The following is a 114,256-nucleotide window of genomic DNA, read 5'->3' as shown; positions in this document are numbered from 1 at the left end:
ATGAAAATTCAAATCCGACATGAGTGGCCAAGGTTCCCCCTCTCGGCCGCAGGGCCATCACCGACCCTACCTCATGAAAACTGTAACTTTCCTACTAATGTAGGAGTATTACAATTTTGATAAAAAAATTTGTTGATTCATATCACGATAGCCTGCAACTGCACCATGACGCGGGGAATATCGCCGCTTCATACCGCTACCGAGAGCTACAAAACAGTTAGCCTATGGGCTGGCACCGCAAGCACCATTGCGCTTGGCCGACATACCGCTACTTCTTCAGTATAACGGCTGGCACCAGAGCCTCCAGTTGTGCCAAGTAAGGAGGAAGACCGCGGGTGACTGTGAACTCATCCTTGATAATCACACCTGACATCATGCACAGGGCTGGGCAATACCCCGCAGTATAGCTTTTTTATGACGAAAATTAATAACAAAATAATTCAAATCGATGTTTTGCAAAGCCTCCTCCTGGGCAACCGGTAACAAAAAAGCCGCCAAGTGCTTTGGCGGCTTTTGTCAGTCAACGGACAGCGATTAGTTCGCTTGCTTGCTCTCTAGGCGCTGCTCAATTCGGGCCTGGCACTTTTCAGCACGCTCAGCCTGTAGCTCCTGCAGCTTGGTCTTCTGATCGGCAGTCAGCACCTGCATCATTTCGTGGCGCTGCTTGAGCATGGCAACGCGGCGCTCAACCTGCTGCTGGGACATCTCTTCGGCCAGGGCACGAACCTGGGCTTCGTCGAAGTTTTCGCTCAGCATAAGCTGTTGCATTTTCTGGTGTTGTGCCTGCATCTCGGCATGGCGCTCAGCCATCGTGCCGCGCATAGCGTCCCTGTTGGTCTGGCGCAGCTCTTTCAGCTCGGTCTTCTGCGCATCGGTCAGATCCAACTGGCGGAACATCCGGCTGTCATCCATGCCGCAGCCACCTTTACCGCCTTGGCCGTTGTGGTGCTTGCCGCCACCGTAAGCCAGAGCAGAGGCAGAGCCAAGGGCTAGAGGAAGGGCAATTGCTAGCGCCAATGTTTTCTTGAAAGTCATCATTATGTTCTTCTCCATTAGAGGCTGCTGTTGCAGCGCCGTAATCTCAGGTACGGATATAGCTTACCCCCTACAAGGTAAAGGGCTGTCTGGTAAACGTAAAACTGCGTAAAGCCAAACCAGTTTTACTTGGCGACCCTGCAACGATTAGGGATACTTACCTTATCGCTGTTGCTTATTAAAGGTAGAGACTATGGCCAAAATCCTGCTTGTTGATGATGATACCGAATTGACCTCCTTGCTGTCCGACATTCTCGATATGGAAGGGTTTGAGGTTGTCGAGGCCAATAATGGCGAGGAAGGATTGGCCAAGGTCGACGACAGCATTGATCTGATCTTGCTCGACGTGATGATGCCGGTCATGAACGGTACCGAGATGCTGCGTCGCCTGCGTGAGAAGCATGAAACCCCAGTGTTGATGCTGACCGCCAAGGGCGAAGAAATAGACCGGGTACTCGGGCTGGAGTTGGGCGCCGATGACTATATGCCCAAGCCATTTAGCGATCGGGAGCTGCTGGCCCGCATTCGCGCTATCCTGCGCCGGACCCAAAACCGGAATACCGCCACCAAGGCTGGGCCCGAGTGCCTGAACTATCAGGAGATCGAAATATATCCAGGCCGGCAGGAAGTACTTTGCCACGGCAGCCCTATCGAGATGACCGGCACCGAGCTGGCACTGCTAAGCTACTTTGTCCAGCATCCGGGCAAGATCATTGCCAAGAACGAACTCAGCCTCGAGGTCCTTGGCAAGCGGCTGGCCCCGTTCGACCGTGCCATCGACATGCATGTTTCCAACCTGCGCAAGAAGCTGCCCGAGCGCGATGACGGCAAGCCGTGGATCAAGACCCTGCGTGGTAAGGGCTACCTGCTGGTCGAGGACGCGTAATGAAGCTGCCGCGCTTTTCCAGCCTGTATGGCCGTATCTTTGCGGTGTTCTGGCTCACCCTCTTGCTTGTGGTTCTGGTGCTGCTGTTGCTGCCCAACCTGGATCCACGTACCCAGCACACCATTCCCCAACCGCAGCAAGAGCGATTTCAGGAGTCGGCTGCCAGCATATCCAGCCAGATCTCCCGCGATGGCGGCTCGCTGGAGAAGAAGCTCGGCCGCTTTACCGACCACAACCGCCACAAGGGGTTCCAGCTCTACTTCACCACCACCGATGGCGATGTCATTTCCCCGCGGCGCAACAGCAAAGCACTGCGCAACTTCATTACCATGGCCGACAGCCCCAGCGAGCCCAAGCAAAAGCTCTATGGCCGCTGGATGATGGCCGGCCCGTTCGAGGTCCAGCACAAGGGCGACACCTTGTTGATGTATGTCGGCCGGATCGTCAGGGAGCCGCCGCCGTTTTTCATCCAGATCCTGGACAGGCCTTTCCAGCTACTGCTGCTGACCATGCTGGTCAGTACCCCGCTGCTGCTGTGGTTGGCCTGGGCCATATCCCTGCCGGCCCGCCGCTTGCAAAATGCCGCCGAGCGGGTAGCCAAAGGGGAGTTCGAGGCCGATCCACAGCTCGAGTCCGGCTCGAAGGAATTCAAGCAGGCAGGCGCCAGCTTCAACCAAATGGTGCAGGCTATCAACCATATGATTGGCGGCCAGCAGCGCTTGCTGTCCGATATCAGCCATGAATTGCGCTCACCGCTGACCCGGTTGCGAATGGCTACCGCCCTGGCCAAGCGCAAACAAGGCGAGAGCAACGAGCTGACACGGATAGATACCGAGGCCGAGCGGCTGGAAATCATGATTGCGGAGTTGCTGGAGCTGTCTCGGATGCAGGTCAACAGCCATGAGCAGCGGGAGGCCACCGATGCCGCCTCGCTGTGGTTCGACATGCTGGAAGATGCCCGCTTCGAAGCCGAGCAGTGCGGCAAGCAGCTGGACTATACCCCGCTGGAAGAATGGCCGCTGCACGGTAACCCCAACTTGCTGATCAGCGCACTGGAAAACGTCGTCCGCAATGCTATTAAATACGGTAACGATCATATCCGGATCCGCTTTGAGGCCCAGGCAAAGCATCTTTGTATCACGGTCGAGGACAACGGCGAAGGCGTCCCCGACAACGAATTGGATGATATCTTCCGCCCGTTCTACCGCGTCTCGACCGCACGGGATCGCAGCAGCGGCGGTACCGGCCTTGGCCTCGCCATCACCGAAAGCGCCATCCGCCAACACAGCGGCGCCATCAAGGCCTGCCGCAGCGAGCTGGGCGGGCTCAAGGTCACCATCACCCTGCCGCTATCGCGCTAGCCGCCAGGACCAACGCAAGCAGCGGCCTGCAACCAGGTCGCCGCTTGCCGGCGATTTTTTCTGCTGCGCTTTTCCCGTACAATAGCGCGATTGTCACCACGGATTGTCTACTATGTTTGATATCGCCCTTTACGAACCGGAGATCGCCCCAAATACCGGCAACATCATCCGCCTCTGCGCTAACTGTGGGGCCAACCTCCACTTGATCGAACCGCTGGGCTTCGACCTGGAAGAGAAAAAGCTGCGCCGTGCCGGCCTGGACTACCACGATCTGGCCCACGTCCACCGCCATGCCAATTTCGAGGCCTTTCTTGCCCACATCGGCGAGCGCCGGATCTTCGCCTGCACCACCAAGACCACCAACTTCCACACCAACGCCAAGTTCGAAGAAGGCGATGTACTGCTGTTCGGCCCGGAAACCCGCGGCCTACCCGCCGAGCTGATCGAAAGCCTGCCGCTCGAGCAGCGCCTGCGTATCCCAATGCACCCGGACAGCCGCAGCTTGAACCTATCCAATGCCGCGGCAATCATTGGCTACGAGGCCTGGCGCCAACTTGGCTTCAAGGGTGCGGTGTAACAGGCTAAGCGTTTTATCGATAGCCAGATACAAAAAAAGCGAGAGCAGTGGCTCTCGCTTTTGTGGTTCTGTGGTTCTGTGGTTCTGCAGGACGGCTCCCTCTGCAGCACCATAGTGCCAATCTTTGCCATCACTCCGCTTCTCATCCCATAGGACCAAAGCGCCTTAGAACCATAGTACCGCTCTTCTATATTCCATCCCCGGCCGTGAAAGTCTGGCTGGTGCCGTTGAACTGCTGGTCCATGTCCATCGACGGCTTGTCGCTGCTCGGGCGGCCGACGATCTTGGCCGGCACACCGGCGACAGTGGTATGGGGCGGCACAGGATTGAGCACCACCGAGCAGGAGCCGATCTTGGCGCCCTCGCCCACTTCGATATTGCCCAGGATCTTGGCCCCGGCACCGATCATCACCCCTTCGCGGATTTTCGGGTGGCGATCGCCCCCTTCCTTACCGGTACCGCCCAGAGTAACGTCCTGCAGGATAGACACGTCATTCTCGATCACTGCTGTCTCACCGATCACAATCCCGGTGGCATGGTCGAACATGATGCCTTGGCCGATGCGTGCCGCCGGGTGGACATCCACCTGGCAGGCGACCGAAATTTGGTTTTGCAAATACACCGCCAGCGCCACACGTTTCTGTTTCCACAGCCAGTTGGCCACCCGGTAGCCCTGCAAGGCATGGAAGCCCTTGAGGTAGAGCAAAGGGATAGAAAACATCTCTACCGCCGGATCCCGCTCGACAACAGCCCGAATATCACAGGCCGCTGACTCGGTGATCAGACAATCGGCAGCAAAAGCCTCTTCTATCACTTCACGTACCGCCATGGCTGGCATCGATGGCGTGGCCAGCTTATTGGCCAAAATATAGCTCAGTGCCGCAGCCAGGTTATCGTGCTTGATAATGGTGGCATGGTAAAAGCTCGCGAGCATCGGCTCCTGCTCTGACTGCTGCCTTGCTTCCTGCTTGATAGCCTGCCAAACGGCATATTGTTGACATTCCCTCACATTACCCTCGGTATCATTACTGTTGGTATCGGCTTGCTTTAACTTTAACGCGCCCTGAAAAAAAAACAACGCAGGCCAAAACAGCCCGCGTTGCATCTTAAGTAGAACAGATTGGATGCATAGGACTCCAAACTGTTATTCGTCTTTTTTCTCGCGGGCCAGCAGATCCTTGGCCGCTTCGCGGGCATCTTTGCCCTGGTACAGCACTTGGTAGATCTGTTCGGTGATCGGCATTTCGACCCCCATCCGCTGAGAAAGAACCCAGACTTCCTTGGTGTTGCGATAGCCCTCGACCACCTGGCCAATTTCTTCCTGGGCCTGGTCAACGTCTTTGCCTTGGCCCAGCGCCAAGCCGAAACGGCGGTTGCGAGATTGGTTATCGGTACAAGTCAGCACCAAATCACCAAGGCCAGCCATCCCCATAAAGGTTTCAGGCTGAGCACCCAATGCAGCACCCAAGCGTGACATTTCGGCCAGACCGCGGGTGATCAATGCGGTACGGGCGTTGGCACCAAAGCCAATACCATCCGACATCCCCGCACCAATCGCAATCACGTTCTTGACCGCACCGCCCAGCTGCATACCGGTAAAATCGCTGTTGCTGTAAACCCGGAAGGTTTTGCTGCAGTGAATTTTGTCCTGCAGATCGCGAACAAACTCGTCATCCGGCGACGCCACGGAAATCGCTGTCGGCATACCTGCAGCAAGTTCCTTGGCAAACGTCGGTCCTGACAATACCGCCAACGGCACATCTTCACCCAGCGCCTCAACGGCCACGTCTTTGAGCAGGCGGCCCGTTTCCGGCTCCAGCCCCTTGGTCGCCCAGCAGACGCGGGAGTCGTCACGCAAGTGCGGCTTGACATTGCCCAGTACCTCGCCGAACACATGGCTCGGCACCACCACCAACAGATCGCGGCTGGCCTTGACGGCCTGCTCCAAGTCGGCAGTGACAATCAGGGAATCGGGGAAAGCGACACCCGGCAGGAATGCCTCGTTGGCACGATCCATTTCCAGCTGCGCCATATGCTCCGGCTCGTGGCCCCACAGGATCACATTAGCACCGTTACGGGCCAAGGAAATAGCCAATGAGGTACCGTATGAGCCGGCGCCTAGCACCGCCATGGAAATTACTTGTTCTGAGCCTGGATTCATTGTGTCCACCCTAAAGCTTACGCTTCGGTGTTTTCTGGGTTAGCTTGCGCCTGGTTCTGCAGGTAGTTCATGAACAGTGCATCGAAGTTAACCGGTGCTAGGTTCAGCTGAGGGAATGTACCCTTAACCACTAGGCTTGAAATCGTTTCGCGAGCATATGGGAACAGGATGTTCGGGCAGAATGCGCCTAGGCAGTGGGCAAGCTGTGGTGCTTCCATACCCGCAACTGAGAAGATACCGCCCTGCTGAACTTCACATAGGAATGCAGTTTCTTCTTCATTCTTCACCGTTACAGTCAGACGAAGAACAACCTCGAATACACCTTCACCCAGTTCGCGGCTCTGCGTGTCTAGATCCAGTTTCACGTCTGGGTTCCACTCTTTCTGGAACATCTGTGGTGAGTTTGGTGCTTCGAAAGACACATCTTTCAGGAAGATACGCTGGATTTGGAAGTTTTGCTGTGCTTCGTTGTTTGCTGCTTCAGCCATGTTAGAGTCCTTTTTCTCTCATGCCCACGGAAGTGAGCCTATCAATATCGCAACCATGATAACTATCACAACTGCACAAAATTCGGTATGTCCCCGCAGCCCAACCGAGTGTGCCGCGGGAGGGCAAAATTACTTTCTTGCCTTGCCTGACTTACTGCGGATCAGCGGCAGGTTCGCCTCGTTCCAAGAAATCAGGCCGTCTTTGAGCAGGTTCACGTTCTCGAAACCGGCTTTGCTCAGCAGGTTGGCACTTTCTTGCGCCGTTTGACCTGTCTTGCATACTACGATGATTGGGGCTTGCTTGTATTTTTCAAGATCTGCCAAGTTCTGTTCTTTGATTTGGCTAGGCAAAATGTGAAGTGCGCCAGCAATATGGCCGCCACGGTACTCGTCGCGGCTACGGATATCGACAAACACGCCATCTTCACGGTTGACCATCACGGTCGCTTCATTTGGGGTGACAATCTTGTAGCCAGCCGTCTTTTGCTTGACGTAAGACGTAATGATAGCCACAACCAAGCCAACCCATACCAATGACAACATTGGGTTACTTGTTACAAAATCAATGTATTGCTGCATGACCTTCGCTCTATATTCCTAATACCAGCCTGCTGTAACCCAGGCTCGAGTCGACAAAATTCAAAGACCCCGAGTATACCCGCGACAGCCTAGTTGTACAGCAGGATGCAATAAATCCGCGCGGCGGCTCACTGGCCTTTGGCGCTCTCAGTATAAGTCTTAACTGGCTTGAGCATTATTGCAGCACAATAAAAAGTGAAAAAAACTGTGCTTCAGGGCTTACACTGAAAGGCAGAAATGAATATATTTCCGTAGGAAGATAACAATCTATTTACAGCATAGTTTGATCTTGACCTACAGTTTGCGCCATAAACTGTAGTAAAATTACGGCCGCTGCGATCAATTCCCTAAGTCCCCGCCAATGAGGGCTTAGGTAATTGATCGAAATTACATTTCAGGTTTTAACATACGAGGGACAGCATATGTCTGCTAAGAAGCCATTGGCTTTGGTTATCCTAGATGGCTGGGGTTACCGCCAAGACAACGCCAACAACGCTATTGCTAACGCCAACACGCCAGTTATCGACGGCCTGATGGCAAACGAAGCAAATACCCTGATCTCAGCATCAGGTATGGATGTTGGCCTGCCTGACGGCCAGATGGGTAACTCTGAAGTAGGTCACACCAACATCGGTGCCGGCCGCATCGTTTACCAAGATCTAACCCGCATCACCAAGTCAATTGCTGACGGCGACTTCTTCGAAAACCCTGCGATGACAGGCGCTATCGACAAAGCCGTTAACGCAGGCAAAGCTGTACACATCATGGGCCTGATGTCTCCGGGCGGTGTTCACAGCCACGAAGACCACATCGCAGCCGCTGTTGAAATGGCAGCCAAGCGCGGTGCTGAGAAGATCTACCTACACTGCTTCCTTGACGGCCGTGATACGCCACCTCGTAGCGCACAGGCATCACTTGAGCGTTTCGACGCCCTGTTTGCTGAGCTAGGCAAAGGCCGCGTTGCATCTCTCGTGGGTCGTTACTACGCGATGGACCGTGACAACAACTGGGATCGCGTTGAAGTTGCCTACAACCTACTGACAGCAGCCAACGCTGAGTTCAACGCGGCATCTGCCGTGGAAGGCCTACAAGCGGCTTACGCCCGTGACGAGAACGACGAGTTCGTTAAAGCGACTGAAATCCGTGCCGAAGGCCAGGACGTTGCGGCAATGGAAGATGGCGACGCGGTTATCTTCATGAACTACCGTGCTGACCGTGCACGCCAAATCACCCGCGCCTTCGAAGTTGACTTCGCTGGTTTTGAGCGTGCTCAATTCCCGGCACTTGCGGATGTCGTGATGCTGACCCAGTACGCCGCTGACATCAACCTGCCTATCGCTTTCCCACCGGCAGACCTGGTTAACACTCTAGGTGAGTGGCTATCGAAGAAAGGCAAGAAGCAGCTACGTATCTCCGAAACTGAGAAGTACGCGCACGTGACCTTCTTCTTCAACGGCGGCGTAGAGAACGAGTTTGACGGCGAAGAGCGCCAGCTAGTGGCTTCGCCGAAAGTCGCGACTTACGATCTGCAGCCTGAAATGAGCGCACCTGAGCTGACTGACAAACTGGTTGCGGCCATCAAGAGCGGTGAGTTCGATACCATTATCTGTAACTACCCTAACCTGGATATGGTTGGCCACACCGGCGTTTACGATGCTGCCGTGCAAGCAACCGAAGCGGTTGACGGCTGCCTGGGTCGCGTGGTGGAAGCTATCCGTGAAATGGACGGCCAGTTGCTGATCACTGCCGACCACGGTAACGCAGAAATGATGGTTAACCCGGAAACCGGTGGTATCCACACGGCGCACACCAACCTACCTGTACCGCTAGTGTACGTAGGTGACAAAGCGCTGACGCTGAAAGAAGGCGGTAAGCTGTCTGATCTAGCGCCAACTATGCTGGCCCTAACAGATATGGAAATCCCTGCAGAGATGACTGGTCAGGTGCTGTTTGATCTGAAATAATCTCCCCCATGCGGGAAGTTATCAAACACCTACACCATAGTCTTCGCGCCAGTGCATTTTGCACTGGCGCTTTTCTATGCCTGCTATTTGGCTCCAGTGCCTTGGCCGATGAAGGCCAGCTCAAAGGGGTCAAGCAGGAAATATCACGCCAGCAAAACCAGGTCGCCACCAACCGCAAAAAGGTTGACCAGCTCCAGAAAAGCCTGCGCCAGCAGGAAGTCGGTATTGCCGAAACCGCCAGGGCGATCCATCAAGCCGAACAACGCTCAGGCGAATTAGATAGATCAATCCGCTCGCTGAGACAACAACTCGAGCAGCTACGCCAGCAGCAACTCGGCCAGCAAGAGCTGCTCAAGGAACTACTCAACGCCCACTACAAGCAAGGCAAGCAGAGTCAATTGGCCCTGATGCTCAGCGGTGAAGACAGCAGCCAACTCGACCGCTTTACCGTCTATGCCGAGCGCCTCAGCCAGGCCCGCAGCCATGCGCTTGATGAGCTGGCAGCAACCACTACCGAATTGCAGCTCAAGCAACACCAGTTGACTGAGCAACAAAAAGAGCAACAGGCATTGCTGGCCAAGCTCACGGAACAAAAACGCAAGCTGGAATCGGAGCGCAACCAACGGCAGAAAACCGTAAACAACCTGCGCAGCCAGCTGACCACCGATAACCAGTATCTGGTCGAGCTGAAAGAAAACGAGCAGCGGCTGATCAAGGAAATTGAAAAGGCCCGGGCAGCGGCAGAAGCGGCTCGCCGGGTGCCGATGGATGGTTTGGCCAAACAAAAAGGCAAACTGCCGTGGCCGGTCAAAGGTCAGATCCTGCATAACTATGGCACCAGTCAGCAAGGCGAGCTGCACTGGAAAGGCATGGTCATTGCCCAATCAGCCGGCAGCCCAGTCAAAGCCATTTATCCTGGCAAGGTGGTATTTGCCGATTGGCTACGAGGTTACGGTTTGGTGCTGGCTGTCGACCACGGCAAGGGCGACATGAGCTTCTATGGCTACAACCAGACCTTGCTCAAGAAGGTCGGTGATACGGTACAGGCCAATGAGAACATTGCCCTGATCGGTGATAGTGGCGGCCAGGCACAGTCTTCCCTGTACTTTGAAATCCGCCGCAAGGGTTCGCCGACCAACCCGCGCGCCTGGCTGACAAGATAACAGGCCATTTGCTGGCATCGCAGACAAACAATTTTCCGCTGCAACCGATAAGCAAGGAATCGCTTTTGGCAACGAGTCGAGTATTAAAGAAATGGGCCCTTGCCCTCGTATGCGCCATTCTTGGCGCACCCAGTGGGGCCGTTGCGGCCAAATTGGCCATTGTCATCGACGATCTGGGCTACCAACGTATGCCTGAGGCCCTAGCGGCCTTGCCGCCGCAGATCAGTGTATCCATCCTGCCCGACACCCCGTATGACCGAGCAACCAGCAAGTTGGCCCACCAACAGCGACGCGATGTCCTGCTCCATATGCCGATGGAACCCCTGCACCGGGCACCGCTGGAGATGGCTACCCTGACCCGGGACATGGACCGGCAGACACTGCAGCAGGTGCTGCGCTGGGGGCTGCAAAGGGTACCGGATGCTATTGCCGTCAACAATCACATGGGCAGTTCCCTGACCCAGAGCGCACAGGCGATGAGCTGGGTCATGGAAGTGTTGTCCGAGCAAGGGCTGTTCTTCCTCGACAGCCGCACCACCGCCAAGTCGGTCGCCCTCAAGCAGGCCGAGCGACAGAATGTTCCCGCCCTGCGCCGCCATATTTTTCTCGACCATCTCAGTACCGAAAAATTCATCAACCAACAGCTCTCAAGAGCCATCCGTCAGGCCAAGATAAACGGCTATGCCATCGCTATCGGCCATCCTTACCCGGTCACCCTTGATGTCTTGGGCCAGGCACTCCCGCAGCTCGAAGCGCAAGGGATCCAACTGGTCCGGCTATCGGATCTATCCCCGTCCTACTGATTAGGTATCTTTTTCAATCTGCGCCCGGTAGTGCGCCTTTAACTGCAGGACTTGCGCCTTGCCTTCGGCGGTGGTCAGCGGCCTGACGATACCGAGAATATGCAGCACCCCCTGGTAGAGTACCGCTTTGGTGATCTTGGCTCCCGGGGCCTGAGTGGTCTGGTAGAAGATCCAGCTCGAGGCAACCAGCTTCAAGGTCGTCGCCAGGTTCTCAAGCTCTTCTTCATCGATATCCAGCAGCCCACCGCTACGGAAGCTGGCCATCATCGCCATGATGTCCTTGTGCAGCCCTTCCTGTGCCGCCAGGTATTTTTGCTGCAGCTCCGGATCACGCTGCAAGATATCAGGCAGGTTGGCATAGAAGAAACGGTAGCGCCACATCAGCATGAATACCGAATCCAGGTATACCAACAGATCGTCGGCCGTTATTTGCTGATGCTCAAGGGGTTGGAAGTGAATACTGAGATCATGCGCGTATTGATCGAAAATACTGTGTATAATCTCTTCCTTATTGCGGAAATGATAATACAGGTTACCGGGGCTAATCCCTAGATGGGCAGCAATATGGTTAGTGGTAATATTCGGCTCACCGCTTTCGTTGAAAAGCTCCAGTGCAGCCAGGATGATTTTGTCACGGGTTTTCATTTGCTTCTCACTTCTCTGCCCAAAAAAATTGGCAATCTGCTAATACTATCATAAACCTATTCTATAACAGCGGGTCTAACCCTTGTTATCCACCCACAGACTGGAAGAGCCATGATTATAGTAACTGGTGGTGCCGGGATGATCGGCAGCAATCTTGTAAAAGCGCTTAATGAACAGGGCCGCAACGATATTCTCGTGGTCGACAACCTCAAGGATGGCACCAAGTTCGCCAACCTGGTCGACCTGGATATCGCCGACTACATGGACAAGGAAGACTTCCTGGCCCAGATCATGGCGGGCGACGACTTCGGACCGATCGACGCGGTATTTCACCAGGGGGCCTGCTCGTCCACCACCGAGTGGGACGGCAAGTACATGATGCTCAACAACTACGAGTATTCCAAAGAGCTGCTGCATTACTGCCTCGAGCGTGCCATTCCGTTCCTGTACGCCTCATCTGCCGCTACCTACGGCGGCCGCGACCACGACTTCATCGAAGCACGTGTGTACGAAGGGGCACTCAATGTCTACGGCTATTCCAAGCAGCTGTTCGACAACTATGTCCGCCGCCTGTGGCAAGATGCCGAGGAGCACGGCGAAACCCTGTCGCAAGTTACCGGCTTCCGCTACTTCAATGTCTACGGCCCGCGCGAGCAGCACAAAGGCAGCATGGCCTCGGTGGCGTTCCACCTGAACAACCAGATCAACCAGGGCGACAACCCGAAACTGTTCGAGGGCTCGGACAACCTCAAGCGTGATTTTGTATTTGTCGGCGATGTCTGCAAGGTCAACCTGTGGTTCTGGCAAAACGGTGTGTCCGGTATCTTCAACTGCGGGACCGGCAAGGCCGAGCCGTTCAGCGAAGTCGCCAAGGCGGTGATCAAACACCACGGCAAAGGCCTGGTTGAAGAGATCCCTTTTCCAGACCACCTCAAAGGCCGCTACCAGGCTTTTACTGAAGCCGACCTGACCCAATTGCGTGCCGCAGGTTACACCGACACATTCAAGTCCGTCGCCGAAGGCGTGGCCGAATACATGGCAACCATCAACCCAACACCGAAACACTAGATGAAAGACCATTACGATAAACAAGCCTACAACCCGGAATTCAGCTGGGCCTTTCTCCACCCTAAATACTGGGGGACCTGGCTGGCTGTTGCTTTTGCCGCCCTGCTGTGCCTGCTGCCGCACCGTACCCGCCGTGCCATAGCCAGCCTGTTCGCCAAACGCGCCGTGAAGTTCAACAGCAAGGCCAACCGCCGTGCCCGGGTCAACCTGAAAATGTGCTTCCCCGATAAAAGCGACGCCGAGCGCGAGGCCATGCTGCTGGAGAACTACATCACCGCCGGCAGTTTCCTGATGGGCTTTGCCGCCCTCAGTGTCCGCAATCGCCAGTGGCTGGAAGACAACACCATCGTCCGGGGTGAAGAACACCTGACAGCGCTGAAGGAAAATGGCGACAGTGCTATCTTGCTGGTGCCACACACCTGGGCCATTGATATTCCAGCGGTTTTGCTCGCATCGCGCGGCCTGCCGGTATCGGCGATGGCGAAAAAGCAGAAAAATGAGGTGTCAGACTGGTTAATGCATAAACAGCGTGTACAATACGGCGGCCGTGTTTATGAGCGCAGTGGCGGGATCAAGCCCTTTATCAAGTCCATCCGCGAGGGCTACTTGGGTTACTATTTGCCGGATGAAGACCTGGGAGCCGAACACAGTGTGTTCGTCGATTTCTTTGCCACCACCAAGGCCACCATTGCCGGGCTGGGCCGCCTGGCGAAACTGAGCCGCGCCAAGATCGTACCCTTGTACTCGATCTACAACAGCGAGACCGGCAAGTACGAGATAGACATCTATCCCCCGCTTTCTCCGTTCCCGCTGGACACCGAGGAGCAAGACGCCCGTTTAATGAACCAGTGTATCGAGCAGTACGTGACCGAGCGCCCTGAGCAGTACATGTGGATTTTACGTTTGTTGAAGACCCGGCCGGAAGGCGGGGAAAATCCTTACAAGATAAGAAAATGAGCACTAAATTAAAACTCAATTGGTTCGATACAATCCTGTATCTGCCTTTAATCAGTTTGTTCACAGCCGCTTTTGTGATCCCAGGTTGGGATAAGAAGGTAGTGATCCTTTTTTCCGTATCTATAATCGCTATTATTTGTAAATATGGGCTTAATACGATTAAAGAAAACTATAAAGATCCCTATGTGGTAATCTTAATCATTAGTGCTCTTTATGGCTCAGCTCTATATGAAACGATTGGGTACGGCTCTGGAGAGATTAGAACTCTTATTGTTGTTTCAATTTTCTTACTTACGTTCCCTAGAGAGAGAATTAATATACAAGGCTTACCGTTATTATTGCTGATCGGTGCGATTATATCTTTTCTTTATACTTTGTATTTTAGTGTATATCTTGATATACCAAGAAGCAAGCAACCAATAAATGCAATTCCTTTTGCAATTACACTTTGCTTATTAGCAACCGTTTCTTTATTTATTTTTTTCAAAGAGAGAAGAATAATTACTCTACTATCATTCTTCTTATTAGCAATATCAATAATTATAACGGAAACTCGAGGGGCTATAATTCCACTTACAGTTTCAAGCTCTATTTTGCTACTATATAAGATTTTTGAGAGAAACAATATCAAAAAATTGATAACCACTTCAATTTTTGGAACCTTTTTTATTATTTCCCTATCATATGGTTTTGTTGAAGCAAGAGTAAACGCTACTGTTGCTGAAATTCAATCAATTAGTGAAGGTAATTACAACACTTCTATAGGCTTGAGATTACAAATGTGGCAAGCAAGCCCAGAACTTATTTCAATAAACCCAATTTTTGGTTTAGGTGATAACCACAAGCAAGAATTACAGCGCTTATACAAAGCAGGAAAAATAGATAAATCATTGGCTAAATATTCACCAACACACTACCACAATCAATATATTGATAAAATTATTAAAAGTGGTGTTATTGGCTTTATTTTATTTTTACTGGCTGTATATTACCCAATTTATGCTTGCTTTATAAAAGCCAATGAGAACTCAAACAAAGAATGCATTATTGCAATAACTGCAGCATTTAGCTTAATCTGTTTAACAGATTCACCGTTCAGTCAAACTTTTACTCTATATCCGCTTTTGTTAATAAATTACTTTATTTTAAATAGTGGCTTCAGAAGAGTGGCTTGATTTATTAAAGCAGCCATTTTAATGGCTGCTTTAATAGTTATTTTAATTTACCATATTTCTTTGCCACTTGCTCAGGATGAAAGCATTCTCTAACAAGAGAAAGATAGTTGTTAGGGTTCTCTACAACATCGTCAATTTTTTCGGCAAAAGAACTATTATCACCAAAAGGACAAATAGAATGTGTCTCTATATCAATAATTTCATCAATGCCACCAGGACACTTCATTGATATAACTGGAACCTGAAGAGCCATTGCTTCTAACAATACCGTTGGCAAGCCTTCAAAGTCAGATGTTAAAACTAATGCCTTAGAGCTTTTAATATAAGGATAAGGGTTATCTTTAAACCCTAAAAATATAACCCTATTCTCAAGGTTTAGTTCACTTACTTTCTTTAACACTTCAGCTTTCAAATCGCCATCACCTAGCAGAGCCAGCTTGATGTTTTTATTTTTCACCTCGCTAAAAATAGAAATCAAGCGGTCATGTCGTTTAGCTCTATTAAATCTTCCAACATGAATTATATAATCACCATCAATATCACTACTGAAATTATTTGATAATAAAAATATCTCATCTAAATCAATTGGGTTATAAATAACATGATTATCTTTATGTGATTTGAATTTTTTAAAGTAGCTTTCTTTAGAAGCTTCAGATACAAATACTAACGGGTGGTTTTTATAAATATTGTTTGTTTTTACTATAACTCTAAGTTGATTAAGTTTATTTTTACCTTTAAGTAAAGATGTCGAGTATGAGTTATGTATAACATGAAAAACATTAAGCTTGCTATAAGACATAATCTTATCAGCAAGCAGCATGTTTGATAAAACCAATGCATCTTCACCAATATTTTTCATCACGAAGTCATCAATAGCCTTAGCGACATTCTTCTTGTAGAAAAGTCTGCGCCAGCCTTTCTTCGACACGTTACAAATATCACTGGCAAAGTGTACCCTAAAGCCAGCAATATCATGCTGGACAGCCTTTTCGATTGCAAGAATGTGGCACTCAAAGTTCTCATACTTCTCAAGAGCTTTATATAAATTGAGAACAAACTTCTCAGCGCCACCCCCCCTCAGGGCCGAGACAACTAGTACAGCTTTTCTTTTCATAGAATATTATTTAACCTTTTCTCAAGCTCAGAGCGATCTGTTCTCCAACTATCAAACACATCAGCCATAATTTCTGCTTCATTTTCATTGATAAGTGTTTTGCGAGTACAGTACTTTTCAAATCCCATACCTGCGCTGGAGTAAATTGACAGAACATCCAGTTTTTTCTTCGCACCGAAGATCAACAATTCAAGCGGAACTTTTCCCTGAAGAAAAATACAATCTGGAAAAGCTCTCTGATAACGCTCTATCGACTCACGAGGATGGAGTTTACATATAAAGCGCCGTTGATGTTTATTGAGCTGTTCAATCAATTCACTATACACCTCCAAGTCAAAATTGGAAGCGGTCAAATTCCCAACCGAAATAGGCTGTGTAGCAATAATAGCATCGGCAGAAGGATCCAAGCATCCAGTAGCCTTGAACAGCGGAAAGACATACTCAGACACATTCTTAGCATTAATAAAATCAATATCATGGACTTTATCCGCAATATCCCTTGGTGCCTTATCGGGATTTAAAAGCCATATGCCACTGCAACGACTACTATCTCCGATATACCTGAGAGTGTTTTTATTTCCACTAAATATTTTCTTTAATTTATCAAACTTGCTCAGCGGAACCCCATAATAATTGGACAGGCCATCTTCAATTACTGTGTATTGATTGACTGCGAGCTTCAATAAACGGGAAAGCCTATTTCTATCATTGAAAAGATAGAGCTGAAGATCCGATAAATCCTGCAAGCCAAAAATCTGCTGCAAGACCTTCTTTCGAGTGTAAACTTGTAAACTTGAAGTCGGCCTAATCCCTGCTACCGCGGTTAATTTCAAGAGGGATCCACTCAAACCACAATATGCACGGGACAGTATTTGCTTACGGTTGACAAACTGAATATCAATATTTTTTGGCAGTGCTTCAATATCAAAGTCCACCTCACGTAAATTTTGCTGATCTTTTATCAACAAAATTGTCGCTGCTACTTGAGGTTCATCTAAAGATTTTAGCACTGCCAACATTAAATGCCGGATGGTAGAGCAAAGATACAAATTCATGCCATTAACTCATATTTTACATGGCTATGATTTCCATAGCCAACATTGTAACCAACAAAACTTTAATAAAAAACTCAAGTATTTCTCTAACTATTCATAATTCTATTGAATAGTTCTAGGTGTTTTTTCACCGTAACCTTAGAGCTAAATTCCTTTTGTAAACGAACTTTAGCCGCTTCTCCCATATCTCTACAGATCTGTTTATCAGCTGCCATTTTGTTGATAGCCGATGCAAATGCGGATGCGTCATTTGTAGGAACAATATAACCGGTGCAACCATCTTCAACCAACTCAGGAGAGCCGCCAGTTGTCGTTACTACTGATGCCGTTCCATTCGCCATTGCTTCAATGATGGTTCTTGGCAATCCTTCTCCACTGATCGATGGCTGGACCTGAATATCCGCCATTGCCATCAGTGAGGGCACATCTTTTCGATGACCAATATAGTGAATGCGATCAGCCATCGGGCTATCTTTCATTTCTTGGAAATGGGGTTCAAAACCATGACCCGCTAGCACGAGATGAAAATTCTTGCTTTCAATCTCATGGGTAGCCTTTAGCAAAACAGAAATCCCTTTGCTCGGGCGTACATGAGCCGCACACATTGCCACAATGTCCTCTTCGCCAAGGCCCAGAGATGCCCGATCCGTCGGCGCAACATCATACCAATGCAATTCATGTCCTTTGTAAATGGTGACGACATTTTGCGGATTCTTCCATACCCGTTTAACGACATCTTTACGTACCGCCTCTGACACACAAACGATCGCATCGACACGAGGATGGAGCTGGGTTAAGTATGCAGAAGGGTCATGACGGTACAAACCACCAGTTGTACCTCGATACACTACCAATTTGACAGGAAACCCAATACAAGCAAAAGCTGCATTTGGGATAGTTTTAGAGTTAAAGGCATAGCAAATATCGTAGCTGCCCTCAGTTAACTCCTGGCGGATACGCTTTATGGTCTGGAGACAAATTTTACGCTTTGGATAGCAATCTATCACTTTTACGCCATTTTCTTGCAATTTAGTAACATGCTCTGACTCCCCCTGTGTCATCACTGTTACTTCATGTCCCTGTCTGACCATTTCAATAAAGATCTCAGCCTCAGGCCGAATACTATTCCATGCATGCAGGTAAGATGCACATACTAGAACTTTCATTTACGCAATGCCTCAAAAACGATTAAAAGTAAGCATCCCAGCTTGAACCGACTTATTCCTGATACTGTCCTTCCTGCTCCAGCAACCACAGGCCAACATACTTATTGAAATTCACCTGGGCATAGGTCATAGCAACGATAAATCCAACACTGCCATCCAAGAAGCCACGGCGGATCACGTAGATGAGGAAGAAGGTCCAGATGGCACGCAACAGCGCCAAGAACAGACCATGGGACTTTTTGCCTTTGCGATGATATTTCTGCGAGCCAAGCCAAGCATATTTAGCCGCCTTGTCTAGGCCATGTCCGTAATCACGGTGGGTATAGTGCAACAGCAGGCCTTTCATCACTCCCTTGCTACCCGGCGCGGGAACGACCGTCTCGTGCACCTCATCAAGGGTAAACTTAGCCCCCTCGCGCTTGAACAAACGCAACACCGAACGGGCACTGCGGCCGTACTTGAGGGTCTTGCCGTACAGGGTTACCCCCCACGGCAGGCGATAAGCGGTATGCTCGATGACATCTTGCTCCAGCATGGCAACCAACGCCTGCTTCATCTCGTCATCAAGCGCCTCATCGGCATCAATGGATAGCACCCAGTCACAGCTGGCCTTGTCCAACGCACGTTGCTTCTGCTTGCCAAATCCAGGCCAGTCGGTCACGGTGACATTGTCGGTATAGCGATGGCAGATCTCGACCGTCTCATCGGTCGAACCGCTATCAAGTACAATGATCTCGTCCGCGATCGTGGCGACAGAACGCAGGCAACCCTCAATTCTATCGGCTTCATTTTTGGTGATCACAATCACTGATAGTGAGTGCTTTCTCATACGATGACCTTCTATTCCTCAGTGCGCTGCAATATGACAGCGCAGATCCTATAGTTTCCAGTAGCCCAGCTTCTTGCGCATTTTAAATTGACGCAGCAGGTTCAGCGGCTTGGGTTTTAATCCAGCCCGACCATCTTCCACCAGCAGGTTGGTCGCAGCCAGCACCCGCAGGCTAGATTGTCCATCCGTGTAAGGATGGATGGTCTGGCAGTATTGTTCGATTTCTGCCATCAATTCCGCCGGGCGCAGCAAGGCTTGTTCCAGAGCCGCTTCTACTTGCTCCACCTCGGTCACGTTGAGCAGGTGGCTTGCCGGCGCCTGGTTGCGAAATGTCACCACCGGTTTGCGCTGAAGCAGAAACATCAGCAGCACCGACGACGTGTCACACAGCATCACATCGGCCGCCTGCAGCAGCGGCAGCACATTGTCCGTCTCGACAAACTGCAGGTGCTCACTTTGCAACTGCTTGTACTGCTTGACTGTCACCGGATCCATTTTCGGGTGGAACTGGATAAGCCAACGCCATTTCCCGGTCGCCGCCAGCGCCTTGATTTTATCGTAAAGGATCGGCGCACAGGTCAGGTTGCGGGAAAACGTCGAGCACATCAGCACTGTCGGGCGCTCGTCGCGCGGAGCCCGGTAAGGGTTATCTGCAGCTGGCGAAAATAGCGGATCCAAAGCTGGCCATCCCGTCTGGGCGACGCGGAAAAAACCGTGCTCGGCTGCCAGCAGCTCAAAGCGCTCCGTGGTGTCGGGCCCCTGGGTGCAGTAGAGATCAAAACAGCCGCGGATCTCAAAATGGTCCTCGCGGCCGCGGCGGTTAAGCTTGCCAGCATTGAAACCATGGAAAACCCCCACCTTGATCCCCGGGATGAAGCTAGGCACGACATTACCGGGGACAAAAACCGCATCCGGTCGCCATTGTTTTACCGCCGCGACCGAGGTCAGCAAGGTTTCATCCGGCTTGATATAGCCTGGATCAGCTTCATTACCCTCGACGAACCAGCAAACTTCGCCGCCCTGCTCACGGATCGCCGCTTGCAGCGGGCGCAGCATGGCATAGGAATAGTTCTGGGCAACATACATCAAATAGCGTTTGCACGGCTGGCTCACGGCTCCACCCTCGGCGTCAATTTACAAAAATTACTGTGCATTCTATCGCAATCATAAGCAGTGTTGGGAAATTTCCCTGCCTGTTATCGACACAAGATAGCGTTATAATGAGCCGATAACCCAAAACCCTAACCTATTGTATGTTTATCCGAGCCCTGTACACCTTGCTGCTGGCCGCCTTATCCCCGCTGCTGCTCTTCGGCCTCTACCGCCGCCGCCCCAACAAACCGGCCTTCGGCCCGCGCTGGAAAGAGCATTTCGGCTTTACGCCCTCGCTGCCGGACACAAAAGCAGCCCAGCCGATTTGGATCCATGCGGTATCTGTCGGTGAGTCGATTGCCGCGATTCCGGTGATCAAGGCCATCAAGGCGAAAAATCCCGATCAGCGCATCGTGGTCACCACGACCACCAGCACCGGGGCCGAGCAAATCGCCAAACTGGGCGAGTTGGTCGAGCACCGCTACATGCCGATTGACTTTGCCTGGTGCGTGCGGGGATTCCTGAAGGCCGTCAATCCAGCGGCTCTGCTGATCATGGAAACCGAGCTGTGGCCCAACACCCTGGCGACGGTCCACCAAGTCGGGGTTCCGGTGATTGTCATGAATGCCCGCTTGTCAGCGCGCTCTGCCAGGCGTTATGCCAAATTCCAACCCGTGTTCAATATGATCGCGCCCAACCTCGACCACCTTCTGTGCCTGCACCAGGACGACGCCGAGCGTTTTGCTCGCCTGGGGATCCCTGCCGAGCGGCTTAGTGTGACCGGCTCAGTTAAGTTCGATATCCAGGTCGAGCCCGACCTGCTGACGCAATCCCAGCAGCTTCGCCAGCAGTTGGGTGAAACGCGACCGGTATGGATTGCCGCCAGTACCCACAAGGGGGAGGACGAGCAAATCCTCGCGGCCTTCAAGGCGGTGAAAAAGCAGCACCCTGACTGCCTGCTGATCTTGGTGCCACGCCACCCGGAACGCTTCGATAGCGTTGCCGAGCTATGCCTCGCGCAGCAGCTCACCTGCGTTCGCCGTACTGCAGGAGACGCCGTCGACGGCGCAACCGATGTCTACCTGGCTGATACCATGGGGGAAATGCTGCTACTGATGGGCGCGGCAGATGTTACCGTGATGTGCGGCAGCTTGATTGGCGACAAGGTCGGCGGCCACAATATGCTCGAGCCCGCCGCCCTGGCCAAGCCGGTACTAACCGGCCCAAGCTACTACAACTTTACCGATATCACCCAGCAGCTCGAAGGTGCCGGCGCGCTTGAGGTTTGTGGCAGCGCCGAGCAGATTGGCCTACGCCTTGTCGCCCTGCTCGGCGATCCCGCGCTGTGCCGGCGTATGGGCCAGGCGGCCATCGAGGTGGTGCGACAAAACCAAGGGGCAGTGGCCAAAACACTGGACGTTGTCGACCAGCTGCTGACGCCTAAAAACTAAAGCCTCTCGCCTCAGTTGGCCTGATAGCCGTCCAGTAGCCACTGCCAGCATTGCGGCTCAAAATGGATCCCCCGCTTGCCCTGCTCTTTGACAAACGAGCGGTGCAGGCGGGACAGGTTATCCTCTTTCCACCCCTGCCCGCCTTTTTCAAAGCACTTGTCAAAATCGATCAGCCAGACCTGCCCCTTGCTATCTAGCAAAATATTGTGGCTGTTGAGATCGGTATGGCAAACCTGGAGCTCGTGCATCTTTCTGACCATCGCCCCGATTGCGCGCCAGCTTTGCTCCGGCAAGGCGTCTTTTTCCAGCACAGCAACCAAATCCTTCGCCTCCGGGACTTTTTCAACCAGCAGATCAGCCCGGTAGGTCAGGCCGTGTTTGATCGCCCGGGCAGCTACCGGGCGCGGCACCCTAACCCCGCCACGGGCCAGCTTATCCAGCAGCCGGAACTCCTCGGCCGAGCGGGTTTTCTCCCAACCGGCAAACCAGTATGCATCCTCTACCAGCTTGCCAAACAGCCCGCCGCGGCGATAGTGGCGCAGTGCCATCTCGAGATGGGTCCCTTTGACAAACCAGGTCGTCCCCCGGCCCTGGGCTGAACCAATGACCAAGTTGTGCTGCTGCCAAAAAGCCGGGTCGAAGCATTGTTGTGGGTCTTCAGCCAATAATTCAGGGGCAAACCAGATCCGCTGGTTACGGCTAGCTATTTCTTGCACGCTTTATCTCCAAGCTTGTGGGACAGAGTATTTTACAATCACTTACCTGAACTGCATAATTTCATCTCTGATTGATTAACAGGATTTTGCCATGGCGTTATTTACCACCCCGCCACGCTCGATTTGTATTCTCCGGCTCTCTGCCATCGGTGATGTCTGCCATGCCATCTCTGTCGTGCAGGCTATCCAGGCGCACTGGCCGTCAACCGATATCACTTGGGTTGCCGGGAAAATCGAAGCCCAGCTGATCGGCGATCTACCCGGCATCAAGGTTGTGGTATTTGACAAAAAAGCCGGCTGGGCCGGGATGAAAGCTGTATGGCAGGCGCTCAAGGGCCAGAAATTTGATGCCCTGCTCCATATGCAGGCCGCCCTGCGCGCCAGTGCCCTGTCGCTCGGGATCAAAGCGAAGTATCGTATCGGCTTTGGCAAAAACCGCACCAAGGAGGGCCAATGGCTGTTTACCAACCGCCATTTGCCTAACACCGAGAGCTTCCATGTGCTGGATAACTTCGCCGACTTCGCCCGCTACCTCGGTGTCCCTTTCGAGGCCCCGCAGTGGAATATCCCGCTAAGCGACGATGACAAAGTTTTCGCCGCGCAGCAGATCGGCGGCAAGCCAACCCTCATCATTTCACCGGCCGCGAGCAAAGATGAGCGAAACTGGCTAACCGAGCGCTATGCCCAACTTGCCGACTATGCCTCAGGGAAAGGCATGCAGGTCATATTGTGTGGCTCGCCAGCTCCGCGAGAAGTCGCGCTGGGCGAGGCGATCAGCCAGCACTGCCAGCATGCACCGGTCAATCTGATCGGAAAAACCAGCCTCAAGCAGCTGACGGCCCTACTGGGTGCCGCCGATGTCGTCGTGGCCCCCGATACCGGCCCGGCCCACCTGGCAACGACCCAAGGGACCCCGGTGATCGGCCTCTATGCCCACAGCAATCCGCAACGCACCGGTCCCTACAATAGCCTGGCCTATGTCGCCAGTGCCTATGAACAACATGCCGAGCAGCAGCACGGCAAGCCGGTGGCCGAGCTGCCTTGGGGAACCCGGGTCAAAGGCGATACCCTGATGCAGGACATCCAGCTGGACGATGTCACGGCCATTTTGGACCAACTTATTTCTTAATTTTGATTGTTACTGACTGGTATTCATTATGACAACCCGCGTTATCTACCCTGGTACGTTTGATCCGATCACTAACGGCCATCTCGACCTGATCGAGCGGGCGGCCGCCATGTTCGACCACGTGGTAGTCGGCATTGCCTACAGCCCGAGCAAGAAGCCCTTGTTTGATCTCAAGGAGCGTGTAGAACTGGCCCAGAAAATCACCCAGCACCTGCCGAACGTCGACATTGTCGGCTTTTCTGGCCTGTTGGTGGATTTTGCCAAAGAGTACCAAGCCAACGTGCTAGTCCGAGGCTTGCGCGCGGTCTCGGATTTCGAGTACGAATTCCAGCTGGCCAACATGAACCGCCGCCTGATGCCCGAGCTGGAGACGGTGTTCCTGACCCCGGCCGAAGAGAACTCCTTCATCTCGTCGACTATCGTCAAGGAAGTTGCCCTGCACAAAGGGGATGTCAGCCAGTTTGTCGACCCGGTGATCTGTGACGCGCTGATGGCAAAGCTCGGCAACAAGAAATAACACCGACAGGCAAATACAAATAAGGAGGCTACCGCCTCCTTATTTTTAGTCCTCATTCAGGCGGCGCCCAAGGCCACAATGGCACTCAACGCTGGTAGTACTCACGGTACCAGTCAACAAATGCCTTCACGCCTTCCTTCACCTTCACTGCCGGCTTGTAGCCCGTAGCATCGAACAAATCGGTTGTGTCTGCATAGGTAGCATAGACATCGCCCGGCTGCATCGGCATGAAGTTTTTCTTCGCCTCGATACCCAACGCCTCTTCCAGCGCCTCGATGAAATCCATCAGTTTAACCGGGCTGCCATGGCCGATGTTATAAACCCGGTAAGGTGCCGAGCTGGTCGCCGGCGTACCGGCTTCGACGGTCCAGTCCTGGGTCTTTTCAGGGATCACGTCCTGAATACGGATGATCCCCTCGACAATATCATCGATGTAGGTGAAATCACGGCGCATGTCACCGTTGTTGTACACATCGATTTCACGCCCCTCGATAATCGCATTGGTGAACTTGAACAGCGCCATATCCGGGCGTCCCCAAGGACCATAGACAGTAAAGAAGCGCAGGCCGGTGGTCGGCACGCCGTAAAGGTGCGAATAGGTATGCGCCATCAACTCGTTCGACTTCTTGGTCGCGGCATACAGAGAAATCGGGTGGTCGACACTGTCGGCAGTATCAAACGGCATTTTTTGGTTGAGGCCATAGACCGAGCTGGACGAGGCATACACCAAGTGCTCAATCTTGTGGTGGCGGCAGCCTTCGAGGATAGTCAGGTGCCCCACCAGGTTGCTGTCGGCATACGCCATCGGGTTGTCGATCGAGTAACGCACACCGGCCTGGGCTGCCAGGTGGATCACCCGGTCGAATTTCTGCTCGGCAAACAGGTTGGCGATCCCGTCCCGGTCTGCCAGATCCATGGTAATGAAAGTAAAGTGCGGGTGGGTGATCCTGGCCAGCCGGGCGTCCTTGAGTGACACCTCGTAGTAGTCATTGAGATTATCAATCCCGACCACCTCGTGCCCCATGGCACACAACCGCTCCACCACGGCACTTCCGATAAAGCCGGCCGCGCCGGTAACCAAATACTTCTTCATCTATCTAGACCTTAAAAAATGTACTCTTTATCCAAATTTAGGATAACGATGCGTAAAAAAATCATAGCACCCAAACGCAGGCGACGGTAGCGGCCCAGGGCAAAAGGCGCATCAATAAAACTGACAAGGTGGTTCAGCCAGCCTTAACCGCGTCCCCACCGGGCCAGCCATCGACAGAAATGCAACCCGGCTAGGTCTGGCAAGCGCTGCAATATACCGTAGCCCGCTGGCCGATTTTTACTTCGCTCAGGGGCTTGTCACACCGCGGGCACGGCTCCCCTCCCTTGCCATATACCTGCAGCTCCTGGGCAAAATACCCCGGCTTGCCGTCAGCGTTCTTGAAGTCCTTCAGGGTTGTGCCACCCTGCTCGATGGCAAAGGCCAGCACCGACTTGATTTCATCGACCAGCAAAGCAAGGCGCTGGGCGGAGATTTTGCCGGCCTCCCGCTTGGGGTGGATCCCGGCGGCAAACAGCGATTCATTGGCATAGATATTACCGACGCCGACCACCACGTGATTATCCATGATGAACTGCTTCACGGCGGTGCGTTTACCTTTGGCCTTCTCTTGCAGGTACGCCGCGGTAAACCCCTCGCTAAGCGGCTCCGGGCCGAGTTTGGCCAGGACCGGGTGCTCTCCCTGATCCGGCTGCCACAGCCAGGCACCAAAGCGGCGCGGATCGTTGTAGCGCAGGACCTCGCCACTGGACAGGCACAAATCGACATGGTCATGTTTTTCCGGCGGGATCCCTGACGGTAACACCCGCAGGCTGCCCGACATCCCGAGATGGATAATGGCGTAGCCCGCGTCGGTCTCAAGCATCAGGTATTTGGCCCGGCGGCTTACCCGGCGGATCACCTCTCCTTCGATATGGCGGATCTCTTCAGGCACCGGCCAGCGCAACTTAGGGTTACGGACCACAATCTCGGTCACGGTCTGGTTGGTCACATGGGGGGCGATCCCCATCCGGCTGACTTCGACTTCAGGTAATTCAGGCATGACTTTCTCTGCTATTGGTAGAGTTATAGCGCCACTATAACACCGGCGGGAACAAATAGGCCTCTTCCACCGAGACTGCCAGCCACTCCCCTTGCCAGTTTTGCAATAGCCAAAATTGCGGCTGCTGGTAGACGGTTACCCTGACCGGCTCTTCCCGCCCCGCCAGCCAAATTTCGACACTGCTAGGCGGCGGCAGGGTTGGCTTGAGCTTACCCACCATCTCATCGCTGACCGCGGTTCCTCCCAGCGCCTGCCAGTGGCTGATCAGCAAATCGGCCGGCAGCGCCACCCGCGGACTGGCTAGCCAACCCAATGCCTGCTGATGAACACTGGTATGGGGTAAGTGCAACTGCTCTATGGTCGAGTCGGAAGGCAATAGCATCGTCATTTCCGCCGGCGTTTGGGGCGAATGCTCATGGCCAAGGCGCTGCTTGACGAGCTCCGGAAGCTGTACCACAGCAATAAAGCACACCACGGCGATAATAATGACATTGTTCCAGCCACGACGAGACAGCCTCATCACGCTACTCCATGAAAGTTGGTTATATCTCAACTATACCGCCCGGGCCTTGAGATTGCAGTTATTTAGGATAGGCGGGAGCACCACCGTAAATTGCAGGTATAAAAAAACCCAGTTAAAAAACTGGGTTTTTATCAAAAAAGCGATTAACCAATTACTTGATTTTTGCTTCTTTGTACATAACGTGCTGGCGAACTACAGGATCAAATTTTTTGATCTCGAATTTGCCTGGCATGTTACGCTTGTTTTTGTCGGTAGTGTAGAAGTGGCCTGTACCAGCAGATGATACTAGACGGATCTTCTCACGAATGCCTTTAGCCATTGTTCAAATCCTCTTAAACGTTCTCGCCGCGAGCACGCATATCAGAAAGAACGGCGTCGATGCCTTTCTTATCAATGATACGCATACCTTTCGCAGAAAGGCGTAGTTTAACGAAGCGTTTTTCGCTTTCTACCCAGAAACGATGAGTTTGCAGGTTCGGCAGAAAACGACGCTTGGTGGCATTACGTGCGTGTGAACGGTTGTTACCCGTTACAGGACGCTTACCAGTTACTTGGCATACTCGGGACATTACTGTCTTCTCCAAATCGTTTCAGCTCGATATCTACCATGGCTATTTCAATGTGAAAAATGATTCTCACATACAACCACAGCTATCAAAGGTCGCGCATTATACTAAGTCAAAACCAGTTGCTCAAGTCCCGAGCAGTCCTTTCTCAACTTTTTAAGCAAAAAATGGCCATTTTATAACCATCCCCGCTCTGCAAAAGAAGTGATTTCTCCGTCACCGACAACAAAGTGATCCAGAACCCGAATATCCACCAACGCCAGTGCATCACTGATGCGGCGGGTAATTCGGCGGTCTGCCTGACTTGGCTCTGCCACGCCTGACGGGTGATTATGCGCTAAAATGAGCGCGGCTGCATTAAGTTCTAGTGATCTTTTTACAACTTCCCGCGGATAAATGCTCGCGGCATCGATCGTTCCCTCGAAAAGTACCTCGCCACTGAGCACCCTGTGCTGGTTGTCGAGAAACAAAATATAAAACGCCTCGCGGGGACGATCGCGCAGCACATGACTAAGGTAGCGCCTTGTATGAGAGGGACTTGTCAGCGCATCTTCCTTCTTGAGCGTCTCTTCCAAGTGGCGCAGGTTCATTTCCAGCACCGCCTGCAGCTGGGCATACTTGGCCGGGCCCAATCCCTTGTATTGGCAAAACGTGGCCTTATCGGCGGCCAGCAGCGCCCGCAGCGAGCCAAACCGATCCAGCAGCTCGGTAGCCAGCTCTATCGCGTTCATCCCGGCAATACCGGTACGCAAGAAAATGGCCAGCAACTCGGCATCCGACAGAGCGCCGGGACCGCGTTCGAGTAATTTTTCCCTCGGCCGAGACTGCACCGGTAGTAACTTGAGTGTCATGTCCACCTCCTGATGCCCTAGCTAAACGAGCCATACAGCCTTTGGCAAGGCGCAACACGGTATCTCCAGCCGCCCGCACAAAAAAGCCGGGCGGCCTTGTACCTCCCGGCCACAAACTGCCAACTGGCTCGCAATCGTCCTCGTCACGAGGCCAGCCCTCGGCACAAACTTGATCCCGAGCAAGGAAGCCGGCTTTTTTTGGTGACTAGCAATTTTTGGTGGTAAGGTGTGGCGCATTGACATTCCGGATATCGAGAGCAGGCAATAAGATGCAAACTTTGGCAGGAAAAAAAATTCTCCTTGGGATCAGCGGCGGCATTGCTGCATACAAATGTGCAGAACTCACCCGCAGGCTGATTGAGCGCGGCGCGCAAGTGCAGGTGGTCATGACCAAGGCCGCCAAGGAGTTCATTACCCCGCTCACCATGCAGGCGGTATCCGGCAGGCCGGTCTCCGACAGCTTGCTCGACCCCGCAGCGGAAGCCTCGATGGGGCACATTGAGCTGGCCAAGTGGGCCGACTTGGTTCTGCTGGCACCGGCGACCGCCGATCTGATCGCCCGTATGGCCGCGGGCATGGGCAATGACCTTCTGACCACCCTGTGCCTGGCAACCGACGCCCCGGTTGCCGTTGCACCAGCGATGAACCAGCAGATGTACCGCCATGTGGCGACCCAGGAAAACATTGCCACCCTCGCCCGCCGCGGTTGCCATATCTGGGGTCCGGCCAGCGGTGAGCAGGCCTGTGGCGATGTCGGCCCGGGCCGGATGCTTGAGCCGATGCAACTGGTTCACCTGGCAGAAGATTTCTTCAAACCAGCGGATCTGGACGGGCTCAGGCTGACCATTACCGCGGGGCCAACCCGCGAGGCAATTGATCCGGTCCGTTACCTGACCAACCACAGCTCCGGCAAAATGGGCTACGCCATCGCCGAAGCCGCAGCCAAGCGCGGTGCGGCCGTCACCCTTATCAGCGGCCCGACCAATTTGGCAACGCCTCCGGGCGTTACCCGGCTCGATATCACCAGCGCCGAGCAGATGCACCAAGCCGCGCTGAACCATGCGCCAGCCAGTGATATTTTCATCGGCTGTGCTGCCGTGGCCGATTTCCGCCCGGCGGACATCGCCGCGCAGAAGGTGAAAAAGAAAGACGGCGAAGATGACATGGTGATCCGCCTGGTGAAAAACCCGGATATTATCGCCAGTGTTGCCGCGCTGGAGACCCAGCGCCCATTTACCGTCGGCTTTGCCGCCGAGACCCAGGACGTCGAACAATATGCCCGCGGCAAACTGGCCCGCAAGCACCTGGATCTGATCTGCGCCAACGATGTGTCAAACGAAGGCCAGGGCTTCAACAGCGACCAGAATGCCCTGCACCTCTATTGGCCAGCCGGTGACAAGGCGCTGCCGCTAACCAGCAAGGCGGCGCTGGGTGCCCAACTGGTCGACGAAATTGTCACCCTATTCAAAGCCGGGCAGCCAGATTAATCCCTGTCGCCGGTGCTGACGAATTAACCGAATAAGATCAAATATAAAGCCCAACACTTCAGGTTGGGCTTTTTTTGTCGATAAAGAGATCAGTATCGACGGGCAATGCTTTTCACGGCAGAGTTACGCCGCTAAGATATGCGGGTTTCATCCTGTCCATTGACAGTTTTATTTTGAAAAGGAACGGTTATTCATGGCTGGCAACAAGAAAAACAACCGCCGCGAAGAAATTTTGCAAGCGCTGGCACAAATGCTGGAATCTGCCCAGGGCAGCCAACGTATTACTACCGCCAAGCTGGCAGCCCAGGTTGGTGTCTCAGAAGCCGCCCTCTACCGCCACTTCCCAAGCAAGGCGCGGATGTTCGAGGGGCTGATCGAGTTTATCGAAGACGCGATCACGACCCGGATTAACCGCATCCTCAATGATGAAAAGGATACTCTCCAGCGCCTGCGTATGGTGCTGCAGCTGATCCTCGGCTTTGCCGAGCGCAACCCGGGCCTGACCCGCATCATGACCGGCCATGCGCTGATGTTCGAGCAGGACCGTCTCCAGGCCCGCATCAACCAGCTGTTCGAGCGCATCGAAACCCAGCTGCGCCAGATCCTGCGCGAGCGCAAGCTGCGCGAGGGCAAGGGCTTCCCGGTTGACGAGTCCATCTTGGCCGCCCAGTTGCTCGGCCAGGTTGAAGGCAGCCTCAACCGCTTTGTCCGCTCTAACTTCAAGTACAAGCCGACTGCCAACTTCGACGACTACTGGCAGTTGCTGAGCGCCGAGCTAGGGTAAACTAGGACAGGTTGCTAGATCCTGGTTCCTAGTTCATAGAAAAAACAAATAAAAAAGCGAGAGGCTTACGCTTCTCGCTTTTTTATTTACGGTTCTGGGTTCTGCTCTTCCTAGAAGGAACTAGGTTCTAGGATCCCGAGCCTTATACCCCGTATTCTGCACGGTAAGCTTTCACCGCTTCCAGGTGCTGCTCCATGCCATCCTGCTCTTCCAGGTAGCTCACCACATCGCCCAGCGACACGATAGAAATCACCGCACAACCGAAATCGCGCTCGACTTCCTGGATGGCAGACAGCTCGCCCTTGCCTTTCTCCTGGCGGTCGATAGCCACCAGCACACCGGCCAGATCGGCACCGTTGGCCTTGATGATTTCCATCGACTCGCGGATCGCCGTACCGGCAGTGATCACATCATCCACCAGCATGATACGGCCTTCCAGTGCGCTACCGACCAAGTTGCCGCCCTCACCGTGGTCTTTGGCTTCCTTGCGGTTGAAACAGTACGGGGTATCCACATCGTGCTGATCGGCCAAGGCAACGGCTGTCGTGGTGGCAATTGGGATCCCCTTGTACGCAGGGCCGAACAACACATCGTACTCGATACCGGCATCTACCAAAGCCTCAGCATAGAAACGGCCTAGGCGTGCAAGGTCACGTCCAGTATTGAACAAACCCGCGTTGAAGAAGTACGGGCTTTTACGGCCAGATTTCAGAGTGAACTCACCAAACTTCAGTACCCCTTTCTCCAAGGCAAATTCGATGAACTGACGCTGATATGCTTTCATGGTTTCTCCTTATAGATGCAACTTGTGATTACACGATTCAAATCTAAGTTCTGGGCGCCATTGCCAGGCAACGCGAAATCCAGACCAAAAAAAAGCGGCTCCAACAGGAACCGCTTCAAAAAACTAACTTTCCAGCGCTTGCTTCTGAACGCTGATGATGTCGGCAATGCCGTGTTTTGCCAGAGCCAGCATGGCCAGCAACTCTTCATGGCTAAAGGCTTCACCTTCCGCCGTGCCCTGGATCTCGATCATCTTGCCTTCTTCGGTCATGACCACGTTCATGTCCGTTTCTGCTGCCGAATCCTCGACATACTCCAGATCGCAAATCGCCTCGCCGTTGTAGATACCGACAGAAACTGCGGCCACCATGCCTTTTAGCGGGCTGGCTTTGAGCAGGCCCTTCTCCAACATGTAGTTGATGGCATCAACCAGCGCCACCATCGCACCGGTGATAGATGCCGTGCGAGTACCGCCATCGGCCTGGATAACATCACAGTCTACCGTGATCATCTGCTCACCCAGGGCTTCCAGGTCAACAGCAGCACGCAAGCTGCGAGCGATCAGGCGCTGAATTTCCATGGTACGGCCACCCTGCTTACCGCCCGCCGCTTCACGGCGGTTGCGTGAGTGAGTTGCACGCGGCAGCATGCCATACTCCGCCGTCACCCAACCCTGTCCTTTACCTTTAAGCCAGCGTGGTACATTCTCTTCCACACTTGCGGTACAAATTACCTTGGTATCACCAAACTCAACCAATACCGAGCCTTCGGCATGGGCAGTAAAGTTACGGGTTATGGTAATTGGACGTACTTGGTTGTTGCTTCTTCCGCTTGGACGCATCGGCGGCTCCCTCTGGCTGGATGACATTAACCGGCGATTATAGCCACAACCGATCGGTTGTGCACGCGAAACCCAACCAGCATGGCATTTCCCGCACCGACTGCTGGCAGAATCGTCATATCGCCACCACGCGGCTGCATTTCCTTTATTATTAAGGCTAAGTATAATCTGGACATCCGGATAACTGCGCACCACTGACACCTCGATGACGGTGGCTTGCCCCTGGCATCCCACCCAAAGCAGTTATCAATCACCACTATTAGAGGCCACTAGCCAATGATTCATAGCATGACCGCCTACGCCCGTCGCGAAGTCAAAGCCGATTGGGGTACTGCCGTATGGGAAATCCGCTCGGTTAACCAGCGTTACCTAGAAACTTACCTGCGTATGCCAGAGCAATTCCGTAGCCTTGAGCCAGTGCTGCGCGAGCGTTTCCGCAAGCGTCTGGCCCGCGGCAAGGTTGAGTGCAACCTGCGCTTCGAGGTAAACCCGGCCGCCAATACAGAGCTGAAAATCAACGAAGGGCTGGCCAAGCAGGTGATCAATGCCGCCAAGTGGGTCAAAGAGACCGCCGGCGAAGGCAGTGTCGGCCCGTTCCAGGTCCTGAACTGGCCGGGTGTGATGGAAGCGCCGGAGCAGGATCTCGATGCCATCAACCAAGATCTGCTCGATGCGTTCGACAGCACGGTGGATGACTTCATCGCCGCCCGCGCCAGCGAGGGTGAGAACATGAAGGCTCTTATCGAACAACGCCTTGACGCGATCTCGGTCGAAGCCAGCAAAGTACGCAGCATGATGCCGGAAGTCCTGAACTGGCAGCGCGAGCGCATCCTAAACCGCTTGGAAGAAGCCAAGGTCGAGCTGGATGCCAACCGTGTCGAGCAGGAACTGATCATGCTGGCACAGAAGAGCGATGTCGCCGAAGAGCTGGACCGCCTTGATTCACACGTCAAGGAAACCCAGAAGATCATGAAGAAAGGCGGTGCCTGCGGTCGCCGCCTCGACTTCATGATGCAGGAGTTCAACCGCGAGTCGAACACCCTGGCCTCGAAATCGATCAACACCGAGATCACTGCCGCGGCCGTCGAGCTAAAAGTGCTTATCGAGCAGATGCGCGAGCAGATCCAGAACATCGAATAAGACCCGGGTCGCCCCCAGCGTATAGTCTGGCACCTGACGATAAAGCCCTATTCCTTAGGGCTTTATTTCTATATGGCTAGCCCCTTCTTTTTGCCAGCCCACAACGAAAAAACATTCTCAACCCGCCCCAAAAGACACATAATAGCTACATTTAAGTAACACCAAACAGCCAAGTGACTCACTCAGCGTCCGGTATCTCGCACTAATCTCTCAGGCCCTGATGAGTCACCCGATATAAGAGATGGTGAGAATGGATACCAATACCCCTTTGCTAAACCTTCGTGCAATCGAGCCCAGTGATTACGACGAGCTGGCAGCCCTGATGGATTTGGTCTTTGCCGATGTCGGGGGCGCATGGCCGCGCATGACGATCATGGATTTGATCCACCAGTTCCCCGACGGCCAGATCTGTATCGAAGACAGCGGCAAGATAGTCGGGGCCGCCCTCACCATCAAGGTTAACTACAACCGTTTTTCCCTAAACCACGCCTACACCGACATCATCAGTGAGCAGAATGTGATCCAGCATCAAGTCACCGGGGATGCGCTATACGGCCTGGATGTGTTCGTCCATCCCGATTACCGCGGGCTTCGCCTGGGCCGGCGTCTCTACGACGCCCGCAAGGAGCTCTGCCGCAGCACCAACCTCAAGGCTATCCTGGCAGGAGGGCGCCTCCCAGGCTACCACAAGGTGGCAGACCAGCTCACGGTTATCGAGTACCTCGAGAAGGTCAAGCGCAAGGAAATCCACGATCCCATCCTGTCGTTCCAGCTGGCCAATGATTTTGACGTCAAACGACTGATGAAGAATTACTTACCGGAAGATGCCAAGTCCTGCGGCTACGCGACCTTGCTGGAATGGGACAATGTGTTTTACGACGAGGAAATGCCGTCGGTCATCGAGTCCGAGAAGAAAATCGTCCGGATAGGGATTGTCCAATGGCAAATGCGCAAGATGGTGTCGGTGGACGATCTGATCGACCAGGCCGAATTCTTTGTCTCCTCGCTCTCCAACTACCAGGCCGACTTTGCGCTCTTCCCCGAGTTCTTCAATGCCCCGTTGATGGGGCTCAGGCCCGAGCTCAGCCCGGTCGAGGCGATCCGGTTTCTCAGCGAATTCAGCGAAGACATCAAGCAGCGCTTTTCCCAAATGGCCGTCACCTACAATATCAACATCATCTCGGGCAGCATGCCGATACTGGAGAATGACCGCCTGTACAATGTCTCCTACCTGCTTCACCGTGATGGCTGTATCGACGAACAGTACAAGATCCATATCACCCCGCATGAACAAAAAGACTGGGTCATTGACGGCGGCGACAAAGTGAAGGTCTTCGAGACGGATGCCGGACGGGTCGGCATCCTCATCTGCTACGATGCAGAATTCCCCGAGCTGGGACGGATGCTGGCTGAGCAAGGTGTACAAATCATGTTTGTGCCTTTTTGGACAGACACCAAAAACGGCTACTTGCGGGTCAGGCTGTGCGCCCAGGCAAGGGCTATCGAAAATGAATGTTACGTGGCACTCGGCGGCAGCGTCGGTAACCTGCCACGGGTCAATAACGTCGATATCCAATATGCCCAGTCAGCGGTTTTTTCGCCATCCGATATCTACTTCCCCCACGACGCCACCATAACCGAAGCCAGCGCCAACACGGAAATGATCATCTTCGCCGATGTCGAACTCGACAAGCTCAAGTACCTCAATACCGAAGGCTCGGTCACCAACCTGCGCCACCGCCGGCTCGACCTCTATGGCGGGTTCACCCGGGCCGGCAATGGACCGGGATCAGGCAAGCCCTAACCAGGCAATCCCCTACGCCAGTGACAACCAGTTATGAAATGATCATAAATTCCAACTAGGCTTAACTTTAACTCGAGCAAAAAGTTGAATTTTCAAGCAACCAGCTAATTTCTTTTGCGCGCGGATCATGATAATCTGCGCGCCCTTCTATCACTGAGTGAAAATAGGCAATGAGCAAAGGTACTCTATACATTGTGTCGGCCCCGAGCGGCGCAGGCAAATCCAGTCTGATTAACGCCCTGTTGGAAACCAACCCGATCTATGACATGAAAGTATCCGTCTCTCACACCACCCGTGGCATGCGCCCGGGCGAAGAGCACGGTGTTCATTACAATTTCGTTAGCGTAGAAGAGTTCCAAGAACTAGTAGAGCAAGGTGCATTCCTTGAGCACGCTGAAGTTTTCGGCAACTACTACGGCACATCTCGCCCGTGGATCGAGCAGCAGCTGAACAAAGGTATCGATGTATTCCTCGATATCGATTGGCAGGGTGCCCGCCAGATCCGCAAGCAGATGCCACAAGCAAAAAGCCTGTTCATCCTGCCGCCTTCGAAAGAAGAGCTGGAGCGCCGCCTCAATGCCCGAGGGCAAGACAGCGACGCTGTTATCGCCCGCCGCATGCAGGAAGCCCGTTCGGAAATCTCCCATTACAACGAATACGATTATGTGATCGTCAATGATGATTTCGATGTCGCGCTGATGGATTTCAAAGCCATTATCCGCGCAGAACGATTGAAGCAAGACAAGCAAGCTGCTAAATATAACAGCATGCTCAATGCCCTACTGGCAGAACAGTAAGTATTTTTGTACAATTTTCCATCTTTATTTATATAACCACTGGAGTCCTCCATGGCACGCGTAACCGTTCAAGACGCTGTTGATAAAATTGGCAACCGTTTCGATCTAATCCAAATTGCTGCTCGCCGCGCTCGTCAGATGCAAACCGGCGGTAAGGATCCACTGGTTCCGGAAGAAAACGACAAGTACACCGTTATCGCCCTTCGCGAAATCGAAGAAGGTCTGATCACGAAAGATATCCTCGATGCTCGCGAGCGTCAGGAACTTCAAGAGCAAGAAGCAGCAGAGCTAGCAGCTGTTAGCGCTATTGCCGGCGACAACCGTTAATTCAGGGAACCGGGCGAATTGTATCTTTTTGATAGCCTGAAAGAAGTCGCAATCGAATACCTGCCTGAGTCCCAAATCGAGGCGCTCAGGCAGGCCTATCTCGTTGCGCGAGATGCCCACGAAGGGCAAACCCGCTCCAGCGGTGAACCTTACATCATCCACCCTATTGCCGTTGCTCGTATCCTGGCCGAAATGCGCCTCGACTACGAGACCTTGATGGCAGCCCTCCTCCACGACGTCATCGAAGATACCGAGGTCACCAAAGACGATCTCGACAGTCGCTTTGGCTCTACCGTGGCCGAGCTGGTCGATGGGGTTTCCAAGCTGGACAAGCTGAAGTTCCGCGACCGCAAAGAAGCGCAAGCCGAGAACTTCCGCAAGATGATCATGGCGATGGCCCATGACATCCGCGTTATCCTCATCAAGCTGGCTGACCGCACGCACAACATGCGCACCTTGGGTGCCCTGCGTCCGGACAAACGCCGCCGTATAGCCCGCGAAACGCTGGAGATCTTCTCTCCGCTGGCGCACCGCCTGGGCATCCACAATATCAAGACCGAACTGGAAGAGCTGGGTTTCGAGGCCCTGTATCCAAACCGTTACCGTGTTTTGAAGGAAGTGGTGGCTGCCGCACGGGGTAACCGCAAAGAAATGATTAACAAGATCCACGCCGAGATTGAGGGCCGCCTCAAGGACGCGGGGATCAATGGCACGGTGCAAGGCCGCGAGAAGAACCTGTACTCCATCTACAACAAGATGAAGAACAAGGAGCAGCGCTTCCACTCGATCATGGACATCTACGCCTTCCGCGTACTGGTCAAGGACCTGGATACCTGCTATCGCGTGCTGGGCCAGGTCCACAACCTGTACAAGCCCCGCCCGAGCCGGATGAAGGACTACATCGCGATCCCGAAAGCCAACGGCTACCAGTCGCTGCATACGTCTCTGGTGGGCCCGCACGGGGTACCGGTGGAGGTCCAGATCCGTACCGAAGATATGGATCAGATGGCCGACAAAGGGGTTGCCGCCCACTGGGCCTACAAAGATGGCGAAAGCTCCGGGACCACAGCGCAGGTCAAGGCCCAGCGCTGGATGCAGAGCCTGCTTGAACTGCAGCAGAGCGCCGGCAGCTCGTTCGAGTTCATCGAGAACGTTAAGTCCGACCTGTTCCCGGACGAGATTTACGTCTTTACGCCGAAAGGCCGGATTGTTGAGCTGCCAGTCGGAGCAACCGCGGTCGACTTTGCCTACGCGGTACACACCGATGTCGGTAACGCCTGTGTCGGAGCCCGGGTCGAGCGCCAGCCTTATCCGCTGAGCAAACCGCTGAAGAACGGCCAGACCATCGAGATCATCAGTGCGCCGGGCGCCCGCCCGAATGCCGCCTGGCTCAACTACGTGGTCACTTCCCGCGCCCGCACCAAGATCCGCCAGGTGCTCAAGACCATGCGCCGCGAAGAGTCGATCACCCTTGGCCGACGCCTGCTCAACCACGCCCTCGGGGCTATCAACATCGACCAGATCGATGCGAATAACCTGCAGCAGGTTTTGACCGATCTGCGGCTGACCAGCCTCGAAGATCTGCTGGCCGAAATTGGCCTCGGTGAGCTGATGAGCGTAGTGATCGCCCGCCGCCTGTTGGGCAATGCCGATGAGCTGACACCGAAGGAATCCGATCAGCGCCTGCCAATCCGCGGTGCCGACGGTATCTTGCTGACCTTTGCCAACTGCTGTCACCCTATCCACGGTGACCCGATCATGGCCCACGTCAGCCCGGGCAAAGGACTGGTGATCCACCGCGAGGAGTGTGCCAACATCCGCGGCTACCAGAAAGAGCCGGATAAGTACATGGCCGTTGAGTGGAGCGAGGACTTCGAGCAAGAGTTTGTCACTTCGCTCAAGGTCGACATGCAGAACCACCAGGGTGCACTGGCCGATTTGACCAACACCATTGCCGCGACCGGATCGAACATCCAGGGCCTGGCAACGGAAGAGAAAGACGGCCGCCTGTATACCATTACCGTGCGCCTGACCACCAAGGGACGTATCCACCTGGCCAACATTATGCGCCGGATCCGGGTCATGCCCAACGTGGTGCGCGTCTCGCGCCAGAAAAATTAAACCGCGCCAGGCACATCGCTTGGCCCGTCACAGAATACAAACGCCCGCTCGCGGGCGTTTTCTTTAGGTAACACAACATGAGCCCTGAACGATTCCAACGTATCCACGAGGTCCTTGCCACCCGCCAACCAGACTTGACGGTGTGCATGGAAGAAGTCCACAAGCCCAACAATGTCTCGGCCATTGTCCGTACCGCCGATGCCGTTGGGATCCATAAAGTGCACGCGGTATGGCCCAACGACGGTATGCGCATGCTCGGCAACACCTCGGCCGGTGCCCGCAACTGGGTCGAGCTCGAAACCCACGACTCGATGGTCAATGCCGTCAATACGCTCAAGGCACAGGGCATGCAGGTGCTGGCCACCAACCTGTCCGACACCGCAATTGATTTCCGTGACGTGGATTACACCAAGCCGACGGCGGTTATCCTCGGCGGCGAGAAAAATGGGATCACCGCTGAAGCCCTGGCGATGGCCGATCAGGATATCATCATCCCGATGGTAGGTATGGTACAGTCATTGAATGTCTCGGTCGCCAGTGCCCTGATCCTTTACGAAGCACAGCGCCAGCGCCAAAATGCCGGTATGTATGACAGGGAGAAAACCCTGCTGCCCGATGAGGTGGTTCACCGTATCCTGTTCGAGCGCGGTCACCCGGTGCTGGCCAAAGTTGCCCGCCGCAAGGGGCTGCCCTACCCGCCGCTGGACGAGCACGGCCAGATCGCTGCCGATGAGCAGTGGTGGAGCATCATGCAGGCCACCGAGCCGAAAAAGAAAAAAGCCTTACCTTAAAAGGAAGTAGCGATGAGCGGACAAGTTCTCGATACCATAGCCCTGACCGAGCTGTCGGGCGTCGGCGCCAAAATGGCAGAAAAACTGGAAAAAATCGGTCTGCACACCGTGCAGGATCTCCTCTTCCACCTTCCGCTCCGCTACGAGGACCGTACCCGGATCTGGCCGATTGCCAGCGCCATGGCCGGCCAGCACCTAACCATTCAGGGCGAGGTACTGAGCAGCAATATCGCCTTCGGCAAACGCCGGATGCTGACGGTCAAAATCGGCGACCAGACCGGCAGCGCCACCCTGCGTTTTTTCAACTTCAATGCCGCGATGAAAAACAGCCTGAGCGAGGGCAAGCAGGTCAAGGCCTACGGCGAGATCAAGCGCGGCAAGTACGGGCTGGAAATCATCCATCCCGACTACAAGGTGTTTTCCGAGCCCACCGAACTCAGCGTCGAGGAAACCCTGACCCCGGTTTACCCGACAACGGAAGGCCTGCGCCAACTCACCCTGCGCAACCTCACCGATCAGGCCATGCGCCTGCTCGACAAATCGGCGGTGCGCGAGCTGCTGCCCGAAGGCTTGTACGACCGCCAGATGACCCTGTCGCAAGCGTTGCATGTGATGCACCGGCCTACCCCGGATGTCTCCCTCGACCAGCTCGAGGAAGGCAAGCATCCGGCCCAGCAGCGCCTGATCCTCGAAGAGCTGCTGGCACAGAACCTGTCGATGCTGGCCGTGCGTCACAAGAGCCAGCGCCATGCTGCCTGGCCACTGGCCGAGGGCAACACGCTAAAAAATAAACTGCTGGCGAGCTTGCCATTCAGCCCTACCGGAGCCCAGCAGCGGGTGGTGGCCGATATCGAGCGCGACCTTGCCGTGCCGCACCCGATGATGCGCCTGGTACAGGGCGATGTCGGCTCGGGCAAAACCCTGGTTGCCGCGCTGGCTGCCCTGCGTGCCATCGAGCATGGCTACCAAGTCGCGCTGATGGCGCCAACCGAGCTGCTGGCCGAGCAGCACGCGATCAACTTCGCCGCCTGGCTCAACCCGCTGGGGATTGAAGTCGGCTGGCTGGCCGGCAAGCTCAAGGGCAAGACCCGCGACAAGGAGCTGGCCCGCATCGAAAGCGGCGAAGCCAAGATGGTGGTCGGTACCCATGCCCTGTTCCAGGAGCAGGTGGTATTCAATAACCTCGCTTTGGTGATCATCGACGAGCAGCACCGCTTCGGTGTCCACCAGCGCCTCGAGCTGCGCGAGAAAGGGGCCAACGGCGGCTGCTACCCGCACCAGCTGATCATGACCGCCACCCCGATCCCCCGTACCCTGGCAATGACCGCTTACGCTGATCTGGAAACCTCGGTCATCGACGAGCTGCCACCGGGCCGGACCCCGATCCAAACTGTCGCCCTGCCCGACTCGCGCCGTCAGGAGATCATCGAGCGCATCCGCTCGGCCTGCCTCAATGAAGGCCGCCAAGCCTATTGGGTCTGTACCTTGATTGATGAGTCTGAAGTATTGGAAGCCCAGGCCGCCTCCGATACCGCCGACGAGCTAACCGCGCAACTGCCGGAGCTCAATATCGGGCTGGTTCACGGCCGGATGAAACCGGCTGAGAAGCAGGCAGTGATGAAGCGCTTCAAAGATGGCGAGTTGCACCTGCTGGTTGCCACCACGGTGATCGAGGTGGGTGTCGACGTCCCCAATGCCAGCCTGATGGTGATTGAAAACCCGGAGCGCCTCGGCCTGGCCCAGCTGCACCAGTTACGCGGCCGGGTTGGCCGGGGCAGCGTCGCCAGCCACTGCGTGCTGCTTTACCATGCCCCGCTGTCGAAAACCGCCCAGAAACGTCTGGGAGTATTGCGCGAGAGCAGCGATGGCTTTGTCATTGCCCAGCGAGATTTGGAGATCCGCGGCCCCGGCGAGCTGCTCGGTACCAAGCAGACCGGGATAGCCGAGTTCAAGGTCGCAGACTTGGTTCGCGACCAGCACCTGATCCCCCAGGTCCAGAAGCTGGCCCGCTATCTGCACGACAACTACCCGGACAACGCCAAGGCGATTATCGACCGTTGGCTCGGCCAGCGGGAAAACTACTCCAATGCCTAAAAGCAGGTCCATGACCTAACAGCTGGCAATAAAAAAGCGAGGAAATCCTCGCTTTTTTATCATTGCAGAAGCGACCTTAGCCGCTACTTCCTGGTGTGCAACGGCAAGCTTATCTGCACCCGCAGGCCACCCTCGCGGCGGTTGGAGACCTGAATGACCCCTTCGTGCTGGTCGATAATACGTTTGACAATCGCCAGCCCCAAGCCGGTGCCTTCGGTATCCGTCCCGCGGGCAGTATCACCCCGCGTCAGTGGCTGGAACATCTTCGCCACCTGATCAGGCTCTATACCCGGACCATCATCCTCGACGCAGAACCAGGCACTCTTGCGATCGGCTGCTGTACCGCTGGAAATCTTGACCAGGCCATTGCCGTAGCGCTGGGCATTGACCACCAGGTTGGTGATAGAGCGCTTGATAGATACCCCGTTGCCGACAATCACCCCCGGAATGTCAGACAGATCCAAATCAACCTGGCGCTCGTAGCCCCCTTCGGCTTCAGCCACTTCTTCCAGCAAGTAGTTAAGCTCGAGTTCTTCTTCCGCCTGCTTCTTGGTCGACTTGAGGTAGTCCATAAACTGGCTGATGATCTCGTTACACTCTTCGGTATCATTGATCATGCTCTCGGCCAAGTAGCTGTCTTCCGGCGACATCATTTCTGTGGCCAGGCGGATGCGGGTCAGCGGCGTGCGCAAGTCGTGGCTCACACCGGCCATCAGCAGGGCCCGGTCATCTTCCAGTTGCTTGATGCCGGCCGACATGCGGTTGAACGCCTTGGTCACCGCCCGGATCTCCGATGCCCCTCGCTCCGGCAGCACCGGCGGCGTCTCGCCCTTTGCCACCTGAAGGGCTGCTTGCTCCAGGGCCACCAGCGGACGGTTCTGGATCCGGATAAACAGCCAACCGCCTGCAATCACCATGAAGGCGATGATCAGGCTATAGTGGAACAGCGGCGAGAAGTCATCTTCCTGCAACTCGGAGAGCGGGATCCGCATCAGGTAGCCGGGTATCGACTCGCTTTTCAGCCACAGGACATAACTGTCGGCTCCCAGCACCAGACGGACTTCCGTCGGCGACTCGAGCTCCTGGGTCATCTCCTCGCTGAGGTACTCGATCACCGTCGCTTTGGTAAACTCCTGCAGTTCATCGTCATGGACCGGATCGGTCCCGTCCTCGGCATGCAGGGTCACGCCCAGTTGCTCGAGCAACTGGCGGCGCAGCGGAGTATCGAGATGGAAGGTATTGCCATCGGCCAGCTCAACATCTTCCTTGAGCATCAACCGCACCTCGTAGGCAAGGATCCGGTTGAACTGCTGCAAACTCGGCAGCAAGGCGTAGTTGAGTACCGCCAGGTAAGAGAAAATCTGGCTGGCTATCAGCAAGCCAGCCAGAAGGATCAGTGTCCGGGTAAAGGTACTGCGTGGTGACAGTCGCATGGCTTACGCCTCGCTGCCGTCCGGTACGAATACGTAGCCCAGTCCCCACACGGTCTGGATATAGCGCGGGCGGCTAGGATCTTCTTCAATCATCCGGCGCAGACGCGAGATCTGAACGTCAATCGAACGCTCCATCGCCGAATACTCACGGCCACGGGCCATGTTCATCAGCTTGTCACGGGACATCGGCTCACGGGCATTGGTTACAAGCGCCTTCAATACCGCAAACTCACCCGAGGTCAGAGGCATCGATTCTTCGCCACGGAACATTTCGCGAGTACCTAGGTTCAGGCGGAACTCGCCGAACTCGATGATCTTGCTGTCGACACTCGGCGCACCCGGAGCTTCAACCGTCTGGCGGCGCAGTACGGCTCGGATACGGGCCAGCAGCTCGCGTGGGTTGAATGGCTTAGGCAGGTAGTCGTCGGCACCGACTTCCAAACCGACGATGCGATCGACTTCGTCGCCCTTGGCGGTCAGCATCAGGATCGGCAGCATGTTGTTGGCATTACGCAAACGGCGGCAAATCGAGAGGCCATCTTCACCCGGCAGCATCAAATCCAATACCATCAGGTGGAAAGTTTCACGGGACAATAAGCGGTCCATTTGCTCACCGTTGGCCACGCTACGCACTTGGAAGCCCTGCTCAGAGAGGTAACGTTCCAGCAGCGCACGCAGACGCATGTCATCATCAACAACCAGAATCTTATAATTTTCCTGCATATCTCACCTTACTTGCATCGACCAAAGTTATCGTGCTTTGGGCGTATTTTACTCGACGTACCCAGCGGTTAGCTGAAATTTGCCGCTAAAATAACCACTAAATTGTTACCGTTTATGTCAGAGCTGCCCGTTTGTGGGGAGCTTTTGTCCGGAAGGTGAACAATATTGATTGTTTACCTACCTTTTAAACTAACCTAAATTCAATGAACTATCCAAAACAATACGCATTCTGGGTGGCTGAGACTTGATCTGTACCCCGTCCCGGACGACTATGGTCAGCAACTGAGACATTCAGCGTTCAGCAACCCGACAGACACCGGATCCTGCAATGAAAACCAACCTCATTACCCGCGAGGGCTATGACAAGCTCAAGCAAGAACTCGACTTTCTGTGGAAAGAAGAGCGCCCCGAAGTCACCAAAAAAGTGACCTGGGCAGCCAGCCTTGGCGACCGCAGCGAAAATGCCGATTACCAGTACAACAAAAAACGCCTGCGCGAAATAGACCGCCGGGTCCGCTACCTGCGCAAGCGCCTCGAACAAGTACAGGTGGTAGACTACTCGCCGCAGCAAGACGGCAAGATCTTCTTCGGGGCCTGGGTCGAAATTGAAAACGATGAGGGAGAGACCAAAGCCTTCCGTATCGTCGGCCCGGATGAAATCTACGGCCGCAACGACTACATCTCGATTGACTCGCCCATGGCCCGAGCCCTGCTGAAAAAAGAGGTCGATGACGAGGTCGAAGTGAATACGCCCGCGGGCAAAAAAGAGTGGTTTGTCAACAGCATCCGCTACCAATAGTTGCAGTTTGATAGCACTGTCAGATACTGACAGATCGTTAACACGCAATGCCTTGCCTGCACCCCAATCGCCCGTAGAATGGGCCCATACCAGACAACAAAGAGAAATGAACGGATGAGCAATACGATCAACCAGATGATTGCCAACGAGCTGAATGTTCGCCAGGAACAAGTCACAGCCGCAATCACTTTGCTCGATGACGGTAATACCGTGCCTTTCGTGGCCCGTTACCGTAAGGAAGTGACCGGCGGGCTGGATGATACCCAGCTCCGCACCCTAGAGTCTCGCCTTGGCTACCTGCGCGAGCTCGAAGACCGCCGCCAGGTGATCATCAAATCCATTTCCGAACAGGGCAAGCTGACCGCCGAGCTCGAAGCAGCCATCAAGGATGCCGACAGCAAAACCCGCCTGGAAGATCTCTATCTGCCCTACAAGCCCAAGCGCCGTACCAAAGGGCAGATCGCCATCGAGGCCGGTATTGAGCCACTGGCCGACTCGTTATGGAGCGATCCGAGCCAAACGCCGGAGCACAGCGCGGCCGCCTATGTCGATGCCGACAAGGGCTTTGCCGATGCCAAAGCAGTGCTCGACGGTGCCCGCGCCATCTTGATGGAGCGCTTTGCCGAAGACGCCACCCTGCTGGAAAAAATCCGCCGCCACCTGCAATCCCAGGCCGAGCTGACCTCGCGCGTGGTTGAGGGCAAGGAGCTGGAAGGAGCCAAATTCAAGGACTACTTCGAGTACAACGAAGCATTCAAGAATATTCCTTCCCACCGAGCCCTCGCCCTGTTCCGAGGCCGTAACGAAGGCATCCTGCAGATCAGCCTCAATGCCGATCCTAACCAGGAAGAAGGCGTGCGCGGCTCCTACTGCGAAGTCATGATTGCCGACCACCTCGGTGTGACGCTGGGCAGCCAACCGGCCGATATCTGGCGCAAGCAAGTGATCAGCTGGGCATGGCGCATCAAGATTGCCATGCACCTGGAAACCGAACTGATGGCGGCACTGAGGGAAAAAGCCGAAGACGGCGCGATGCAGGTGTTTGCCGACAACCTCAAAGATTTGCTGATGGCTGCGCCTGCGGGTCCTCGTGTCACGCTGGCACTGGATCCCGGTCTACGTACCGGCTGCAAGGTGGCGGTAGTCGATGCCACCGGCAAGCTGCTCGATACGGCCACTATCTACCCGCATACCGCCCGTGCCCGCGTCGCGGAAGCCGAGGCCTCCTTGTTGGCCCTGCTGAACAAGCACAACGTCGATTTGATTGCGATCGGTAACGGCACTGCTTCACGTGAAACAGACAGCTTTGTGGCCAGCCTGCTCAAGGACAACAACCTCAAGATCCAGAGCGTGATGGTCAGCGAAGCCGGCGCATCGGTGTACTCGGCCTCCGAGCTGGCCGCCAACGAATTCCCGCAGCTGGATGTATCGCTGCGCGGTGCCGTGTCTATCGGCCGCCGCCTGCAAGACCCGTTAGCCGAACTGGTGAAGATCGATCCGAAATCCATCGGTGTCGGCCAGTACCAGCACGATGTCAGCCAGAGCATGCTGGCCAAGCGCCTGGATGCCGTGGTCGAGGACTGCGTGAACGCCGTCGGTGTCGATGTGAATACCGCCTCGCCGGCCCTGCTGACCCGCGTCGCCGGCCTGAATGGCACTATTGCCCAGAACATCGTGAACTACCGCGATGAGAACGGCCGCTTCGACAGCCGCACTACGCTGAAGAAAGTCGCGCGCCTCGGGCCGAAGGCCTTCGAGCAGTGTGCCGGCTTCCTGCGTATCATGGGCGGCAAGAACCCGCTCGATAGCTCGGCGGTCCACCCGGAATCCTACGCCGTGGTCAAGAGCATCGCCGCTGCCAACGACAAGGCGCTCGAGGCCATCATTGGCAACACCGAGTTCCTGCGCAGCTTAAAGGCTGTTGACTATACCGATGACAAATTCGGCCTGCCGACGGTAACCGACATCATCAGCGAGCTCGACAAACCGGGCCGCGACCCGCGTCCGGAATTCAAGACCGCCACCTTCGCCGAAGGGGTCAACGAGGTCAAGGATCTGATCCCGGGCATGGTGCTGGAGGGGGTGATCACCAACGTCACCAACTTCGGCGCCTTCGTCGATGTCGGTGTCCACCAGGACGGCCTGGTGCATATCTCTGCCCTGTCGGACAAGTTCGTGTCTGACCCGCGCGAAGTGGTCAAGGCCGGTGATATCGTCAAGGTCAAGGTGATGGAAGTGGATCTGCAGCGCAACCGGATCGGGATGTCGATGCGCCTGAGCGACGAGCCAGGCCAGGACAGCAAGCCGGCCCGCAAGCCGCAGCAACCCCGTCCTCAGGGCAACCAGCGCAACCAACAATCACGCCAGCGCCAAGACCGCCAGTCGGGCAACGGCAACAGCGCGATGGGTGGTGCCTTTGCCGCCGCGTTTGCCAACGCGAAGAAGAAGTAAAGCGCCAATAGGCCAATAAGCAAAAAGAGCCGGCATTAAAGCCGGCTCTTTTTTTGGTTCTGTGGTTCTGTGGTTCTGTGGTTCTGTACCATAGCACCAGCTTTTTAAAGCACCACCAAGTACTCGGTCGGCGGGTTGGGCACCGTGGCCTGGGCATACTTGTGGGCTACCACCCCCTTGGTGCGCTCGGACTGGCTGATTTGCTCCAGCGCCTCGAGCAACTCGCGCGGCAGCTTGATGTGCATCGAATAGCCCAGATCACTGGCATCCGCCATATAGCTATCTGCCGACAGGGCTTTGACCAGCCTTTCCATCGCTTCCTGGTAGCCGTAGTGTTTCTCTTCCACGGCCGGATGCTGGTAGTCGGGGTGTTCGGAGGGATCCCAGGATGGCTTCTTGAGCTGCTTCTCTTCACTGCTCAGTGCACGCTCACGGGCCGAGGATTGCATTTCTGTGGGGGGGACGATTTTTTCACGTACACGGTTATCCCGCGCAGTTTGCTCGGTCGGCGGGTTAATCGTCGGGGCAACGGCTGGCGCGCCCACCTGTACGGGAGTGACTAGCATATCGGAGCCTCTCTCCTACCCACTACGCTTGGTGCCGATTGTCATGTTGGTTTCCCCTTTCCACCATCGCAACAAAACCAGTAACAGCCTCATAAGTCCGCGTCTTTACTTTGCTATCGGCTTAAGCGCGGAAAAGTTTAGCCCGCTCACTCTGCGCTCGTGCTTGACAGGCTGTACTCATATTAACCCGTAAACGCTTTTAGCGTATCGATAAATTCATCAGGATGGGAAATAAACGGCGCATGGGAAGCGGCAGCAAATACATGTTGCTGCGACTGCGGGGCGAGCGAGTCAAGATCGCGGGCGACCTTCGCCGGCACCAAACCATCGAGCCGGCCATAAAGCCGCAGCCACGGCTGCGAGACCGCCGCCAGTTCGGGGCGCAAATCGACCCGGGCCAAGATATCCAGCCCCAGCGCCAACGCGGCTGGGTTGGGTTCGGGACGGGACAGCACCGCCTCCTTGAGTTGGCGGATATCCTGCCTTGCAGTCCGGCTCCCCATTGCCTGCAAGGCCATAAAACGTTCGATGGTGGCCCTGAAATCCAGATCAAGCTGGCGGCGGAAATCGTCCAGCACCTCAGGTTTGATCCCCCGCCAGGTCTTTTCGGCTGCAAACCGTGGTGAGCTCGCCACGGTCACCAGTTTCTGTACCCTGCCCGGAGCCTGCAACGCAGCTGTTGTCGCGACCAAGCCGCCCAGCGACCAGCCGAGCCAAATCGCCTGCTCCGGCGCTTGCGCCAGTAGCATATTGGCCATCTCGTCGACATCGACAGCCGGGTGATGCCGGCTGTGGCCGTAACCAGGCAGATCAACCACATGCACCCGGTAATGCTGGGTAAGCTCCGGCAATACCTGCTGCCACACGGCACCGTTCATTCCCCAGCCATGAATGAGAAGTAGATCGGAACCTTGTCCTTCCGTTTGCCAGTGAAGCTGTGCTGTCATCTATATTTCCTGTATTTACGCCTCGGGATGACACGGATGGTATCGCTATTCACCCAATTCACCAACTTTCTCCGCCGCTACCATCGCTGCCAACTTTGTCAGCTGCCCGCTGACGGTAGCCATCCCTTATGGTGCAACCATTGCCTTGCCCGCTTTCCGTGCCCGCCCTACTGCCACCATTGTGGCAACACCCTAGTGGCATCCGCCAGCCACTGTGGCCAGTGCCTGGGCCACGCCAAGCCCTGGCAGCGCTTCTACCGCGCCGGCGAATACCAATTCCCGCTGCGCCAGCTGATCCACCAGCTCAAATTCCAACGCAAGTTCTGGCTGGCCCAGCCCTTGGGCGAACTGTTGGCACGGCAGATTGACGATCCGGCACCGTTATTGCTGCCCATCCCCCTGCACCCTCTTCGCCGGCTTAACCGGGGCTTCAACCAGAGCAGCCTCATCGCCCAGGCCGTTGCCCTGCAGACCGGCAGTCAGTTTGACACCCGGCTGCTCAAGCGCCGGCGTTACACCCCACCCCAGCACCGGCTCAGCAAAGCACAGCGTCAGCATAACCTCGAACAAGCATTTAGACTGGCCAACCCGCGCTCACTGCCGTCCCATGTCGCCCTCGTCGATGATGTCGTTACGACTGGCTCCACCGTGGCTGAAGCGGCGGCCCTGCTCCGTCAGTACGGCGTAGCACGGATCGATATCTACTGCCTCAGCTATACCCCACCGCAAAATTCTGCAGAAAAATCGCCGAGATCCGTGCCGAAATCATAGTTGCAGCGAATAATGGGTGATAGAAAGGGCAGCAAAGAGTAGAATAGAATTAATCTTACTAAATAAGTCAGGTATTACGTCGTGTCTATGATTACTATTTCTGAGAATGCTCAACAGCACTTCGGCAAGCTTCTGGCCCAGCAACCAGAAGGGACAAACATCCGTGTATTCGTGGTAAACCCAGGGACGCAAAATGCAGAGTGCGGCGTGTCCTACTGTCCACCGGAAGCCGTGGAAGCCAGTGACACCGAAATCAAATTCGATCTGTTCTCGGCTTTCGTCGATGAGCTGAGCCTACCGTTCCTTGAAGATGCCGAGATTGATTTTGTCACCGACAAGATGGGATCGCAGCTAACGCTTAAAGCACCGAATGCCAAGGTACGCAAAGTGTCTGATGACGCGCCGCTGATGGAGCGTGTTGACTATGTGATCCAAACCCAGGTTAACCCACAGCTAGCTGGCCACGGTGGCCATGTATCACTGTCTGAAATCACTGAAGACGGTGTGGCTATCCTGCAGTTCGGCGGCGGTTGTAACGGCTGTTCAATGGTTGACGTGACCTTGAAAGAAGGTATCGAAAAAGAGCTACTGGCCCAGTTCGCCGGCGAGCTCACTGGCGTGCGTGATGTTACCGAACACGCCCGTGGCGAGCACTCTTACTACTGATCCGCTGCCCCGCCAAACAAAAGTACATAAAAAAGCGAGCGCCTTGCGGCACTCGCTTTTTTGTATCTCGAATCTGAAAAAATAGCGGTTCTAAGCGTTGCCAAGAAGAACAGTTATGTTTTCAGGTTATTGACGTTTATTTATGCTCTCACAACCGTAATCGTCACGTTGCGACGGCCCCAGTTCCTTGCGGCTTTGACATCCTGGCCCATGTAGATATCAATTTTGTTGCGCCATCGCTTGTTCATTTTGTCCAGTACCACATACTCACCCGGCAGGCCGGAAATCTTGACCACGGTACCGCGCTTGAAGCCTTGTCCGAGCAAATCCCGCGAAACCGCAATCGCCTTCATGCCCGGTTTGAGCCGATCCCCCCAGGCCGCAATCGTCGGGTTGGCATTCGTCTGGGCCCGTACTGAGTTGTAGGCTGTTGCCGTAACCTTGTATGATTTGCCCTGGATAGCGGCCATTGCCGGCGCTACCCAGCTTATCGTCATTACCGCTAAAAAAAGTGCCAGAATTACTTTTTTCATTTACTCCTCCAAGTGGCAGAAATGCTCGCATTTTAACCAGATCATGCTGTACCTGGATAGCTTTTTTTGCCGCAAAAGTGAGCAAATTAAGTCAATTCATCCTAACTATTTGTTTGCATTAGCTGGCTGTAGGAAAATATTTTTTTGCCATTGGTAAGCAAATATCGCGGCCAGGCCACCCCCGCGCATCGCCATAAAACCGAGCATCGCCCCCCAAAGGGCATGGTTGCCAAAGCCCGACAGCAGCCACCAGAGGGCAAAATAGCAACAGGTGGCAACGAACATACTGTTGCGCATCTCACGCCCGCGTGTCGCGCCGATGAAAATACCATCGAGCAAGAAGCACCACATGGCAACCAACGGGACGGCGGCCAGCCATGGCAGATACTGCGCCGCCTCATCCTGTACCGCTGGAATATCCGAAATCAGGGCGATAATGTCACGCCCGAACACGGCAAAGACCAGGGTCAGCACCAGTGAGATCACCAGGCTCCAGAACGTTGTACCCACAAGGCTGCGTCCCAATTCATCACGATTTCGCGCCCCAATGGCCTTGCCGACCATCGCCTCCATGGCATAGGCAAACCCATCCATGGCATAGGAAACCAGCATCAAAAAGCTCATCAGTACGGCATTGGCAGCCACCACATTATCGCCTAGCGTGGCTCCCTGAAATGTCATGAAGGTGAACGTTAACTGCAGGCATAAACTGCGCAGGAAGATGTCCCGGTTGAGCTTGAGCAAGCGGCCGATACCTTGGCGAACACTGCCCAGCTTGCTGCGCAAGGCCGGCAGCGCATGGCTACGCCACTGACAGGAAACAAACCACAGCCCCATTATCAGCCCGCTGTACTCCGCCAGTACCGATGCCGCTGCCGCGCCCTGTACCTTCCAGCCAAAGCCGAGAACAAACAACACATCCAGACCGATATTGACCAAGTTGGTTACGATCAGCAGCCACATCGGCAGCTTGGCATTCTGGGTACCGAGCAGCCAGCCCATGATGACAAAATTGGCCAGTGCCGCCGGCGCGCCCCAAATCCGGATTGAAAAATATTGCTCGGCGTAAGTTTTCACTTCACTGCTGGCCGAGCTGAAGTGGAAAATGAGCTCGGCAACAGGCTGGTGGAACACAATCAGCACCAAGGCCATCAGCCAGGCGAGGGCTAGCCCCTGAATAAAGACCGTAGCCTGCGCCTCGCGATCCGACGCGCCGTAGGCCTGGGCGCTAAGCCCGGTAGTCGCCATCCGCAAGAAGCCCAACAGCCAGAAAGTCACGTTGATCATGGTCCCGCCGACCGCGACCCCGCCAAGGTACCAGGCGTGCTCGAGGTGCCCGATCACAGCCGCATCGACCAACCCCAGCAGGGGAACCGTAATATTCGACAACACCATCGGCAGTGCCAGGGCAAATACCTGACGGTGCAATGTTCTATCTCGCAACGCTTGCAGCACAACAACCTCAACTTTCGGACTCCAGCCCGCGATTATCTGGTGTTAAGCGGCAAATAAAAAGCCCCCATGGACAAAATCCACAGGGGCAATTCCCAGTCTGCAGGATGGGAATATTCGGTCCGGCGGCCCAACCCAATCATCAGGCCACGGTTAAACCGATAATAGCACCAAAACCTGCCAGCGCTATACGGCACGCACTAAATCAGCAGGGCCGCCAACCAGTGATCGGCCAGCAATACCACAAACAGTGCCAGCAAATGCCATATCGAATACTTGAAGGTGGCCCATGCATGGCCGGGCTCGTCGGCAAACTTCAGCTTGAGCGCATAGCCGATGAAGCCGAGGTTGAGCACGCTGCTTCCTATCAGGTACAGCCAGCCGCTCATCCCGGTTAGCCAAGGTAGTAACCCAACCAAGGCCAGCATCAAGGTGTAAAGAAGCACCATGGTCTTGGTGTACCCGATGCCATGGGTGACCGGCAGCATCGGGATCCCCGCCTTGGCATAGTCATCCCGACGGTGGATAGCCAGCGCCCAGAAATGGGGGGGAGTCCAGGTGAAGACCAGCATCACCAGCAGCAGGGCATGGGAGTGCAGTTCGCCGGTGACGGCGGTCCAACCGAGCAAGGGCGGTGCGGCTCCGGCGAGCCCGCCGATCACAATGTTCTGCGGCGTGGCATGCTTGAGCCAGACGGTGTATACCAGGGCATAGCCGATCAGGCTGGCGAAAGTCAGCCAGGCGGTCAGGGCGTTGAGCTGCCACAGCACCACAAACCCGGCGACCATCAATACACAGGCAAAAACTACCGCCTTGTGGGTTTCAACCCTCCCCTTTGCCAGTGGGCGATGGTAAGTCCTCGCCATCTTGGCATCAAAACGGCGATCCAGTACATGGTTGAAGGCCGCCGCAGCGGCCGACTGCAGGCCGATCCCCACCAGACCGAACACCACCGCTTTGAGCGGCGGGATCCCCGGCACGGCCAAACACATCCCGACCAATGCTGTCAGCAACAGCATGGCAACCACTTTGGGCTTGGTCATGGTCAGGTAATCCTGCCACACCCTACCCGGTGACAGGGGCTTATAGCCCCCTTTGACTACAACCTGACTCTTTGCCATGCCCTGGCCCTCCTCTGGCTATGCCACATGTTTATCCATTCCCTGTCCGGCTGCGACCTGGCCGGGGCAAGCGCCCTGCAATCGCATCCGATATACCTGCAGGTTGACCGCCACCAACGATAGCAGCAACAACACACCCGTCACGTTATGCGCCACTGCGACCGACAGCGGCAGACTGGCCACAATATTGGTAATACCAAGGCCGATTTGCCCCGCCAGCACCAGGAGCATCACCGTCGCCACCACTCTCAGCGCCCGCAGCCGCCACAGCAAAAAGGCAAGCGCAGTCAGTGTCATTGCGGTGACCATGGCACCTATTCTGTGGGTGACATGGATAGTGACCCGCTGCTGGTAATCGAGCACCCCGTATTGGTAGGTCTCATGCTCGGGCTGGATCAGGGCGAAGGCCGACGTATCGAACCCCTGCCGCCAGTCCACTTCACACAGCGGCAGCTGGGTACAGACCACCGCCGCGTAGTTGGCCGCCGTCCACCCGCCCAGTCCGATTTGCCCGATGACGACCAGCAGACCAAACACAGCAAACACCTGAAGCCCCCTGTGGGGAATCTCCACTTGTGGTAGTACCGCTCTGCTGTCAAGCCGCAGCCAGAGCAAGAAAAGTAAGGAGGCGGTGGTAAACCCGCCCAATAAATGCCCCATCACGACGACAGGCATCAAATCCATGGTGACGGTCCACATCCCGAGCAGGGCTTGGAAAATAACCGTAGCCAACAGCATGAAAGGAAGGGCTTTGGGGCGGGTTGGCTTGCGCCACGCCAAGATATTGAGTGCCAAAATCATCAGCCCCAGGGTACCGGCAACATAGCGGTGCAGCATTTCGTTCCAGGCTTTATCTGCCTCCAGCGGGGCATCAGGAAAACGAGAAGCGGCCAACGCCTGCTGGGCGTCCCCCTTCGGCACCCCGGCAAAGCCATAGCAGCCAGGCCAGTCCGGACAGCCCAGTCCGGCTTCGGTGAGGCGGGTGTAGGCACCAAGGGCAATGACGCACAGTGACAAAGCGAAGGTCACAGCTACCCAGGTGCGGTAGTTATCTTGTTTCATCCTATGCTCTCCTTAGCCAATTTTGGAAATCTTCAGCAGCCGTTTGAGATCCCTCAACACATCCTTGCCCTGTGCCAATACCGCCATCTGCCCCTTCACCAAGGGGTAAGCCATCATCACATTGCCGAGCGGATCGGCGATATAAATCGCCTTAGCACCGTACTCAAGAGTCTTTAGCTGGCTGACCACATTCTTCGGCACCTCCCGCTGCTCGATGCCAGCCAGCTGCTTTTTGACATCGGCAGGCTGCTCGTCGAGCGTGTCGCCGTCTATCAGCAGGACGCTGCTCAGCCGGTCCTGCTCCGCCCCCACGGCCTGCGGGACTTGGCGCAGATTGAACAAGGCCCCCTGGCACAACTCATCGCATTGCTGGGGCAGCAGGTAAATCAGCTGCCATTGCTTACTCTGGCCCAGCCACTCCGAAGCCATGGGCGATGCCAGCAACTCACCACGGTTAGTCACCCCGCCCTGGTACCAGTTGAGATCCAACACCAGCTTGGCCAGGATCGCCGGCAACGCAAAGGCCGCCAGCAGTAACAGCAACGTTCCTTGTTTCTTCATGATTTGCTCCTTCTCAGCCACCAAAAAGCGAGGCCGGATACCGCCAGCGCCATCAAAAACCATTGCAACGCATAGGCATAGTGTTTCTGCGGCCCCATGACCACCGGGACCCAGGTCTGGTTGAGGGCCAGCGGGCTGCCCGGGTCAATCTGCAACACCCAGGGCTGCAGGTCTAGGCCCATATGCTGACTCAATGCCTGCGGACGGATATTCTGGACCCGCAGGGGGTAACCCTGCCCCATCACCTCCGGCGCCAGCTCGAGCAGGGCGGACGGCGGGGCAATAATGCCGCTGACCCTGAGCTCGCCGTGATGCTCGGGCAACACCGGGATCTGATCCCGGTAGGCCGGCGCGGCAATCCAGCCCAAATTGACCAGCACCCACCCGTCATCGGTCGCCAAGGGATACAGCACATGGTATCCCGGCCGCCCCTGGTAGAGCTGGTTGTCCAGCAATACCGCCTTACTGTGGTCGAACTCCCCCCTTAAGGTCAGGCTGTACCAGCGGGGGTCCGACGGCAGACTGGCCAGGCTGTAGTACATCTGCTCGCTGCGAAACTTCAGCGTATGGCCAAGGCTTTCCTTTTCCTGGGCGCGGGTCATTTGCCACAACCCCAACTTGACCAATGTCGCCAGCACAGCCACAGTAAAAAGAATAAAACCTATCCGACGCATGATTCACCCAGCCCTAACCGGAGACCTCTATGTTGCTGAAAGCTATAATTGTTTGCCTGTTGGTTTTTATCGTGTTGAACCTCTTCCGAGCCTTGCCCGTAATGCTCCAGGGCAAGCAGGCACAGCCGATGTCTCGCCACTTGGGGCGCCGGGTACTGTTCTCGGTCTTCCTGTTTGCCCTGCTGCTGATTGCCCTGGCCAGCGGCTACATCACCCCTAACCCGAGGCCCTACTAGCCTCACAGGATGTAAACGAACACGAACAGCCCCAGCCACACTACGTCGACAAAGTGCCAGTACCAGGCTCCGGCCTGGAAGGCAAAATGCTTCTCTGGGGTAAAATGCCCCCGCAGTACTCGCAGCCACACAATAAACAGAATGAGCGTCCCTAGCGTGACATGCAGGCCGTGGAAACCGGTCAGCAGGAAGAAGGTGTTGCCATAGATCCCGGCATCCAGTGTCAGGCCCATATCTTGATAGGCATGGATATACTCCACCCCCTGCAGGTAGACAAACAGCGAGCCGAGCAGCACGGTCAGCAGCAAGAACAGTTTGAGCTTGGGCCGGTTATCCTGCTCCAAAGCCGTATGGGCAATATGCACCGTCACCGATGAGGTCAGCAGGATCAAGGTGTTGTAGAGCGGCAGGCCCAACGGCCCCATCGCCGTGGTTTCCGTCCCGCCCGGCGTCATCACCAAAGGCCACTGGGCGATAAATTCCGGCCACAATACCTCATGGGTCATCGCGTTGTTGCCTGCACCGCCCAACCAAGGCACCGCTATCATCCGGGCGTAGAACAGGGCGCCGAAGAAGGCAGCGAAGAACATCACCTCGGAGAAGATGAACCAACTCATCCCCTGGCGGAAAGAGCGATCCATCTGGCGGCTATACAGTCCGCCCATCGACTCGCTGATCACATCCCGGAACCAGCCCACCAGCATGATCAGCAGCAAGCCCACCCCTGCCAGCAGAATCCAAGGCCCCTGGCCGCCGAAAAGATCCCCTACCGTTGCCCCTGCCCCCATGGCGATCAGGAACAGGGCGATCGCACCGACAATCGGCCAGGCGCTGGCCTCGGGCACATAATAGTTCTCGTGGGGAGGTGTCACCGATTGATCATGTTCAGAATAAGGATTCGCCATCATTCAACCTCATTGCGTTTGTGCCGGCGCATCCGGCTGGGCGTTGTAAAGGGTATAGGCTAGGGTCAGGGTGTTGATGTCCTCCGGTAATTCCGGATCGACATAGAACACCAGAGGCAAGCTGGCCGTTTCACCGCCAGCCAGCGGCTGGCGGTTGAAACAGAAGCATTCGATTTTATTGAGGTAGCGGGCCCCAAGGCCCGGGCTGACCGAAGGCACCGCTTGACCGACCGTTTCTTGCCCGGTCAGGTTCTTCGCCTTGTAGGTGATGGTATGGGTCTGGCCGGGGTTGACTACCAACTGCCTGATCTCCGGCTCGAACGTCCATTGCACCCCGGGATTGATGTACGAGACAAACTCCACCGTCACCTCGCGGCTGGTATCAACCCGCTCGCTGGCCGCGGCCTGGGTATCCGAGGTTTTGCCATTGATACCCGTGATATCGCAGAACACGTCGTACAGCGGCACCAGTGCAAAAGCGAAACCGAACATCGCAACGGCCATCAGGGTCAGAGACCAGATAGAACGCTGCTTTTTTTTACCCGACGCCATATCTGCGCTGGTAGCAGGCTGTTTGCCAGGCTCTTGATCAAACTGGGGCTTATCCATCGCCAACCCTCCGCTTAATCCACTTTAGGTGGAGTCGAGAACGTATGGTGCGGAGCCGGCGAGGCCACCGTCCATTCCAGCCCTTCGGCACCATCCCACGGCTTGGCCGCAGCTTTCTCCCCGCCGCGAACACATTTGATTACCACGGCAAGGAATATCAGCTGGGACAAGCCGAACAGGAACCCGCCGACACTGACCACCGCATTGATATCTGCAAACTGCAGTGCGTAATCGGGGATCCGGCGCGGCATCCCGGCCAGGCCGAGGAAATGCATCGGAAAAAATAAGATATTGACCGAAATGATCGAGCACCAGAAATGCCACTTGGCCAGCTTCTCGTCAAACATATGCCCGGTCCATTTCGGCAGCCAGTAGTAAGCCGCGGCCATGATGGAGAAAATCGCCCCCGAGACCAGCACATAATGGAAGTGAGCCACCACGAAGTAAGTATCGTGGTACTGGAAGTCGGCCGGGGTTATCGCCAGCATCAGGCCGGAGAAACCGCCGATGGTAAACAGCACGATAAAAGCAATGGCAAACAGCATCGGCACTTCGAAGGTCAGTGAGCCGCGCCACATGGTCGCCACCCAATTGAATACCTTCACCCCGGTCGGCACCGAGATCAGCATGGTGCAGTACATGAAGAACAGCTCGGCGGCGACCGGCATCCCGGTGGTGAACATATGGTGGGCCCATACCAGGAAGCTCAGCCCAGCAATCGACGCGGTGGCGTAGACCATAGAACTGTAGCCAAACAGCTTCTTGCGGGAAAAAGCAGGGATAATCGCCGAAATGATACCGAAACTAGGCAAAATCATGATATATACTTCCGGGTGGCCGAAGAACCAGAAGATATGCTGGAACATCACCGGATCGCCCCCGCCGGCGGCATCGAAGAAACTGGTACCGAAGTACTTGTCGGTCAGCACCATAGTGACCGCCCCGGCCAAGACCGGCATCACGGCAATCAGCAGGAACGCGGTGATCAGCCAGGTCCAGACAAACAGCGGCATCTTCATGTAGGTCATACCCGGCGCGCGCATGTTGACGATGGTCACAATCACATTGATCGCCCCCATAATCGAGCTGATCCCCATAATATGGATCGCAAACACAAACAGGCCGGTACTCTCCGGGCTGAAGGTGGTCGACAGCGGCGCGTAGAAGGTCCAGCCAAAGTTGGGACCGCCGCCCTCCATGAACAGCGAGGCCAACAGCATGGTGAACGCAAACGGCAGGATCCAGAAGCTCCAGTTGTTCATCCGCGGCAGGGCCATATCCGGCGCGCCGATCATCAGCGGCACCATCCAGTTGGCCAGGCCGGTAAAGGCCGGCATCACGGCGCCAAATACCATGATAAGGCCATGAACTGTGGTCATCTGGTTAAAAAAGTTAGGGTCGACCAGCTGCAGCCCGGGCTGGAACAGCTCCGCCCGGATCACCATCGCCATGGCCCCGCCAATCAGGAACATGGCAAAGCTGAACATCAGATACAGCGAGCCGATATCCTTGTGGTTAGTGGTAAACAGCCAGCGCTTGAGACCGGTCTGGTGGTGCTCGTGATGCTCATGCTGCTCGGTCTGGGTGTCCTCGACCTCGGTCTGCTCACGCAACATATCCGTCATCGTCACTCTCTCCCTTATAGATCCTGACCGTCCATCACAGCCTGCACTTCGGCAGCCTGCACGGTGTCTCCGGTGTTGTTATCCCAGGCGTTGCGCTCATAGGTGATCACTGCCGCCAACTCTTTGAGGCTCAACTGCGGTCCGAAGGCCTGCATAGCCGTTCCCTGCTTGCCATGGACCACAATACTGATGTGTTCGAGCTTGGCACTGGGATCAACCGATAACCCTTGGCCTGCCAGCGCCGGGAAGGCCCCGGGGATCCCCTGACCATTGGCCTGGTGGCACATGGCGCAGCGGGTGTTGTAGACCTGTTCGCCCAAGATCATCAGCTCGTCCAAGTCCATCTGCATGGCCAGCAGCCGCTGCTCTTCTTCCCGGGCCTGTTGCTGGGCAATCTTGGTGGTTTGCAGCCACTCCTCGTATTCCGCCTGCGGCTTGGCAATCACCACCACCGGCATAAAGCCGTGGTCCTTGCCGCACAGTTCGGCACACTGGCCGCGGTATACGCCGGGTTGATCAATCCGGGTCCAGGCTTCGTTGATAAAGCCAGGATTGGCATCTTTCTTCACCGCAAAATCCGGAACCCACCAAGAGTGGATAACATCCTGCGAGGTAATGAGGAAACGGACTTTCTTGCCGACGGGCAGTACCAGAGGGCGATCAACTTCCAACAGGTAGTTGCTGCGCTTTTCGCGTTCGTTGGCGATATGGGCTGGGCTGGTCGCCAGCAGGGAAAAGAACTCAACGTCTTCATCGAAATAGCGGTAGTGCCATTTCCATTGTGAGCCGGTAACTTGGATGGTCATGTCTGGCTGGGAGGTATCTTCCATCGCCAGCAAGGTTTTGGTGGCCGGGACCGCCATGATGATGAGGATAACGAACGGGATCACCGTCCAGAGGATTTCGACTTTGGTACTCTCGTGAAAAGAAGCGGCTACCGCTCCCTTGGACTTGCGGTGATGGATGATAGACCAGAACATCACCCCGAAGACCACCAGGCCGATCGCCACACAAATGTAGAAAATCGTCATGTGGAGATCAAATACCCGCTGGCTGACCTCAGTCACCCCCTGGGTCATGTTCAGTGGCATGGGTTGAACTTCTGCCTGTGCTGGCAGTGTCAGCAGAACAAACAGATAGCACATCAAATGGCGAATCATCACCCGGCTCCCTCCTATCCTTTTCCTATCAAAGCCCCCCCTCAACACAACCGCTTTAGTGGGGGTAGCGCAAAATGACTCAGAGTCATCCCTGCATACTGTACAGATACGTTGTCATCTGCCGTTACATGGTTAACAGTTTGTTTACATTTTAACTTAGGACAGGATCGTCAGATTGCGCAAAAAAAATTGGGCAGAAAAAAAGGAGAAAAAACAAACTGGCATATTGCATGCAGGACATTAATGGGGAGCAAAGTAGCAGCATTCCAATGCCAGTTCTGGGAATTACAGACGAATATGCAGCAATACCGGCAACATCCGGAATTTCAATCCAGGGAGCCGTGCCAACCAGCGCTGCCAGGGCCGCCATCTGGAGCAGCCGGTGTCCATCGGGCTGTACCGCCCAACAGCCGTCGCCCAGGGCACCCACTGCAGCAACGTGCGACGTGGGTCTCGCAGGGCATGGCGATAAGGTTTATCTATTCCCATTTTGCCCGCTAGCGGCGACTGGCAAAGATCACCCGCCAGCACCAAGCACAGCTCGAACCGACCAAAGTGACACGCCAGCGACTGGACCACATGGGCCAGCTCGGACTCGCTGGCTGCCAGCAAGGCATGATCGCACAGCACCATTACCGGCACCCCAGGCATTGATGGCAAGGCCTGGAGCCAGGACAGATCAGTGGTTGACCCGGGGAACATCCGATAGCGCTCGCTGCGATGGAACAGACGCTGTCGCCACAACAAGTTCTCACCGACATCGACATCAAACCAACGGCAGCGGCCGTTATCAACCCGGTAAAAGCGCGTATCGAGCCCACTGCCAAGGCTGATGATCCGCCCATCAGGATGGCGGCGGAGGAATTGCTGGATCTGGCGGTCGCAAATGAGTGTCAGGCTGGCGTGCAGCAGCTGCTGCTGGGAGACATTACCTTCGAGGCATTCGGGCTTGAGGCTGCAGTGCGTGCAGGCCGCAGCAGCAACGGGATCATAAATCAGGCGATCATCAGCCAGGCTTTCACGGCTTCGGAGCCAAAGCGGCTGGAGGAGATCGGCGGGAATATCGTGGCGGACGGTATCGGTCATTATCATCTCCTTTTGAATACAGAGATGATAATGACTATCATTACCAGTTGTAAAGGGGTAACGGCTGGTTTTTAAAACAGTGCCGCTACATCCAGTCGCTGTTGCGGATCACCCCCACCGCAATGCCTTCAATCGACAGTTGCTGGGTGTTGAGATCAACCACGATCGGAGCAAACTCTTCGTTCTCGGCATGCAGCAGCACCTGCGCGCCCTTGCGTTCAAGACGCTTGACCGTCACATCATCTTCAACCCGGGCAACCACAACCTGGCCGTTGCGGACATCCTGGGTTTTGTGCACAGCCAGCAAATCACCGTCCATGATCCCGATATCTTTCATGCTCATCCCGTTGACTCGCAGCAGGAAGTCGGCACGGGGCTTGAACAGCGATGGATCCACCTCGTAGTGGGTTTCAACATGCTCCTGGGCCAAAATCGGCTCACCGGCGGCGACTTGGCCGATCAGTGGCAAGCCGCTTTCTTGTTCCTCGCTGCTACCCAGCAGGCGGATCCCACGTGAGGCACCAGGAATGATTTCAATCACTTCCTTGCGGGCCAGTGCCTTAAGGTGCTCTTCGGCAGCATTGGCAGAGCGGAAGCCGAGTTCACGGGCTATTTCAGCACGTGTTGGCGGCATTCCAGTATCTTCAATTTTTGCTTTGATCAAATCAAAGACTTCTTGTTGGCGCGGCGTTAACGGCTTCATAACTCACCCTGTCTTTTTATACAGTTCACTGTGAGTATATCCAGTGTTATCTCGCTTGAAAAGGTTATTGTTTAGGAAAACAACAATATTGGCGTAAATCCACCAGCCGGCCTTCTTTACCGTAACCCCGCATTTCTAATACCCAAAAGCGATACCAAAGACGGTATTTAAATCAATAAAATTGTCATATAACCGCAAGTCTGTGCTATTTCGCTGCTTATAACAGGTTTTTTTCTGCTATCCTTGCCACGCATTAAGAATTCGAGGCTAGTAAAAGATATGTCAAGTTGGCAGAAAATCTATCAAAAAATACTGGATTTGCCGCTTTCTCTGCTGGTTAAAACCCACTCTATTCCTTCCGATCCGGTTGCGGATCTGGAATTGGATTTGGAACGCCCGATTGTTTACATCCTGCCGTTCCGCTCAAACACCGATTTGATGACGCTGCGCAGCAGCACCCAGAAACTAGGATTGCCGGATCCGCTGTCTCCGCTAGAGCTCAACGGACAGCAGTTTGTCCGCTATGTCTACATTTCCGACGGCCCAAGTGTCTTCGGCGATAAGACCGAGCTGCCGCAAGAATCGATTGATCTTTTTACGGCCCTGCTCGAGCACCACAAGCAAGACAGTGAACTGGATATTCAGGTTGTTCCTGCCTCTATCCTCTGGGGCCGCAAACCCGGCAAGGAAGAGAACCAGAAACCAGTGCTGCGCCCGCTCAATGGCCCGGAGAAGTTCTTCACCATCCTAGGCCATGGCCGCGACTGTATGGTCCGCCTGAGCCCAGCAGTATCGCTGCGCTACATGGCCGATCACCACGGTACCGACGACTCGATTGCCAACAAGCTGGCAAGGGTGGCCCGTATCCATTTCTCGCGCCAGCAGCTGGCCGCATCCGGGCCGAAGTTGCCGGATCGCCAGGTGCTGTTCAACCGCCTGCTGAACTCCAAGGCGATTGAAAAAGTTGTCGCAGAAGAAGCGGCAAGCCGTGATGTGCCAATCGAGAAGGTACGCAAGGAAGCCGTCGATATGATGGAAGAAATTGCGGCCGATTTCTCCTACTCGCTGATCAAGCGGGGGGACCGTTTCCTCGGCTGGCTGTGGAACAAGCTCTACCAGGGGCTGAATATCCACAATGCCAAGCAGGTACGCAAGCTGGCCCAAGACGGCCACGAGATTGTCTACGTGCCATGCCACCGCAGCCACATGGACTACCTGCTGCTGTCTTACGTGCTTTATCAGGAAGGCTTGGTGCCACCGCACATTGCAGCCGGTATCAACCTGAACTTCTTCCCGGCCGGCCCTATCTTCCGCCGTGGTGGTGCGTTCTTTATCCGCCGTAGCTTCAAGGGCAACCGCCTGTACTCCACCGTATTCCGTGAATACCTGGCCGAGCTATTTGCCAAGGGCTATTCGGTTGAATACTTCAGTGAAGGCGGCCGCTCCCGGACCGGCCGTTTGCTACCGGCCAAAACCGGTATGCTGTCGATGACCATCCAGGCGATGCTGCGCGGCCTCAACCGCCCGGTGACCCTGGTGCCGGTCTATATCGGCTACGAGCACGTGATGGAAGTGGCGACCTACGCCAAAGAGCTGCGCGGCAAGCGCAAAGAGAAGGAAAACGTCGGCCAGGTGATCCGTACCCTGCGCAAGCTGCGCAACCTCGGCCAGGGCTACGTGAACTTCGGCGAACCAATCCCACTCAACCACTACCTCAACGAGCATGTCCCTGAGTGGCACAAGGATATTGACCCGATCGAGCCCCAGCGTCCGCAATGGCTGAACCCGGTGGTCAACGACCTAGCAGTGAAAATGATGACCCACATCAACGATGCGGCGGCAACCAATGCCCTGACGCTGTGTGGGGTCGCACTGCTTGCCGCCCGCCAGCGTGCACTGAGCCGTGAAGATCTGGAGCAGCAGCTTGAGTGCTACCTGCAGTTGCTGCGCAATGTGCCTTATTCTGAGCAGTTCACCGTGCCGGACGAAGATGCCAAAGCGATGGTTAAGCATGCCATCGAAATGGACAAGTTCGTGGTCGAGCGCGACAGCTTGGGGGAAATGGTGTCACTGAACCGCCAGCAGGCGATCCTGATGACCTACTACCGCAACAACATCATCCACCTGTTCGCGATGCCGTCGCTGATCGCCAATATCGTCATCCACCACCAGGAACTGGCCGTGGGCGAGATTGTCGAGCAGGTCCGCCGCCTGTATCCATTCCTGCAGGCAGAGCTGTTCCTGCGCTATGGCAAGGACGAACTGGACTCGGTGATCGAAGCTCAGGTGGAAGAGCTGGTTCGCCAGCGCCTAGTATTGCGCGACGGTGACCAAATCACCCTCAACAGCGCCCGTATCGGCCCGCTTCACCTACTGGCCCGCACCATCTCGGAAACCCTGCAGCGTTATGCGATTGCCCTGACCCTGCTCAACTCCGAGCCGCAGCTGATGAAGAGCGATCTCGAGCAGCAGAGCCAGATGATGGCCCAGCGCCTGAGCCGTCTGCACGGTATCAATGCGCCGGAGTTCTTCGACAAGGGTGTGTTTGCGACTCTGGTGAAAACCCTGCGCAGCGAAGGCTACCTCAACGAGGAATGCCACGCGGTATCGCAACCGGTCGAGCAGCTGGCCGAGCAATTGGCTGCCCTGGTATCGCCGGAAGTGAAGCTGACCATCCAAGCGGTGATGAACCGCGAAGACCGTGGCGACGAGAGCGAAACCGACGCCTAACCGCGCAATTCACCTCACCCAAAGGGCTGCCGAACGGCGGCCCTTTTTGATCCCAGCCTAATGCCTTGTCCCACCGTACTGCTTTTCGAGCTTTTGACCAGCCATAGTCCCAAAGCTCTGTGCCACTTTGTGGGATGGCTGGCGGACACAAAAAAAGCGCCCTAAACGGCGCTTTTCGATAGTGGGAACGGCGGGCTATTTAGGCCAGATACGTACTGACCACGATGCCGATACAGATCAGCATGCCAACATAATTGTTGTTCAGGAACGCCTTGAAACACGGCTCGCGCTCGCGGCCGCGGATCAGCATTTGCTGGTACACAAACAGCGACGAGGCCAACAGCAAACACCAGTAATAGACCTGCGACATCCCTTCGATCGCACCAACGGCAATCAACAGCACCAAGGTACCCAGCTGCAGCAAGCCGATGAGCATCTTGTCAAACCGACCAAACAAGATCGCGGTAGATTTGATACCCACCTTGACGTCATCATCGCGATCAACCATGGCATACTGGGTATCGTAAGCGATAGTCCACAAGATATTGGCGACAAACAGCAGCCATGCCACCGCCGGCAACTCACCGGCCTGGGCCGCATACGCCATAGGGATCGACCAGCCGAACGCCATCCCCAGCACCAGCTGAGGCAAATGGGTATAGCGCTTCATGAACGGATAAGCCGCGGCCAATATCACCGCCACCACCGACAGCATGATGGTCAGGGTGTTCATGGTCAGCACCAGCAGGAATGATACCAACACCAACAAGCCGAACAAGGCTAGCGCCTCGCGCTCAGACACCTTGCCCGATGGCATCGGCCGCTGGGCGGTACGCTTGACATGGCCGTCGAAGTTACGGTCGGCAAAGTCGTTGATCACACACCCGGCCGCCCGCATGAAAATCACCCCGAGTACAAATACCAGCATCACATGGGGATTGGGCATGCCTTCCGCAGCCAGAAACAACGCCCACAGTGTCGGCCACAAAAGCAACAGGCTACCAATCGGGCGATCGAAGCGCGCCAGCTGCCAGAACGCTTTCATCTTGGTCATTTCCAACTTAGGGTCTCCTTATATATAGGTGCTTCCTGCAAAAACAGCTCGGCCACCAACAGCGGCTTGTCATTGAGCCACAACCGTGAGCGGCGGGCCCAGACGGGCTTATCCTCACTGCCGACATTGGCGATCACCAACGCATCACGGCGTGCGGTGCGGTCGGTAAAGACCCGGAAACCGAGCGGCATCTCCCCCAGTTGTGCCAAGTCCTGCTCCTGGCCTGTCAGGGTAGTCAGCGGGATCAATGTTCTGGCAAAGACCCACGGTACCCCGTCCCCCTTGAGCACCACCTTGCGCAGCAGACAATCAACATCACCAATCAGGGCGCGTTCATCCCCCGTTAGGCGTTCACGGCTGATCTGGCTCTGCTCCTCCAGCGACACGGTAAAAGCCTGGCAATGGCGCTCAAACCGACGCGACAAGGAGTCCAGCTCCAACAACCAATGCCCAAATTCGGTCCCTTCAATGACTGTCTCTTCCGGCGCCAGCCATTGGGCACTATCTAGCAAGGGCTTGTACAACTGTTTGAATTTCGACATCTTTCCAACAAAATCTCTACCCAATCGCCAGCTAGGGCTTGGTAGATCAAGGTTAATTTATTACCATGAAGAAACACTATTGTAGCAAGCTGTAACCAGTACGAATATCGTTACGATCGAAAGAAACTCATTTGCAGCCATAAAAACCAATAACTCTATGAGCATCATAATGAAATTGACTTTACCTGGATTACTTATCCTATTGGCGAGCTTACTAGTGCCAATGTCTGCCCAGGCCAACGATGAGGCCCTTGCCACCCCACAATACACCTATTACACCTTGGCCCCGGACATTACGACCAATTATGTTACCCAAGGCAAGAAAATCGGTTATCTCCGCCTGCAGGTTGATCTGATGGTGGCCGACCCATCACTGATCCCAGAAGTCGAGCACCATGCCCCGCTGATCCGCGATGCCATCATCAGTATTATCGGCCAGCAGTCCGAAGCCAGGGTCAAATCGCTGGCGGGCCGCGAGGAAATCCGCCAGGCGTGCCTGAACAAGGTCAACGAGCTGCTGCTTATCGAGACCAACAAACGGCTGCTGACCGAGCTGCTATTTACCAAGTACCTTTACCAGTAAATCGATAGCTCCCAGACACAACAAAGGCGCCCCAGGCGCCTTTGTTGCTGTGTGTGCTAACATCCACTTTTATCAAGCCGCATTCTCGTGGAAAGCGTGCCAGGTAGTAATGTACTCGGCCACTTGCTGTTGCTGCTCTTGGTTGAGATACAGACCCAGTTTGCTGCGACGCCACAATACGTCTTCTGCCTGCTGGACAAATTCGTAGCGCAGCAGGTAGTCCAGCTCCTTGGCATAGAAGCCGGCGCCAAAATGCTGCCCCATATCGGCTTCGCTAGCGACACCGATAAAGATATCTGCGCTGCGGTTGCCGTAGTTGGTCGCCATCCGCTCGGCGGCCACCGCCTCCAACCACGGGAAACGCTGATGCAGATCAGCGGCCTGCGCCTTGGCATCATAGCCAGCTTCACCGCCCGGCAGGTAGGCATCCGCCGTCCACGGCTGGGCCATGTGCGGGAAGAACGGCGCCAGCTTGGCCATCGCGGTCTCGGCCAGTTTGCGGTACGTCGTCAGCTTGCCGCCGAAAATCGACAGCAGCGGTGCCTGATTGCCTTCCTGCTCCAGCTCCAGCGTATAGTCACGGGTGATGGCCTGCGGCGAGTCAGACTCATCGTCACACAGTGGGCGCACCCCGCTGTAGGTCCATGCTACATCGTCACGATCGAGCTTGTTGACGAAATGGTTATTGTAGACATCCAACAGATAGCCGATTTCATTGTCATCAATCGCGACCTCGCGCGGATCCCCTTGGTACTCAACATCCGTGGTGCCGATGATCGAAAAGCGGTCGAGATACGGGATCACAAACACAATACGGCTGTCTTCATTTTGCAGGATATACGCCTGCTCCTCACCATGGACCCGCGGAACCACAATGTGGGAGCCCTTGATCAAGCGAATATTGCGCGGTGACGGCAGCGCTAGGCTGTTATCGTAAAAGGCTTTCACCCATGGACCGGCAGCATTGACCAAGGCATGGCAGCGGCGCTCGAACACCTCCCCAGTGAGGGCGTTACGCACCGTCACCCGCCACAGATCCCCTTCACGCTCGGCGGCTTCGACCGCACAGCGGTTGCGGACTTCGCCGCCACGCTGAGCCACTTCCATCGCATTGAGGATCACCAAGCGCGCATCATCCACCCAGCAGTCGGAATATTCAAAACCCTTGGTAATTTCCGGTACCAAGACCGAATCGGCCCCAAACTTCAGGCCGCAGCTTGCCGGCAGTGTGGTGCGCTTGCCAAGGTGGTCATAGAGGAACAGTCCGGCGCGGATCATCCACGCCGGGCGCAAATGCGGACGGTGCGGCAGACGAAAGCGCATCGGGCGGGCAATATGGGGGATTTTTTTCAGCAGTACTTCCCGCTCGGCCAGCGCTTCGCCGACCAAGCGAAACTCGTAATGCTCGAGGTAACGCAGGCCGCCATGGATCAGCTTCGAGCTGGCCGACGAGGTTGCCGATGCAAAATCCTGCGCTTCGTAAAGGCCGACACTGAGGCCACGCCCCGCGGCATCCGCCGCGATACCGGCCCCGTTGATACCGCCACCGACGACAATCAGATCCAACACTTCGTTTTTTGCTGCCATTTCACCACCTCGACTACTGACTTTCGTTTTAATGTTCGTTTTCGCGCACAAACGCTCGATTACGAACACTATAGACAATAAATTGATTGAGATCATCATTATTGTGCTCGAATGTTTAAGTAATCATGACCAGCATGGCATTTCACGAAAAAAAACGGGCTGCTTATTAAGCAGCCCGTTAAGGGTGTATCTGTCGATTAGGCCTACAAGCCTATAATATTGAAGCGCTATCGGATAATTTCTATATGAGTATCATGCTCAGCCAGGCGTTTGGCCAACTCTTCAGGCGGTGTCTGGTCGGTAAACAGCATATCAACCTGGCTGATATCCCCCAGGTTGACCATCGCATTACGGCCGAATTTGGTATGATCGACACCCAGCATCACACAGCGGCTGTTTTCAATGATCGCCTGCTTAACCCGCACTTCATGGTAGTCGAAATCGAGCAACGAGCCGTCGAGGTCAATCCCACTGATCCCCAAGATGCCGAAATCAAGGCGGAACTGGGAGATGAAATCCAGTGTTGCCTCACCGACGATGCCCCCATCGCGGTTACGAACTTCACCGCCGGCGAGGATCACCCTGAAATCATCCTTGCCGGTCAGAATACTCGCCACATTGAGGTTGTTGGTAACGATACGCAAATCGTTATGGTTAAGCAGCGCACGGGCTACCGCTTCCGGTGTCGTACCGATATCAATAAACAGGGTCGCGCCGTCGGGGATATGGGCAACCATTGCCTGTGCGATGTTATCTTTTTCGGCCAGCTGCATCACCTTGCGGGTGCTGTAGGAGGTATTGACCGAGCTTGATGGGATGGTGGCTCCACCGTGGTGGCGGCGGATCTTGTTATCTTCCGCCAGCTCGTTGAGATCCCGCCGGATAGTCTGCGGGCTGACATTGAACCGCTCAACCAAGTCATCGGTGCTGACATAGCCTTGGGTTTTGACGAGATCAATAATTTCCTGGTGACGTTTACTCTGCTTCACGACTGACGCGGCTCCCTTTCGCTGTGGCCTGGTACCCTAACAAGCTGTCTTATGAAATCGATATCATTTAAGGCAAGATCAACTTGAAAAACAACAAGGCTCCGCACAATGCGAAGCCTTGTCATATTACCTAGGGTCTAATCAAGATGCCAATGATGGCGCTCCCAATCATGCATTTTGTGCTTGCTGACCGGCTTCTTTTTCTCGGTGCAGACGGCTTTCGCCAATCAGCGCCAGGGTCAAGAAAAAGATTGATAGGCCACAGGATGCAGTCAACACCATGAAACCGCCATCCCAGCCGAAGTGGTCAACGGTGTAGCCCAAGATAGCGTTCGCCGCTACCGCACCACCCAAATAACCAAACAATCCTGTCAGGCCAGCTGCAGTACCTGCCGCTTTCTTCGGTGCCAACTCAAGCGCGTACAGGCCAATCAGCATCACCGGACCGTAGATCAGGAAGCCGATAGCAACCAGGGCGGCCATATCGACCGTCGGGTTACCTGCAGGGTTGAACCAGTAGACCAGTACCGCGATGGTCACCAGTGCCATGAACAGAATACCTGCCGGTGCCCGGCGGCCCTTGAAGAATTTATCTGACATCCAACCACACAGCAGCGTACCTGGGATCCCCGCCCACTCGTACAGGAAGTAGGCCCAAGACGACTTGTCGACGGTGAAATGCTTCACTTCGCTCAGGTAAACCGGTGCCCAGTCCAATACCCCGTAGCGGATCAGGTAGACAAAGGCGTTGGCTACCGCAATGAACCACAACAGCTTGTTGTTGAACACGTACTTGAAGAAGATTTCCTTGGCGGTCATTTCCTGCTCGTGAGAAACATCATAGCTATCCGGGTAGTCATTCTTGTGCTCTTCAATGGAAGGCAGGCCACACGACTGCGGGGTATCACGCATTACCAACAGGGTGAATGCGGCTACCAGCAAGGCAAAGAATGCCGGTACATAGAAAGCCGCTTTCCAGTCATCGTTGAATGCCCACAGGCCTAGCAGGAACATAGGTCCAATCAAGCCGCCGCCCACGTTGTGGGCCACGTTCCAGACCGAGACAACCTCACCCCTTTCCTTGCGGGACCACCAGTGCACCATGGTCCGGCCGCAAGCAGGCCACCCCATGCCCTGGAACCAGCCGTTGAGGAACAGCAGGATAAACATGGCCGCGATACTGCCCGTTGCCCACGGCATAAAGCCAAAGCACAGCATTACGATAGCCGACATGCTCAGACCGGCCGCGAGGAAATAGCGCGGGTTAGAACGATCAGAGACGCTGCCCATCAGGAATTTCGACAGGCCGTAGGCGATAGAGACGGCGGCCAGGGCAACACCCAGATCCCCGCGGCTGTAACCGTATTCTTCGATCAGGTAAGGCATCGCCAGGCTGAAATTTTTTCGAACAAGGTAGTAGCCAGCGTAGCCAATGAAAATACCGGCAAACAGCTGCCAGCGCAGGCGCTGATAAGCGGAGTCAACCTGGCCATCGGGCAGACGCTCCCGATGCATAGCCGGTTTGAAAATACCAAACATAGAATGTTCCTTTTTATAGTGTTTTTGCGATGGTATGGGTACAAACGAGTACAAGACGAGCGAAAATAATCAATAACGCTCAATGTATGCAAATTATTGCTCTAATGAAGGTAAGAAAATGTGAATAATGTCAAATAGGTAGATTTAATCACTAACTCTGGCGAGAAAAGCGGGAGATTTTGGCGGAACTACGAGCGGGTTTGACATATCAACAAAAAAGGTGAACATCCGCAGCCGGATATTCACCTCTTTATAGTGGCCATATCGGCCTAGCGGCGAAGTTTGGCATCCGCCCAGCCGAGGGCGCAGCCGCTGAGCAAACCGAATAGATGAGCCATATTGGCCACCGACATCCCCAGGATATCGGCAAAGCCCAGTACCAGCCAAACCAGCATAAAGACCACGTAAGGCTTGGGGATCGACAGGCCGCGCTGAGGTGCCAGCCAGCCCATCCACCAGATATAGCCCAGTAGCGCGTACACCACGCCTGACAAGCCACCAAAATTCGGACCATGGAACCAGAACTGGGCAAAGCCCGATACCAGCGCCGATATCAGGAACACCTGAAGCAGCTTGGCGCTGCCGCTGTGCCGCTCCAACTGACCACCGAGGATCCACCACCACAGGCAATTGAAAATCACATGCAGGGTCGAGAAGTGAATGAGGGCATGGGAGAAAAAACGCCATAGCTGCCACTCATCGCCGTCCATCAACGGAAAATGCATCAAGCTGAAGACCGGTTGCTGCATACCGAATAGCCACAGCAGATAAATCGCCACAGAGGCGGCCATCACCAGCAAGGTGAAAGGGCCCGCCTGGGCGCGGATCAACCCGAGCAAACTGGGGCTCCGGTAGTAAAACTTGGCCGTGCGGCTTTCGGCAACATCCCACGAGGCCGCCTGGTATTTGCGATCATAAGGATTGGCGAGAAACTGGTTGAGCTCCGCTTCTGCCTCCACCAAATGCTGCCCATCTTCCAGCCAAAGAGCAAACAACCCTTCCGGCTCCGGGGCCATCACCAGCGAAATGCCTCGTGAGGCCATATAATCAATAAAAGCCTGGGCCTGGCGAGGGTTGTCCAATCCGGCTAAGCGGTGCATATCAGTCTCCACAGTGAAGGGCTTTCGGCATCATAAGGTTATCAGACCGAGCGATACCTGCCCCGCCCCACCATCGCCTGCCACTCAGGCCATCTGGATACACGGGTATGCGCTGCGCTTCCAGGCTTCAAATCCCCCATCGAGGCTGTAGACACAGTCGTAGCCCTGATGGATAAGATATTGGGCAGCGCCTTGGCTGCTGATGCCGTGGTAGCACATCACTATCACAGGTTGCTCGAAATCAACCTCATCCATAAACGCCACCATTGTATCATTAGTTAGGTGGAAGGCGCCTTCCGGATGGTTCAAGGCATAGGACTGGGGATCCCGAATATCGACCAGTACCGCTTCGCTACCTTCCCGGGTTAGCAACTGGTAGGCCTTCTCGACAGAAATATGTGCAAATTGGTCCATAAAATACGCTGACTCTTGTTGGTAATGATCAACAGGCAGGATCATCCCGCCCGATAAAAATGTGACGATCGTCCGTTTTGGCCATGACCACCACGTACCGTCGTGTTTTCCCATTGTACCCGATCAAGTTACTCACAACCCCATCGAAAAAATAGGGTTAACCATCACCGGCCAAACAGCGGCAAAGCCCCGTACGGCAAGGGCTAGCAACGCCCTTGGCCACCACGGCCACAGCAAGATGATCAAAACACCACCAGCTGTGGAAAAATCTGTGAATTGCGTTGATAATGTGTCCCGGCCAATTTGGATCCACTATATATAGATCGGATCATGCAAAAACCTGTGGATAACTTCAATTCGAGTTCACATTTCTCCATGCTTTTGTGAGGTATCTCTCAGATTTTAGGTACAAAAAAACCAGCCTCAGGCTGGTTTTCTTTCTTTGCGATTTGTGGATAAATTACCCAGGATCCTTAGGCAAAGTCACCGACGGCTTCCTTGAGCTTTTTCATCGCATTTTTCTCCAACTGGCGGATCCGCTCAGCGGAGACCTGGTAGTGTTCTGCCAGCTCCTGCAAAGTCGCTTTGTTATCTTCAAGCCAACGCGAACGCACGATATGCTGGCTTCGCTCATCCAGGCTCGCCAGGGCATTCGACAAACGGTTGTTGGCGTGCGTTTCCCAGTTGTTTTCTTCAACACTTAACGCAACGTCTGATGATTTATCCTCAAGATAATATGCCGGGGCACTGTAGCTGGCCTCACGATCATCATCTTCTGCTGGCATTTCGAAAGCAGGATCCTGGGCGGCAAGGCGGGATTCCATCTCGCGAACTTCATTCGCCTCCACACCAAGTTGCTCAGCAACCATTGCCACTTCGTCATTGTTGAACCAGCCAAGGCGCTTCTTCGCCTTGCGCAGGTTGAAGAACAATTTGCGCTGTGCCTTGGTAGTTGCAACCTTGACGATACGCCAGTTACGCAGCACGTATTCGTGGATTTCAGCTTTGATCCAGTGAACTGCAAACGACACCAAGCGAACACCCACTTCCGGGTTGAAACGCTTGACCGCTTTCATCAGGCCAATGTTACCTTCCTGAACCAGATCAGCCATTGGCAAGCCGTAGCCAGAGTAGCCACGAGCAATGTGAACAACAAAGCGCAGATGGGACATGACCAATGCCTTTGCCGCATTGAGATCACCATCGAAATGAAGACGCTCAGCTAACTCGCGCTCCTGCTCAGCCGACAGCATAGGATAGCTGTTGACGCTCTGGACATAGCTATCCAGACTATCTGCAGTAACCAGAGCCATTGAAGTCATCTCTTGTGCCATTCAACAAACCTCGTTTATTTTTTGTACCAATGAGAAATTGCATGAACCGACAATGATGCCTGTAAAACAGGCCTCATTGCAAGCAAGCCGCGTAATTTACACCATTTATAGAGTCAAAAATGTCAGATAGGTTCAATTTCTTTCAAATGGCGTCCCGCCGACAAACGGGCTGCCAGCAGTCCTAGAAACGCCGAGATCATCAATAAGATCAATGACTCATCCCAACCTAAACCGATCATTCTAAACGGGCTGTCATACAAATCTGCCAAATTAGCCACGGCGCCATCAAGCAGCATCGCAACCAGTGCGGTCAGCAACCAGGCGGCCACTCCGCCGATCACCCCATACCAAACACCGGTATAGAGGTACGGGCGCAGGATAAAACTGTCCGTCGCCCCAACCAGTTTCATCACCTGGATTTCATCGCGCTGGTTGAGCACCTGCAAACGCAGGGTATTACCGACAACCAAGAACACAGCAAAAAGCATCAGCCCGGAAATAATCATAGCCAGAATAATGACAAGTTGCTTAATCGCAGCCAAACGCTGGAGCCAGTCGCTATCCAGCCTGACCTCATCTACCCCGTTTTGCACCCGCAAGCGCGAGGCCAGGTCAGTGGCCTTGGCATCCATTTGCCATGCCTCGGTCGGCTTGATAATTAACACCGCCGGCAGCGGGTTGTCATCCAGCAAGCTCAGGGCCTGTTCAAATCCGGCCTGCTGGCGGAACTCAGCCAGCCCCTGCTCGGGCGAGATCGATTCCAGGTCGGCGATTTCCGGCCATGCCGCCAACTCATTATGCAGCTGCTTGGCCTGTCCTGCCGAGATCGCTGGCTCGAGGTACACCGTCATTTGGGTCGGGCTTTGCCACACCTGGGCCACCATGGTGACATTTTTGGCGAATAAATAGAAACTGGCAGGCAACGTCAGCGCAAACGCCAACACTGCCAAGGTCAGTATGTTGCCGAGCGGGCGGCGCATCATGTCGGTAAGCGACTGCTTACATTGCTGTTTGTGCAGGGCAAAAAAGCCCGTTTTATTTTGCGCCACTGGCTAACTCCCTTAACTGTCCCTGATACAGATCCAACCGGCGGTAGTGATGGGTGGTCAGCAGCGAAGTATCATGGGTCGCCATCAGCACCGTGACCCCGACCCGGTTGAACTCTTCGAACAGCGCCATGATCTGGCGCGACAGGGCCGCATCGAGATTACCGGTCGGCTCGTCGGCCAACAGCAGCATCGGCTTATTGACGATAGCCCGGGCAATACCCACCCGCTGCTGCTCTCCCCCCGATAGCTGCATCGGCAAACAACGGGCCTTGTCCAGCAGCCCGACCTTGTCTAGAGCCGCCGAAGCCCGGCGCTTGATCTCGTTCTCGGTCGCCTGCTCAACCCGCAGCGGCAGGGCCACATTGTCGTAGATGGTTCTATCCATCAACAACTTGTGATCCTGAAAAATAATCCCGATATTGCGGCGCAGAAACGGGATCTGCTTGTTATCAATGCGGGTAATATCATGTCCATTGAACATGATCTTGCCGTCACTCGGCCGCTCGATGGCACAGATCAGCTTCAGCAGAGTACTCTTACCCGCACCCGAGTGCCCGGTCAGGAACGCCATATCTGCGGGCTGCAGATGGAAATCGACCTTTTGCAGGGCCTGGCGTCCGCCCCGATAAGCCTTACTTACCTGCTGAAACCGAATCACACCTTATTCCTCGTCACTAAACAACGCTTCGATAAACTCATCCGCCGCAAACGGGCGCAAATCTTCGATCCCCTCACCGATACCGATGTAGCGGATTGGGATATTGAACTGATCGGCGATGGCAAAGATCACCCCGCCCTTGGCGGTCCCATCCAGCTTGGTCAGGGTAATGCCGGTTACCGGTGCCACCTCGCTGAACAACTTGGCCTGACTGATGGCATTCTGGCCGGTGCCAGCATCAACCGTCAGCATGATTTCATGCGGTGCATGCGGATCCACCTTCTTCATCACGCGGACGATCTTGCGCAGCTCTTCCATCAGGTTGCCTTTGTTCTGCAGACGACCTGCAGTATCGGCGATCACCACATCGACGTTCTTCGCCTTGGCCGACTCGATCGCATCGAAGATCACCGAAGCACTGTCCGCACCAGTGTGCTGCGCCACAACCGGGACGTTGTTACGCTCACCCCATACCTGCAGCTGCTCGACCGCCGCTGCACGGAAAGTATCGCCAGCGGCCAGCATCACCGACTTGCCCTGGCTCTGGAATTGCTTGGCCAGCTTGCCTATAGTCGTTGTCTTACCGACCCCGTTCACGCCAACCATCAAGATCACGTAAGGCTTCTTGGCTTGGTCAATCACCAGAGGCTGTTCGACCTTAGCCAGCATGCCGGACAGCTCTTCTTTCAGCAAGCCGTACAGGGCATCGCCATCTTTGAGCGACTTGCGATCCGCTTTATCGGTCAGGTTCTCAATGATTTTGAGAGTAGTATCCATACCGACATCGGCCACCAGCAGCTGCTCTTCCAACTCCTCAAACAGCTCGTCGTCGATTTTCTTGCCGCGGAACAGGCCGGCAAACCCCGAGCCGAAATTGGTCTTGGTCTTCTTCAGGCCACGCATCAGGCGGGCGAAGAAGCCTTCGCTCTTCGGTTTTTCCTGCAGAGCCTCGGCTTCTTGTAGCTGGGCCTTGGCTTCTTCTTCGGCCACGACCTGGGCCTCGGCTTCGGCTTCCGCCACCGCTTTCGCTGCTGCCTCGGCTTCGGCTTCCGCCGCCGCTTTCGCTGCTGCCTCGGCTTCGGCTTCCGCCGCCGCTTTCGCTGCTGCCTCGGCTTCGGCTTCCGCCGCCGCTTTCGCTGCTGCCTCGGCTTCGGCTTCCGCCGCCGCTTTTGCTGCTGCCTCGGCTTCGGCTTTCGCTGCCGCCTCGGCGTCTAGCGATTCATTCGGTTGTTCTTTTACCGCTTCAGCCTCAGCTGAAACCGTTGATTGTTCTTGATTTTGTTCGGTTTGCTCGGTCTGCTCCTCAGAGCCAAAACCCAACCACGAAAATAATCCGCGTTTCTTTTTTTCTGCCATTGGCAAATCCTAGAGCTTGATTGGTACAATTTGCGGCCTAAACACAGGTGTATACCCCTGGCGGCATAATTCGGCAAGCATGTTTTCACCTACAGCCAAGGGGTTTGGGTATACTATCATTTTCTAAACGGTCGAAGAAATCTATGACAAGACGCAGACAACAATCAGGGCGAAATATGCCAAACAGCCGCCGTGACGGGTTCGTTAGGATCATCAGCGGACGCTGGCGTGGGCGCAAACTGCCCGTTCACGACGTCGAAGGCCTACGCCCGACCACCGATCGTGTCAAAGAGACCGTGTTCAACTGGTTGGCGCAAGATATTATCGAATCACGCTGCCTTGACCTGTTCACCGGCAGCGGCAGCCTCAGTTTCGAAGCCCTCTCTCGCGGCGCCAGCCATGTCACCATGCTGGAGCTCGACAAAAAAGCCGCTGAACAGCTTGAAAAAAACCGCACCACCATCGGCGCCGACAATGCCAAGGTCGTCAATGCCGACAGCCTGGCGTTTTTGAAACAAGCCGGTACCCCGCATGACGTGGTGTTCATCGACCCGCCGTTTCGCAAGGATCTGATTGATGAGGTGATCACCCTGCTGGAGCAGAACAATTGGCTATCTCCCCATGCGGTCATTTATATTGAGGCAGAAAAAGAACTCGGGGAGCTAGCGACACCGGCACACTGGCATCTCCATAGGGAAAAAACAGCGGGACAGGTTTGTTACCGCTTATTCGAAAGAGAGGAAGCATGAAAGCACTGATTTTACTTGCCAAAGCGGCGATTGGCTTTGTCTGGCTGGTGTTGCTGATCAACATTTTCCACCCGTTTCCGGGGGTTGCAGCCATGGCACTCTATATCATGACCGGTTTCCTGTTCATGATGCATGGCCTGCAAATGCTGATCTTCATCGGCGCTTTCGGGGACAAAATCGCCATGACCCGGTGGGAGAAATGGTCAATCCTGATCTTCGGCATCTTTGCCCTACTCGACATCCGCCGCAAGCACATGATGTAACCCCAAGCGACAAAAAACGAGGCCATTGGCCTCGTTTTTTTACAGCATAAAGAACTTGCGGATCCCATCGAGGAACATCTGGGTCGATATCATGATCAGCAGCAGCCCCATCAGGCGCTCGACGGCCTTGAGCCCCTTCTCGCCCAGCAGACGGTTGAACACCTCATAGAACATCAGGATCACAAACGACGCGCCCCAGGCCAGCAACACGGCAATCACCCAGTCCATGGTCCGGCCCGGCCCCTGGTTAGAGAGCAACAGCAACGACGCCAATACCGACGGTCCGGCAATCATCGGGATTGCCATCGGCACGATAAACGGCTCTTCGCCCGCCGCCAACCCCGTTACGCCTCCTGGCTGCGGGAAAATCATCCTGATCGCGATAAGGAACAGAATAATACCGCCGGAAATGCTGACGGTCTCGGTCGAAACGTGCAGGAAGTTCAGCATTTTCTGGCCGCCAAACAGAAACAGCAGCAAGATCACCAAGGCAATCAGTAATTCCCGGATCATGATAAAACGACGGCGCTTAGGCTCAATATGCCGCAGGATAGACAACATAACCGGCAAGTTGCCGAGCGGATCCATGATCAGAAATAGCATGACCGCCGCAGAAATAATTTCCACAGAGCAGACCTCAGATAGAGAATAAGTAAAAGAAATATCAAGAAATAAGAGCGATCGGCCAGAAAGCCAACCGGAGGCGGAAGAGTATAACAAACCATCAGCGGAGTGGCGATATTTTTACCACCCGCCTATCCAAGCGGCTAGCAGGCGCTAGCCACCCAAGCCAGCACTAGTGGTTGCACATCCGCTCGCGGTTGGCTGCAACATAATCGCCATCCTGTACCACCTTGCGGCGGTCAAGCAGGAACGTCATCAGGGCATCAAAAGTCAGATCTTGCTGGCTGCAGGTATAGAAACGGACATCTTCACCGTATTCAGCCACAATCGCCTGCTTCAGGCTAGCAAAAGTGTATGGGGTTTCAGCGGCCAATAACATATTCAGCAGGTTATGGGCGTGGACTTGATTATCACTCATCGTCGGTATTCTCTTCACGGCATAATAGCGGCATTGTAGCGCTCCCCCAGTGAGGATATTTTGACCAAAGACAATATAATGCATTTTAAATGTATGTTTCAAGGTTCGGCCAACCTATCCTGACCGCACCGCCAGCACAATTCAAACTGGCTGCCGTTATGCTCGCCGCAACCTGAGCATACCCAGCCCGCTTGGTCGGCGCGTTCATATTGTTCAAGCAACCGCTGGGCGCTCGCTTGCTGCGAGGCTTTCACCCACAAGCCCACTTCCACCACATTGGCTGGCAACTCCCCCGCGGCAGCGGCTAGCCCCTCGCCGCTGAGCTGAACCTCAATCTGCTGGGCTTCCAGCATCCCCTTGAGGCTATGTGCTTCCAGGGCATTCCCGGCATCATAGATCTTGCACCATGTCTGCGACATTCGATCCCCCATAACTGCTGGCTACAGACCAGTATGATCTAAAGACAGGTTTCCGGTTGCAAAAGTTTCCGCTGTCAGCCACTAAACGGCGAGTAACGTGGCGGCAATTAACGACTGGGCAAGAAAGTAGCTGGCCATCACCAAGGTTGTCGCCACTTTGAACGGCCCTCGGAAACGATCAATTGCAAGGCAGAGATCGGAAAACATAAATACCGCCGCCCCGGCAAATGCCAGCAGCGCCGAAGTTGACGCCGTCGTCAACCAAAACTCACCGGCGGCCCAAGCCATCTGAGTAATTACGGCAATGTATATTGCAACCGGGACAAGCATCCGGCCCAGCGAAGGGAGCAAAAGCAGAAAAACAATGACCCCACCCGCAGCCAGCATTGCCGGCAACCACCAGACCATCTGGCTGCCAAGCTGGGACCAGAAGGCGGCGGAATAAGCAATATGCGCCAGAGCGAAAGCCGCCACCCCTGGTATAAAGCGGTCTTTTGGCCACATCAAGAAGACATCACCGACTACGGACAAGCTCAATCCGAGCAAGATAGCTAGGTGATAGAAACTGCCGTCTCCCGACTGCCAAGCCACGCTGATCAGGAGCAGCATGGTAAAAGGCTTGAAAATATAGAATTGCCAACGAGGGCCGTAATAAGCCGCCGTTATATGTAAAAGAGCTGAAAGAGCAATGGCTAACCAAACCCACATAGTTTCACCGTTATTATTATGAAATTGTCACTGACGGCAATATTGGCCGAGTCAGTGGCTTGCTCAGTTTAGGATCTGATCGGCGATTGTCTAGCAAGGAAAGCCAATAACTAGCGGCGAATCATATTAATCAGCTTCTCTCTGAATGTTCTGTGAGCGGTAAATCATCCGCTGCTGGAAAACTCAAACAGCAAACGATTGGCCTTGTTCTGCCTTGCTCCCAATAGGCAAAATTAGACAACCCAGCCGACAAAGGGCAGTATCACAGCCTAAAACACGCAAAAATAAAAAACAAAAAATACTATAAAACAGACACATAAACTCAAATGAACTTAATTTACCAGAGGTAAACATTCAGTCCGCCAACAAGACAATCATGAAGACAAAAGGATGTTGATCTCACATAAAAAAACTCAAATATGCATTTTATCTAGCCATGAGAGCCGCCCACAAGGTCACTCCCCGCCAGCAAACAGCTCAATAACACCTTTTTTGATCCAGCAATAACATCGACTAGCATTTTGAGATAAAAACACCACAAAGCTCAAGCAGACCACAAAACAACCAATAAAGTTCAATTAAAAAGAAATATAAAACAATAACTTAAATTAAAACGACGTACTAAATAGCGATTAGGTTGATTTTTATCCCGCTCAAAAAACACAATTCACTTAACCATAAATAGCCTTTTAATGGGTCAATAAATTATTTTTATGACAACAATATGACAATTTGGCTTGTTTAAAGCATAAAATCAGTGCTATTCTTATTTACAACATCAATCAAGCAGCAAAAAGGAGCCTTACCATGTTCACTTCCTCTCAAAAACAAGGCCTTATGATGATCGCCGTGGTTGTCGGACTAATGACGCTGCCAGTGATTTATTAAGCAAAAAAAATTCAAAAAAAAGGTGCCTGATAGGCACCTTTTTTGTTTTCCTCTTTTTCTTCAGCCTTTGAAGGCTAGAGCTTGCGTCTATTATTGCCTTTTCCTACGGCGTCAAATCGATATGATGCCAGTGAAGGGAATAAAACCATATTGCCAACGCCGTAACCCCTACGACTAATAGCACGGCTGCCGTCCAGACAAAACGACCGCTGCGCGGGGTCAGCTCTTTCTCGCAGGCATTGCAGGCAGCGATGAATCCTTTTTTGTCGTCGAGCTTATAGCCTTCTTCATGTACGGTCTTGTTACGGATAGAAGCAATAAACCGTAACTTGGGAATAATTTCGTGTGGCAGGCGCTCCTCACAGCTAGTGATCAGCTGGTGCAAGCCTTTGCCCTCAGCATGGTAATGTTCACGCAGCAGGCTTTCGATACGCCTCGAACGTGTTACCACTAACTCTATGTTTGCCATCGACTCTCTTCCTTGCTCACTCGTTCTACTAACTTACCTCGACTTTGCACTAAAGCAAAGTACCGCGTTGAGCCATATCATGGATACCTCCAAGGAATACGCAAAGACTTGGCCGTATATCTTTGCAAACCATGCTTGCCGCGATCACGGTTTTTGCCGCCGGTCGTATCCTAACCTTCCCAAATTGCACAATAATGAGAGCCTGTTAGCCCCTCAAGGAGAACTCATGCCAGTCACCATTCCCGTCATCATTATTGCCTTGCTAGCGATCGCCCTGTTCTGCTTTGTCCGTGTCTACCGCCAGCACACCATGGGGGAGAATGCCCCGGAGCGCCAGATCGAGGTCCAAATCCTCGACAAGCAAAGTGTCCCGATCATGGGTGCCCGCCCGGGTGAAGACGACGAAGAGTACTGGATTTATGTGCAACCAACCCAAGGCGGGCCGAAGCGCGAATTCATGGTCGGCATCCATTATTACCATGCCCTCAACCCGGGAGATACGGGGTTAATGACCTACCAAGGCGTGACCTTTCGCCATTTTGCCCTCAAGCGAGACTAAATAGCCCAGCTAAGGCACCAGCCAGGCTGTTTTGGGACTTTTCGCCAGCAACCAGCTTGCAGCAAGGGCCAAGGCCGTGATGATCACCGTCCAAAACGGGATCATCAAAGCCGGCGGCATAAAGTACCAGTCATAAGCTCTCACTGGCCACAGGAAGATTGGATGCAACAAATAGATCCCGAGGCTATAGCGGCTCATAAAGGCCAGTTTATCCAGCCCGCCCTCGCTAATCTTGTCCGCGACATACCGCCCCAAAGCAAAGATCATGGCAGCAATCAGGGCGGTATTGAGCGTCTTGTAGGACATCCACCGGCCAACCTGATATTCCCCGGCGGCGAAACTGTTGCTCAGCACCATCGCATCGGTGATCAGCAAAGCTGCAATACCCAGCGGCAACAGCCACTTCAGGCTCGGCCAGCGTAACTGGAAGATGCAATAGCCGAACAGTAAGTACCCACTATACAAAACCAGCTCGTGGCTCCATGGACCATCGATTTTGAACAAGAACAAGGTTGTCAGCAGCAGCCACACCGAAGTCAACGCCAGCGTCGCCTGCCTGTCGTGATGCTGGACAAAATAGCGCAGGAAAGGCACGACGAAATACAACGGGATAAAGTAGTAGAAAAAGCCCAGGTGATAGTAGGTTTCATGCACCGGCAGTGCTTTGAGGGTTTCGAAGGCCGCACCGCTATCGAAACCGGCTGGTGTTAGCCCAGACAGCCAAGCATAAAACACTGACCAGACCAAAAAAGGTACCAACACCTTGCCGAGACGGCGCCGGACATAGTAACCGAGTTCAAACGGACGGGTATCGGTCAGCATCAGGGCACCGGTGATCATAATAAACACAGGCACCGCCCAGCGACTGAAGCTGTTAAAGGTGGTGGCCGTAATCCAGCCGCTGTCCGGCATCACCCCGAACTGATCGCGGTAGGGGCCGAGCACGTGGATCACCACCACGGCTAGCGCAGCCACACAGCGCAGCACATCAAAAAAGCGAACCTTTTCCCTCACACCAGCCCCCTAGCAGCCCCAACAAAAAAGGGTATCCCCGTAAGGATACCCTTTTGAATATAGCAGGCTGTGTCTATTAAGTAACTGAATAAGCATAGATTTGCTGCTAAATTAACCCCATGCTGACATTAAGGCTAGAGCCTTGACTGAATCGCCCTAGGGTTGCTGACGCGTTGCCGCCAGCACAATTTCACGAATGCACAAGTGTTGCGGCTGCTGGTAAGCATAGCTAATGGCATTGGCAATATCCTGCGGAGCGATCACCCCGCCCATACCCTCTTTCCACTCTTCATAGCCCGCTTTGATATCCTCGCTGGTGGTATGGCTCAGCAATTCGGTTTCCACTGCACCCGGTGCAATCGTGATAAAGCGCACATTGTCGTCGGCCACTTCCTCACGGATATTTTCCGTGATCGCATGCACCGCAAACTTGGTACCACAGTAGGCCGCGTGGTTAGGGAAAGTCTTGCGGCCGGCAATTGAGCTAATGTTGATCACCGTCCCGCTCTGGCGAGCCTTCATTTTGGCCAGTACCGCATGGATACCGTTCAGCAGCCCCATCACATTGACGTCGAACATGGTTTTCCATTCCGCCGGATCTTGCTCATGCGCTAGGCCAAGCAACATCACTCCAGCATTGTTCACCAGGCAATCAACCGGGCCGTACTGGGCTTCCGCTTCTTCAATTGCAGCGGCAAACGCCGGGCCGTCGGTCACATCAACTTGGCGGCACATCGTGTTTGGCAGGCCCAAAGCCGTCAAGCGGTCGATACGGCGCGCGAGCAACAGCAAAGGATGTCCCTGTGCCGACAGCGTTCTGGCCGCCGCTTCACCAATACCCGAACTTGCCCCTGTGATCACAACAAGAGACTTAGACATAGTTTCACCTTATATATAGAAAGAGAACATCCCCCGGGCTCTTGCCCGCCAGGTCCATACCAGTGGCCACCAGCAGATGGGTGCTACTATATCGGCCTTATCCCTCGGTGAAAAATATCGATTACCTCTGATTATCATAAATTCTAGCTATGGATACAGGCTCTCCCCGCTGGAAATTTGATAAGAATTGGTTAACAAAATGCTATCACAGCGCAATTAACCGGCGATAAATTGCCCTTTTTGTGAGTTTAAGCACGCTATTTTCGGGCTGCGATTTCTAATTAATTGATATCCGGTTATTGAACAAAGGTTAACAAACCGAAAATGGACAACTGATTTCATAGAAATCAACAATAATAAAGCAAGCAACCATCACAAACCCAGCACATTACAACGAAAAAATAACAACACGCAGACAAAAAATAAGCAATTGACACATTTTGACACAATTATATCTTGTTTGTGACGTTAACAATGACGTAACCTTCCCCGCGACAAGAGATGTACCCATTGATGGGATTAAAACGATAAATGGAGGTCGTGATGCATTCATCTGCTTCACCGCAAACACAACAACAACCCAAGAAAACATTATTTACCCGTTTTCTAGATACCGTCGAGTGGCTAGGTAACCTGCTACCACACCCAATCACCCTTTTTGCCCTTTTCTGTGTGGCTATCTTGGTTGCTTCCGGTATTGCTGGCTATTTCGGCGTGTCTGTCGTCGACCCGCGTCCTGAAGGAGCTGCCGGCCGAGCGGCTGACGGTATGATCCATGTGGTCAGCCTGTTCAATGCCGAAGGTCTGCAAAAAATCGTTGCCAATCTGGTAACCAACTTCACCGGTTTTGCCCCGCTCGGTACCGTACTGGTCGCCATGCTGGGTGTAGCGATTGCCGAGCACTCAGGCATGCTGTCTTCTGCAATGCGTGGCCTGGTTATGGGTGCTTCCAAGCGTATGGTGACACTGGTTGTCGTTTTCGCAGGCATCATTTCCAACACCGCTTCTGAACTAGGCTACGTCGTACTGGTTCCACTAGCGGCGATGCTATTCCACTCACTGGGCCGTCACCCGCTCGCTGGTCTGGCTGCGGCGTTTGCCGGTGTATCCGGTGGCTACAGTGCGAACCTGCTGCTAGGCACCGTTGACCCGCTGTTGTCAGGCATTACCCAGACCGCGGCACAGATGATCGACCCGAACTACTCGGTCGGCCCAGAGGTTAACTGGTACTTCATGTTCGCGTCGACGTTTGCCATCACCATCATGGGTGCGTTCGTTACCGAGAAGGTTGTTGAGCCGAAGCTGGGTAAATACAACCCAGAGGAAGCCAGCGAGGACTTGGGCAGCGACAAGCTGGGCAAGATCACCGAACTTGAGAAGAAAGGCCTTAAAATGGCCGGCCTTGCGGCACTGGTTGTTGCGGCTCTGCTGGCACTGACCATCGTGCCGGAAAACGGCATCCTGCGTCACCCTGAAACCGGTCTGGTCGCCGGCTCTCCGTTCCTGAAGGGTATTGTTGCCTTCATCTTCGTCTTCTTCGCTATCCCTGGCTTTGTCTACGGTAAAGTCGTGGGCACGATGAAGAACGACCGCGATGTTATCGATGCGATGTCAAAGTCCATGTCTTCTATGGGTATGTACATCGTGCTGGTATTCTTTGCCGCGCAGTTCGTGGCCTTCTTCAGCTGGACCAACTTCGGCCAGGTGTTCGCGGTAGCGGGTGCTGACTTCCTGCAGTCAATCGGCCTGACCGGCCCGATGCTGTTCTTCGCCTTCATCCTGATGTGTGGCTTCATCAACCTGATGCTAGGCTCTGCGTCAGCGCAGTGGGCAGTAACCGCACCTATCTTCGTGCCGATGCTGATGCTGGTTGGCTACGCGCCGGAAACGATCCAGGCGGCTTACCGTATCGGTGACTCAGTAACCAACATCATCACACCGATGATGAGCTATTTCGGCATGATCCTGGCGGTAGCAACGCGCTACAAGAAGAACCTGGGTCTGGGTACGCTGATCTCAACTATGCTGCCATACTCGCTAGTGTTTATGGTCGGTTGGAGCCTAATGTTCTACCTCTGGGTATTCGTATTCGGTATCCCAGTCGGCCCTGGCGCAGCTACCTACTACAGCGTAGGCTAATCCAACTCTCTGTCACCAAAGCCGGGCTTCTGCCCGGCTTTGTGTTTTCTCCTCCGCTCCACCTCTCGCCAGTCTTAGGCCCCATTCTTTGCTATTATTGGCGGCATCACTTACCAGCCTGAGCCATTCCATGGATCTACGCCTCCTGCGCTTTTTTGTCGCGGTGTACGAAGAGAAGAACATCACCCTCGCCGCCGAGCGCTGTTTTGTGTCCCAGCCATCGATCTCCAATGCCATCAAGCAACTGGAAGATGAGCTCAATACCACCTTGTTCGAGCGCCACAAGAAAGGGGTCAACCTGACCGACGAGGCCCATTACCTCTACCCCCTGGCAGTCAGATTGCTCAGTGACGTCAACCGCCTGCCGTCGCTGTTCCAACAGCGTACTGAATGTCTGCCACTGCGACTGGGCAACTTTCCCGATCTGAGCCAGACCGCCCTGGCCCGGGTATTCCGCTGCCTACAACAGCATATCCCGAATTTGCTACTGGAGCTGGTGGATCACGATGCGCCAGCGGATGCCCGCCTGACGCTGGATATGTTCAAGCAAGACGACGAGATTTTTCTGCCGCTGTGGGAGGAAGACTATGTGCTGTGCATGCTGCCGTCCCATCCGCTGGCCAAACTGGACAAAGTCAGGCCGGAACAGCTTCACCAGCATGACTTTATAGAGTGCCCGCCGTGCGAGGCCCACCAGCAGACCATCGGCCTGTTGGCCTGTGACGGGCTGGCCGTCAACCTGGTTGCCAAGGCCGAGCATAAAACCCAGGTCATGCACCTGGTTCAGGCCGGTCTCGGGATCTCCTTCCTGCCGACCGGGGTGCTGGAAACCGCCACCGAGCTGGTCACCGTCCCGCTCGACGGGCCGCGGATGTTCCGCCGGCTCGGGTTATGCTATCCGGCCAACAAGACGCTCAATCCCGCTCTGGCCGAGACTATCAAGGCGCTCAGCCAGTCTGGGCGGCGGTAAGGGGACGAGGTGGGGCTTGGAGATCGTATTTCGACGACCACAGTAGCGCGAGCTGGTAGCTTTGGCCGATGCGCGGACCATCGATCCCCAGCGCCTGGCCGAGCTGGTTTACCTGCCACCACCGAGCCTGCTCGTAGGCAATGGCCAGCTCCAGCAGTTGACCCAGCGGGCCCTGCTGGTGCAGCAGGGCCTGGCGTATTTCCGCCTGCAGGGGCAGCTGGGCCAGCAACTCGTCCAGAGGCTGGTCGAGCAAGGCATCGATCAAAGAGAGCAAGCCGGTCATAAAGGCTGGTTTGGCCTCGACATCCTGCCCGCAGGCCGCCGCCAAGATCTCGCACATCCTTCCGCGCTGTAGCGATAAGGCGTAAAGCTCGTGGGGCTTATCCAACGAGGCCTGGGCGGTCGCCACGGCGCTGACAAAAACCTTGAGCTTTTCCTCGCCCAGATACACCAGAGCCTGCTTGAACTCACTGATCGGCACTTTGAGCCTATCGACAGCCGTATTGACATAGCGCAGCAACAGATAAGACAGCGACAAGTCAGAGGCGATGATCTGCTCCACTCGCTCGAAGTCGACCTGATCCCGGCATACCTCCTGCAGCAGCCGCAGGGTCGATAGCCGCTCGGGCTTGAGGTTGCGGCTTTTGAGCAGTTCAGGACGGCTGAAGTAATAGCCCTGGAAAAAGTGGAACCCCGCCTGGTGAGTCAGGGTGTAGTCGCGGTGGGTCTCGACCTTCTCGGCAAGAAACATCAGCTTCTTGTCGCGGTTCTGCGCGACATACTCGCACGCGGCCTCAAGCCCGATTTTGAGCAAGTCCAGCTTGATGATATGCACATAGGGCAAGAAACGCTGCCAACGGGGATCCATATTGAAATCATCGAGTGCGATCATATAACCCAACCGGTTCAAATGGCGGATCGCAAGCAGCAACTCATCATTGGGCTGGCAGGTTTCCAGCACTTCGATCACCACCTGCTTTTTCGGCAGCAGGGTCGGTAGCAGCCTCACCAGGCTTTTGTGGGGAAAATTAATGAAGCAACGTTTGCCCGCCTGAGCCATACCATCGCTGTCGGCAATAAAGCTATTGACCAGCAGGCAGCAGGTCGCCTTGTTCTCATCGACACCGACGGGAAAGGCATTGTCCTCACCGTCCCTGAACAGCAGCTCATAGCCGGCCGTTTTCTGGTGACGGTTGAAGATAGGCTGGCGTGCAACGTAGGAATACATAAAACTGAAAGAGTCTCCACAACAAAAGGCAAATACCGTATTGCCCCGATGGCCGCGAACAGCCTCAGGCCTTGGCGGTCGCCAACAGCGCCCCACAACCAATAAACATCGACCCGAACACGCGGTTCAGGGCTGCCATGATCCTGTCCGAGCGAATATAGCCCGCGAGCCGGGAAGCCAGTACCACGTATCCCAGCATCACCATGGCATCGACTGCAATCGTGGTGATCCCCAGCACCCACAGCTGGGCCATCTGCGGCTGACCAGGGTCGATAAACTGGGGAAACAGCGCCACCAGAAAGACCACGGTCTTGGGGTTGGTCAGGTTCACCAGTACCGCCTGGCGGCACAGTTGCCGGGCTGGCACCTGCGGGCTTTCGCCACCGAGCTGGAACTGGCCCCGATCGCGCCACTTTTGCACCCCGAGCCAGATCAGGTAACCGACCCCTGCCCATTTGATCACCGTGAACGCCGTTGCCGACTGGGCAATCAAGGCGCCCAGACCCACTCCCACCAGCACAATGTATACCCCAAGGCCGATTTGCAGACCCGCTATCGATGCCAGAGACTTGCGCCAGCCATAGGTCATCCCATTGCTGATGGAGTTTACCGTGCCTGATCCCGGCGCGATGCTAAACACAATCGCCGTCGCCAGGTAAGCCAACCAGATTTCAAGTTCCACAGAGCTTTTTCCTTTTCGCTATTCTACCGGAGGTGAGAGGGTAACCGCATAAAAACGCCACACGTTAACAGCTGTTCACACCTTATGGCAACAGGAAGAATCACATTGGGTTATACTTGCCCCAGATACTGTTAACCGAGATGATGAATGACTGTCCAGCCCCCACATTTTTTTGATTTATCCCAGGAAAACCGCTTCGCAGAAACCATGGCCGGCCCCGCGGCCAAGCTGTGGCAACATCGCCAGGAAGGTATGTTCCAGGGGGTCAACCGCACCAATATTGGCTGGGTCTCATTTACCGGCAACAACCCGGACAAGGCCATTGTCGTCGTCAACGGCCGTATCGAGAGTTACTGGAAATACCAAGAGCTGTTTTATGACCTGGTCCGCCAGGGCTACGATGTCTACTCCCTCGACCACCGCGGCCAGGGCATGTCTGATCGTCTGGCAGAAGACACCGAACTCGGCCACGTCGGCCACTTCGACGACTACGTCAACGATCTGGACACCTTCATCGAGACGGTGGTCAAACCCAAAGGCTACCAGCAACTGTTCATGATCGGCCACTCGATGGGCGGTACGGTGACCAGCCTCTATTTGGCCCGCCACCCGGGCACGGTTGCTCGGGCAGCGCTCAGTGCCCCGATGCACGGTATCAACATCAGCAAGTGGATGCGCCCTATCGCTTCGCCCCTAGCCCGGGTGATGGAGCAGCTCCAGCGCCAACCAAGCTATGCGCCGGGCCAGGTCCCCTACTACCCCAAGCCCTTTGCCAACAACCCGCTGACCCAGAGTCAGGTGCGCTACCAGTGGTTCCGGGATCTGTACGAGCACAAACCGGAACTGAAAATCGGCGGACCCAGCGCCCGCTGGGTATGGCAAGGACTGGCTGCCGCAAAGAGCTGTATCAACGAGGCCAGCAAGATTACGGCCCCGGTCCTGCTGCTGCAGGCCAGTGAAGATACCATCATCGACAATGCCGCCCAGCAGCAATTCCACCAGGCCATGGTCGAGGCCAACCGCGACTGCCAGTTCAAGGTGATCGAAGGCGCCCGCCACGAGTTGCTGTTCGAGGCCGATACCTACCGCCTACCGGCGCTGGCCTCTGTGCTTGAGCATTTCCGTAAAGCGGAAATACCCAACGCATAAAATAGCCTCTTTTCTCTTGGGGGAACTGGTTTAAAATTGCACTGTTTCCCCAATGCCGCAGGCATTGGGCCTCTGTTCCTACCGCGAGAGGTTTCATGTACAAAATTATTGCATCGGATCTGGATGGCACCCTGCTAACCCCTGATCACAAAATTGCCCCGTTTACCAAAGATACCCTCAACCAGCTTCACCATCAGGGCAAAGACTTTATCTTCGCCACTGGCCGCCACCACATTGATGTGGCAGGGCTGCGTGAGCAACTGGGGATCCCTGCTTACATGATCACCTCCAATGGCGCCCGGGTGCACAATTGCAAGAACGAAGTGATTTTCCAGCAGGATGTCAAACCTGAGGTGATCACCGGCATTATTGCCATGACCAAACACGATCCGGCGCTGAAAATCCATATCTACCGCAACGATGACTGGCTGCTTAACCAGGAAGACCCAAGCTTGCGTGATTTCCATGACACGTTCAGCTACCAATTGTTTGATGTCGATAACCCGCCGCTCGAAGGCGTCGCCAAAATTTTCTTCACCCGCGATGACCGCGACCACGACAAGCTGGTGGAATGGGAAGACAAGATCAACGCCCAGTACGGTGACAAGGCCAATGTGGCGTTTTCTACCCCGTGGTGTCTCGAGGTGATGGATGCCAATGTCTCCAAGGGCCATGCCCTGGAAGCAGTGGCCAAAGAGAAAGGCTATGCCCTGAAAGACTGCATTGCCTTCGGGGACGGCATGAACGATGTCGAAATGCTGACCATGGCCGGCAAGGGGCTGGTGATGGGGACATCGCACGACAAGGTCAAAAATGCCCTGCCGAACAACGAGGTGATCGGTAACTGCAGCGACGAGGCTGTGGCCCACTACCTCAGCGGCCTACTGCTCAAATAGGCAGACAGGAGTGCCCGTCGGGGAGGCAGCCGCTGGCTGCTTCCCGTTGCCTCGCGGCCTCCAGTCTCAAAACTGTCCGGTCATCTGCAAAATTTCCTGCCACTGCGCTTCGGTCACTGGCATGATACTGAGCCGGTTACCCCGCTTGACCAACGGCATATCGGCCAGCGCCTGATTGGCTTTGATCCGCTTTAGCGATACCAGTCGCAAGTGGCGACGGTACTCGATATCGACCATGACCCAGCGCGGGTTGTCCGGATCGGACTTCGGGTCGAAGTACGTCCCCTCGGGATCAAACTGGAAATGATCCGGATACGCTTCGCGCACCACTTCGGCAATCCCCACCACGCCGACATCCTTGCAGGAGGAATGGTAAATCAATACCTGATCCCCTAGCTTTATATCATCACGCATCATATTTCGTGCCTGATAATTCCTGACGCCTTCCCAGCAGGAAACTTTTTGCTGCTTGAGCGTGTCTATCGAAAAGGTGTCCGGCTCTGTCTTGAATAACCAATACGCCATTCTGATACTCTTTTATTTATCTGGTATAACTGACTTTATACCCCAGCCTATCACAACGAGGGATCCCGATGATACGCCGACAACTCCCCCTTGCCCCTATTGCGGGCGCCCTGCTGCTGGCAGGCTGTGCCAGTCAGCCTTCCTCCGGCCCGACGCCAGAAGAAATCGCGCTCACCACGCCGGAAGTGGCCACCAGCAGCGGCAAGGTCCAAGCTTTCATGCTGCGCGGCCAGGTGATCCTCGGCCACGAAAGCCGCAGCATCCAGCCCTGCGGCAGCACCCAGCAGTATTGGCTGCATTTGCCTGCCGGCGACCTCCCCGCGGCCAATGCGGTCACGCCGCCGGGGTACGAGCCGATGTACGGTGAGTTTATCGGCCATCTCGAGCCCGCCCCAGAAGAAGGGTTCGCCGCCGACTACAACGCCCGTTTCAACGTAAAACAGATCAACCTGCTGTCAGCCGAAATGCGCCAGGGCTGCCAGCAACCACCACGCAAGACATGGGCGTTTGGTAACGAACCGGGATGGTCTATCGAAGTCGCCGGAGAGACGGTCTCACTAAGCCGGATCGGCTACCCGACCCAGCAGCAAGCGATTAACAGCCGCGATATCCGCTCTGGCCAGCAGGTCTACCAAGGACGCGATTTCACCCTCACCATGACCCAGGCCCAGTGCAACGACACCATGAGCGATGCCCTGTTCGGCTGGCAGGCGACTCTCGACTGGCAAGGAACGAAATACACTGGCTGCGCCACCCTCGGGGCAACCGATACGACCCAGCACTGGGTCGGTACTTACCAGGGCCACAGCGATCTGGGTGCCGCAGTACTGACGACCACCCTGAGCCTGCTGCCGGACCACTCGGCGATCACGGCATACAGCTACAGCAACGGGCAGCCTGGGCTGGAGGAAAAAGGCTTCTGGCAACAGGCTGGTGATGGCAAAGTCAAAGTCACCATGGCCCAGTACCAAGGCCGCAGGCTGATCAGCGAAAGGCTCTTCCGCCGGGAGGATGGCCAGCTCTCGACCCGCCAGGAGATCATCAACGGCGAAACCTATGAACTCGGCGATAATGGCCTGACCCTCGACAAGCTCAGCCCCGTCCGGGAGTAGCCCTCCACTTTTCCGCCGGGTTATGCCACACTGCGTGGCATAACCCACTGGCCAAACCAACCATCATGACCACACCCTGCCCGCGCTGCGGCTTTCACCACAACTGTATTTGCCATGCCGAACCCGCGTTGGATTGCCCGCATACCTTTATCCTGCTCACCCACCCCAAGGAGATGGGCAAAGACACCAATACCGGTCAATTGATGGAGCGCAGCCTAGCCCATTGCCAACGCCAGCTCTGGGACCGGGTCAATCCGCCGCGAGCCCTGCTCGACATGCTGGCTGATCCGCAGTACCAGCCTTGGTTGCTGTTCCCCGGCGATGACACCGTGTCGGCCATACCGTTCCAGGCAACGGCAGGCAAAACCCCCTTGTTTATCCTGCTTGATGCTACCTGGCAGGAGGCACGCAAGATGATCCGCCGCAGCTCTTGGCTGGCAACCCTGCCCCGGTTGGCGCTTGCCCCGAATACCGATTCGGCCTATACCCTGCGCCGCAACCAACAAACGGGCAACCTGTGCACCTGCGAGGCCGGTATCGCCTTGCTCGAAGCCACCGGCTTTGGCCGGGATGCCAACCAGCTTCAGCAGTATTTCAACCACTTCCTCGCAGTATTCCATGCCGAGAAGAGTGGCCATAAAAAATAAACCGGCAAATTTCCAGCTCGGCGACAGGCAAAGTCTTCTATACTGAAACCGACTGACTAGTCAGTTTTATTGATAGGGAGACCAACCGATGACCGTGGCCGAGAATATCCAGATCCAGCACAATGACTGCACCGACATGGACCGCACGTTGCAGGCCCAGCAGGCCGCCTTCAGAGCAGCGCCCATGCCCTCGCTGGACGAGCGCAAACACCAGCTTACCGCTCTCAAGCGCGCCATCAAGCAGCACCGGGATGCCCTCTGCCAGGCACTGGCCGAAGACTACGGCCAGCGCCACCGCCAGGACTCCCTAGCGGCAGATATTGTCCCATGCATCAACAATATCAACTACACCCTTGCCAGACTCAAGCGCTGGATGAAACCATCGCGCCGCCATGCCGGTATGATGCTCTCTCCGGCTAAAGTGACGGTTCATTTCCAGCCTATAGGTGTCGTCGGTATTGTCGTGCCGTGGAACTTCCCGGTCATGCTCAGCCTGGGGCCGCTGATCTCGGCCCTGGCAGCCGGTAACCGGGCGATGATCAAGCTCAGTGAGTTTACCCCGGCGACCAACCGCGTGCTCCGGACCCTGCTTGAGGGAACCTTCCGCCCCGAACAGGTCGCGGTATTCGAGGGCGAGGCGGAGGCTGCGGCCCATTTTACCCACCTGCCGTTTGATCACCTGCTGTTCACCGGCTCTACCGCTGTCGGCCACCATGTGATGCGCGCGGCGGCCGATAACCTGACACCGGTAACACTCGAGCTTGGCGGCAAATCCCCGGTCATTGTCGCGCACGATATGCCTATCTCCCTGGCCGTGGAGCGAATGTTGTTCGGCAAGTGTCTGAATGCCGGACAAATCTGTGTTGCCCCCGACTATATCCTGGTCCCCAAGGGGCGAGCACGGGCCTTTATCGACCGCTTTATCGAGCAGTTCAACCACCACTACCCCGGCGGGGTGGATAACCCGGATTTTGCCTCGGTGATCAACGAGCGCCAGTACCGACGCCTGTGCCAGTGGCTGGACGAAGCCAAGCAGCTCGGTGCCAATGTCTACCCATGCCACACCAAAGCCCGCAGCGATAGCCGCCACCGCCTGATCCCCCATCTGCTCAGCCAGGTGCCGGAGCAGGCAACCCTGATGAAAGAGGAAATTTTCGGCCCGCTGCTTCCCGTCATCGAATATGATGAGCTAACCGATGCCATCGACTTCGTCCAGCAGCGCCCAAGGCCGCTGGCCCTCTACTTGATGAGCCAAGATCCGGCCGTCCAACAGCAAGTCAGAGACGGAACGATATCGGGTGGGATGGCGATCAATGAAACCCTGCTGCAAGTCGGCGCTGATGATGCGCCTTTCGGTGGGGTGGGGCCTTCCGGGATGGGCCATTACCACGGCAAGGAAGGCTTTTTGGCCCTGACCAAGGCCAAAACCGTGCTGACCCAGCACAAATACGCCACCACCGGACTGATCAAGCCGCCTTATGGACGGTGGTGGCAAAAGTTGATGCTGGCCTTCTTTATGCGCTAACCCTACGCTATCGCCCGGAGCACCATGAAACGACAGCAGCTACTCGATACAGCCCTGGCCCTGTTTGTCGCCAACGGAGTACAGGCAACATCGACCGCCAGCATTGCCCGCGAAGCGGGCGTGGCAACCGGCACCCTGTTCCATCACTTTGCCAGCAAGCAGGCGCTGGTCGATGTCCTCTACCTTGAGGCCAAGCAGGATCTGGCCCAGGCCTTGTCGAGCCCGCCCGATGCCACGGCCTTGCCGGAGCAGCTTCGCCAACTGTGGGAGCGGGCCCTGGCGTGGGCCACGAGCCACCCTTGCCAGCTCAAGCTGATGCTGCAGCTCAGCCACGACCCGGCCTACCCCATCAGCCGCCACCAGGATCTGATGCTGACGACCATGGGGTTCATTGGCAACAAGGTCGAACAGGCCCAGCAACAGGGGCTACTGGCTCCCCTGCCGATGCCGCTGGTACTGAATTTTTTCCGCCAGCACTTCCTGAGCACCGCACAGTTGTTCATCGAACAGCCAGAACTGGCCCGGCAGGCACAATACCGCCAAGGAGCATTTCACATCCTTTGGCAAGGGCTGCAGCCGATCCCCCAGGGCACGGCGGCAGCCACCAGGTAGCAAAACGGGAGCCAAAGGCTCCCGTTTTGCTTTCACTCAACCTGAAAAGCCATTAGGCCTGGTTACTGGCGTACTGGCTCAGTTCAGCGATGCTGACAGCGGTAATGAATTCGCCGTCCAGGTAAAATTCCACGTCGTCACCGTCACGCTCGCCACGCAGCACTGCTTGCTCACCGCTCTGGTAAACCACGTTCATTTCCAACGTACGCTCATCAATCTGGCGGAAGCTTGCCGCGAAAATGTCACTGTTCTGCACGCTAGCCAACGGTACTGTCGTCAATGACGGATCAAGCTGGCCGTTGACTTTGAAAATGGCATCAACGGGTGTATCTGCCACCGCCGGAGACTTGCCCGTGATCGGGTTCTTGCCGGTCCAGAACTCAATAGTGTTGAAGATGAACAAATCCGCCGTCGCCGCAATACCGTACACTGGGCTTAGCAGCATAAACAAACCGGCACGGCCATAACGGTTGTCGACTGCGCTAAGGTTGGCTTTGGTCACCAGTTGTGAGGTACCCATCTGGCCAATACAACCAGTCAGTGACGTCGCAAGCAGGGTCATTACGATCGCTTTAGATGCGATTTTTTTCATTTGGGCTCTACTCCGCAAAGAGATGATGAAAATCATAAAAAAGTGCGCGGATTATAGGCATTTTTAGGCGGGTTGCTAGTAAAATTAGCAAAAACTTTCCAGCTAATTACAGTCGTAAAAGCCGGGTGAGATTTGGGTAAATAAAAGGTTACATTTCAATATTGTATGAAATCACTAAAAACCGAAACATCGGTCTCGATAAGCAGTCTCGTAACAACACAGCGATGCACTGCACCGCTGTGTCTGAAACGCGAAACTCGCGGGCACTATCGCCTAGGCATGCTGCCCGGCGACAAACCCCGAGCTCCAGGCCCACTGAAAATTATAGCCGCCGAGCCAGCCGCTCACGTCCATCACCTCACCGGCGAAGTACAGGCCCGGTACCTGCTTCGCTTCCATGGTTTTCGATGACAGCTCATCGGTATCAACGCCACCCAAGGTGACCTCTGCAGTGCGGTAGCCTTCGGTACCGTTCGGGGCAATGCGCCACTTGTGGAAGTAGTTGGCCATTACGGTGATGTCCTTGGGGTTAAACTGCTTGAGCGGCTTGTCAACCAAATCACCACGTTCGATCAGCACTTCAATCAAGCGCTTGGGCAACAAACGAGACAGCGAGTTTTTCAGGCTCTGGTTCGGGTGCTTGTCGCGCATGGCAGTGAGGGTCTCTTCCAGCTCCAGATCCGGCAAAAGATCGACCGTCACCTTCTGGCCCGGCGTCCAGTAGGACGAAATCTGCAAAATAACCGGCCCGGACAGGCCACGGTGGGTAAACAGCAGGTTTTCGCGGAACGTTGTGCCGTCTTCGGCTTCCACCACCGCCGGAACAGCAATCCCCGATAGCTCGGCGAACGCTTCCTTGTCTTCCTTATGCAGGGTAAACGGCACCAAACCGGCCGTGGTCGGCACCATCTTCAGACCAAACTGCTCGGCAATCTGATAACCGAACGGCGTGGCGCCCAGCTTTGGCATCGACAGGCCACCGGTTGCCACCACCAGAGACTCACACTCCACCCGCTCAGTATTGAGTTTGAGGCTAAAGCCGCTGTCGGTCTTGGCAATGTCATGGACATCGACCTGGTAGCGCTGCTGGACCGTCGGCAAGTCACACTCGGCCAGCAACATGGCCACAATGTCCTTGGCCGATTCTTCGCAGAACAACTGGCCATGGTCGCGCTCCTCGAACGCAATCCCATACTTGGCGATCATCGAAATGAAATCCCAGTTGGTATATTGCGACAAGGCCGATTTCACAAAGTGCGGGTTACGGCAGACATAGTTATTGGCCGCGACATCGTAGTTGGTAAAATTACAGCGACCACCGCCAGAAATCAGTATCTTACGGCCAGGTTTCTTGCCATGATCGACCACCAGCACAGAGCGCCCGCGCTTGCCCGCCTCGGCGGCACACATCAAGCCAGCCGCACCGGCTCCAATTACCACTACATCAAATTTCTCTGCCATTACGCCACCGCTATCGGTCCAAATCAAACGGGAGCCATACCCTCCCAACAAAAAAGGGACGCAGGGGCCAGTTGGCCTGCATCCCTTATTCGAACAGTTGGCTTACCATCGCCACCGGACGGTGATTTTACCTGCCCTGCAGACTGATTGCCACCGTGTGATCAGACGCGGTTCAGATCCCCATATAGGCAACCACGAAAATCGCCACCAAGAATACCATCAGGTACGTACTGGCCAGGATAAATAACCGCCGCACCTTGGAGCATTTTTCCATAAACACCGGATCGTGGTGGTTATGGTACTGATGACTGCGGATATAGTGGAATAGCCGGATTTGCTTAGTGACATTGCCCTGGGATGAGAAGAACCCACGGCCGTCGACCTGCTGGTAAAGAAGGGGATCGCATTCGCGCATCACCGCCAGCAGAGTACGTAACGTACTAATATAGCGGGAAATATTCACCACAGCGACCAAAAAAAGTGCGAGTAAGATTGCGTCACCACTCATAATATAGCCCCCGAACAACGTGACTGATCAGCTGGCCACACTCTGGTGAGATTAAGAGGGGCATTGCGACATGCCCCCTGGACTAATTAGCCAGCTGGTGAATCCATTACTGACGTCGATCCAGCTTTCGCCATTTCGGCTAGGTCTTTGTCGATAAAGAACAGTGCCTTGCCATCTTCGCCAACCAGCTCGATCTTATCAAGAATACCTTTGAACAGTTTTTCTTCTTCGTGCTGCTCTGCCACATACCACTGCAAGAAGTTAAACGTCGAGTAGTCCTGGGTGGTAAATGCAACGTGTGCCAGCTTGTTGATCTTATCGGTGATCAGCTGTTCGTGTTCGTAAGTTTCACGGAACACATCACCCAGCGAGGCGAACTCGTGCTTTGGTGCTTCGATGGCGCCGAGAATTGGCAGAGCGCCTGTTTCACTGACATAGGTGAAAAGTCGCTGCATATGTTCCATCTCCTCAACGGCATGCTTGCGCAGAAACTCCGCCGCACCTTCAAAGCCCTTGTCTTCGCACCATGCACTCATCTGCAGGTAAAGGTTAGAAGAGAAGAACTCTAAGTTGATTTGCTCGTTGAGTTTATCAACCATTGCTTGAGCTAACATCGCACTACTCCTATCTATTCTAGTGTATACCAATCTCAACGGGTGGTATGAAAACGCTGTTTTCCCCATTGTCACAATGCCATGGTGAGAATGCAACTCATCGTGCGGTAAGGCACACAATCTGTGACATGTTTTGGCCAATCCAGCGAATTAGATTAAAAATGTTCAATAATTCAAGTAATTCCACTACCGAAATTATTTCGTAAAAAGGCCGAACAAGTTGCGATCACGGTAATATTTTTTATCAAATTTAGGTGCTAGCATGAGGTAAAGCCCCTAAGTCAAGGAGTGAAAACTATGGCCTACAAACACATCCTGGTTGCTATCGACCTGTCCGATGACAGCCACATCATCGTCGGCAAAGCCGCCGAACTCGCCAAGGCACTGGACGCCAAACTGTCGCTTATCCACATCGACGTCAACTATGCCGAGCTCTATACCGGACTGATTGATATCAACCTCTCTGATGCCCAGAACCGCATGGCGGACGAGGCACAGAAACAGCTCCAGTCACTGGCCGACAAGGCCAACTATCCCGTCTCCCATACCTTGGTTGGCAGCGGGGATCTGAGTGAAGAGATCTGCCATGCTATCGACGACATGGATATCGAGCTGGTTGTTTGCGGCCACCACCAAGACTTCTGGAGCAAGATCCTCAGCTCGGCCAAGCAGCTCATCAACCGCTCGCCGGTCGACATGCTGATGATCCCTCTCAAATGATAACGGCGTGATCCTTCCTAGTTACGCCAGCCTGGCACGGGACGATCACCGTGCCTGGCTTTCGCCAGCCTGACGGCAGTAACCGCACCAATTGGCAGTATTTACCTTGCCCTTTTTTCGCTACACTTGCCCCATCATTCAACTACCCCCTGAAAACCACTATGGGATACTTATCCGCTGTCACCCTGCTCTGGGCCTTTTCCTTTAGCCTGATCGGGGTCTACCTAGCTGGTCAGGTCGATGCCTGGTTCTCGGTGCTGACCCGTGTCAGCCTGGCAGCCCTGCTCTTTCTGCCGTTCTTGCGCCGCCAGCACCTGCACCGCGCGCTGGCACTCAAAATCATGGTTGTGGGTGCCTTCCAGCTCGGCATCATGTACTGCTTCTACTACCAGTCTTTCCTATACCTCAGCGTACCGGAAGTCTTGCTGTTTACCATTTTCACCCCGATCTACGTCACCCTGATCTATGACATGCTGCACCGCCGCTTCTCGGCCTGGTATCTGGCAACAGCCGCGATAGCGGTGCTGGGCGCAGCAGTGATCAAGTTCGAGGGGATCAACGAGGACTTCATTACCGGCTTCCTGATTGTCCAGGGGGCCAACCTGAGCTTTGCCATCGGCCAAGTCGGCTACAAGCGCATCATGGAGCAGGAGCTGCAAACCATCCCGCAGCACACGGTGTTCGGCCTGTTCTACCTCGGGGCGGTGTGTGTCGCGCTGCCGATGTTCCTGCTGTTTGGTAACACCGAGCAGCTGCCGACCACCACGACCCAGTGGGGCATCCTGATCTACCTGGGCACCATCGCCTCCGGCCTTGGCTATTTCCTGTGGAACAAAGGGGCTACCCTGGTCAATGCTGGCGCACTGGCCATCATGAACAATGCCCTGGTCCCGGCAGGCCTTATCGTCAATATCCTGATCTGGAACCGGGATGTCGACTTGGTCCGGTTATCGATTGGCGGGGTGATCATTATCGCTTCACTGTGGTTCAACGAAACCTGGGTCAAGCGCAAGGTGGAGCTGGCGAGAGCGGCATAAGCGATACGCAGTTTCGAATACAACAAAGGCGAACCTTTTGGGTTCGCCTTTGTTATACCCAGATCCTAAGAACTAGAATCTAGAACCTAAGAACTGCATTTAAATAAACGAAAACGCATCGGCAAACATACGCTCGCGCTCGGCCCCTTTCTCAGCCGAGAACAGCTCACGCGCTGCGCCAGCCATTTCGAACCGGCCGCAGATATAGATGTCGTAGGCCGACAGGCTGACGAAATCATCGCTTACCGCTTCCAGCACATTGCCAGTTTTGCCCTGCCAGCCTTCCGGCGCCGTTTCGACGACCGGGACATAGGTCAGGTTGGCGTGCTGCTCGGCCAGGGCCTTGAGCTCGTCGTTGGCATAGAGCTGGCATTCATCGCGCCCGCCCCAGTACACGAAGATCGGCTGGCGAACACCGCGGCTCAGGCAGTTGTCCAAAATGCTGCGCACATAAGAGAAGCCCGTTCCGCCGGCAATCAGCAGCAATGGCTTGTCACTGTCGTCGCGCACCCAGGCCTCACCGTGCGGCGCTTCGATATCAACCGGCGTGCCAGCCTCAAGCGCAGCTTTCATGTGTTCGACCACCTCGATGGCATAAGGGTTATGCTCGGCAGCGCCGATGTGCAGCTCCAGCTCCCCTTCGCGGCACGGGCTGCTGGCAATCGAAAACGGACGCTTGTCCTTCTCGCCCATCACTGCCAGCAGGTACTGGCCAGCCTTAAATTCAATTTTGGATTCCGGCCGCAGCAGAATACGGTGGGTATTGCACGCCAGCGGCTCGACGGATTTTACTTCGCACTTGATGGACATTCGCTTCCTCTAATCTAGCTGGAGCACCAAATCACTCGTAGCCATTGCCTGACACGCAAAGATCCAGCCTTCGGCCTGCTCCTTCTCGGTGAGCATAGGCTCGAGCTGATAGCGGATCTCCCCCAGCTGCTTGCGGCACATGCACATGGCACAAGCACCAACCTGGCAGCGATTGGGAAAAGCAATGCCTGCGTTGAGCGCGGCCTCAAGCACCGTTTGTTCGCCATCGGTGGCAAACGTCACATCATGAGGCAGCAGGCGGACTTGGTACATATTTATTTTCTCGTGCCCGGCGCTTGTGCCCGGCTTTGCTATCTAACTTAGTTTACAGGCTGGGCTGACTCACAGGTTAACCCAGGATCCCTAGTTCGTCCCAGATGGCATCGACTCGGGCGACCACCTCGGGCGACTTGGCAATTGGTGTGCCCCATTCTCGGCTGGCCTCACCCGGCAGCTTGTTGGTGGCGTCCAGGCCGATCCTGGCACCATGCTGTGCCGTTTGCTTGACCATCAGGGTATCACGGCTTGGATCCATCCGGGTGGTTATCGCCCAGATCACATCATTCCAGTCGCGGGCATCGACGTCACCGTCACAGACAATCACGAACTTGGTGTCGGTCTTCCCGGCCAGCACCGTCCAGATGCTATCCATCACCTGCAATGCCTGACCCACTTGGTCCTTGTTGATAGTCACTATCGCCACGCCAGCGCACTCTGCTGTTTGCGGCAGGTAGCAATCAATCACAGCCGGAAGCTGCTTGATCTCCGACTGCAGGATATCGCGATCCGGTTCGGCCAACGGGCGGGAATAAGCAACCGCGTTGGCCGTTTCCGCTTCCCACTTGCGGGTTGCATCCAGTCCCATCTTGGAGCCCAGGCCCACCACCGGCGAGGCAAAATCCAGCGAGTCTATCGGGGTTTGATCGATAAACAGCGTGTCGCGCACCGGATCCATTTCGCGGCTCATGGCAGCAACCACACTGCCCCAGTCGCGGGTATCGACCTCTTCATCCACCACGATGACAAACTTGGTGTACATGAACTGGCGCAGGAAGGACCAGACGCCCATCATCACCCGCTTGGCATGGCCGGGGTATTGCTTCTTCATCGACACCACAGCCATGCGGTAAGAGCAGCCCTCAGGCGGCAGATAGAAATCGACAATCTCCGGAAACTGCTTTTGCAAAATGGGCACGAACACTTCGTTGAGTGCCACGCCTAGCACTGCGGGCTCATCGGGCGGACGGCCGGTATAGGTACTGTGGTAGATAGGTGCCTTGCGCATGGTCACATGGGTAATGGTGAACACATGGTGGCGCTCGACCTCGTTGTAGTAGCCGGTATGGTCGCCATACGGCCCCTCGTCGGCAAACTCGTTCGGGTCGATATAGCCTTCTAGCACAATTTCCGCACTGGCCGGCACTTCCAGATCATTGCTCAGGCTCTTGACCACTTCGCTCTTGCGGCCACGCAGCAGGCCGGCGAAGGCATACTCGGACAAGGTATCGGGGATCGGGGTCACCGCACCGAGTATCGTTGCCGGATCAGCACCGAAGGCCACGCTCACCGGGAAAGGCTTGCCCGGATGGGTTTCCATCCAGTCGCGCAGATCCAGTGCACCGCCACGGTGCGCCAACCAGCGCATGATGATTTTGTTCTTGCCGATTTTCTGCTGGCGGTAAATCCCAAGATTCTGGCGCTTTTTATTCGGTCCCTTGGTGATGGTCAGGCCCCAGGTCAGCAAGGGAGCCACATCATCAGGCCAACAGCTCATGACCGGAATTTTGTCCAAATCGACCTCGTCACCCTGCCAGACGATGTCCTGGCACGGGGCGCTGCGCAGCCGCTTGACCGGCATGTTAAGCACCTGCTTGAATACCGGGAGCTTATCCAACGCTTCGCGGAAGCCTTTCGGTGGCTCCGGCTCTTTCAGGTAAGCCAGTAACTTGCCGACTTCCCGCAGTTCACGGACATCGGTCCGCCCCATTCCCATCGCCACCCGGCCCGGCGTACCAAACAAGTTTGCCAGTACCGGAACGTCGTAGCCCACCGGGTTTTCGAACAACAGCGCCGGTCCGCCGGCACGCAAGGTACGATCACAGATTTCGGTGATCTCCTGATCCGGGTCGACCGGCAGCTTGATGCGCTTGAGCTCGCCCTGTTGCTCCAGATAGTCAATAAACTCTCGCAGATCCTTGAACTTCATCGGTTTCGCGGTTACCTATCCTAAATACACCAGCACCCGGTGCTGGTTTCAGTCACCGGGTACAAATAATCATTATCAAAACATTATAACGACTTGTTAACGGTAGGACAGCGGAAAATCCGACCACTGCGATCCAGCCCCGGCCTTAGCGGCAGGCCAAAGCAGGTTGTTCAAGGCAGCTTGGCAAGCGCCGAGCGGAAGTTCTTCTGCAGCACCTGGCTGCGGCTGGCCGAGGCCAACTGCTCGAGCCACTCGAGATAACCGCTGCGGGCCAGCTCGGTGGCCACCAGCTCACCGTCATCGACTTCGCTCAGCTTATCGCTGAGAAAGTCCCTGGCAGCCACCGGCAACGGCTTGAGAGTGATCAGCGCGCGGTAGGCCTGAAGCTTCAGGGTCGGGTTGATGGTCGCAGCCATCAGCTGCTTGGTCGCTGCGGGTTGCGGTGCCAGCTCAGCCAGCCGATTTAGCTCGGCCAGACTGTATTGATCGCTGCGGCGGCGCCAGAGTAAGTGGTAGACCCCCTCGTCGCCCGACGCCGCGGCAACGGCGGCAATCACTGCATTGTCCGGCAGCCAGAGCAGCTTGCTGTCCGAGGTAAACTGCTCGGCCAGCACCTCGACAGCGGTCTCTGACAATTCGGGTAATTGCGCCAGAAAAATATCACGCCGGATCGCCTGGGTCTGGATATCCCCGACCAGCCACTGTGATAGCTGCAGCGCACCGTCTTCTGCTTGTTCGATCATCTGCTGAGCCAGCAACTGCTGCTGCCAGCGGATCACCAAACTGCGCGCCTTGGCGCCATAATGGAAGGCTGATTTGGTCACCAGGTAGCCATCCCCTTGCTCGACCACATTGAAAACCGGCATCCGAGCCGCCTGGGCCTCAAGCCAGTCCGCTTTGGCCTGATCCAATCCACCGGGCTTTACTGCAGAGCTGATAGCATAATCAATCAGCTGGCTGCGCACCGCTTCTTGCTGGAGGGGGGGCAATGGGGACAGGTGGGTTTCTAACAGTGCAAAGTCACTGTTGTCATAGTATTGGCGCAGGGCCGATACCCGGTTCTTAACTTGCAGGGAAGCCTGGATGTGCTCAACGTCCTGTTGGGAAATTTCGGTTGGCTGAATGGCTATCTGGGCCGTGGCCTGGGCTGCTACCATCCCTACAGCCAGCAAACCTATCTGCATGCACTTTCCTAGTCGCATGTCACCTCCTTGGTGAAAAAAGATATGTCGGTTATCCGGATCATCCTGATCCGTAGTCACAAGTTGATAACAAACACAGTATATCGATCTATCGGGGGCAATTACCAGCAAAGCCGTAATTGAACAACGATCAATTAGAGGTTCAGTGTACCAAAAATAAAAAACGCCACAAGCTGTGGCGTTTTTCAAAACTGTGAGTCAAGCGACGAATTAGGACTTCTGGCGACGCATCGCGTCGAAGAACTCGTCGTTGGTCTTGGTCATCGATAGCTTGTCGATCAAAAACTCCATGCTATCAGTTTCACCCATTGGGTGAACAATCTTACGCAGGATCCACATCTTCTGCAGTTCGTCCGCTTTCGCTAGCAGCTCTTCGCGACGGGTACCTGAGCGGTTAAAGTCAATCGCCGGGAAGACACGTTTTTCTGCGATCTTGCGAGACAGGTGCAGTTCCATGTTACCGGTACCCTTGAACTCTTCGTAGATAACTTCATCCATCTTAGAGCCGGTATCAACCAGTGCCGTAGCGATGATGGTCAGGCTGCCGCCCTCTTCGACGTTACGGGCCGCACCGAAGAAACGCTTCGGACGGTGCAGGGCGTTGGCATCGACACCACCGGTCAGTACCTTGCCCGATGACGGGATCACGGTATTGTAGGCACGGGCCAGACGGGTAATAGAGTCAAGCAGGATAACCACGTCTTTCTTGTGTTCAACCAAGCGCTTGGCCTTCTCAATCACCATTTCAGCTACCTGAACGTGGCGTGATGCTGGCTCGTCAAAGGTTGAAGCAACCACTTCACCCTTAACCAGGCGCTGCATCTCGGTTACTTCTTCCGGACGTTCGTCGATCAGCAGTACCATCAGCTCACACTCTGGGTGGTTGTAGGCAATGCTCTGGGCAATGTTCTGCAGCAGCATGGTCTTACCCGCTTTTGGCGGTGCAACAATCAAACCACGCTGGCCTTTACCGATTGGCGAAGCCAAGTCCAGTACACGGGCCGTGATGTCTTCGGTCGAACCGTTACCACGCTCCATACGCATACGCTCGTTGGCGTGCAGCGGAGTCAAGTTTTCAAACAGGATCTTGTTGCGGGCGTTATCAGGCTTGTCGTAGTTAACCTCGTTAACCTTCAGCAGCGCAAAGTAGCGCTCACCGTCTTTCGGCGGACGGATCTTGCCGGAGATAGTGTCACCAGTGCGAAGGTTGAAACGGCGGATTTGGCTAGGAGAAACGTAGATATCATCAGGACCGGCGAGGTAAGAACTGTCTGCAGAGCGGAGGAAGCCGAAGCCATCTTGAAGGATTTCTAGAACACCATCGCCAAAAATGTCCTCACCACTTTTCGCATGCTGTTTGAGAATCGCGAAGATAATGTCTTGTTTTCTCAAACGCGCCAGGTTTTCCAGTCCTAAGCTTTCGCCAAGCGCAACCAACTTAGAAATAGGTTGGTTCTTTAGTTCAGTAAGATTCATAGTGGTGGGTTTCTTGTCAGTCAAAATTGGGGTTCTATGTTAATTGAGATAAAGTCGACCAATGGGGCTGGTCAAGGAATGAACAAAATTACAATTTACGTGCAATAAGTTAGCACTAAAGATCTCATCCGTCTAGCATAGACGCAAGTCAAACCATGCACAACGAGAAATTGTGCACGGTTCAAGGCAGAGTTGCTTACAGGTTCGCGTCGAGGAACTCTTTCAGCTGGCTCTTTGACAGGGCACCCACTTTGGTTGCCGCCACACCGCCGTCCTTGAACAGCAGTAGCGTTGGGATACCACGGATGCCGAATTTTGGTGGCGTTGCTGCATTTTGGTCGATATTTAATTTACCGATGGTCAGCTTACCTTCATACTCGTCCGCGATCTCATCAAGAATTGGGGCAATCATTTTGCAAGGACCACACCATTCAGCCCAAAAATCGACTAGTACCGGGCCTGCAGCAGTAATAACATCGCTTTCGAAACTTGCGTCTGTTAGCTGCACAATCTTGTCGCTCATCTTCCACTCCAATGGTTGATTTTGTTAGCTGATTTGATTTTAACCAGCAAATCGATGCCCTATTTGAATGGAATCCGTTTCGTATTGCAACCCTAAGCTGATATTCTATACGAATGAAGACGACTCACATCACAGAGCAAAAATTTGCCGACCTGGGTTTAGAACCTCGGGTTTTACAAGGATTGGAAGCCAAAGGTTTCCATAATTGTACGCCGATCCAGGCGCTGGCATTGCCGGTAGTGCTCTCCGGCCGTGACATTGCTGGTCAGGCTCAAACAGGCACAGGGAAAACCCTGGCTTTCCTGACCGCGACTTTCAACCACTTGCTGCTAACCCCGGCAAAAGAGGAGCGTAAGCAAAACCATCCTCGTGCCATTATTATGGCACCAACTCGTGAGCTGGCGATCCAAATTTACAACGATGCCAAACCACTGCTCGAAAGCACCGGCCTGACGGCAGGGCTTGCCTACGGCGGTGAAGCCTACGAGAAACAGCAGAAGACACTCGAAGCGGGTGTGGACATTCTGATCGGCACCTGCGGCCGTATCATCGATTTCTACAAGCAGCGCGTGATCGATCTGCGCTCTATCCAGGCTGTGGTTCTGGACGAAGCCGACCGCATGTTCGACCTTGGCTTTATCAAGGACATCCGTTTCTTGTTCCGTCGCATGCCGGTGCCGCAGGAGCGTTTGAACATGCTGTTCTCGGCAACGCTGTCTTACCGTGTGAAAGAGCTCGCGTTCGAGCACATGAACTCGCCTGAAAGCGTGATTGTCGAGCCAGAGCAGAAGACCGGCCACCGCATCCAGGAAGAACTGTTCTATCCGTCCAACCAGGACAAGATGCGCCTGCTGCAGAGCCTGCTGGAAGAAGAATGGCCGGACCGTGCCATCGTCTTTGCCAACACCAAGCACCGCTGTGAAGATATCTGGGCCCACCTGGCCGCTGATAAGCACCGCGTTGGCTTGCTGACCGGCGATGTCCCGCAGAAGAAGCGTGTTCGCATCCTGGAGCAGTTCACCCAAGGTGAAGTGGATATCCTGGTGGCTACCGATGTCGCGGCCCGCGGCCTGCACATCCCTCAGGTGACCCACGTATTCAACTATGATCTGCCTGACGATGCAGAGGATTACGTGCATCGAATCGGCCGTACCGGTCGTGCTGGCGCCAGCGGCCATTCGATCAGCTTTGCCTGTGAAGAATATGCCATCAACCTGCCGGCGATCGAAACGTACATCGAGCATGCCATTCCGCTATCGAAATACGACCCGGAAGCCCTGCTGGACGACCTTCCGCCGCCAATCAGCGTACCACGTTCACCGCGCCAAGGTGGCAACCGTCGTAGCGGTGGCTCACAGCGCCAGGGCCAGTCACGCCAGCGCAGCCGTCGCCGTCCGCAGCAAAACAAACAGCAGTAACACGTAAGATATGCCTATGGAAAGAACAGTATCACCCTTGTATGCCGCCATTGACCTTGGCTCCAACAGCTTCCACATGTGGATCGTCCGGGAGGTGGCTGGCACCGTCCAGACACTGGCCAAGATCAAGCGCAAAGTCCGCCTGGCAGCTGGCCTCAACAGCGAAAACGCGCTGAGTATTGAGGCGATGCAACGGGGGTGGGACTGCCTCAGCCTGTTTGCCGAGCGCCTGCAGGATATTCCGGCAAGTAACATCCGTATTGTCGGGACGGCCGCACTGCGTACCGCCGTCAATGCCGAGGACTTTCTTTCCAAGGCCGAGACCATTCTCGGCTACCCGGTCGATATCATTCCAGGCGAGGAAGAAGCCCGGATCATCTACCAGGGGGTTGCCCATACCTCAGGCGGTTGTGGCAAACGCCTGGTAGTCGATATTGGCGGTGCCAGTACCGAAGTGATCATTGGCGAGGGGTTTGATGCCAGTGCCCTGACCAGCCTGAAAATAGGCTGTGTGACCTGGCTTGAGCGTTACTTCAAAGACCGCTACCTCACCGCAGCCAACTTCGATGCCGCGATCGCAGCCGCCAAGGCCGCCATCGCCCCGATTGTCGAGCAATACCAGACGCTGGGTTGGCAAACCTGTGTCGGGGCCAGCGGCACCGTCCAGGCCCTGCAGGAAATCATGCTGGCGCAGGGAATGGATGAGATCATCACCCTGCAGAAACTCAAGCGGATGCAGCGCCAGGCCATGCAGTATGAACGGCTGGAAGATCTTGATATCGAAGGCCTGACTCTGGAGCGCGCCCTGGTCTTCCCGAGCGGGTTGTCGATCCTGATTGCGATTTTCGAGTCTCTGGGTATCGAATCGATGACCCTGGCCGGCGGTGCACTGCGCGAAGGCATGGTGTACGAGATGATGAGCCAGATGCGCCACCACGATGTCCGTGAGCGTACCCTGCAAAGCCTGCAGACCCGCTTCCAACTCGACAGCATTCACGCCGGCAATGTCAGCGACACGGCCCGTGCCCTGCTTGGCAGCTGCCAATCTGCGTGGCACCTGGAGCCGCAGGCGCACTACCTGCTTGATGCCAGTACGGCCCTGCATGAAATCGGCACCATGATTGAGTTCAAGAAAAGTGGCGAGCATGCCGCTTACCTGATCCACCATAGTGATCTGCCTGGTTTCACCCGTGCCCAGAAGCACCTGATTGCGGAGCTGCTGCGCCGTTACCGCGAGAATCTGACCAGCCTGCCGGAGCAACACGCTCTGTCAGCGCAAAGTGCCACGCGTCTGCTGCGTCTGCTGCGCCTGGCGGTGATTTTGTGCCACCGCCGCGACAGCAGCCACCAGCCGCCGTTCGCGCTCAAGGCCGATGACAACGCCCTGAGCCTGACTCTGCCGGCCAGCTGGCTGGCCGCCAACCCGCTGACCGATGCCGAGCTGCAGCAAGAAGCTACCCGCCAGAGCGACATGGGCTGGCCGCTGACCATCATCGCCAGCGAGTAAGCGGCAACACCGATAAAAAAAGCACCCCGAGGGGTGCTTTTTACTTTCTTGCGGTCTGCCTTCGCAGCAATTAGCCAGTGATGCCGCTATGTTTTAGCAGCGCATCAATCTGCGGTTCGCGGCCACGGAAGCGCTTGAACAAGTCCATCGGCTCCTCGCTGCCGCCGCGCTCGAGAATACAGTCTAGGAAGTCAGCCCCGGTCTGGGTGTTGAAGATCCCCTCTTCCTCGAAACGCGAATACGCATCTGCCGACAGCACTTCGGCCCACAGGTAGCTGTAGTAACCGGCACTGTAGCCGCCGGCAAAGATATGGCTGAAACTATGCGGGAAGCGGCCCCACTCCGGGCTTGGTACCACTGACACGCGCGACTTGATATCCGCCAGCGTTTCCAGCACCTTGGCGCCGGCTTCTGGGTCGTACTCGGTGTACAGGGTAAAGTCGAACAGGCCAAACTCAAGCTGGCGCAGGATCCCCATCGCCGACTGGAAGTTCTTCGCTGCCAGCATCTTGTCCAGCATCTCTTTTGGCAATGGCTCGCCAGTTTCGTAATGGCCTGAGATAAAGGCCAATGCTTCTTCTTCCCAGCACCAGTTTTCCAGGAACTGGCTCGGCAGCTCGACCGCGTCCCAAGGCACACCGTTGATGCCCGACACCGCCGGCACTTCGATCTGGGTCAGCATGTGGTGGATACCGTGGCCGGTTTCGTGGAACAGGGTGACCACCTCGTCATGGGTAAACAATGCTGGTTTATCGCCCACCGGCTTGTTGAAGTTGCAGGTCAGGTAAGCCACTGGCATCTGCATAGTGCCATCCTGACGAGTACGGCGAACCATACATTCGTCCATCCATGCCCCGCCACGCTTGTGCTCGCGGGCGTACAAGTCCAGGTAGAAGCTGCCACGCAGTTCCCCTTTTCCATCGAAAATATCGTAGAACTTCACGGACTCATGCCAGGTATCAACCCCCTCGCGCTCTTTAACGTCCATGCCGAAGACACGCTTGAGTACTTCGAACAGGCCGGCAACCACTTTCTGCTCTGGGAAATACGGACGCAGCTGCTCGTCGGAAATGCTGTAACGGTGCTGCTTGAGCTTCTCGGCGTAGAAGGCAAAGTCCCACGGCTCCAGCTGCTCGGCACCAAACTCGGCGCTGGCATACTCGCGCAGCTCCGCCACTTCACGCTCGCCCTGTGGTTTGGCCCGGCAGGCCAGATCATTGAGGAAGCCCAGCACCTGATCCGGCGCTTCCGCCATCTTGGTCGCCAGTGACTTCTCGCTGTAGGTATTGAAGCCCAGCAGGCGGGCGATTTCATGACTCAGCTTGAGCTTCTCGGCAATAATTTCGCTGTTGTCCCACTTGCCGGCATTCGGGCCACGGTCTGAAGCACGGGTGACAAAGGCTTCGTACATCTCCTGGCGCAACTCACGGTTTTCGCAGTAGGTCATCACCGGCAGGTAAGACGGAATATCCAAAGTAAACAGGTACCCTTCCTGCTCCTTGGCGTCGGCTGCCGCCTTGGCCGCCTGCAGGGCCGACTCCGGCAACCCGCCCAGCTCGGCTTCATCGCTCACCAGCTTGCTCCAGCCCATGGTGGCATCGAGCACGTTATTGCTAAAAGACGATGACAGCTCGGACAGGCGCTTGCTGATCTCGCCATAGCGGTGCTGCTCTTTGGCTGGCAGGCCGATCCCTGACAGCTCGAACTCCTTCAGCGCATCGGTGATAGATTTTTGCTGGGCCTGGCTCAGCTCGGCAAAACTCTCGTCGGCCTTGATCGCCTTGTAGGCTTCGTACAGCCCCTTGTGCTGACCAACCCAGGTCCCGTAATCCGACAGCAGCGGCAGACAGCTCTCGTACGCTTCACGCAGCTCGCTGCTGTTCTTCACCGCATTGAGGTGGCCGACTGGCGACCAGATCCGGCTCAGGCGATCATCCGTCTCGGCCAGCGGTACGCAGATTGTCTCCCAGCTCGGCGTCGTATCAGCGGCCAGTACTTGCTCCACGGCAGCCCGGCAGTCGGCAATCGCCTGCTCAACGGCAGGTTTGACGTGCTCGGGTTGGATAAGCGAAAACGGAGGCAGGCCCGTCATCGAAAGTAGTGGGTTAGTCATGCGCAATTCCTTAAATTAGTTATCCATTATTAAATGCGTCTTGGGGAGGCTAAATTCAATCCTTTCATCACGCTAAATCATCATCTTCCTGTTTAATAGTAAACTAGATCGCAGCGCCAAAGACGGAAAGTCATCACGTCTACTGGCTATTCCCAGCCAATTGGCGATAATACTGACCCAATTTATCCCTAGCCTGTCGAGATCCCAGCCATGCTGAGCTACCGCCATAGTTTCCATGCCGGCAACCATGCCGATGTGGTCAAGCACATTGTCCAGAGCCTGATCCTGGATGCCCTGAAACAAAAGGACAAACCGTTCGTCTACCATGATACCCACTCGGGTGTCGGCCGTTACGACCTTCAGGATGAGCGCAGCGAAAAAACCGGCGAGTTCAAACAAGGCATTGCCCGGATCTGGCAGCGTGACGATATCCCGGCAGACATCGCCAGCTATATCGACGCCATCAAGGTACTCAATGACGGTGACAAGCTGCGCTACTACCCGGGCTCGCCGAAAGTCGCCCGCGCCCAAATCCGCGAGCAGGACCGCATGGTATTGACCGAGCTGCATCCGAGCGACTTCCCGCTGCTGCTGCAGGAATTCCGCGGCGACCGCCAGGTCCGCATCTACAAAGAAGATGCCTTTGCCCGCCTCAAGGGCAGCCTGCCGCCAAAAGAGCGCCGCGGCGTGGTGCTGATCGACCCGCCGTACGAGCTCAAGCACGAGTACATGGATGTGGTCAAGGCCATCAAAGAGAGCTATAAGCGCTGGGCAACAGGCACCTACGCCATCTGGTACCCGGTGGTTTACCGCGAGAATATCGACAAGATGCTCAAGGGGCTAGAGGGGTTGGGGATCCGCAAGATTCTGCAAATTGAGCTGGGCGTCGAGCCGGATACCGAGGAGCGCGGCATGACCGCATCGGGCATGATTGTGATCAACCCGCCGTGGAAATTGGAGAGCCAAATGCAGGCAATTTTGCCTTGGCTAAAAGACGCAATCGCGCCGAACCACGGCCACTACAAGGTGGAGTGGATCGTCCCGGAATAAGCGGTGATTTTCCGCTAACAACTTGTAAGGCGGGGATTTCCCGCCTTTTTTGTGGCTGATATTTTTTGTTCCAACTTTCTCGAACTCCCCCTCTCGTAACTCTTCCCATTCTTGATTACACTAGGGCTAACACAGCTGGAGCTGTAACCAAATCAAAAAAACATTGGAGTAAAGTCATGGCAAAGCATTTTGATTACATCTGTATCGGCGGCGGCAGTGGCGGTATTGCTTCGGCAAACCGTGCAGCTATGTACGGTGCCAAGGTGGCACTGGTCGAAGCCAAGGCACTGGGTGGTACCTGTGTCAATGTCGGCTGCGTGCCGAAGAAAGTGATGTGGCACGGCGCCCAAATTGCTGAAGCGATGCACCTTTACGCCAAAGACTACGGTTTTGACGTTGACGTCAAAGGTTTTGACTGGGGCAAACTGGTCGAGAGCCGTGAAGCCTATATCAGCCGTATCCACACCGCCTACGACAACGTGCTGGGCAACAACAAGATTGAAGTGATCAACGGCTTTGCCAAGTTTGTCGATCAAAAGACCATCGAAGTGAACGGCGAGCACTACACCGCCGACCACATCCTGATCGCCGTCGGCGGCGAGCCGACTATCCCGAACGTCCCGGGTGCCGAGCACGGCATCGATTCAAACGGCTTCTTCGAGCTAAGCGAGCAACCTAAGCGCACTGCGGTTGTCGGTGCAGGCTACATCGCGGTTGAAATCGCCGGCGTTCTGAGCGCACTGGGTACCGATACCCACCTGTTCGTCCGCAAGGAATCGCCACTGCGCAGCTTCGACCCGATGATCATCGAAACTCTGGTTGAAGTGATGGACAATGAAGGCCCGACACTGCACACCCACAGCGTACCGAAAGAAGTGGTCAAGGAAGCCGATGGTTCGGTGACCCTGCATTTCGAAAACGGTGAGTCACACAACACTGACGTGCTGATCTGGGCGATTGGCCGTAACCCGACCACCGACAAAATCAACCTGGCCGTAACAGGCGTTGCAACCAACGACCGTGGCTACATCAAGGTTGACGAATACCAGCGCACCAATGTCGAAGGCATCTACTGTGTCGGCGACATTATGGAAGGCGGTATCGAGCTAACGCCTGTGGCGGTTAAGGCCGGTCGCCAGCTGTCAGAGCGTCTGTTCAACAACAAGCCTGATGCCAAGATGGACTACAAGCTGGTGCCAACCGTGGTATTCAGCCACCCACCAATCGGCACGATCGGCCTGACCGAGCCTGAAGCGGTTGCCCAGTACGGCGCAGAAAACGTGAAAGTCTACAAATCTGGCTTTACTGCCATGTACACCGCAGTGACCTCAAACCGCCAACCTTGCAAGATGAAACTGGTCTGTGCCGGCCCTGACGAGAAGGTGGTTGGCCTGCACGGCATTGGCTACACCGTCGACGAAATGATCCAGGGCTTCGGTGTCGCGATGAAGATGGGTGCAACCAAGGCCGATTTCGATGCCGTGGTCGCTATTCACCCAACCGGCAGCGAAGAGTTCGTTACCATGAGATAAAGACGGTGCCCAGAGCATATCCGTCAGATCAAAAAGGAGCGGTCACCGCTCCTTTTTTGTGGCTATTTGACTGTGCCTAGCGTTGCAGATCATGCAACAGCCTTACGAGCACTTACAGGATCCTACACCATAAATATCGCTCGATAACGAATAATAATGAATAAAAGCGCAGATATTGGCGAAAATAATTCCATTTCTTGGTGAAAAACTGTAATCTTGCCCGACCTGATTATGGAAGATCAGTGAATATTTATTCCCAAGAGAATAAAGCATTAATTTACTCTTAACTAATCAATCAGTTAAAGGCCAAGTATGCAGGATCAGGTTATTTCCCAAAACGGTAAAAAGAGCCCATGGCTCATGTTCCTCCTACCGTCGCTCCTCGGTGTCTTCCTTTTCATGGCACCTATCAGTTATCAGGATTCGCTGACAATTCCTATCGCCATTTTGGCCAAATCTGTCCAAGCCATCTTCGATGGCATGCTGCCGGCAATGGTGACCTTTGTTATCGCCATTACGGGAATCGCATCAATCGCGACTAAGCTGCTTAAGCCAAAAGCAATTATCGACAACAGTTTCCTCAGCGGATTGCTCAACCCGTCCCTGCCTTGGTTCGTGGTCCAGCAACTCGGCGCTATCTTTGTGGTAATGACCTATTTCGGTATCGGTCCTGAAATGATCCACCACGGTGACACCGGCGGCCTGGTGCTCAATGATCTGCTACCGGTCCTCTTTTCTGTTTTCCTGTTTGCCGGTTTATTGTTGCCCCTGCTGCTTAACTTCGGCCTGCTGGAGTTCGTCGGTGCCCTGTTCACCCGGGTGATGCGTCCGCTGTTCAACCTACCGGGCCGCTCGGCGGTAAACTGTATTGCGTCCTGGCTGGGCGACGGCAGTGTCGGCGTGCTGATGACCAGCAAGCAGTACGAGAGCAAAATCTACACCGAGCGTGAAGCGGCCGTTATCGGTACCACGTTCACTGCAGTATCGATCACGTTCAGCCTGGTGGTGATTGCCCAGGTGAACCTGGAGCATATGTTTGCCCCGTTCTACCTGACAGT

The 114,256-nt window shown here is 55.0% G+C and carries 115 protein-coding genes (1 of these 115 running past the window's edge); 46 read left to right on the top strand and 69 right to left on the bottom strand.

What is annotated here, in order from left to right; translation table 11 throughout:
- Positions 1 to 534: 534 nt before the first annotated feature.
- Positions 535 to 1,038, bottom strand: a complete 504-nt coding sequence (locus PTW35_RS00845) for a CpxP family protein (protein ID WP_281027412.1) — start codon at positions 1,036 to 1,038, stop codon at positions 535 to 537.
- 190 nt (positions 1,039 to 1,228) lie between these two features.
- Between PTW35_RS00845 and PTW35_RS00840 the strand changes: the two genes are divergently transcribed.
- From PTW35_RS00840 to trmL, 3 genes are all read left to right on the top strand, one after another.
- The gene (locus PTW35_RS00840; protein ID WP_281026161.1) at positions 1,229 to 1,921 is read left to right on the top strand and encodes a response regulator; all 693 of its coding nucleotides are present in this window, start codon (positions 1,229 to 1,231) and stop codon (positions 1,919 to 1,921) included.
- Positions 1,921 to 3,282 (top strand): envelope stress sensor histidine kinase CpxA, encoded by a 1,362-nt coding sequence (cpxA, locus tag PTW35_RS00835; RefSeq protein WP_281026160.1) that lies wholly within the window; start codon positions 1,921 to 1,923, stop codon positions 3,280 to 3,282. The genes PTW35_RS00840 and cpxA overlap by 1 nt, the downstream gene beginning before the upstream one ends.
- 112 nt (positions 3,283 to 3,394) lie before the next feature.
- Positions 3,395 to 3,859 carry a tRNA (uridine(34)/cytosine(34)/5-carboxymethylaminomethyluridine(34)-2'-O)-methyltransferase TrmL gene (gene trmL / locus PTW35_RS00830; RefSeq protein ID WP_281026159.1) on the top strand — a complete coding sequence of 155 codons (465 nt, stop codon included), beginning with the start codon at positions 3,395 to 3,397 and terminating at the stop codon, positions 3,857 to 3,859.
- A gap of 187 nt (positions 3,860 to 4,046) precedes the next feature.
- Here the strand turns inward: trmL and cysE are convergent, their stop codons facing one another.
- The 4 genes from cysE to PTW35_RS00810 all read right to left on the bottom strand — a co-directional run bounded on the left by cysE (position 4,047) and on the right by PTW35_RS00810 (position 7,087).
- Positions 4,047 to 4,868: a serine O-acetyltransferase gene (gene cysE / locus PTW35_RS00825; protein ID WP_044624355.1), complete on the bottom strand. Its 822-nt coding sequence runs from the start codon at positions 4,866 to 4,868 to the stop codon at positions 4,047 to 4,049.
- 135 nt (positions 4,869 to 5,003) lie between these two features.
- Positions 5,004 to 6,020 carry an NAD(P)H-dependent glycerol-3-phosphate dehydrogenase gene (gene gpsA, locus PTW35_RS00820; RefSeq protein WP_281026158.1) on the bottom strand — a complete coding sequence of 339 codons (1,017 nt, stop codon included), beginning with the start codon at positions 6,018 to 6,020 and terminating at the stop codon, positions 5,004 to 5,006.
- Positions 6,021 to 6,037: 17 nt separating this feature from the next.
- Positions 6,038 to 6,508, bottom strand: a complete 471-nt coding sequence (gene secB / locus PTW35_RS00815; protein WP_039457301.1) for a protein-export chaperone SecB — start codon at positions 6,506 to 6,508, stop codon at positions 6,038 to 6,040.
- Positions 6,509 to 6,637: 129 nt separating this feature from the next.
- The gene (locus tag PTW35_RS00810; protein WP_039457298.1) at positions 6,638 to 7,087 is read right to left on the bottom strand and encodes a rhodanese-like domain-containing protein; all 450 of its coding nucleotides are present in this window, start codon (positions 7,085 to 7,087) and stop codon (positions 6,638 to 6,640) included.
- 422 nt (positions 7,088 to 7,509) lie between these two features.
- On the opposite strand from PTW35_RS00810, the gene gpmM reads away from it, so the two are divergent.
- From gpmM to PTW35_RS00795, 3 genes are all read left to right on the top strand, one after another.
- On the top strand, positions 7,510 to 9,051 hold the full coding sequence (gpmM, locus tag PTW35_RS00805; RefSeq protein ID WP_281026157.1) for a 2,3-bisphosphoglycerate-independent phosphoglycerate mutase: 1,542 nt from the start codon (positions 7,510 to 7,512) through the stop codon (positions 9,049 to 9,051).
- Positions 9,052 to 9,059: 8 nt separating this feature from the next.
- Positions 9,060 to 10,214, top strand: coding sequence for a peptidoglycan DD-metalloendopeptidase family protein (locus tag PTW35_RS00800; RefSeq protein ID WP_281026156.1), 1,155 nt, complete (start codon positions 9,060 to 9,062; stop codon positions 10,212 to 10,214).
- A gap of 65 nt (positions 10,215 to 10,279) precedes the next feature.
- The gene (locus tag PTW35_RS00795; RefSeq protein WP_281026155.1) at positions 10,280 to 11,017 is read left to right on the top strand and encodes a divergent polysaccharide deacetylase family protein; all 738 of its coding nucleotides are present in this window, start codon (positions 10,280 to 10,282) and stop codon (positions 11,015 to 11,017) included.
- Here the strand turns inward: PTW35_RS00795 and PTW35_RS00790 are convergent, their stop codons facing one another.
- Positions 11,018 to 11,662 carry a TetR/AcrR family transcriptional regulator gene (locus tag PTW35_RS00790; RefSeq protein ID WP_281026154.1) on the bottom strand — a complete coding sequence of 215 codons (645 nt, stop codon included), beginning with the start codon at positions 11,660 to 11,662 and terminating at the stop codon, positions 11,018 to 11,020.
- Positions 11,663 to 11,773: 111 nt separating this feature from the next.
- Between PTW35_RS00790 and rfaD the strand changes: the two genes are divergently transcribed.
- Genes rfaD through PTW35_RS00775 form a run of 3 tightly spaced genes read left to right on the top strand, consistent with a single transcriptional unit; the run spans position 11,774 to position 14,862 of the window.
- Positions 11,774 to 12,730, top strand: coding sequence for an ADP-glyceromanno-heptose 6-epimerase (rfaD, locus tag PTW35_RS00785; protein WP_281026152.1), 957 nt, complete (start codon positions 11,774 to 11,776; stop codon positions 12,728 to 12,730).
- On the top strand, positions 12,731 to 13,687 hold the full coding sequence (gene lpxM / locus PTW35_RS00780; protein ID WP_281026151.1) for a lauroyl-Kdo(2)-lipid IV(A) myristoyltransferase: 957 nt from the start codon (positions 12,731 to 12,733) through the stop codon (positions 13,685 to 13,687). It abuts the gene before it with no gap.
- Positions 13,684 to 14,862: an O-antigen ligase family protein gene (locus tag PTW35_RS00775; RefSeq protein ID WP_281026150.1), complete on the top strand. Its 1,179-nt coding sequence runs from the start codon at positions 13,684 to 13,686 to the stop codon at positions 14,860 to 14,862. The genes lpxM and PTW35_RS00775 overlap by 4 nt, the downstream gene beginning before the upstream one ends.
- 37 nt (positions 14,863 to 14,899) lie before the next feature.
- Here the strand turns inward: PTW35_RS00775 and PTW35_RS00770 are convergent, their stop codons facing one another.
- The 5 genes from PTW35_RS00770 to PTW35_RS00750 form a co-directional block, all read right to left on the bottom strand.
- The gene (locus PTW35_RS00770) at positions 14,900 to 15,979 is read right to left on the bottom strand and encodes a glycosyltransferase (protein WP_281026149.1); all 1,080 of its coding nucleotides are present in this window, start codon (positions 15,977 to 15,979) and stop codon (positions 14,900 to 14,902) included.
- On the bottom strand, positions 15,976 to 17,034 hold the full coding sequence (locus tag PTW35_RS00765; RefSeq protein WP_281026148.1) for a glycosyltransferase family 52: 1,059 nt from the start codon (positions 17,032 to 17,034) through the stop codon (positions 15,976 to 15,978). Before PTW35_RS00765 ends, PTW35_RS00770 begins: the two co-directional genes overlap by 4 nt.
- Before the next feature lie 86 nt (positions 17,035 to 17,120).
- Positions 17,121 to 18,200 carry a glycosyltransferase family 4 protein gene (locus PTW35_RS00760; protein WP_281026147.1) on the bottom strand — a complete coding sequence of 360 codons (1,080 nt, stop codon included), beginning with the start codon at positions 18,198 to 18,200 and terminating at the stop codon, positions 17,121 to 17,123.
- Positions 18,201 to 18,252: 52 nt separating this feature from the next.
- Positions 18,253 to 19,029: a glycosyltransferase family 2 protein gene (locus PTW35_RS00755; protein WP_281026146.1), complete on the bottom strand. Its 777-nt coding sequence runs from the start codon at positions 19,027 to 19,029 to the stop codon at positions 18,253 to 18,255.
- 48 nt (positions 19,030 to 19,077) lie between these two features.
- Entirely contained in the window at positions 19,078 to 20,142 is a 1,065-nt protein-coding gene (locus PTW35_RS00750) for a CDP-glycerol--glycerophosphate glycerophosphotransferase (protein ID WP_281026145.1), read from the bottom strand.
- 140 nt (positions 20,143 to 20,282) lie between these two features.
- Here PTW35_RS00750 and waaA point away from each other — a divergent pair, with 140 nt between their 5' ends.
- Complete coding sequence (gene waaA, locus PTW35_RS00745; protein WP_281026144.1) at positions 20,283 to 21,572, top strand: lipid IV(A) 3-deoxy-D-manno-octulosonic acid transferase; 1,290 nt, start codon at positions 20,283 to 20,285, stop codon at positions 21,570 to 21,572.
- Between the two features lie 11 nt (positions 21,573 to 21,583).
- On the opposite strand, the gene PTW35_RS00740 is transcribed toward waaA, so the two are convergent.
- On the bottom strand, positions 21,584 to 22,288 hold the full coding sequence (locus tag PTW35_RS00740) for a 3-deoxy-D-manno-octulosonic acid kinase (RefSeq protein ID WP_281026143.1): 705 nt from the start codon (positions 22,286 to 22,288) through the stop codon (positions 21,584 to 21,586).
- Positions 22,289 to 22,379: 91 nt separating this feature from the next.
- Here PTW35_RS00740 and PTW35_RS00735 point away from each other — a divergent pair, with 91 nt between their 5' ends.
- Both PTW35_RS00735 and coaD read left to right on the top strand, forming a co-directional pair.
- Entirely contained in the window at positions 22,380 to 23,417 is a 1,038-nt protein-coding gene (locus PTW35_RS00735; RefSeq protein WP_281026142.1) for a glycosyltransferase family 9 protein, read from the top strand.
- A 28-nt stretch (positions 23,418 to 23,445) separates the two neighbouring features.
- Positions 23,446 to 23,934, top strand: a complete 489-nt coding sequence (gene coaD, locus PTW35_RS00730) for a pantetheine-phosphate adenylyltransferase (protein WP_281026141.1) — start codon at positions 23,446 to 23,448, stop codon at positions 23,932 to 23,934.
- 85 nt (positions 23,935 to 24,019) lie between these two features.
- On the opposite strand, the gene PTW35_RS00725 is transcribed toward coaD, so the two are convergent.
- The 6 genes from PTW35_RS00725 to radC form a co-directional block, all read right to left on the bottom strand.
- Positions 24,020 to 25,027 carry an NAD-dependent epimerase gene (locus tag PTW35_RS00725; protein ID WP_281026140.1) on the bottom strand — a complete coding sequence of 336 codons (1,008 nt, stop codon included), beginning with the start codon at positions 25,025 to 25,027 and terminating at the stop codon, positions 24,020 to 24,022.
- A gap of 190 nt (positions 25,028 to 25,217) precedes the next feature.
- Positions 25,218 to 26,027 (bottom strand): bifunctional DNA-formamidopyrimidine glycosylase/DNA-(apurinic or apyrimidinic site) lyase, encoded by an 810-nt coding sequence (mutM, locus tag PTW35_RS00720; protein WP_281026139.1) that lies wholly within the window; start codon positions 26,025 to 26,027, stop codon positions 25,218 to 25,220.
- Positions 26,028 to 26,061: 34 nt separating this feature from the next.
- Complete coding sequence (locus PTW35_RS00715) at positions 26,062 to 26,547, bottom strand: hypothetical protein (RefSeq protein ID WP_281026138.1); 486 nt, start codon at positions 26,545 to 26,547, stop codon at positions 26,062 to 26,064.
- A gap of 154 nt (positions 26,548 to 26,701) precedes the next feature.
- Positions 26,702 to 26,869 (bottom strand): 50S ribosomal protein L33, encoded by a 168-nt coding sequence (gene rpmG / locus PTW35_RS00710; RefSeq protein ID WP_002535344.1) that lies wholly within the window; start codon positions 26,867 to 26,869, stop codon positions 26,702 to 26,704.
- A 13-nt stretch (positions 26,870 to 26,882) separates the two neighbouring features.
- Positions 26,883 to 27,119, bottom strand: coding sequence for a 50S ribosomal protein L28 (rpmB, locus tag PTW35_RS00705; protein WP_047875542.1), 237 nt, complete (start codon positions 27,117 to 27,119; stop codon positions 26,883 to 26,885).
- Between the two features lie 173 nt (positions 27,120 to 27,292).
- Positions 27,293 to 27,967 (bottom strand): DNA repair protein RadC, encoded by a 675-nt coding sequence (gene radC, locus PTW35_RS00700; RefSeq protein WP_281026128.1) that lies wholly within the window; start codon positions 27,965 to 27,967, stop codon positions 27,293 to 27,295.
- A 269-nt stretch (positions 27,968 to 28,236) separates the two neighbouring features.
- On the opposite strand from radC, the gene coaBC reads away from it, so the two are divergent.
- The gene (gene coaBC, locus PTW35_RS00695) at positions 28,237 to 29,454 is read left to right on the top strand and encodes a bifunctional phosphopantothenoylcysteine decarboxylase/phosphopantothenate--cysteine ligase CoaBC (RefSeq protein WP_281026127.1); all 1,218 of its coding nucleotides are present in this window, start codon (positions 28,237 to 28,239) and stop codon (positions 29,452 to 29,454) included.
- Positions 29,455 to 29,647: 193 nt separating this feature from the next.
- Positions 29,648 to 30,238, top strand: a complete 591-nt coding sequence (slmA, locus tag PTW35_RS00690) for a nucleoid occlusion factor SlmA (protein WP_281026126.1) — start codon at positions 29,648 to 29,650, stop codon at positions 30,236 to 30,238.
- A gap of 142 nt (positions 30,239 to 30,380) precedes the next feature.
- Here the strand turns inward: slmA and pyrE are convergent, their stop codons facing one another.
- On the bottom strand, positions 30,381 to 31,022 hold the full coding sequence (pyrE, locus tag PTW35_RS00685) for an orotate phosphoribosyltransferase (RefSeq protein ID WP_044622314.1): 642 nt from the start codon (positions 31,020 to 31,022) through the stop codon (positions 30,381 to 30,383).
- 123 nt (positions 31,023 to 31,145) lie between these two features.
- On the bottom strand, positions 31,146 to 31,862 hold the full coding sequence (rph, locus tag PTW35_RS00680) for a ribonuclease PH (protein ID WP_281026125.1): 717 nt from the start codon (positions 31,860 to 31,862) through the stop codon (positions 31,146 to 31,148).
- A 276-nt stretch (positions 31,863 to 32,138) separates the two neighbouring features.
- On the opposite strand from rph, the gene PTW35_RS00675 reads away from it, so the two are divergent.
- The 6 genes from PTW35_RS00675 (at position 32,139) to trmH (ending at position 38,842) form a co-directional block, all read left to right on the top strand.
- Positions 32,139 to 33,002, top strand: coding sequence for a YicC/YloC family endoribonuclease (locus PTW35_RS00675; protein WP_281026124.1), 864 nt, complete (start codon positions 32,139 to 32,141; stop codon positions 33,000 to 33,002).
- 250 nt (positions 33,003 to 33,252) lie between these two features.
- Positions 33,253 to 34,806 carry a bifunctional GNAT family N-acetyltransferase/carbon-nitrogen hydrolase family protein gene (locus PTW35_RS00670; protein WP_039457200.1) on the top strand — a complete coding sequence of 518 codons (1,554 nt, stop codon included), beginning with the start codon at positions 33,253 to 33,255 and terminating at the stop codon, positions 34,804 to 34,806.
- Between the two features lie 170 nt (positions 34,807 to 34,976).
- Positions 34,977 to 35,603, top strand: a complete 627-nt coding sequence (gene gmk / locus PTW35_RS00665; protein WP_039457196.1) for a guanylate kinase — start codon at positions 34,977 to 34,979, stop codon at positions 35,601 to 35,603.
- Between the two features lie 51 nt (positions 35,604 to 35,654).
- On the top strand, positions 35,655 to 35,930 hold the full coding sequence (gene rpoZ / locus PTW35_RS00660; protein ID WP_039457192.1) for a DNA-directed RNA polymerase subunit omega: 276 nt from the start codon (positions 35,655 to 35,657) through the stop codon (positions 35,928 to 35,930).
- An 18-nt stretch (positions 35,931 to 35,948) separates the two neighbouring features.
- Complete coding sequence (spoT, locus tag PTW35_RS00655; protein ID WP_281026123.1) at positions 35,949 to 38,051, top strand: bifunctional GTP diphosphokinase/guanosine-3',5'-bis pyrophosphate 3'-pyrophosphohydrolase; 2,103 nt, start codon at positions 35,949 to 35,951, stop codon at positions 38,049 to 38,051.
- Positions 38,052 to 38,128: 77 nt separating this feature from the next.
- Positions 38,129 to 38,842, top strand: a complete 714-nt coding sequence (trmH, locus tag PTW35_RS00650) for a tRNA (guanosine(18)-2'-O)-methyltransferase TrmH (RefSeq protein ID WP_281026122.1) — start codon at positions 38,129 to 38,131, stop codon at positions 38,840 to 38,842.
- Here trmH and PTW35_RS00645 read toward each other — a convergent pair.
- Positions 38,834 to 38,971, bottom strand: a complete 138-nt coding sequence (locus tag PTW35_RS00645; RefSeq protein ID WP_281027557.1) for a hypothetical protein — start codon at positions 38,969 to 38,971, stop codon at positions 38,834 to 38,836. The genes trmH and PTW35_RS00645 overlap by 9 nt on opposite strands.
- Between PTW35_RS00645 and recG the strand changes: the two genes are divergently transcribed.
- Positions 38,915 to 40,936 carry an ATP-dependent DNA helicase RecG gene (gene recG / locus PTW35_RS00640; RefSeq protein WP_281027411.1) on the top strand — a complete coding sequence of 674 codons (2,022 nt, stop codon included), beginning with the start codon at positions 38,915 to 38,917 and terminating at the stop codon, positions 40,934 to 40,936. The genes PTW35_RS00645 and recG overlap by 57 nt on opposite strands.
- A gap of 83 nt (positions 40,937 to 41,019) precedes the next feature.
- Here recG and envZ read toward each other — a convergent pair whose 3' ends face one another.
- Positions 41,020 to 42,369, bottom strand: coding sequence for a two-component system sensor histidine kinase EnvZ (gene envZ / locus PTW35_RS00635; protein WP_281026121.1), 1,350 nt, complete (start codon positions 42,367 to 42,369; stop codon positions 41,020 to 41,022).
- Between the two features lie 3 nt (positions 42,370 to 42,372).
- Entirely contained in the window at positions 42,373 to 43,092 is a 720-nt protein-coding gene (ompR, locus tag PTW35_RS00630) for a two-component system response regulator OmpR (protein WP_039457175.1), read from the bottom strand.
- A gap of 328 nt (positions 43,093 to 43,420) precedes the next feature.
- Here ompR and greB point away from each other — a divergent pair, with 328 nt between their 5' ends.
- Positions 43,421 to 43,891 carry a transcription elongation factor GreB gene (gene greB / locus PTW35_RS00625; RefSeq protein ID WP_281026120.1) on the top strand — a complete coding sequence of 157 codons (471 nt, stop codon included), beginning with the start codon at positions 43,421 to 43,423 and terminating at the stop codon, positions 43,889 to 43,891.
- Positions 43,892 to 44,005: 114 nt separating this feature from the next.
- The gene (locus PTW35_RS00620; RefSeq protein WP_281026119.1) at positions 44,006 to 46,342 is read left to right on the top strand and encodes a Tex family protein; all 2,337 of its coding nucleotides are present in this window, start codon (positions 44,006 to 44,008) and stop codon (positions 46,340 to 46,342) included.
- A gap of 104 nt (positions 46,343 to 46,446) precedes the next feature.
- Here the strand turns inward: PTW35_RS00620 and PTW35_RS00615 are convergent, their stop codons facing one another.
- Positions 46,447 to 46,908, bottom strand: coding sequence for an ATP-dependent Lon protease (locus tag PTW35_RS00615; RefSeq protein WP_281026118.1), 462 nt, complete (start codon positions 46,906 to 46,908; stop codon positions 46,447 to 46,449).
- Positions 46,909 to 47,090: 182 nt separating this feature from the next.
- Positions 47,091 to 47,855 carry a pimeloyl-ACP methyl ester esterase BioH gene (gene bioH, locus PTW35_RS00610; RefSeq protein WP_281026117.1) on the bottom strand — a complete coding sequence of 255 codons (765 nt, stop codon included), beginning with the start codon at positions 47,853 to 47,855 and terminating at the stop codon, positions 47,091 to 47,093.
- 36 nt (positions 47,856 to 47,891) lie between these two features.
- Here bioH and PTW35_RS00605 point away from each other — a divergent pair, with 36 nt between their 5' ends.
- Positions 47,892 to 48,626, top strand: a complete 735-nt coding sequence (locus PTW35_RS00605; protein ID WP_281026116.1) for a ComF family protein — start codon at positions 47,892 to 47,894, stop codon at positions 48,624 to 48,626.
- 87 nt (positions 48,627 to 48,713) lie between these two features.
- Complete coding sequence (gene nfuA / locus PTW35_RS00600) at positions 48,714 to 49,292, top strand: Fe-S biogenesis protein NfuA (protein WP_281027410.1); 579 nt, start codon at positions 48,714 to 48,716, stop codon at positions 49,290 to 49,292.
- A 140-nt stretch (positions 49,293 to 49,432) separates the two neighbouring features.
- Here nfuA and PTW35_RS00595 read toward each other — a convergent pair whose 3' ends face one another.
- From PTW35_RS00595 to PTW35_RS00570, 6 genes are all read right to left on the bottom strand, one after another.
- Entirely contained in the window at positions 49,433 to 49,825 is a 393-nt protein-coding gene (locus PTW35_RS00595; protein ID WP_281026115.1) for a hypothetical protein, read from the bottom strand.
- Between the two features lie 105 nt (positions 49,826 to 49,930).
- Entirely contained in the window at positions 49,931 to 51,280 is a 1,350-nt protein-coding gene (dinF, locus tag PTW35_RS00590; protein WP_281026114.1) for an MATE family efflux transporter DinF, read from the bottom strand.
- Between the two features lie 197 nt (positions 51,281 to 51,477).
- Complete coding sequence (cyoE, locus tag PTW35_RS00585; protein WP_281026113.1) at positions 51,478 to 52,398, bottom strand: heme o synthase; 921 nt, start codon at positions 52,396 to 52,398, stop codon at positions 51,478 to 51,480.
- An 18-nt stretch (positions 52,399 to 52,416) separates the two neighbouring features.
- Positions 52,417 to 53,460, bottom strand: coding sequence for a COX15/CtaA family protein (locus PTW35_RS00580; protein ID WP_281026112.1), 1,044 nt, complete (start codon positions 53,458 to 53,460; stop codon positions 52,417 to 52,419).
- A 12-nt stretch (positions 53,461 to 53,472) separates the two neighbouring features.
- Positions 53,473 to 54,021, bottom strand: a complete 549-nt coding sequence (locus PTW35_RS00575; RefSeq protein WP_281026111.1) for a cytochrome oxidase — start codon at positions 54,019 to 54,021, stop codon at positions 53,473 to 53,475.
- Positions 54,018 to 54,695 (bottom strand): SURF1 family protein, encoded by a 678-nt coding sequence (locus PTW35_RS00570; protein ID WP_281026110.1) that lies wholly within the window; start codon positions 54,693 to 54,695, stop codon positions 54,018 to 54,020. The genes PTW35_RS00575 and PTW35_RS00570 overlap by 4 nt, the downstream gene beginning before the upstream one ends.
- A 29-nt stretch (positions 54,696 to 54,724) precedes the next feature.
- Here PTW35_RS00570 and PTW35_RS00565 point away from each other — a divergent pair, with 29 nt between their 5' ends.
- Complete coding sequence (locus tag PTW35_RS00565; protein WP_281026109.1) at positions 54,725 to 54,931, top strand: DUF2909 domain-containing protein; 207 nt, start codon at positions 54,725 to 54,727, stop codon at positions 54,929 to 54,931.
- A 2-nt stretch (positions 54,932 to 54,933) separates the two neighbouring features.
- Here the strand turns inward: PTW35_RS00565 and PTW35_RS00560 are convergent, their stop codons facing one another.
- The 6 genes from PTW35_RS00560 to lexA all read right to left on the bottom strand — a co-directional run bounded on the left by PTW35_RS00560 (position 54,934) and on the right by lexA (position 61,019).
- Positions 54,934 to 55,836, bottom strand: a complete 903-nt coding sequence (locus PTW35_RS00560) for a cytochrome c oxidase subunit 3 (RefSeq protein ID WP_281027409.1) — start codon at positions 55,834 to 55,836, stop codon at positions 54,934 to 54,936.
- Positions 55,837 to 55,845: 9 nt separating this feature from the next.
- Entirely contained in the window at positions 55,846 to 56,388 is a 543-nt protein-coding gene (locus tag PTW35_RS00555) for a cytochrome c oxidase assembly protein (protein WP_281027408.1), read from the bottom strand.
- 71 nt (positions 56,389 to 56,459) lie between these two features.
- The gene (ctaD, locus tag PTW35_RS00550; RefSeq protein ID WP_281026108.1) at positions 56,460 to 58,070 is read right to left on the bottom strand and encodes a cytochrome c oxidase subunit I; all 1,611 of its coding nucleotides are present in this window, start codon (positions 58,068 to 58,070) and stop codon (positions 56,460 to 56,462) included.
- Between the two features lie 14 nt (positions 58,071 to 58,084).
- Positions 58,085 to 59,230 carry a cytochrome c oxidase subunit II gene (gene coxB, locus PTW35_RS00545; protein ID WP_281026107.1) on the bottom strand — a complete coding sequence of 382 codons (1,146 nt, stop codon included), beginning with the start codon at positions 59,228 to 59,230 and terminating at the stop codon, positions 58,085 to 58,087.
- Between the two features lie 285 nt (positions 59,231 to 59,515).
- Positions 59,516 to 60,316, bottom strand: a complete 801-nt coding sequence (locus tag PTW35_RS00540; protein ID WP_281026106.1) for a class I SAM-dependent methyltransferase — start codon at positions 60,314 to 60,316, stop codon at positions 59,516 to 59,518.
- An 85-nt stretch (positions 60,317 to 60,401) separates the two neighbouring features.
- Positions 60,402 to 61,019, bottom strand: a complete 618-nt coding sequence (gene lexA / locus PTW35_RS00535) for a transcriptional repressor LexA (RefSeq protein ID WP_281026105.1) — start codon at positions 61,017 to 61,019, stop codon at positions 60,402 to 60,404.
- A gap of 279 nt (positions 61,020 to 61,298) precedes the next feature.
- Here lexA and plsB point away from each other — a divergent pair, with 279 nt between their 5' ends.
- Positions 61,299 to 63,749: a glycerol-3-phosphate 1-O-acyltransferase PlsB gene (gene plsB, locus PTW35_RS00530; protein WP_281026104.1), complete on the top strand. Its 2,451-nt coding sequence runs from the start codon at positions 61,299 to 61,301 to the stop codon at positions 63,747 to 63,749.
- A 199-nt stretch (positions 63,750 to 63,948) separates the two neighbouring features.
- On the opposite strand, the gene ubiA is transcribed toward plsB, so the two are convergent.
- The gene (gene ubiA / locus PTW35_RS00525; RefSeq protein ID WP_281026103.1) at positions 63,949 to 64,809 is read right to left on the bottom strand and encodes a 4-hydroxybenzoate octaprenyltransferase; all 861 of its coding nucleotides are present in this window, start codon (positions 64,807 to 64,809) and stop codon (positions 63,949 to 63,951) included.
- The gene (locus PTW35_RS00520; RefSeq protein ID WP_281026102.1) at positions 64,800 to 65,345 is read right to left on the bottom strand and encodes a chorismate lyase; all 546 of its coding nucleotides are present in this window, start codon (positions 65,343 to 65,345) and stop codon (positions 64,800 to 64,802) included. The genes ubiA and PTW35_RS00520 overlap by 10 nt, the downstream gene beginning before the upstream one ends.
- A gap of 169 nt (positions 65,346 to 65,514) precedes the next feature.
- Here PTW35_RS00520 and PTW35_RS00515 point away from each other — a divergent pair, with 169 nt between their 5' ends.
- Entirely contained in the window at positions 65,515 to 65,928 is a 414-nt protein-coding gene (locus PTW35_RS00515; protein ID WP_281026101.1) for a flagellar basal body-associated protein FliL, read from the top strand.
- 72 nt (positions 65,929 to 66,000) lie between these two features.
- Here the strand turns inward: PTW35_RS00515 and glpD are convergent, their stop codons facing one another.
- The 9 genes from glpD to ftsY all read right to left on the bottom strand — a co-directional run bounded on the left by glpD (position 66,001) and on the right by ftsY (position 75,954).
- Positions 66,001 to 67,515 (bottom strand): glycerol-3-phosphate dehydrogenase, encoded by a 1,515-nt coding sequence (glpD, locus tag PTW35_RS00510; RefSeq protein WP_281026100.1) that lies wholly within the window; start codon positions 67,513 to 67,515, stop codon positions 66,001 to 66,003.
- Between the two features lie 227 nt (positions 67,516 to 67,742).
- Positions 67,743 to 68,504: a DeoR/GlpR family transcriptional regulator gene (locus tag PTW35_RS00505; protein ID WP_281026099.1), complete on the bottom strand. Its 762-nt coding sequence runs from the start codon at positions 68,502 to 68,504 to the stop codon at positions 67,743 to 67,745.
- 168 nt (positions 68,505 to 68,672) lie between these two features.
- Positions 68,673 to 70,043, bottom strand: a complete 1,371-nt coding sequence (glpT, locus tag PTW35_RS00500) for a glycerol-3-phosphate transporter (protein WP_281026098.1) — start codon at positions 70,041 to 70,043, stop codon at positions 68,673 to 68,675.
- A gap of 269 nt (positions 70,044 to 70,312) precedes the next feature.
- On the bottom strand, positions 70,313 to 71,143 hold the full coding sequence (gene glpG, locus PTW35_RS00495; protein WP_281026097.1) for a rhomboid family intramembrane serine protease GlpG: 831 nt from the start codon (positions 71,141 to 71,143) through the stop codon (positions 70,313 to 70,315).
- Between the two features lie 84 nt (positions 71,144 to 71,227).
- Complete coding sequence (gene glpE, locus PTW35_RS00490) at positions 71,228 to 71,557, bottom strand: thiosulfate sulfurtransferase GlpE (protein WP_281027407.1); 330 nt, start codon at positions 71,555 to 71,557, stop codon at positions 71,228 to 71,230.
- A gap of 473 nt (positions 71,558 to 72,030) precedes the next feature.
- Entirely contained in the window at positions 72,031 to 72,891 is an 861-nt protein-coding gene (gene rpoH / locus PTW35_RS00485) for an RNA polymerase sigma factor RpoH (RefSeq protein ID WP_281026096.1), read from the bottom strand.
- A gap of 122 nt (positions 72,892 to 73,013) precedes the next feature.
- On the bottom strand, positions 73,014 to 73,940 hold the full coding sequence (gene ftsX / locus PTW35_RS00480; RefSeq protein ID WP_281026095.1) for a permease-like cell division protein FtsX: 927 nt from the start codon (positions 73,938 to 73,940) through the stop codon (positions 73,014 to 73,016).
- On the bottom strand, positions 73,927 to 74,598 hold the full coding sequence (gene ftsE, locus PTW35_RS00475) for a cell division ATP-binding protein FtsE (RefSeq protein WP_281026094.1): 672 nt from the start codon (positions 74,596 to 74,598) through the stop codon (positions 73,927 to 73,929). The genes ftsX and ftsE overlap by 14 nt, the downstream gene beginning before the upstream one ends.
- Positions 74,599 to 74,601: 3 nt before the next feature.
- On the bottom strand, positions 74,602 to 75,954 hold the full coding sequence (gene ftsY / locus PTW35_RS00470; protein ID WP_281026093.1) for a signal recognition particle-docking protein FtsY: 1,353 nt from the start codon (positions 75,952 to 75,954) through the stop codon (positions 74,602 to 74,604).
- A gap of 143 nt (positions 75,955 to 76,097) precedes the next feature.
- Between ftsY and rsmD the strand changes: the two genes are divergently transcribed.
- Together rsmD and PTW35_RS00460 are read left to right on the top strand one after the other, a co-directional pair.
- Positions 76,098 to 76,703 (top strand): 16S rRNA (guanine(966)-N(2))-methyltransferase RsmD, encoded by a 606-nt coding sequence (gene rsmD / locus PTW35_RS00465; RefSeq protein ID WP_281026092.1) that lies wholly within the window; start codon positions 76,098 to 76,100, stop codon positions 76,701 to 76,703.
- Positions 76,700 to 76,966, top strand: coding sequence for a DUF1145 domain-containing protein (locus PTW35_RS00460; protein ID WP_044622278.1), 267 nt, complete (start codon positions 76,700 to 76,702; stop codon positions 76,964 to 76,966). Before rsmD ends, PTW35_RS00460 begins: the two co-directional genes overlap by 4 nt.
- A gap of 39 nt (positions 76,967 to 77,005) precedes the next feature.
- Here the strand turns inward: PTW35_RS00460 and PTW35_RS00455 are convergent, their stop codons facing one another.
- From PTW35_RS00455 to PTW35_RS00435, 5 genes are all read right to left on the bottom strand, one after another.
- Entirely contained in the window at positions 77,006 to 77,593 is a 588-nt protein-coding gene (locus PTW35_RS00455) for a YhgN family NAAT transporter (RefSeq protein ID WP_281026091.1), read from the bottom strand.
- Positions 77,594 to 77,762: 169 nt separating this feature from the next.
- Positions 77,763 to 78,008: a YecH family metal-binding protein gene (locus tag PTW35_RS00450; protein ID WP_281026090.1), complete on the bottom strand. Its 246-nt coding sequence runs from the start codon at positions 78,006 to 78,008 to the stop codon at positions 77,763 to 77,765.
- Positions 78,009 to 78,106: 98 nt separating this feature from the next.
- A complete protein-coding gene (locus PTW35_RS00445) occupies positions 78,107 to 78,427 on the bottom strand; it encodes a DUF2007 domain-containing protein (RefSeq protein WP_281026089.1) in 321 nt (106 codons plus the stop codon).
- 81 nt (positions 78,428 to 78,508) lie between these two features.
- Positions 78,509 to 79,135, bottom strand: a complete 627-nt coding sequence (locus tag PTW35_RS00440; RefSeq protein ID WP_281026088.1) for a lysoplasmalogenase — start codon at positions 79,133 to 79,135, stop codon at positions 78,509 to 78,511.
- Positions 79,136 to 80,126: 991 nt separating this feature from the next.
- A complete protein-coding gene (locus PTW35_RS00435) occupies positions 80,127 to 80,492 on the bottom strand; it encodes a DUF4145 domain-containing protein (protein WP_281026087.1) in 366 nt (121 codons plus the stop codon).
- Between the two features lie 226 nt (positions 80,493 to 80,718).
- On the opposite strand from PTW35_RS00435, the gene PTW35_RS00430 reads away from it, so the two are divergent.
- Positions 80,719 to 81,051 (top strand): DUF2500 domain-containing protein, encoded by a 333-nt coding sequence (locus tag PTW35_RS00430; RefSeq protein WP_281026086.1) that lies wholly within the window; start codon positions 80,719 to 80,721, stop codon positions 81,049 to 81,051.
- Between the two features lie 9 nt (positions 81,052 to 81,060).
- Here the strand turns inward: PTW35_RS00430 and PTW35_RS00425 are convergent, their stop codons facing one another.
- Positions 81,061 to 82,065, bottom strand: coding sequence for an acyltransferase (locus PTW35_RS00425; RefSeq protein ID WP_281026085.1), 1,005 nt, complete (start codon positions 82,063 to 82,065; stop codon positions 81,061 to 81,063).
- 156 nt (positions 82,066 to 82,221) lie between these two features.
- Complete coding sequence (locus tag PTW35_RS00420) at positions 82,222 to 82,944, bottom strand: SDR family oxidoreductase (protein ID WP_281026084.1); 723 nt, start codon at positions 82,942 to 82,944, stop codon at positions 82,222 to 82,224.
- Between the two features lie 543 nt (positions 82,945 to 83,487).
- On the opposite strand from PTW35_RS00420, the gene PTW35_RS00415 reads away from it, so the two are divergent.
- Entirely contained in the window at positions 83,488 to 85,083 is a 1,596-nt protein-coding gene (locus tag PTW35_RS00415) for an AbgT family transporter (RefSeq protein WP_281026083.1), read from the top strand.
- Positions 85,084 to 85,213: 130 nt separating this feature from the next.
- Positions 85,214 to 86,053: a LysR family transcriptional regulator gene (locus PTW35_RS00410; RefSeq protein WP_281026082.1), complete on the top strand. Its 840-nt coding sequence runs from the start codon at positions 85,214 to 85,216 to the stop codon at positions 86,051 to 86,053.
- Here PTW35_RS00410 and PTW35_RS00405 read toward each other — a convergent pair.
- Together PTW35_RS00405 and rhtB are read right to left on the bottom strand one after the other, a co-directional pair.
- Complete coding sequence (locus PTW35_RS00405; protein ID WP_281026081.1) at positions 86,031 to 87,281, bottom strand: HDOD domain-containing protein; 1,251 nt, start codon at positions 87,279 to 87,281, stop codon at positions 86,031 to 86,033. The two genes, PTW35_RS00410 and PTW35_RS00405, sit on opposite strands and share 23 nt — an antisense overlap.
- 64 nt (positions 87,282 to 87,345) lie before the next feature.
- On the bottom strand, positions 87,346 to 87,963 hold the full coding sequence (gene rhtB / locus PTW35_RS00400) for a homoserine/homoserine lactone efflux protein (RefSeq protein WP_281026080.1): 618 nt from the start codon (positions 87,961 to 87,963) through the stop codon (positions 87,346 to 87,348).
- Positions 87,964 to 88,110: 147 nt separating this feature from the next.
- Here rhtB and PTW35_RS00395 point away from each other — a divergent pair, with 147 nt between their 5' ends.
- Complete coding sequence (locus tag PTW35_RS00395) at positions 88,111 to 89,112, top strand: alpha/beta fold hydrolase (protein ID WP_281026079.1); 1,002 nt, start codon at positions 88,111 to 88,113, stop codon at positions 89,110 to 89,112.
- A 95-nt stretch (positions 89,113 to 89,207) separates the two neighbouring features.
- The gene (locus tag PTW35_RS00390) at positions 89,208 to 90,008 is read left to right on the top strand and encodes a Cof-type HAD-IIB family hydrolase (RefSeq protein WP_281026078.1); all 801 of its coding nucleotides are present in this window, start codon (positions 89,208 to 89,210) and stop codon (positions 90,006 to 90,008) included.
- A gap of 66 nt (positions 90,009 to 90,074) precedes the next feature.
- Here the strand turns inward: PTW35_RS00390 and PTW35_RS00385 are convergent, their stop codons facing one another.
- Entirely contained in the window at positions 90,075 to 90,533 is a 459-nt protein-coding gene (locus PTW35_RS00385) for an EVE domain-containing protein (protein ID WP_281026077.1), read from the bottom strand.
- Positions 90,534 to 90,601: 68 nt separating this feature from the next.
- On the opposite strand from PTW35_RS00385, the gene PTW35_RS00380 reads away from it, so the two are divergent.
- The 4 genes from PTW35_RS00380 (at position 90,602) to PTW35_RS00365 (ending at position 94,429) form a co-directional block, all read left to right on the top strand.
- On the top strand, positions 90,602 to 91,645 hold the full coding sequence (locus PTW35_RS00380) for a hypothetical protein (protein WP_281026076.1): 1,044 nt from the start codon (positions 90,602 to 90,604) through the stop codon (positions 91,643 to 91,645).
- Positions 91,646 to 91,710: 65 nt separating this feature from the next.
- Positions 91,711 to 92,292: a DTW domain-containing protein gene (locus PTW35_RS00375; protein ID WP_281026075.1), complete on the top strand. Its 582-nt coding sequence runs from the start codon at positions 91,711 to 91,713 to the stop codon at positions 92,290 to 92,292.
- Positions 92,293 to 92,380: 88 nt separating this feature from the next.
- Complete coding sequence (locus PTW35_RS00370) at positions 92,381 to 93,817, top strand: coniferyl aldehyde dehydrogenase (protein WP_281026074.1); 1,437 nt, start codon at positions 92,381 to 92,383, stop codon at positions 93,815 to 93,817.
- Between the two features lie 24 nt (positions 93,818 to 93,841).
- Complete coding sequence (locus tag PTW35_RS00365; protein ID WP_281026073.1) at positions 93,842 to 94,429, top strand: TetR/AcrR family transcriptional regulator; 588 nt, start codon at positions 93,842 to 93,844, stop codon at positions 94,427 to 94,429.
- A 52-nt stretch (positions 94,430 to 94,481) separates the two neighbouring features.
- On the opposite strand, the gene PTW35_RS00360 is transcribed toward PTW35_RS00365, so the two are convergent.
- The 4 genes from PTW35_RS00360 to ftnA form a co-directional block, all read right to left on the bottom strand.
- Positions 94,482 to 95,021 carry a DUF3332 domain-containing protein gene (locus tag PTW35_RS00360; RefSeq protein WP_281026072.1) on the bottom strand — a complete coding sequence of 180 codons (540 nt, stop codon included), beginning with the start codon at positions 95,019 to 95,021 and terminating at the stop codon, positions 94,482 to 94,484.
- A 273-nt stretch (positions 95,022 to 95,294) separates the two neighbouring features.
- On the bottom strand, positions 95,295 to 96,482 hold the full coding sequence (locus tag PTW35_RS00355; protein WP_281026071.1) for an NAD(P)/FAD-dependent oxidoreductase: 1,188 nt from the start codon (positions 96,480 to 96,482) through the stop codon (positions 95,295 to 95,297).
- 172 nt (positions 96,483 to 96,654) lie between these two features.
- Complete coding sequence (gene uspB / locus PTW35_RS00350; protein ID WP_281027406.1) at positions 96,655 to 96,993, bottom strand: universal stress protein UspB; 339 nt, start codon at positions 96,991 to 96,993, stop codon at positions 96,655 to 96,657.
- A gap of 83 nt (positions 96,994 to 97,076) precedes the next feature.
- Positions 97,077 to 97,604 (bottom strand): non-heme ferritin, encoded by a 528-nt coding sequence (gene ftnA, locus PTW35_RS00345; RefSeq protein ID WP_039468422.1) that lies wholly within the window; start codon positions 97,602 to 97,604, stop codon positions 97,077 to 97,079.
- A gap of 297 nt (positions 97,605 to 97,901) precedes the next feature.
- Here ftnA and PTW35_RS00340 point away from each other — a divergent pair, with 297 nt between their 5' ends.
- Both PTW35_RS00340 and PTW35_RS00335 read left to right on the top strand, forming a co-directional pair.
- Positions 97,902 to 98,324, top strand: coding sequence for a universal stress protein (locus tag PTW35_RS00340; RefSeq protein ID WP_281026070.1), 423 nt, complete (start codon positions 97,902 to 97,904; stop codon positions 98,322 to 98,324).
- Between the two features lie 161 nt (positions 98,325 to 98,485).
- A complete protein-coding gene (locus tag PTW35_RS00335; RefSeq protein ID WP_281026069.1) occupies positions 98,486 to 99,361 on the top strand; it encodes a carboxylate/amino acid/amine transporter in 876 nt (291 codons plus the stop codon).
- A 99-nt stretch (positions 99,362 to 99,460) separates the two neighbouring features.
- Here PTW35_RS00335 and fre read toward each other — a convergent pair whose 3' ends face one another.
- From fre to trxA, 6 genes are all read right to left on the bottom strand, one after another.
- Entirely contained in the window at positions 99,461 to 100,171 is a 711-nt protein-coding gene (gene fre, locus PTW35_RS00330) for an NAD(P)H-flavin reductase (protein WP_281026068.1), read from the bottom strand.
- Positions 100,172 to 100,180: 9 nt separating this feature from the next.
- Positions 100,181 to 100,444 carry a 2Fe-2S iron-sulfur cluster-binding protein gene (locus PTW35_RS00325; RefSeq protein WP_281026067.1) on the bottom strand — a complete coding sequence of 88 codons (264 nt, stop codon included), beginning with the start codon at positions 100,442 to 100,444 and terminating at the stop codon, positions 100,181 to 100,183.
- A gap of 76 nt (positions 100,445 to 100,520) precedes the next feature.
- Complete coding sequence (gene ubiD / locus PTW35_RS00320) at positions 100,521 to 102,377, bottom strand: 4-hydroxy-3-polyprenylbenzoate decarboxylase (protein WP_281026066.1); 1,857 nt, start codon at positions 102,375 to 102,377, stop codon at positions 100,521 to 100,523.
- 170 nt (positions 102,378 to 102,547) lie between these two features.
- Complete coding sequence (locus PTW35_RS00315; RefSeq protein WP_281026065.1) at positions 102,548 to 103,579, bottom strand: hypothetical protein; 1,032 nt, start codon at positions 103,577 to 103,579, stop codon at positions 102,548 to 102,550.
- 210 nt (positions 103,580 to 103,789) lie between these two features.
- Complete coding sequence (rho, locus tag PTW35_RS00310) at positions 103,790 to 105,055, bottom strand: transcription termination factor Rho (protein WP_039468437.1); 1,266 nt, start codon at positions 105,053 to 105,055, stop codon at positions 103,790 to 103,792.
- Positions 105,056 to 105,251: 196 nt separating this feature from the next.
- Positions 105,252 to 105,578 (bottom strand): thioredoxin TrxA, encoded by a 327-nt coding sequence (trxA, locus tag PTW35_RS00305; protein WP_107298891.1) that lies wholly within the window; start codon positions 105,576 to 105,578, stop codon positions 105,252 to 105,254.
- Positions 105,579 to 105,691: 113 nt separating this feature from the next.
- Here trxA and rhlB point away from each other — a divergent pair, with 113 nt between their 5' ends.
- Together rhlB and gppA are read left to right on the top strand one after the other, a co-directional pair.
- Positions 105,692 to 106,996: an ATP-dependent RNA helicase RhlB gene (gene rhlB / locus PTW35_RS00300; RefSeq protein ID WP_281026064.1), complete on the top strand. Its 1,305-nt coding sequence runs from the start codon at positions 105,692 to 105,694 to the stop codon at positions 106,994 to 106,996.
- 16 nt (positions 106,997 to 107,012) lie between these two features.
- The gene (gene gppA / locus PTW35_RS00295; RefSeq protein WP_281026063.1) at positions 107,013 to 108,503 is read left to right on the top strand and encodes a guanosine-5'-triphosphate,3'-diphosphate diphosphatase; all 1,491 of its coding nucleotides are present in this window, start codon (positions 107,013 to 107,015) and stop codon (positions 108,501 to 108,503) included.
- A 70-nt stretch (positions 108,504 to 108,573) separates the two neighbouring features.
- Here gppA and prlC read toward each other — a convergent pair whose 3' ends face one another.
- Positions 108,574 to 110,616, bottom strand: coding sequence for an oligopeptidase A (gene prlC, locus PTW35_RS00290; protein WP_281026062.1), 2,043 nt, complete (start codon positions 110,614 to 110,616; stop codon positions 108,574 to 108,576).
- 210 nt (positions 110,617 to 110,826) lie between these two features.
- On the opposite strand from prlC, the gene PTW35_RS00285 reads away from it, so the two are divergent.
- The 3 genes from PTW35_RS00285 to PTW35_RS00275 form a co-directional block, all read left to right on the top strand.
- A complete protein-coding gene (locus PTW35_RS00285) occupies positions 110,827 to 111,666 on the top strand; it encodes a 23S rRNA (adenine(2030)-N(6))-methyltransferase RlmJ (RefSeq protein ID WP_281026061.1) in 840 nt (279 codons plus the stop codon).
- Between the two features lie 176 nt (positions 111,667 to 111,842).
- A complete protein-coding gene (gorA, locus tag PTW35_RS00280; RefSeq protein ID WP_281026060.1) occupies positions 111,843 to 113,198 on the top strand; it encodes a glutathione-disulfide reductase in 1,356 nt (451 codons plus the stop codon).
- A gap of 312 nt (positions 113,199 to 113,510) precedes the next feature.
- Positions 113,511 to 114,256, top strand: partial view of a YjiH family protein gene (locus PTW35_RS00275; protein WP_281026059.1) — the 5' portion only. Its footprint extends 619 nt past the window's final position; the window shows 746 of its 1,365 coding nt (coding positions 1-746); its start codon is at positions 113,511 to 113,513; its stop codon lies beyond the right edge, outside the window.

The organism is Photobacterium sp. DA100, assembly GCF_029223585.1.
Taxonomy (GTDB): domain Bacteria; phylum Pseudomonadota; class Gammaproteobacteria; order Enterobacterales; family Vibrionaceae; genus Photobacterium.
This window is presented reverse-complemented; position numbering and strand designations above follow the sequence as displayed.

Coding starts and splice junctions, on each gene's coding strand:
- PTW35_RS00845 (WP_281027412.1), bottom strand. CDS start 1,038: ATGATGACTTTCAAGAAAACATTGGCGCTAGCAATTGCCCTTCCTCTA.
- PTW35_RS00840 (WP_281026161.1), top strand. CDS start 1,229: ATGGCCAAAATCCTGCTTGTTGATGATGATACCGAATTGACCTCCTTG.
- cpxA (WP_281026160.1), top strand. CDS start 1,921: ATGAAGCTGCCGCGCTTTTCCAGCCTGTATGGCCGTATCTTTGCGGTG.
- trmL (WP_281026159.1), top strand. CDS start 3,395: ATGTTTGATATCGCCCTTTACGAACCGGAGATCGCCCCAAATACCGGC.
- gpsA (WP_281026158.1), bottom strand. CDS start 6,020: ATGAATCCAGGCTCAGAACAAGTAATTTCCATGGCGGTGCTAGGCGCC.
- secB (WP_039457301.1), bottom strand. CDS start 6,508: ATGGCTGAAGCAGCAAACAACGAAGCACAGCAAAACTTCCAAATCCAG.
- PTW35_RS00810 (WP_039457298.1), bottom strand. CDS start 7,087: ATGCAGCAATACATTGATTTTGTAACAAGTAACCCAATGTTGTCATTG.
- gpmM (WP_281026157.1), top strand. CDS start 7,510: ATGTCTGCTAAGAAGCCATTGGCTTTGGTTATCCTAGATGGCTGGGGT.
- PTW35_RS00800 (WP_281026156.1), top strand. CDS start 9,060: ATGCGGGAAGTTATCAAACACCTACACCATAGTCTTCGCGCCAGTGCA.
- PTW35_RS00790 (WP_281026154.1), bottom strand. CDS start 11,662: ATGAAAACCCGTGACAAAATCATCCTGGCTGCACTGGAGCTTTTCAAC.
- rfaD (WP_281026152.1), top strand. CDS start 11,774: ATGATTATAGTAACTGGTGGTGCCGGGATGATCGGCAGCAATCTTGTA.
- lpxM (WP_281026151.1), top strand. CDS start 12,731: ATGAAAGACCATTACGATAAACAAGCCTACAACCCGGAATTCAGCTGG.
- PTW35_RS00775 (WP_281026150.1), top strand. CDS start 13,684: ATGAGCACTAAATTAAAACTCAATTGGTTCGATACAATCCTGTATCTG.
- PTW35_RS00770 (WP_281026149.1), bottom strand. CDS start 15,979: ATGAAAAGAAAAGCTGTACTAGTTGTCTCGGCCCTGAGGGGGGGTGGC.
- PTW35_RS00765 (WP_281026148.1), bottom strand. CDS start 17,034: ATGAATTTGTATCTTTGCTCTACCATCCGGCATTTAATGTTGGCAGTG.
- PTW35_RS00760 (WP_281026147.1), bottom strand. CDS start 18,200: ATGAAAGTTCTAGTATGTGCATCTTACCTGCATGCATGGAATAGTATT.
- PTW35_RS00755 (WP_281026146.1), bottom strand. CDS start 19,029: ATGAGAAAGCACTCACTATCAGTGATTGTGATCACCAAAAATGAAGCC.
- waaA (WP_281026144.1), top strand. CDS start 20,283: ATGTTTATCCGAGCCCTGTACACCTTGCTGCTGGCCGCCTTATCCCCG.
- PTW35_RS00735 (WP_281026142.1), top strand. CDS start 22,380: ATGGCGTTATTTACCACCCCGCCACGCTCGATTTGTATTCTCCGGCTC.
- coaD (WP_281026141.1), top strand. CDS start 23,446: ATGACAACCCGCGTTATCTACCCTGGTACGTTTGATCCGATCACTAAC.
- PTW35_RS00725 (WP_281026140.1), bottom strand. CDS start 25,027: ATGAAGAAGTATTTGGTTACCGGCGCGGCCGGCTTTATCGGAAGTGCC.
- mutM (WP_281026139.1), bottom strand. CDS start 26,027: ATGCCTGAATTACCTGAAGTCGAAGTCAGCCGGATGGGGATCGCCCCC.
- PTW35_RS00715 (WP_281026138.1), bottom strand. CDS start 26,547: ATGAGGCTGTCTCGTCGTGGCTGGAACAATGTCATTATTATCGCCGTG.
- rpmG (WP_002535344.1), bottom strand. CDS start 26,869: ATGGCTAAAGGCATTCGTGAGAAGATCCGTCTAGTATCATCTGCTGGT.
- rpmB (WP_047875542.1), bottom strand. CDS start 27,119: ATGTCCCGAGTATGCCAAGTAACTGGTAAGCGTCCTGTAACGGGTAAC.
- radC (WP_281026128.1), bottom strand. CDS start 27,967: ATGACACTCAAGTTACTACCGGTGCAGTCTCGGCCGAGGGAAAAATTA.
- coaBC (WP_281026127.1), top strand. CDS start 28,237: ATGCAAACTTTGGCAGGAAAAAAAATTCTCCTTGGGATCAGCGGCGGC.
- slmA (WP_281026126.1), top strand. CDS start 29,648: ATGGCTGGCAACAAGAAAAACAACCGCCGCGAAGAAATTTTGCAAGCG.
- pyrE (WP_044622314.1), bottom strand. CDS start 31,022: ATGAAAGCATATCAGCGTCAGTTCATCGAATTTGCCTTGGAGAAAGGG.
- rph (WP_281026125.1), bottom strand. CDS start 31,862: ATGCGTCCAAGCGGAAGAAGCAACAACCAAGTACGTCCAATTACCATA.
- PTW35_RS00675 (WP_281026124.1), top strand. CDS start 32,139: ATGATTCATAGCATGACCGCCTACGCCCGTCGCGAAGTCAAAGCCGAT.
- PTW35_RS00670 (WP_039457200.1), top strand. CDS start 33,253: ATGGATACCAATACCCCTTTGCTAAACCTTCGTGCAATCGAGCCCAGT.
- gmk (WP_039457196.1), top strand. CDS start 34,977: ATGAGCAAAGGTACTCTATACATTGTGTCGGCCCCGAGCGGCGCAGGC.
- rpoZ (WP_039457192.1), top strand. CDS start 35,655: ATGGCACGCGTAACCGTTCAAGACGCTGTTGATAAAATTGGCAACCGT.
- trmH (WP_281026122.1), top strand. CDS start 38,129: ATGAGCCCTGAACGATTCCAACGTATCCACGAGGTCCTTGCCACCCGC.
- recG (WP_281027411.1), top strand. CDS start 38,915: ATGGCAGAAAAACTGGAAAAAATCGGTCTGCACACCGTGCAGGATCTC.
- envZ (WP_281026121.1), bottom strand. CDS start 42,369: ATGCGACTGTCACCACGCAGTACCTTTACCCGGACACTGATCCTTCTG.
- ompR (WP_039457175.1), bottom strand. CDS start 43,092: ATGCAGGAAAATTATAAGATTCTGGTTGTTGATGATGACATGCGTCTG.
- greB (WP_281026120.1), top strand. CDS start 43,421: ATGAAAACCAACCTCATTACCCGCGAGGGCTATGACAAGCTCAAGCAA.
- PTW35_RS00620 (WP_281026119.1), top strand. CDS start 44,006: ATGAGCAATACGATCAACCAGATGATTGCCAACGAGCTGAATGTTCGC.
- PTW35_RS00615 (WP_281026118.1), bottom strand. CDS start 46,908: ATGCTAGTCACTCCCGTACAGGTGGGCGCGCCAGCCGTTGCCCCGACG.
- bioH (WP_281026117.1), bottom strand. CDS start 47,855: ATGACAGCACAGCTTCACTGGCAAACGGAAGGACAAGGTTCCGATCTA.
- PTW35_RS00605 (WP_281026116.1), top strand. CDS start 47,892: ATGGTATCGCTATTCACCCAATTCACCAACTTTCTCCGCCGCTACCAT.
- nfuA (WP_281027410.1), top strand. CDS start 48,714: ATGATTACTATTTCTGAGAATGCTCAACAGCACTTCGGCAAGCTTCTG.
- PTW35_RS00595 (WP_281026115.1), bottom strand. CDS start 49,825: ATGAAAAAAGTAATTCTGGCACTTTTTTTAGCGGTAATGACGATAAGC.
- cyoE (WP_281026113.1), bottom strand. CDS start 52,398: ATGGCAAAGAGTCAGGTTGTAGTCAAAGGGGGCTATAAGCCCCTGTCA.
- PTW35_RS00580 (WP_281026112.1), bottom strand. CDS start 53,460: ATGAAACAAGATAACTACCGCACCTGGGTAGCTGTGACCTTCGCTTTG.
- PTW35_RS00575 (WP_281026111.1), bottom strand. CDS start 54,021: ATGAAGAAACAAGGAACGTTGCTGTTACTGCTGGCGGCCTTTGCGTTG.
- PTW35_RS00570 (WP_281026110.1), bottom strand. CDS start 54,695: ATGCGTCGGATAGGTTTTATTCTTTTTACTGTGGCTGTGCTGGCGACA.
- PTW35_RS00565 (WP_281026109.1), top strand. CDS start 54,725: ATGTTGCTGAAAGCTATAATTGTTTGCCTGTTGGTTTTTATCGTGTTG.
- PTW35_RS00560 (WP_281027409.1), bottom strand. CDS start 55,836: ATGGCGAATCCTTATTCTGAACATGATCAATCGGTGACACCTCCCCAC.
- PTW35_RS00555 (WP_281027408.1), bottom strand. CDS start 56,388: ATGGCGTCGGGTAAAAAAAAGCAGCGTTCTATCTGGTCTCTGACCCTG.
- ctaD (WP_281026108.1), bottom strand. CDS start 58,070: ATGACGGATATGTTGCGTGAGCAGACCGAGGTCGAGGACACCCAGACC.
- coxB (WP_281026107.1), bottom strand. CDS start 59,230: ATGATTCGCCATTTGATGTGCTATCTGTTTGTTCTGCTGACACTGCCA.
- PTW35_RS00540 (WP_281026106.1), bottom strand. CDS start 60,316: ATGACCGATACCGTCCGCCACGATATTCCCGCCGATCTCCTCCAGCCG.
- lexA (WP_281026105.1), bottom strand. CDS start 61,019: ATGAAGCCGTTAACGCCGCGCCAACAAGAAGTCTTTGATTTGATCAAA.
- plsB (WP_281026104.1), top strand. CDS start 61,299: ATGTCAAGTTGGCAGAAAATCTATCAAAAAATACTGGATTTGCCGCTT.
- PTW35_RS00520 (WP_281026102.1), bottom strand. CDS start 65,345: ATGTCGAAATTCAAACAGTTGTACAAGCCCTTGCTAGATAGTGCCCAA.
- PTW35_RS00515 (WP_281026101.1), top strand. CDS start 65,515: ATGAAATTGACTTTACCTGGATTACTTATCCTATTGGCGAGCTTACTA.
- glpD (WP_281026100.1), bottom strand. CDS start 67,515: ATGGCAGCAAAAAACGAAGTGTTGGATCTGATTGTCGTCGGTGGCGGT.
- glpT (WP_281026098.1), bottom strand. CDS start 70,043: ATGTTTGGTATTTTCAAACCGGCTATGCATCGGGAGCGTCTGCCCGAT.
- glpG (WP_281026097.1), bottom strand. CDS start 71,143: ATGCACCGCTTAGCCGGATTGGACAACCCTCGCCAGGCCCAGGCTTTT.
- glpE (WP_281027407.1), bottom strand. CDS start 71,557: ATGGACCAATTTGCACATATTTCTGTCGAGAAGGCCTACCAGTTGCTA.
- rpoH (WP_281026096.1), bottom strand. CDS start 72,891: ATGGCACAAGAGATGACTTCAATGGCTCTGGTTACTGCAGATAGTCTG.
- ftsY (WP_281026093.1), bottom strand. CDS start 75,954: ATGGCAGAAAAAAAGAAACGCGGATTATTTTCGTGGTTGGGTTTTGGC.
- rsmD (WP_281026092.1), top strand. CDS start 76,098: ATGACAAGACGCAGACAACAATCAGGGCGAAATATGCCAAACAGCCGC.
- PTW35_RS00460 (WP_044622278.1), top strand. CDS start 76,700: ATGAAAGCACTGATTTTACTTGCCAAAGCGGCGATTGGCTTTGTCTGG.
- PTW35_RS00450 (WP_281026090.1), bottom strand. CDS start 78,008: ATGAGTGATAATCAAGTCCACGCCCATAACCTGCTGAATATGTTATTG.
- PTW35_RS00445 (WP_281026089.1), bottom strand. CDS start 78,427: ATGTCGCAGACATGGTGCAAGATCTATGATGCCGGGAATGCCCTGGAA.
- PTW35_RS00440 (WP_281026088.1), bottom strand. CDS start 79,135: ATGTGGGTTTGGTTAGCCATTGCTCTTTCAGCTCTTTTACATATAACG.
- PTW35_RS00435 (WP_281026087.1), bottom strand. CDS start 80,492: ATGGCAAACATAGAGTTAGTGGTAACACGTTCGAGGCGTATCGAAAGC.
- PTW35_RS00430 (WP_281026086.1), top strand. CDS start 80,719: ATGCCAGTCACCATTCCCGTCATCATTATTGCCTTGCTAGCGATCGCC.
- PTW35_RS00420 (WP_281026084.1), bottom strand. CDS start 82,944: ATGTCTAAGTCTCTTGTTGTGATCACAGGGGCAAGTTCGGGTATTGGT.
- PTW35_RS00415 (WP_281026083.1), top strand. CDS start 83,488: ATGCATTCATCTGCTTCACCGCAAACACAACAACAACCCAAGAAAACA.
- PTW35_RS00410 (WP_281026082.1), top strand. CDS start 85,214: ATGGATCTACGCCTCCTGCGCTTTTTTGTCGCGGTGTACGAAGAGAAG.
- PTW35_RS00405 (WP_281026081.1), bottom strand. CDS start 87,281: ATGTATTCCTACGTTGCACGCCAGCCTATCTTCAACCGTCACCAGAAA.
- PTW35_RS00395 (WP_281026079.1), top strand. CDS start 88,111: ATGACTGTCCAGCCCCCACATTTTTTTGATTTATCCCAGGAAAACCGC.
- PTW35_RS00390 (WP_281026078.1), top strand. CDS start 89,208: ATGTACAAAATTATTGCATCGGATCTGGATGGCACCCTGCTAACCCCT.
- PTW35_RS00385 (WP_281026077.1), bottom strand. CDS start 90,533: ATGGCGTATTGGTTATTCAAGACAGAGCCGGACACCTTTTCGATAGAC.
- PTW35_RS00380 (WP_281026076.1), top strand. CDS start 90,602: ATGATACGCCGACAACTCCCCCTTGCCCCTATTGCGGGCGCCCTGCTG.
- PTW35_RS00375 (WP_281026075.1), top strand. CDS start 91,711: ATGACCACACCCTGCCCGCGCTGCGGCTTTCACCACAACTGTATTTGC.
- PTW35_RS00370 (WP_281026074.1), top strand. CDS start 92,381: ATGACCGTGGCCGAGAATATCCAGATCCAGCACAATGACTGCACCGAC.
- PTW35_RS00365 (WP_281026073.1), top strand. CDS start 93,842: ATGAAACGACAGCAGCTACTCGATACAGCCCTGGCCCTGTTTGTCGCC.
- PTW35_RS00360 (WP_281026072.1), bottom strand. CDS start 95,021: ATGAAAAAAATCGCATCTAAAGCGATCGTAATGACCCTGCTTGCGACG.
- PTW35_RS00355 (WP_281026071.1), bottom strand. CDS start 96,482: ATGGCAGAGAAATTTGATGTAGTGGTAATTGGAGCCGGTGCGGCTGGC.
- ftnA (WP_039468422.1), bottom strand. CDS start 97,604: ATGTTAGCTCAAGCAATGGTTGATAAACTCAACGAGCAAATCAACTTA.
- PTW35_RS00340 (WP_281026070.1), top strand. CDS start 97,902: ATGGCCTACAAACACATCCTGGTTGCTATCGACCTGTCCGATGACAGC.
- PTW35_RS00335 (WP_281026069.1), top strand. CDS start 98,486: ATGGGATACTTATCCGCTGTCACCCTGCTCTGGGCCTTTTCCTTTAGC.
- fre (WP_281026068.1), bottom strand. CDS start 100,171: ATGTCCATCAAGTGCGAAGTAAAATCCGTCGAGCCGCTGGCGTGCAAT.
- PTW35_RS00325 (WP_281026067.1), bottom strand. CDS start 100,444: ATGTACCAAGTCCGCCTGCTGCCTCATGATGTGACGTTTGCCACCGAT.
- ubiD (WP_281026066.1), bottom strand. CDS start 102,377: ATGAAGTTCAAGGATCTGCGAGAGTTTATTGACTATCTGGAGCAACAG.
- PTW35_RS00315 (WP_281026065.1), bottom strand. CDS start 103,579: ATGCGACTAGGAAAGTGCATGCAGATAGGTTTGCTGGCTGTAGGGATG.
- rho (WP_039468437.1), bottom strand. CDS start 105,055: ATGAATCTTACTGAACTAAAGAACCAACCTATTTCTAAGTTGGTTGCG.
- trxA (WP_107298891.1), bottom strand. CDS start 105,578: ATGAGCGACAAGATTGTGCAGCTAACAGACGCAAGTTTCGAAAGCGAT.
- rhlB (WP_281026064.1), top strand. CDS start 105,692: ATGAAGACGACTCACATCACAGAGCAAAAATTTGCCGACCTGGGTTTA.
- gppA (WP_281026063.1), top strand. CDS start 107,013: ATGGAAAGAACAGTATCACCCTTGTATGCCGCCATTGACCTTGGCTCC.
- prlC (WP_281026062.1), bottom strand. CDS start 110,616: ATGACTAACCCACTACTTTCGATGACGGGCCTGCCTCCGTTTTCGCTT.
- PTW35_RS00285 (WP_281026061.1), top strand. CDS start 110,827: ATGCTGAGCTACCGCCATAGTTTCCATGCCGGCAACCATGCCGATGTG.
- gorA (WP_281026060.1), top strand. CDS start 111,843: ATGGCAAAGCATTTTGATTACATCTGTATCGGCGGCGGCAGTGGCGGT.